The organism is Pseudomonas reactans, assembly GCF_013387025.1.
Lineage (GTDB): Bacteria > Pseudomonadota > Gammaproteobacteria > Pseudomonadales > Pseudomonadaceae > Aquipseudomonas > Aquipseudomonas reactans.
Genome location: NZ_JACAQP010000003.1, coordinates 56578 through 171163, shown reverse-complemented (window position 1 = coordinate 171163; position 114586 = coordinate 56578). Strand labels below are relative to the sequence as shown.

Genomic DNA, 114586 nt, shown 5'->3' with positions numbered 1-114586 from the left:
AGGCGGCGGGCGGCATGTCGTTCCTGATCCGCGAACTGCTCGAAGCCGGCCTGCTTCACGAGGACGTCAACACCGTGGCAGGCTTTGGCCTGAGCCGCTACACCCAGGAACCCTTCCTGGTCGACGGCGAATTGATCTGGCGCGATGGCCCCATCGAAAGCCTCGACGAAAGCATCCTGCGCCCCGTCGCTCGTGCGTTCTCGCCGGAAGGCGGCTTGCGCGTGATGGAAGGCAACCTCGGTCGCGGCGTGATGAAAGTCTCGGCCGTGGCGCCGGAGCACCAGATTGTTGAAGCACCGGCGGTGGTGTTCCAGGACCAGCAAGACCTGGCCGACGCGTTCAAGGCCGGTCAGTTGGAAAAAGACTTCGTGGCCGTCATGCGCTTCCAGGGCCCGCGCTCCAATGGCATGCCCGAATTGCACAAGATGACGCCGTTCCTCGGCGTGTTGCAGGACCGTGGCTTCAAAGTCGCACTGGTAACAGACGGGCGTATGTCCGGCGCGTCGGGTAAGATCCCCGCCGCGATCCACGTCAACCCCGAAGCCCAGAGCGGCGGGCCACTGGCGCGGGTGCGCGATGGCGATATCATTCGCGTGGATGGCGTGAAGGGCACCTTGGAGCTTAAGGTGGACGCCGACGAATTTGCAGCGCGCGCGCCTGCCACGGGCCTGTTGGGCAATAACGTGGGGGCCGGTCGCGAGCTGTTTGCATTTATGCGCTTGGCCGCAAGCTCCGCAGAGCAGGGCGCCAGCGCCTTTACCTCTGCCTTGGAGACGCTTAAGTGAAGCTTGCGCTGGTCGGTGATATCGGGGGCACCAACGCCCGTTTCGCGTTGTGGCGCGATCAGGAACTGCATTCGATCCGCGTGCATGCCACGGCGGATCACTCCAGCCCTGAAGACGCGATCAAGGTTTACCTCAAAGAGGAAGGCCTGCAAATCGGCGACATCGGCGCGGTGTGCCTGTCGGTGGCCGGGCCGGTGAGTGGTGATGAATTTAAATTCACCAATAATCACTGGCGCCTGAGCAAGACTGCGTTTTGCAAGACGTTGCAGGTCGATGAACTGCTGCTGGTCAATGACTTCTCGGCCATGGCCCTGGGCATGACCCGCCTCAAGCCCGACGAATTCCGCGTGGTCTGCGAGGGTACGCCGGAGCCGTTGCGCCCGGCGGTAGTGATTGGCCCTGGCACTGGCCTGGGGGTCGGCACTTTGCTGGATTTGGGCGCTGGGCGCTTTGCGGCATTGCCGGGGGAGGGCGGGCATGTCGACCTGCCCCTGAGCAGCCCGCGTGAAACCCAACTGTGGCAGCACATCTACACTGAGATCGGCCACGTCAGCGCCGAAACCGCCTTGAGCGGTGGCGGCTTGCCGCGTCTGTACCGTGCCATTTGCGCGGTCGACGGCCACACGCCGGTACTGGAAACCCCCGAGGCCATCACGGCCGCAGGCCTGGCCGGTGACCCGGTGGCGATGGAAGTATTGAACCAGTTCAGCATCTGGCTGGGCCGCGTCGCTGGCAACAATGTGCTGACCACCGGTGGACGCGGTGGCGTGTACATCGTGGGCGGGGTGATACCGAGGTTTGCCGACTTCTTTATCAACAGCGGCTTTGCCAAGAGTTTCAGTGACAAAGGCTGCATGAGCGACTACTTCAAGGGCATTCCGGTGTGGTTGGTAACCGCGCCGTATTCCGGTTTGACCGGGGCTGGCGTCGCGCTTGAGCAGGCCTTTGCCGTGTAGGAGCGAGCTTGCTCGCGAAGAACGTTAACGATAATGCAGCGCATCAGGTGATACGCAGCAGCTTCAGGATTTTCGCGAGCAAGCTCGCTCCTACAGATTGGCCATAACAACAAGGAGGACCCCGTGAGCGTAATCAGTAAATCGATTCTCCTCGTCGACGACGACCAGGAAATCCGCGAATTGCTGCAGACCTACCTCAGTCGCGCCGGTTTCCAGGTGCGTGGCGTGCCAGATGGCGCGGGGTTCCGCCAGGCGATGAACGAGGCGCCGTGCGACCTGGTCATCCTCGATGTGATGTTGCCGGACGAAGACGGCTTCAGCCTTTGCCGCTGGATCCGCCAGCACCCGCGCCAGGCGCAGGTGCCGATCATCATGCTCACCGCCAGTTCCGACGAGGCCGACCGCGTGATCGGCCTGGAGCTGGGCGCCGACGATTACATTGGCAAGCCTTTCAGCCCCCGCGAGTTGCAGGCGCGGATCAAAGCCCTGTTGCGTCGCTGCCAGTTTGGCCAGGAACGCAGCAGTGGTGGCGAAGTGTTGGTGTTTGATGAATGGCGCCTGGACATGATCAGCCACCGCCTGTTCCATGTGGATGGCGAGGAAGTGATCCTTTCCGGGGCCGATTTCGCCCTGCTCAAATTGTTTCTCGACCATCCGCAACAGATCCTCGACCGCGACACCATCGGCAACGCTACCCGTGGCCGTGACCTGATGCCGCTGGACCGTATCGTCGACATGGCCGTCAGCCGTTTGCGCCAACGCCTGCGCGACACTGAAAAACCCCCGAGGCTGATCCGTACCGTGCGCGGCAGCGGTTATCAACTGGCAGCCAGCGTGGTTGCCGGCAATGCCCACTGAACATCTGACTGAGCGCCGCCGCCGCTTCCCGGTGCCCCGTTCGTTGCTGGGGCGCATGCTGTTGCTGACGCTGCTGGCAGTGTTGTTTGCCCAGGCGCTGTCCAGCGTGATCTGGGTCTCGCAGTTGCGCGCCACCCAGCTCGAAGGCCTGGTCACCAGCGCCCGCAGCCTGGCGCATTCGATGACCGCCAGCGTGAGTTATTTCCGTTCATTGCCGGTGGCCTATCGCCCATTGGTCCTCGACCAATTGCGCAGCATGGGCGGCACGCGTTTCGTCGTGACCCTCAATGATCGTCCGCTGGACATGGCCATCCTGCCGCAGACCCCGCGTAAGCAGGCCGTGCTTGAAGCGGTCGATGAAGTGCTGAAACAAACCCTCGGCGCCGATGTGCATATCTCGGTGGAGTTCGTCAGCGCCGAAGACCTGCGTATCTTCAACGCCGGCCTGAAGCTCGATGAATTGCCGCGTTCATGGGCCCACTACGCATTGACCCTGGAGCCGGTGAACCCGCCGGTGCTGGTCACTCAGATTCAGCTCGCGCCTGGTGAATGGCTGTACATCGCCTCGCTATTGCCCGAGCCCTACACCAGTCTTGAAGAGCAAGGCCTGCCGTCCCAGCAGGTGTGGTTTATCGTGCTGACCAGCGGTTTCCTGTTGCTGTTCATCGGCCTGCTGGTGCACTGGCAAAGTCGCCCTCTCAAGCGCTTGGCGCGGGCCGCGCGGGACATGTCCCTGGGCGCCGACGTAGAACCGGTGGCCGAAGGTGGCGGCAGCGAAGTGGTGGAAGTGGGCCGAGCGTTCAATGCCATGCGCGAGCGCATCAGCCGTTACCTGACCGAGCGCAGCCAGTTGTTCAGCGCGATTTCCCACGACTTGCGCACACCGATCACCCGCCTGCGCCTGCGCGTGGAATTGCTGGAAGACGAGAACCTGCAGACCAAGTTCGGCCGCGACCTGGATGAGTTGGAATTGTTGGTGAAGGGCGCGCTGCAATGCGTGAAAGATACGGATATCCACGAAAACATCGAACCGGTCGACCTGAATCATGTGCTCGATTGCCTGGTGGAACCCTACCTGGCGCCGAACGGTAATGGGCGCGTGACCCAGCATGGGCGGGCGTTGACGACGTATCCGGGCAAGCCGCTGGCGCTCAAGCGTTGCATCGGCAACCTGATCGACAACGCATTGAAGTACGGGCAGAACGCCCATCTGCGCATCGAAGACGATGGCGTGGAATTTATCCTGCATGTGGATGACGAAGGCCCCGGTGTGCCCGAGCAACGCCTGGAGCAAGTCTTCGAACCGCACTTCCGCCTGGCCGGGCAGCAACAGGGCTATGGCTTGGGGTTGGGGATTGCGCGCAACATTGCCCACAGCCATGGTGGCGAAGTGAGTTTGCAGAATTTGCGTGAGGGTGGGTTGCGGGTGACGTTGCAACTCCCGCGCACCCTCGACTAAATGCTCTGGCGCAATCGGGCCAGGTCACGCAACGGCGGCGCACCAAACAACCGGCTGTATTCGCGGCTGAACTGCGACGGGCTTTCATACCCCACGCGATACCCCGCCGCCGACGCTTCCAACCCTTCGGCGATCATCAACCGCCGCGCTTCCTGCAAGCGCAGTTGCTTCTGGTACTGCAACGGGCTCATGGCGGTGATCGCCTTGAAGCGGTGGTGCAAGGTCGAGACGCTTAGGTTCACTTCCTTGGCCAGGTCGTCGATGCGCAGCGGTTGCTCGTAGTTGCCGTTCAACCATTTGATCGCCTGGCTGACCCGATGGCTCTGACTGTTGGCCACGGCGATTTCATACAGGCGATAACCCTGTGGACCCCGCAGCAGGCGATAAAGAATCTCGCGGTTGATCAGCGGCGCCAGCATGGCGATGTCTTTGGGCGAGTCCAGCAGGCGCGCCAGGCGCAGCACGGCGTCGAGCAGTTGGCCGTCAATGCGGTCGACATACATGCCACGGGAGGTCGGGCGCGACGGCACGCCCATCGGACCTGCTTCTGCGATCAAGGCCGTCAGTTGTGCCGGGTCGATATTGATGCGCACCGACAGGTTCGGGTCTTCCGGGGTGGCCTCGATGATCCGCCCGGCCACCGGCATCGCCACCGAGAACACCAGGTAGTTGAGTGGGTCGTAGGCAAAGATCTCGTCAGCCAGGCGCACTTCCTTGCTGCCGCTGGCCAGAATGCACAGGGCGGGCTCCACCAGTACCGGCATGAAGTCACGCGGCGTGTTGTGGCGGTTCAGGAACAAGGTGGTGATGGCGGTACCGTAGGAGCCGTCCTCCCAGGTATGCCGGTGCACGATGCTGGCCAGTTCGGCGCGCTGTTTTTCCATCTCGGCATCGAGGGGGATGGCTTTATGTTCGGGCGACGACATGGAGCGTCCTCTACTGGCTACTTCGATGAGCTCAGCTTAGCGGCGGCTTTTCAAAAAGTGTTACGTCGATTCTGCACAATCCTTGCCTGATCCTGCGACGCATCGTGAATCAGGCAATCGTGGGGCCTGTCATCTCCCTGAAACAAGGAGTTGCCCCCTGGAATAAAACGGCGGCGCCAGACGTCCTCTCTACGCTTCTCGCAGGATTGTGCAATAAGCCGACAGGAATTGACTAACCGCGTTCGCATTCGCGCCGTTATCTTTGATCCTGTGGCAACACGCCCTCACAGTGCTTGCCGAGCATCACTTCTCAACGGGAGAGTCGAACATGTCCACCCCCATTCCCGCGAGCCATATGGCCTTTATCCGCGCCCGCACCGGGTGCAGCACCGAACTTGGTGCACGCTTGAGCAGTTTGATCGAACCGGGTCGTCAGGCTCAGGGTTGCCTGCAATTCTCGTTGCAGCATTCCCAGGTCGATCCCGATGTATGGCTGATCTCGGGCTTCTGGAGCAGCGAGCAGGCGATGAGTGCCTACTTCAACTCTCCGGCCCTGATGATCTTTACCGAGCTGTTGAACGACATGGTGGTCCGCAGCATGGACTTCCAGACCTTTACTGACGCATCCGCTGCACACGCCTACGGCGAGTACCTGCAACTCGCCGGCTGAAGGTCTAGAATGGCCAACTTTCCATTGGCCAGGACCTGCAACATGGCACGTAAACAATTTGCCCACCACGAAGCCGTTTCCGCCGTAGTACCGGGGGAGGGTGGCTACAGCGCCGCCGTCGCCGTCAAGGCACTGGATGGCATGGGCGCACCGCAGTTTCACAAGATCCTTGATGGACAAACGTTCAAAACCGCCTCCGACGCCGACGATGCGGCCACCCTGCAGCTTGAGCGGTTGGTCGATGTCGATGAAGAAGGCGTGCTGAACTGGGCACCCGCCGTCCTGTAGGAGCGAGCTTGCTCGCGAAAAATCCAAGGGCGCCGCAGCGTATCAAGATGCCCGCGTTGTTGTTGAGGCCCTTCGCGAGCAAGCTCGCTCCTACAGGGTTTATTTCGGTCGATGCATCTTGAACAGGGCCTCAGGGCCCAACTGGAAGTAATCCGCCGGGCCGCCGCCACGCAGGATCGGCTCGGCGGCGGCGGTGTCGTAGATACCGTCCTTGAGCAGCCACTTGGCAATGTGCACCGCGACCACCTCGCCCAGCACCAGCCAGCTCGGCACCAGTTCCTTGTCTGCACGTTGCAGCTGAATGATCTGCGTCACCTTGCACTCGAACGACACCGGGCTCTCGCCCACCCGTGGCACGCCCACGATTTTCGAAGCCACCGGCGTCAGGCCGGACAATTCGAACTCATTCACCTCGGGTGAAACCGGGGCGCAACTCTGGTTCATCTGCTCGGCCAGCGGGCGGGTCGCCAGGTTCCACACAAACTCGCCGGTCTGTTCGATGTTGTTCAGGCTGTCTTTACGACCGACACTGGAAAACCCGATGATCGGCGGAATGTAGTTGAACGCGTTGAAGAAGCTGTAGGGCGCCAGGTTCAGGCGGCCTTCGCTGTCGTGGGACGAAATCCAGCCGATCGGCCGTGGACCGACGATGGCATTGAACGGGTCATGGGGCAGGCCGTGGCCGTTGGCGGGTTCGTAGAAATGGATATCGTCAGGCATGGCCGATGTTCCTGCAGTGGGCTTCGATGAAGTAGCCATACTATGGAATTTTCATTCATCGCCCACCTATTTTTCACAGCGCCACCGTCAGTCTGCGCCCAATGTCGACAGCCCAATCAGTCGGCCTATTGAGAGACTGCCCCCTATGAATAAACTTCCTCAGATCACCCTGGCGTTCTGGGTCATGAAAATCTGCGCAACCACCCTGGGCGAGACCGCTGGGGATTTGCTGTCGATGACCCTGGATGTCGGCTACGCCATCAGTTCGATGATGCTGATCAGCGTGTTCCTGCTCACCCTGGTGACGCAACTGCGCTCGAAAACCTATAACCCGGTGCTCTACTGGATCGTGATCTTGTCCACCAGCACGGCGGGCACCACCATGTCCGACTTCATGGACCGCACCCTGGGCCTGGGCTATGCCACAGGGTCGATGATCCTGATCGTGATCCTGATGATCATTTTCGCGCTCTGGCACCTCAGTGGTGATTCGCTGAACGTGAACAAGGTGCAGACCTTCCGGGGCGAGCTGTTCTACTGGATGGCGATTCTGTTTTCCAACACCTTGGGGACCGCGTTGGGTGATTTCCTGGCGGACGACTCCGGGCTGGGTTTTGCTGGAGGCGCGTTGTTGATCGGCTCGACCATCGCCGCGGTGGTTGCGCTCAAGTACTTCACGCAGATTTCGTCGGTGTTGTTGTTCTGGGTGGCGTTTGTATTGACGCGGCCATTCGGCGCAACGCTGGGAGACTTCCTCACCAAGCCCCATGAAAAGGGCGGATTGGACTTTGGCACGGTGGGTTCGTCGGCGGTGTTGGCGGGTGTGTTGCTGGTGATGATCGTGGGTGCATCGTATGCGCAGCGCCGGTATGGCGCTATCAACCAGACACTACAAAACTAAATGTGGGAGCGGGCTTGCTCGCGAATAGGGAGTATCAGCCACCGGAAACATTGACTGATCCACCGCATTCGCGAGCAAGCCCGCTCCCACAGGTTTATACCGTGACAGGCTGTTAATCAGTGGTGATGCGTGAATGCTTGCGCGTGTCCTTCATGGTCACATAGACCACTAGCGACACTGCAATACATGCAGTCACATACCAGTAGTAGCCGGTTTCCATGCCGATGCTCTTGAACCACAGCGCGATGTATTCAGCGGTGCCGCCGAAGATCGATACGGTCAGGGCGTACGGCAGGCCTACGCCCAGGGCGCGAATTTCGGTGGGGAACAGCTCGGCCTTCACCACGGCGTTGATCGAGGTGTAGCCGCTGACGATGATCAGCGCCGCCATGATCAGGAAGAACGCGCCCCACCAGCTCTGGATGGTGTGCAGGGTGGTGAGGATCGGCACGGTGAACAAGGTGCCGAGGATACCGAAGGCGATCAGGATCGGCCGACGGCCGACTTTATCTGACAGCCCGCCGACGATAGGTTGCAGGCACATGAACAGGAACAGTGTCGCCGCCGAAATGGTGGTGGAGTCGGAAATGCTCATGCCGACGGTGTTCACCAGGTACTTCTGCATGTAGGTGGTGTAGGTGTAGAACGCCAGGGTGCCGCCCATGGTCAGGCCGACTACGGTCAGCAGTTCCTTGGGGTGGCGCATCAAGGTGCGCATCGCGCTTTCCTTGGATTTTTCTTTCTTGGTGAACGACTCGGTTTCTTCCATGCCGCGACGCAGGTACAGCGCGACGACTGCGCACAGCGCGCCGATGGCGAACGGGATACGCCAGCCCCACGCATACAGTTGCTCGGTGGTCAGCAGCTGTTGCAGCACGATCAGCACGCCCAGCGCGATGAGTTGGCCGGAGATCAGGGTCACATACTGGAAGCTGGAGTAGAAACCACGGCGTTCCTTGGTCGCCATCTCGCTGAGGTAGGTGGCGGAGGTGCCGTATTCGCCGCCGACCGACAGGCCCTGCAGCAAACGGGCAAAGATCAGCAGGATTGGTGCACCGATACCAATGATTTCATAACCTGGGCTCAGGGCAATCAGCAACGAGCCGAAGCACATCAGGTAGACCGAGGCCATCAGGGCTTTTTTACGCCCGACTTTGTCGGCGTACAGGCCCATCAGCCAGCCACCGATTGGGCGCATCAGGAAGCCCACGGCGAAGATCGCGGCGGTGTTGAGCAGTTGGGCGGTGGTGTCGCCTTTCGGGAAGAAGGTCTTGGCGAAGTACAACGAGAAGGCGGCGTAGACGTACCAGTCGTACCACTCGACCATATTGCCGACGGAACCACTGAAAATCGATTTGATGCGGCTGGAGGTAGTGCGCTCTTTCGTCGGCGCGGCCGCCGACCCCAGAGGCAGGGCGTTGGAGTTATCCATTGAAGGATCCTTCATCTAGTTGTTTTTATGGAGCGGCGCGTGCGCAGCCTGGCTGGAGCTATAGCAGGAGCTGTGCCAGGTGGATGAAGGCCCGGAATAGAAGGGTTGCAGTTTTTTTTTGAGCGGAAAGCCGCTGATGATTTTCAGGTGGTGAGCGGAAATCCGCTTATTGGCGCGGGCGCGCACTGCCCATTGTAGGAGCTGGCTTGCCGGCGATGGCGTCCTCAAGTACGCCATCGCTGGCAAGCCAGCTCCTACAGGAAGGTGTCCCGCACCAACCCATGGCGCTGCATCTTTTCATTGAAGGTGCGGCGTGGCAGTTGCAGCTCGGCCAATACGGCCTTGATGTCGCCCTTGTGCCGGGTCAACGCGGCTTTCAGGCAGTGGGCTTCGAACGCTTCCTGCTGAGCGGCCAGAGATTGCCCTGCCTCGATGCCTTCCGGTTCCGGCTCGCCAAGGCCGAGCACCTGACGTTCGGCGACGTTGGCCAACTCACGCACATTGCCCGGCCAGTCATGGCTGAGCAGGCGCCCCAGTTGCGCGCCGCTCAGGGGCTCGACGCTGCGGCCCAGGCGCTCGGCGGCGCTCTGTGCAAAGTGGTCGAACAGCAGCGGGATATCTTCGCGGCGCTCACGCAAAGGCGGCAGGCGCAATTGCGCGACGTTGAGGCGGTAGGCCAGGTCCTCGCGAAAGCGTCCGGCGCGGGCCTCGTCCAACAGGTCCGGCTTGGTCGCGGCGATGATGCGCAGGTCCACATGGATACTTTGGTTGGAGCCCAATCGTTCAAGCTTCTGTTCCTGCAACACGCGCAGCAGTTTCACCTGCTGGGCCAGCGGCATGCTTTCGATTTCATCGAGGAACAGCGTGCCACCGTGGGCATATTCCAGTTTGCCGATGCGCTTGCCCTGGGCGCCGGTAAACGCGCCGCTTTCGTGGCCGAACAGTTCGGCTTCAAACAACTGCTCGGGGATGGCGGCGCAATTGAGCGCGACAAAGGGTTTCTTCGACCGTGGGCCAAAATCATGCAGGCAACGGGCGACCATTTCCTTACCGCTGCCGGTCTCGCCACGGATCAGTACGTTGACCGGCAGGCTCGCCAGGTCCAGCACCTGGCGGCGCAAGGTTTGCAAACCTCGCGACACACCGAGCAGGGTCGTTTCCAACTGCGCGCGATGATCGGCCTGCTGGTGCAGGCGGCGGTTCTCCAGGATCAGCCCGCGCTTGTCCAACGCACGGCGCAGGCTGTTGAGCAGGGCATCGGGGCTGAAGGGTTTTTCCAGGAAGTCGTAGGCGCCGTCGCGCATGGCTTCGACGGCCATCGGCACATCGCCGTGACCGGTGAGCAGGATGACCGGTAAATCGGCATCGCGGCGCTGTACCTCGGCCAGCAGTTCGAGGCCGCTGAGTCCGGGCATGCGCACATCGCTGAGGATCACGCCGGGGAAATCCTTGGGCAATTGCGCCAGGCATTCCTCGGCGCGGCTGAACAACTGCACCTCGAACCCCGAGAGGCTCAACCACTGCTCGACGGCCGTGCGGATGCTGGCTTCGTCATCGACCACAATCACCGCGTTCAACATAGGTCGGGCGTCTCCAGCGCGATAGGCAGGGTCAGGGTAAATACCGCGCCGTCGCCGCGATTGCTGGCGATCAGGCGCCCACCCAATTCGTGCACGATAGCGTAGGACACCGCCAGCCCCAAGCCGAGGCCATCGCCCACAGGTTTGGTGGTGAAGAACGGGTCGAACACACTGTTCAGGTGCTCGTCGGCAATCCCGCCGCCGCTGTCGCTGACGGTCAGTCGCCACAGCTGTTGGTCGGCATGCAGGCGGATTTCCAGGCGTTTGCGCGGCTTGTCGGCCATGGCATCGAGGGCGTTGCGCAGCAGGTTGATCAGAACCTGTTCCAGGCGGATCGCATCGCCGCGCACCCAGGCGGGGCGGGCCAGGTCGAGCACCACGCCGATGGATTCATCGCGCAGGCGCGCATCAAGCAAGTGCAGGGACTGGTCGACCACGGTAGCCAGGTCCAGGCGTTCACGCAGGCCGCTCGGGCTTTTGCGCGCGAAGGTCTTGAGGTGGCCGGTGAGGGCGGCCATGCGCGTGAGCATGTCGTCCAGTGGCGTGAGCGCCTGGTAGGCGTCGTCGACACGACCGTGATCGAGCAGCAGGCGCAATGTGGCCAATTGCATGCGCTGGGCGGTGAGTGGCTGATTGATTTCGTGGGCGAGGGCGGCGGACATCTGTCCCAGCGCCGCCAGTTTGGCCGATTGCACCAAGCCATCTTGGGCCGTGCGCAGCGCCTGGGTGCGTTCTTCCACCAGTTGTTCAAGCTCTTCGCGACTGCGCTGGCGCAGGCGGGCCAGGCGCCAGCGCTGGGTCAGGAACAGCACCAGGAACACCAGCGCCAGCCAGGAGCCGGCGGCAGCCAGGCCAGCGTTACGTTGATCTTCAAACGCGAACTGCGGTTTGCGCAGCAGGTGCAAGGTCCAGCCTTCGGCCTTCAGCGGCAGGGATTCCCAGATGTAATTGGCATTGCCATCCGGGCCGTTGACGCGCATCAGGTGGCTGTTTTCGTCGAAGCGTTGCAGGGTGCTGGTTTCCAGCGCTTGCAGGTGTTTTTTGTCGTATTGGCGGGTGGCCTTGAGTTCGGCAAGGTCGCTGACCGTCAACGGCCGCAGGTTGCGATAACGCCAGCCGGGTTGATTGGCGATGAACACAATGCCACGCGCATCACTGACCAGCAGCAGGTCATTGCCTTGGGCCCACTCACGTTCAAGTTCGGGGAACTCAAGCTTGACCACCATCGCGCCGAGGAACTGTTCGTGTTCATCGACCACCGCGCTGGAAAGGAAGTAACCGGGTATGCCGGTGGTCACGCCCACCGCGTAAAAGCGCCCAGTGCCCTGGCTCAAGGTCTGGCTGAAATAGGGGCGAAACGCGTAGTTGTGACCTACATAACTGCTGGGCAGGTTCCAGTTGCTGGCGGCCACGGCCAGGCCCGTGCGGTCCATCAATTCCAGGGTGGAGGACTGCGCCGCACCGTTGATGCGCTCCAGCTTGCGGTTGAGAAGATCCTGGGTGGCGGCGTCCAGCGGGCCCTTCAAGGCATTGATCATTTCCGAGTCCAACGCCAGCACGGCGGGCAGGGCGCGGTAGCGTTCGATCAGGGTGTGCAGCGAGTTGGCGTACAGCGCAAGCTGCTGATTGGCACGGGCGGCGTCGTCCACCAAGGCCTGGCGTTCGGCATGGCGCGTGGCCAAGGCGGCGGCCAGCAGCGCGCCGGCGATGATCAGCAGGGAATAGAAGGTCAGGCGCAGGGGGCGAGGGATCACGATCATACGGTGATGGGCAGGCACGGTAAGGGAGTGCACCATAACATGTGCCATAAAAAAGGCGACTGGGCCATGGCCGCAGTCGCCTTTATGTTTGCAGGGGAAGCGCTTACTGCACTTCTACCGCCAGGCTTTCACTGATCTTTTTCTGCCAGATGGCAGGACCGGTGATATGCACGGATTCGCCTTTGCTGTCGACAGCAACGGTGACCGGCATGTCTTTCACGTCGAACTCGTAGATCGCTTCCATACCCAGCTCGGCGAACGCGACAACGCGGGACTTCTTGATGGCTTGCGCCACCAGGTAAGCAGCGCCGCCCACGGCCATCAGGTACACAGCCTTGTGGTCCTTGATCGCTTCGATCGCAGTCGGGCCGCGCTCGGATTTGCCGATCATGCCCAGCAGACCGGTTTGCTCGAGGATCTGACGGGTGAATTTGTCCATCCGCGTTGCGGTGGTCGGGCCGGCTGGGCCAACCACTTCTTCGCGCACTGGATCAACCGGGCCGACGTAGTAGATGAAGCGACCCTTGAGGTCCACCGGCAGGGTTTCGCCCTTGTTCAGCATCTCGACCATGCGCTTGTGCGCGGCGTCGCGACCGGTGAGCATCTTGCCGTTGAGCAACACGGTTTCGCCCGGCTGCCAGCTCTGCACTTCTTCCGGGGTCAGGGTGTCGAGGTTGACGCGACGGGCCGATGGGCCAGCTTCCCAGACGATTTCCGGGTAGGCGTCCAGCGGTGGCGCTTCCAGCGATGCCGGGCCCGAACCGTCGAGCACGAAGTGCGCGTGACGGGTGGCGGCGCAGTTGGGGATCATGCACACCGGCAAGGATGCGGCGTGGGTCGGGTAGTCCATGATCTTCACGTCGAGCACGGTGGTCAGGCCACCCAGGCCCTGGGCGCCGATGCCCAGTTGGTTGACCTTCTCGAACAGCTCCAGGCGCATCTCTTCGATACGGTTCTGTGGGCCGCGCTTTTTCAGCTCATGGATGTCGATGGACTCCATCAACACTTCCTTGGCCATCACCGCGGCTTTCTCAGCGGTGCCGCCGATGCCGATGCCGAGCATGCCCGGTGGGCACCAGCCGGCGCCCATGGTCGGAACGGTCTTCAATACCCAGTCAACGATCGAGTCGGACGGGTTGAGCATGGCCATTTTCGACTTGTTCTCGGAACCGCCGCCCTTGGCCGCCACGTCCACTTCCACGGTGTTGCCTGGGACGATGGAGTAGTGGATGACCGCCGGGGTGTTGTCCTTGGTGTTTTTACGCGCGCCTGCCGGGTCGGCCAGGATGGAAGCACGCAGGACGTTTTCCGGCAGGTTGTAGGCGCGACGCACGCCCTCGTTGATCATGTCGTCAAGGCCCATGGTGGCGCCGTCCCAACGCACATCCATGCCCACGCGCACGAACACGGTAACGATACCGGTGTCCTGGCAGATCGGGCGATGGCCGGTGGCGCACATGCGCGAGTTGATCAGGATCTGGGCGATGGAGTCACGGGCCGCTGGCGATTCTTCGCGCAGGTAGGCTTCGTGCATGGCCTGGATGAAATCCACGGGGTGGTAGTAGGAAATGAATTGCAGGGCGTCGGCAACGCTCTGAATCAGGTCGTCTTGCTTGATCACGGTCATGAGTCGCGCTCCTCTATAAGGGAACATTCAATAAAGGTGGCTTCAGTGTTGCATCGGTCGGCTGAAGCCACCTTTCCAAGGCACGCCAAAGTGGTGCAGGCGCGACGCTAAAAAGGCGCGGCAGTATAACCCGGCTCGGTGGCCGATACACCCGACTATGGTCATGAATGCCTGGCTCGATTGGGTTGTAGGAGCGAGCTTGGTCGCGAAAAACTTGAATTTGATGGGTTTCGTCAGGCACCCCGCGTTATCGTTAGCGATCTTCGCGAGCAAGCTCGCTCCTACAGGTGAGAGTTATATGCCTGAACTGTATGTCGGCGAACGCCATTGGTCGGTAACGACCGGCAGCAACCTGCTGGATACCTTGAACGAGGCAGGTGTGGCCGTGCCTTACAGTTGCCGCGCCGGCAGTTGCCATGCGTGCCTGGTGCGATGCCAGGGGGAGGTCGAGGACAAGCAGCCCGAGGCCTTGAGCCCGGCGCAACGCCAGGACGGCTGGCGCTTGGCGTGCCAGTGCCAGGTGAGCGGGGACCTGCGCGTTGAAACCTTTGACCCGGCGCGTGACGGGTTGCCGGCCCAGGTACTGGGTGTGGATTGGTTGAGCCCGAGCGTGCTGCGCCTGCGTCTGCAACCTGAGCGTGGCTTGCGCTATCGGGCCGGGCAGCATCTGGTGTTGTGGGCGGGACAAGTGGCGCGGCCCTATTCCCTGGCGAGCTTGCCCCAGGATGACCCATTCCTGGAGTTTCACCTCGATTGCCGTCTGCCTGGCGAGTTCAGTGATCTTGCCCGCCAGTTGCAGCTGGGCGACCGTCTGCGCCTGGGCGAATTGCGCGGTGGCGCGCTGCAATACGACCCTGACTGGCAAAGCCGGCCGTTGTGGCTGCTGGCGTCCGGCACCGGCCTTGGCCCGCTTTGGGGCGTGTTGCGTGAGGCCTTGCGCCAGGATCATCAGGGCGACATCCGCGTGATTCACCTGGCTCATGATGCTGAGGGGCATTACCTGGCCGAACCCCTGGCGCAGCTGGCGGCACAGCATTCCAACGTAACGGTGGAGCTATGGACGGCGGCGCAGGCGACCCAGGCATTGGCGCAACTGCGGCTTGTTTCGCGGCAAACTCTGGCTTTACTCTGCGGGCACCCGGCCAGTGTCGAGGCGTTTTCCAAGCGTCTGTTCCTGGCGGGACTGCCGCGCAATCAACTGCTGGCCGATGTGTTCCTGCCCCGTGGTTGAGCGCTGAATTCTACAGCCGCGAGATTCGCCATGACCGATGCCATCCTGCAACACCGCGAACGCGGGTTGCTGACCTTGCAGCTCAATCGCCCCGACAAGAAAAACGCCCTGACCCGCGCGATGTACACGCAACTGGCCGAGGCACTGGAGCAGGCCGATGCGGATGAGGACATCCGCTGCGTACTGATCCAGGGCAGCAGTGACTGTTTTACCGCTGGTAACGACATCGGCGATTTTCTTGAACAACCGCCCAGCGATCTCGACAGCCCACCGTTTTATTTCATGAAAAGCCTGCTCAACTGCCGCAAACCGGTGATTGCCGCCGTGGCGGGCGTTGCGGTGGGTATCGGGACAACCCTGTTGCTGCATTGCGACCTGGTCTACATCAGCCGTGATGCGCGGTTGCGCATGCCATTCGTCAACCTGGGGCTGTGCCCGGAGTTTGGGTCGAGCCTGATCCTGCCGAGGTTGTTGGGGCACGCGAAGGCTGCGGAATTATTGTTGCTGGGCGAGGGCTTTACCGGCGAACAGGCGGCAGCCTGGGGGATTGCCACCGAGGCGCTGGGTAGCGGCGAGGCGGCGTTGGCCAAGGCGCGGGAAATGGCCGAGCGCTTCGAAACCCTGGCACCGGGGGCGGTGCAGGTGACCAAGCAACTCATGAAGAGTGTGGATCGTGAGCAATTGCGTCAGGTGATTGAGGAAGAGGGTGCGCTGTTTGTCCAGCGGTTGAAGTCGCCGGAAGCGATTGCGGCGTTGTCGGGGTTTATCAACCGCTCCTGAGAAAGCAAAAAGCCCCGCCATTCACAGGGCGGGGCTTTTGTTTTTCAGCGTGTCACTCAGACCTGCGGGTCGCCCACGTGCAGGATCTTCATGCCATTGGTGCCACCGGTTGTGTGGTAGCTGTCGCCCTTGGTCAGGATGACCCAGTCGCCTTTCTCTACGACGCCACGCTTGACCAGTTCGTCGATAGCTTTCTGGCTGACTTCGTTCGGTGCCAGCGAAGCCGGATCGAACGGAACGGTGTACACGCCACGGAACAGCGCGGTGCGCGCCTGGGCTTCACGGTGCGGGGTGAACGCGTAGATCGGCACCGAGGAACGGATGCGCGACATGATCAACGGCGTGTAGCCACTTTCGGTCAGCGCGATGATCGCCTTCACACCGGGGAAGTGGTTCGCGGTGTACATGGCAGCCAGGGCGATGCTCTGGTCGCAGCTTTCGAACTCTTTGCCGATGCGGTGGCTGGAGGTCTTGCTGGTCGGGTGCTTTTCAGCGCCGAGGCAGATACGTGCCATGGCTTGCACGGCTTCCAGCGGGTACGGGCCGGCGGCACTTTCAGCCGAGAGCATCACGGCGTCGGTGTAGTCGAGCACGGCGTTGGCCACGTCGGACACTTCGGCGCGGGTCGGCATCGGGTTCTGGATCATCGACTCCATCATCTGGGTCGCCACGATCACTGCCTTGTTGTGGCGGCGAGCGTGCAGGATGATCTTTTTCTGGATACCGATCAGTTCGGCGTCACCGATTTCCACGCCCAGGTCGCCACGGGCAACCATCACCGCGTCGGAAGCCTTGATCAGGCCGTCGAGGGTTTCGTCATCGGCCACGGCTTCGGCGCGTTCGATCTTCGCCACCAGCCAGGCTGTGCCGCCGGCTTCGTCGCGCAGTTTACGGGCGTATTCCATGTCGGCGGCGTCGCGCGGGAAGGACACGGCGAGGTAGTCCACTTCCATTTCGGCGGCGAGCTTGATGTCGGCCTTGTCTTTTTCGGTCAGGGCCGGGGCTGTCAGGCCACCACCGCGACGGTTGATGCCTTTGTGATCGGACAGCGGACCACCGATCAGCACGACGCAGTGCAGTTCGGTCGGAGTCGCGGTTTCGACGCGCATCACCACACGGCCGTCGTCCAGCAACAGCTCGTCGCCGACGCCGCAGTCCTTGACCAGGTCCGGGTAGTCGATACCCACGACTTGCTGGTTGCCTTCGGTCAGCGGGTGGCTGGTGGAGAAGGTGAATTGATCACCGATCTTCAGCTCGATCCGCTTGTTGGTGAATTTGGCGATACGGATTTTCGGGCCTTGCAGGTCACCCAGCAGTGCGACGAAGCGACCGTGCTTGGCGGCCAGGTCACGCACCAGCTTGGCGCGAGCCTTGTGCTCGTCCGGGGTGCCGTGGGAGAAGTTCAGACGGGCAACGTCCAAACCAGCCAGAATCAGCTGTTCGAGGACTTCCGGCGAGTTGCTGGCCGGGCCAAGGGTGGCGACGATTTTGGTACGACGGACGGACATGCACAGACTCCTGAGTTCAAGCGCTGAGGAAGGCTACTATGCTCTTTCGTTGTAGTCATTGTTCGTTTGCACTACTTATCGATGATTGACTTGTTTTCGCTGCGGCTGAATACGAACATCCTTGAAGATTTTCGACGAGGGGTCGATACACTGCACAAGACAGGAGAACCCTCATGCGAATTTTGCTCATTGCTGCCCTGGCCGTCAGTGTTGTCGGCTGCACCCGCTGGTCGATGGATCACCATCTGAACAATGCCTACCGCGCCTACAAGGTCGGTGACTGCGAGCGCGTTACCCTGGAATTGTCCCAGGTTGACCGTGAAAGTCGCAGCCGACGTTATGTGCAACCGGAAGTCTCGATGTTGCGCGGCCAGTGCCTGGAACGGCAAAAGCTGTTCGTCGACGCGGTACAGACCTATCAATTCATCATCAATCAGTACCCGTCGAGCGAGTACGCCTACCGTGCTCGCGCAAGGCTCGACACCCTGCAACAACTGGGGCATTACCCTGGTGCAAGCGTCGCGCAACCGCGTCCCGCTTCTTTGTGATGATATTCGTCATTCAATAACTGGCCCGTTGCCAGTCTTGGGCTATTCTTTGAATGTTCGTTTGTATAAGTTTCTATGCAAACGGATGTTTGGCCCGGACTTGGTGGCTGTCTAGCGGCAGGCAATTGCCTGTTATCGCACCGAGATCCAGGGAGAGTGGGCGATTAGCGCCCGTTTCGAATCACTGGCACGGCCGCAGTCATGGCCACTGGATGGCGATCTCACCATGTTTACCGACCGACGGATCGAGCGGCATCAATTACCTTATTTTCTGCAAGTGTTTAACCGCCTCACCGACAAGCCCATCGGCTTTTTGGGCAATGTCTCGGAAGATGGGCTGATGTTAATCAGTCAACTGCCCATGATGGTGGATGTGGACTTTGAGCTGCGTTTGAAAATTCCAGGCGCTGACGACACTTTCCACCCCATCGATCTCACGGTGACCTGTCTGTGGAGCCATGAGGACATCAACCCGCAACACTACGATTCCGGGTTCAGGGTGCTCCAGGCACCCGAGGAATATGGGCAGTTGATCAACGTCTTGTTGAATTACTTCAGCTTTGATCCTTTGCAGGCTTCGGCTTGATAAGGAGCTTCGGCGGGCCCTTTTTCAGAGCACACCGGCTTTCTTCCACCCCAGGTAACGTGTGACCAGGGCCGGTCCCAGTTCAGACGGTAAAGTGTCCAGTAGGGACAGGCCTTGGGCGCTGAGTCGGTCGTGCAGTTCGTTGCGGGTGTTCAGGTAGTCAATGGTGCCGCTGTAGGCCAAGGCTTCGGGCAAGGTTTGTACGGGGGCTTGGCGCAGTTGATCAAGGGCCTCCTCGCGCAAACTGACCACCAACACCCGGTGTTGACGGCTGATACGCTTGACGGCAGCCAGCAGTGTTTCATCATCCTGATCCCGCAGGTTGGTTATCACGATCACCAACGCGCGCCGTTTCTGCCGAGCCAGCAGTTGGCTTGCCGCAGCCTGATAATCGGCATTCCGTCGCGTGGTATCAAGGTCGTATACCGCGTTGAGCAGCAGGTTCAACTGGCTACTGCCTTTGACCGGCGCCAGGTAGCGTGGCTGGTCACCGGCAAAGGTGCACAGCCCTACCGCATCACCCTGGCGCAACGCAACGTAGCTGAGCAGCAGGCAGGCATTCAGGGCATGGTCAAAGTGGGACAGTTGGTCATCCTGGCTGCGCATGCGGCGGCCACAATCGAGCATGAACACGATCTGTTGGTCACGCTCATCCTGATATTCCCGAGCGATGGGTGTGCGTTGCCGGGCGGTGGCCTTCCAGTCGATCTGCCGCAGGCTGTCCCCTTCGCGAAACTCGCGCAACTGGTGAAATTCCAGTCCCAAGCCGCGCCGCTGGCGTTGGCGTACACCCAGTTGGCTCAGCCAGTTGTCCACGCCCTGCAGTTGGGCGCCGTACAGACGGGCGAAGTCCGGGTAGACGCGGGTGGTATCGCTCACGTCGATCAGTCGTCGTGCTGACCACAGGCCCATGGGGCTGGGCAGGTGAATTTCACAGCGGCTGAAACTGAAATGACCACGCCGCAGCGGACGAAGGCGATAACCCAACTCACTGCGTTCACCGGGGCGCAGGTCTATGGATTGGGGCATGTGTTCTACGGACAACCCGTCAGGGACATGATCGAACACCTGCACGCTCAGCGGCTGTGGGAAGTCATGTTCAAGAACCAGGCGTATTTCCCCCCAGCGGCCCAGTGCCAGGCTTCCGGGCATTTGCCGCTGCACGCGGGGTGACGGTCGGCTACGCAGACGCATCGCATCCAGCAGGGCGAGCAGTAACAGTGCGAGCAGCAGCCCCCACGCGATTGAGTGCAAGGTCTTGGGCACGTTGAACTGCAACGCGGTCGCAGTACCCAGCAGGATGCTCAAGCCCAGCAATACGCCAAGCCAGTTCAACAGTAAACGGGTCGGTTTCATGGGCACGTCATTGCCGGGGCGCGGGGATCTGATCGAGCAGTTGCTTGAGCACCTGATCGACTTCCAGACCATCGATATCCAGCTCTGGCGCGATACGTACCCGATGGCGCAGTACTGCCAGGGCGCAACCCTTGATATCGTCCGGGGTGACAAACTCACCGCCGCGCAGCAAGGCACGGGCACGCGCGCCGCGTACCAAGTCGATGGACGCCCGCGGGCCAGCGCCGATGGCCAGCCCGGGCCAGCTACGGGTGGCGCGCGCCAGCCGTACGGCATAGTCGAGTACGTGTTCGTCGAGTGCCAGTTCACTGGCTATCTGCTGAAGCTGCAGCACGTCTTCGGCCTGCAGCACCGTGCGCAAGGGATGTACATCCAGCATGTCGGCCCGAGACGAACGCGTGACTTCACGCACCATGTCCACTTCCTGCTGCGCATCGGGGTAATCCATGCGCACCTTGAGCATGAAGCGGTCCAGCTCCGCTTCCGGCAGGGGATAAGTGCCTTCCTGTTCGATAGGGTTCTGGGTCGCCAGCACCATGAAGGGTTGGCCGATGGGCAGCGCCTCGCCTTCGAGGGTGACTTGCCGCTCCTGCATGGCTTCGAGCAACGCGGCCTGGGTCTTGGCTGGGGCTCTGTTGATTTCGTCGGCCAGCAACAAATGGGTAAATACCGGCCCCTTGCGCAGCTTGAATTGTTCGGTGTGCCGGTCGTATACGGCGTGGCCGGTGACATCGCTGGGCATCAGGTCCGGGGTGAACTGGATGCGTGCGAAGTCGCCTTCAAAGCAACGTGCCAGTGCCCGTACGAGCAAGGTTTTGCCCAGCCCTGGCACACCTTCGAGCAGGACATGCCCACCGGCGATCAGCGCGGTCAGGACATCGTCGATCACCGGGTCCTGGCCAATCACCGCTTTGCGTAATTCAGTGCGCAGGGCTTGGGCTTGCCCGCTGGCACGTTGCAAGGTTTCACGGGGCAAGGCAGTGGTGCTTGGAAATTCACTCATAGGGCATTCCTGAGGGTTTGCAGGCGTGCCACCTGCCGGCTGAAGTCGGCGCTGGAAAGCCGTTTTGCCGAGAGTGGGCCAAGGGCCTGGCTGATGACGTGAGGGGGTTGGCGCGTCAGGTGTTCAAGCACCCGCCACTGTTCTGTATTGTCGAGGTGCTCAAAACCGGGATGGCGGTGCCTTGCAGCGCGCAGGATATCGCGCTGCAAGGCGTGCAGCAGGGTGCCCTGGCCACTGCGGCGCAGCAGGAAATCGGCGCTGGCCTTCAGGTGCTCCTGCAGTTGGCGGCGAGCAGTGGAGGCTGGCGCTCGGGTTGGGCCTTGACGCATGCCGGCCCGCCACAATGCCAGGGCTATCAGCGAAGTGAGTGCGACCAGGGCCTGGGGGAAGTACCGCATCAGCAAGGTGAGCAGGTCGTCGACGTCACTGTTGAACAACAAGGTCACGGCTGTGCCCTGGTTTAGATACCACAGCAGCCAGGCATTGTCGTGCTGGCCTATGTTCGTGGTTTTCCACAGATCGCTGTCGGTGATCACCGTGACGCGGCCGTTCCCGAGGTCGAGTTGCATCAGGTGGCTCGATCTTGCGCTGTTGGCAGAAAACTGGGCCAGGTGCTTGGGGTCGGTGAGGTTGAAGTCTGTGTCGAAACTGAAGTATGCCGGTGGGTTTTCATTGTCGACGTAGAGTTTGGTGAGGTCGGGAGCCTTCTTTCCAAGAACCTTTTTGCCGGGAGGCGCAGGCTCCTCAGGCTCGTCGCTCAATACCTGGTGGATATGCAAGCGATCGAGCAGCAGATCGCCACTCCTGCCGGTCTCTTCATCCCACAAAGCCTCGGCCACCAGCAGCAGATGGCCGCCGGATTTGGCCCAAGCCAGCAGTTGCTCTACCTGGCGCGGTGACATGTTGCTGCGCTCGCCGAGCAGCAACAGGCTGTTGCCCTTGCCCGGCAGGGTCATCAGCCGCTCCAGGCTATTGGCGTGATCTACCGTGAGGCCTTGTTGGCGTAGAAAATGTTCGGCCGCCAAGTAGGGGTTGGCCAGGGCTTCTGGAGACGGACCACGATCCACCACCTCGTCGTAGGGGATTGCCTTGCTCCATGCATAGTAACCACCCGCTCCAAGCAGGCACGCCAGCAATAGCCCCACCCACACTAATGGCCGGTTCATGGGGGGCTACCTGAGTTGAACAGGGTGCGCCATTCAATGCATAGCTGTTGCTGCGCTGAGGTGGGAGGCAGGTGATGACCGTAAGCAAGGTTCTGCCAGTGCCGGGTCAATTCATCGCTGAAAGCCAGGAGCTGCGGTTGTTGTAACAGGTGAACCCGCTCCAGGACCTGACCTTCGGTATCCGCGCTTTTCAGCGGCACATTGAAGTCATGCAACAGTCGGTTGAGCAGGCCTCGATAGAGTAAGCCAAGGGCTTCCCTTGGTTGGGTGGCCCACAGGTGTTCGGCGGCGCTGGCAACGTCGTCAGGCAACGTTTCGGTGCCCAATTCAAGGCCGAACAGTTGCGTGGGTGCGGGTTTGACATCTTGGGGCCTGCGTGGCCCGCGTCGGCTGACAAAGGTGCGCAACCACTCACGATAACGCCACACCAGCATGAACAGGGCGCCGATCAGGAGTCCCCACAGCAGCACCTCCAAGCCTTGTGCGATGTGCTTGAAGGTCTTGCTGTTGAGGTTGTCCAGCAACGCCTTGAGCCAGTCCGGAAGTTTGCCGTCGCGCTGAGTCTTGTTTTTAACAGGCGGCTTGTCTTCGCCAAAGCGATAGCGCGTGACGGTTTCAGGGTTCTTGAAGGGGGGCTTGTCCAGTAGCGATTGGACTGATTGGCGCGCGCTCTGGGTGTCCAGTGGTTTTGACGGACCGGATGCTTCTGCCATGACCGGTGCACTGAATGGCAGCAGCGTCAGCCCGATCATCAGCAATAGCAACGGCGCCACGTTGCTCAGACGCTGACGAAGTCGGCGGAAGACCAACTCCAGGTCCCAGGCCTCCAATACGGTGCGGCGATTCAGGTAAAGGCTGAAACCGCAGGCCACATAGATAGGTTCCCAAAACACGAGGATCAAGGCGTAGAACGCGTTGCCCAAGTGTTCCAGCCAAAGCCCTTTCGAACTCGTCACCGTTGCCAGGCGTTGCCAGTCCCAGTCCATTTCGACGTTTTGCGGAATGAATAGATAGAACAGTGCCATACAGCCAAACCACAAACCAATCTCCAGGTGCACACCCACAGTGGTTAGCCAGCGCGCGGCCCCGGCATTACGTTGCTGCAGCACACCCAGGCGTTTTTGGCGAGCGGGGCCATCCAGGCCTTCAAGTTGGCTCACCGGCATCACAAAGCTGCGGCTCATGCTGAGTCGCCGCCAGGTCAGGCTGGCCAACAGTTGGCCTTTGAGCAGTCGCGGCCACTGGCGAACGGCCTGCTTGATGCTGGGCGTTTCGCCAAACAACGCCTTGGACAGGATATACAGCGGCAAGCGATCGAAGGCTGGCTTGAGCCACCAGAACAGGAACATCGCGGTGGACGGGTACTTCCACAGCAGTGCCGTGAGCACGGAGAACACTGGCAGAGTCACCAACGCCCAACTGCTCATCAGGAGCAGGCGGTGCTCACGGGCCATCAACACGCCAAGATCCATCGCTTCCCAGGCAGTACGTGGGCGGATGACCACGCTGGCATCACTGAGGCGCATGGCGAGTCCTTCCGGCAAGGCTCAGGTAAGCGACTACCAGCAGCCACAGCGCCGCGCCAACCAGGTACTTGACCCAGGGGGCTATCAGGGTGGTGGATGACCAGTACGCTTCGATGAAGGCTGCGATCAACAGGAAGAGCATGACTCCGCATAACATTTGCACGCTCTTGCGTGCCGCCAGCCGCAATGATTCGCCACGGGCCAGTTGCCCGGGAGCGATAAGTGCCCAGCCCAGTTGCAAGCCGGAGGCACCGGCAAGGGCGATGGCCGTCAGTTCGAACGCACCATGCCCGATGACGAATGACCAGAAGGTCTGGCCGTAGCCGATCTCGGTCAGATGGCCGGAGACCGCACCGATGATCAGGCCGTTGAATATCAGAAAGAACACGCTGCCCAGGCCGAACAGCAAACCGGCGGCAAACGTCTGGAACGCGATACCGATGTTGTGCATCACGTAGTAGCCGAACATCATCCAGTCTTCGCTCGATGCGCGCTCAGCGGTGCGGCCCAGGCGGCTGGCATCGGGGTCGTACATACTTTGCATCTCGGCAACCTGCTGGGGGCTGACGATGCTGTAGATCAGGTCGGGAAACAGGTAGACCAGCAGCGCGATACCCACGAGGCTGCCAAAGAACAACAGGCTGGCGATCAGTACAAAACGCCACTGTTCCCGCACTAACCGTGGGAAATCGGCGAGCACGAACCCCAGCACATTTGCCGTCAATTGACTGCGGTGCCGGTAGAGCTGTTGATGACCTCGCAAGGCCAGTTGTTGCAATGGATCTACCAGGTAGCTGCTGTAGCCGCGTTCCTGGGCCAATGCCAGGTGCTGGCAAAGGCGTCGGTACTGATGGGGGAAGTCGGCCATGTCACTGGCTTTAACCTTGCCTTGCTCCAACTGTTGCAGGTATTGGGCAAAGGCCTGCCATTGAGGCTGGTGACGGCTTTCGAAAAGACTCTGCTTCATGTCGGCCCCAACAGGCCACTGGCCACGCCGTTGAGTTGTTCCACGGCGCGGGCCGGGGATACCTGCAAGGGCGTGGCGAGAATCGAAGCCAACTCGTGAACGCGCTCCGTGGAAAGCTCACCCTGGCGTTCCGCAAAGCCAAGGATGGCCCGTTGTTCACTCAGATCCAGAGCGAAGGGCAAGCGTAGGGCGGCAGCTTGAGGAATCTGGGGACGCAGAAGCGGTTGTTCCCGGTAGATCACCAGTGTGCCGGCGGCCAGGTCGCCCAGGCGCTTGAAGTGAGGATGCTGCAGGCAACTGATCGCGCCAAGAAAGTAACCGAATGGCAGCATGTCGACAAACCGCAGCAAATTGCGGATCAGTGACGCGGCCCAGCCGATCGGTGTGCCGTCATCGTGTACCACCCGTAACCCCATGACCTGTTTGCCAGGTGAGCATCCCTGGTTGAGTACTTCGAACAGCACCATGTACCACCAACTGATCAGGAACAGCAGCAGCGAACCCAGGCCGATGCCGACGTTGCCAAGCATGGCCAATGGCACCAGCAGAACGCCCATGACCACTGCGCGCACCCCCAGGTCGAAGGCAAAGGCCAGCACGCGCGGCACGAGACCGGCGGGGCGCAACGGCAGGTCGATGCCCTCCGGGGTCTCGATCTGGTAGCGGGTGTCCAATGGGGCTGACGGCATCGCGATCCTTGGCAGTGCAGAGTGGCTGGGAGATACGGATGCTAGCAGTGTCGACGATGGAAGCAACCACTCAAGGTTTTGCTGGATGTTTGTACAGTTGATTTGGTGCTGGCCGTAGAGGCGGTCAAGCGCCTAGACTTTGTCGATCTTCAGTACAGGAATAGCCCGTGACCTCCATTTTCTGGTACGACTATGAAACCACCGGCATCAATCCGCGCAGTGATCGCCCGCTTCAAGTAGCCGGCATTCGGACGGACCACGAACTCAATGAGATCGGCGAACCGGTCAATCTTTATTGCCAGCCCAGCGACGATATCCTGCCCCATCCCATCGCCTGCGCAATTACCGGCATCACTCCCGCAATCCTCGCGGAAAAAGGCCTGGCCGAGGCCGATTTCATGACTCGGGTGCATGCTGAGCTGGCCGCCCCGGGTACGTGTGGCGCTGGGTACAACACCTTGCGATTTGACGATGAGATGACGCGCTACAGCCTGTACCGCAATTTCTTCGATCCTTACGCGCGTGAGTGGCAGGGCGGCAACAGTCGCTGGGATCTGATCGACGTAATTCGCACCGCTTACGCCCTGCGCCCGGAAGGCATTGAATGGCCGCAACAGGATGGGCGTGTCACGCTCAAGCTGGAGCGTCTGACCGAAGCCAACGGTATCGACCATGGCCAGGCTCACGATGCATTGTCCGATGTGCGTGCCACCATTGCCCTGGCGCGAAGGGTGCGTGAGAAACAGCCCAAGCTGTACGAATGGCTGTTTCAGCTACGTAGCAAGCAGCGCGTGATGGATCAGGTGCGTTTGCTGCAACCCATGGTGCATATCTCCGGGCGTTTTTCCGCCGAGCGTCACTACCTGGGGGTTGTGCTACCGCTGGCATGGCACCCGCGCAATCGCAACGCACTGATCGTTTGTGATCTCGGTCTCGACCCTCAAGGTTTGCTGGACCTGGATGCCGATACCTTGCGCCAGCGCTTCTACACCAGGCGTGACGATCTTGCCGAGGGCGAGTTGCCGGTGCCGCTCAAGTTGGTGCACATCAATCGCTGCCCTGTGGTTGCGCCTTTGAATGTGCTTCGAGCAGAAGATCGTGAGCGTCTGCACTTGGACATGAATCTTTATCAGGAGCGTGCCCTGCGGCTAACTGACGCACAAGAGAGTTGGCGCGATAAGTTGGCGGCTATTTATGCCGAGGAAGATTTCGCGCCGAGTTCAGACCCGGAGCAACAGCTATACGATGGTTTTATCGGAGATCGTGATCGACGTTTATGTGAACAAGTCCGGATGGCCGAGCCCGCACAATTAGCTCGCCAGCAATGGCCTTTTGATGATCACCGGCTGCCTGAATTATTGTTTCGCTACCGAGCGCGTAACTTCCCCGATACCTTGAACAGTGAGGAGCAACAACGCTGGCAGCTTTTCTGCCAGCAACGTTTGTCGGACCCAGAGTGGGGCGCGCCGAATACCCTTGCGGCATTTAAACAGGCTAAACAAGAATTTGCCGATAGTGCTACGCCGTTCCAGGCCGAGGTGCTTGAGCAATGGCAGGGATATGCCGACTCATTGGCCGGCAAGGTGAACCTGTAATCTGTCTTCACACAATACACAGGCAATAAAAAACGCCAGCAAGCTGGCGTTTTTAATGTGTCGCGTATCAGGCACAGGCCTGGCGAGGCTTAGCCCAGCAGGGTTGCCCAGCCTTCAACCACGTCACCGCCCCACTTGGCTTTCCACTCTTTCAGGGTTTTGTGGTTGCCACCTTTGGTTTCAATCACTTCGCCGTTGTGCGGGTTTTTGTACTGTTTGACTTTGCGAGCACGCTTGGTGCCGGTAGTTTTCACAGCGCCACGTGGTGCTTTAACTTTCGACTCTGGATCCAGCAGCGCGATGATGTCACGCAGGGATTTGGAGTACTCACCCATCAGGGCGCGCAGTTTGCCTTCGAATTCCAGCTCGGTTTGCAGTTTGTCGTCTTGGGACAGGTTCTTCAAACGGGCTTGCAGCTCTTTGATAGCTTCTTCGGTGGCACGGTATTCGTTGATCAGAGACATGTGGACTACCTTATGTAGAGCGCTGATTGACAGGGACAGTGGCCCAATAATAGTCAGGCAGTTTGCCCAAGTAAACATTTAAGCGCGCATTTATGTGAATTACTTTGAATGTTTGTAGCCTTGCTATGCATTCGAGTTAATTACTAGGGCGTAGGCCTTAAGATAATTCCCCTGAAATACGTGAAACAGCCATAGGGTGACGTACTAAATTCATATAAAGGTGGTAAAACCATAGGCTATTAAGGGACAAGCCGTCGGCCGGCGATCAGAATAAGCGTCAACGAATACTGCAGTTTTCCTGCGCAATCGCTAGAATGGCGGCCTTTGCGAAGTTCTGGAGTTTCCCCCTAATGCGCACTTTTCGGCTGGTGATTGCTTGCCCGGACCGGGTTGGCATCGTTGCCAAGGTCAGTAACTTTCTGGCCTCCCACAACGGTTGGATCACCGAGGCGAGTCATCACTCGGACAATCTCAGCGGTTGGTTCTTCATGCGTCACGAGATTCGTGCCGATTCGCTGCCTTTTGGTCTTGATGCCTTCCGCGACGCATTTGCGCCCATCGCCGAAGAGTTTTCGATGACCTGGCATATCACCGACACCGAGCAGAAGAAACGCGTGGTGTTGATGGCCAGCCGTGAATCCCATTGCCTGGCCGACTTGCTGCATCGCTGGCACAGCGATGAGCTGGACTGCGAGATCGCCTGTGTAATTTCCAACCATGATGACCTGCGCAGCATGGTTGAGTGGCATGGCATCCCGTATTACCACGTGCCGGTCAATCCGCAGGACAAGGAGCCGGCGTTCGCCGAGGTCTCGCGCCTGGTCAAGCAGCACGAAGCCGACGTGGTCGTGCTGGCGCGCTACATGCAGATCCTGCCGCCGGAACTGTGCCGCGAATATGCTGGCAAGGTGATCAACATTCACCACAGCTTCCTGCCGTCGTTCGTCGGCGCCAAGCCGTACCACCAGGCGTCCCTGCGTGGCGTGAAGTTGATCGGTGCTACGTGCCACTATGTCACCGAAGAACTGGACGCCGGCCCGATCATCGAGCAGGACGTGGTGCGTGTCAGCCACAGCGACAGCATTGAAGATATGGTGCGTTTCGGTCGTGACGTCGAGAAGATGGTGCTGGCCCGTGGCCTGCGTTACCACTTGGAAGACCGCGTGCTGGTGCACGGCAACAAGACCGTCGTGTTCTGATCGAACGGTTGTGATTGAAGAATGAAGGGCCTGGGCGTTAAATCGTCCCAGGCCCTTTTTCTTTATGCTGCCGAGGATTGAGTCATGAGTGATCCGCTGGACAAAGCCACTTCAAAGGCCCCCGCCACATTGGGGGAGGGCTGTTTGAGTCGATACGACCCAGATGACCTGAACAGCGAGGACGGCACCGAATTTCCCGGTGCCGCCGAACTGTGGGAGCAGGAGCGGGCCAAGTCCGAGACCAAGGACGCCTGATCAGATCCGGAAACTGCCAACCAATTGTTTCAAACGTGCAGCCTGTTGTTCCAGGTCGGCACAAGCACGCAGTGTCGATTGCAGGTTTTCCACACCTTCCTGGTTGAGGGTGTTGATCTCGGTAATGTCCATGTTGATCGACTCCACCACCGAGGTCTGTTCTTCAGTGGCAGTGGCGACGGACTGGTTCATGCCATCAATTTCGCCGATGCGTTGGGTCACGCTGTTCAGGCGTTCGCCGGCCAGGTTGGCGATGTCGACACTTTCAAGGCTATGTCGCTGGCTTTCACCCATGGTGCTGACCGAGTCCCGCGCACCGACTTGCAGTTCTTCGATCATCTTCTGCACCTGTTGCGCCGATTCCTGAGTGCGATGCGCCAGGTTGCGCACTTCATCCGCGACCACCGCAAACCCTCGCCCGGCTTCCCCAGCACGCGCCGCTTCGATGGCGGCGTTCAATGCCAGCAGGTTGGTTTGCTGGGAAATACTGGTGATCACTTCGAGAATCTGGCCGATGTTCACCGTCTTGCTATTGAGCGCTTCGATGTTACTGCTGGAGGCGCTGATCATCGACGACAACTGGTTCATCGCCTTGATGTTGCGTTCCACCACCTGCTGGCCATCCTCAGCCAGATGCCGTGCATCGCTGGCCTGATGGGAGGCCTGCGCTGCATTGCGCGCGATTTCCTGGGCCGCAGCGCCCAGTTCATTGATGGCGGCGGCGACGCTGTTGGTGCGGTTGGCCTGCTCATCGGAATTTACCATCGACGAGTTGGAGGCGCTGACCACCCGCAGTGCCACCTCGTTGACCTGCTGGGTGGCGGAAGACACTTCGCGGATCGATGTATGAATGCGCTCCACGAAGCGGTTGAAGGCGTTACCCAGAGTGCCGAATTCATCGTGGTTCTGGATGGTCAGGCGGCGGGTCAGGTCGCCCTCGCCATCGGCAATGTCCTGCATGGCGCGGGTCATCACGTGCAGTGGTTGGAGCAGAATGCGGATCAGCATGCCGAGCAGGGCGATGATGATCACCACCGCAATGAGCGTGGCGATGACCGCGGAGGTGCGGAACTCGCTGAGCATGGCGAAGGATTTGTCTTTATCGACTGATATACCGAGGTACCAGTTCACCGAGGGCAGGCCCTTGATCGGCGTAAAGGTGACGATGTTGTCCTTGCCGTTGGCTTCGACTTCGCTGAAGTCTGCGCTGATCTTCGGCGTATTTTTCGGATACACGTCGGCCAGGGTCTTCATCACCAGGTTTTTATCCGGGTGTACCAGTACTTTGCCGTCGGCGCTGACCAGGAACGCGTAGCCCATGCCACCGAAGTTCAGCGCGCCGATGTTATCCACCAGGGTTTGCAGGCTCAGGTCACCGCCGACCACGCCGATGCTCTGGGTGCCTTGGTTGCTGGGAGTGGCAACGGAAATGATCAACTTGCCGGTGGCTGCATCGATATAGGGCTCGGTCAGGGTTGAACCGTTGCTGCTCTGGGCGCCCTTGTACCAGGGGCGAACACGCGGGTCGAAACCGTCCGGCATCTTGGTGTCGGGGCGGATGGTGAAGGCGCCCTTGCTGTCACCGACGTAGGTCGCCATGAAGGAGGACGTCAGGGTTTTCTGTTCCAGCAGGCTGGCAACCGCGGACGGCTCGGGGTTGATGGCGATGTTTTGCGCGGCGTTTTCCACCAGGGCAATGCGCCCGTTAAGCCAGGTTTGAATATTGCTGGCGGTGACATCGCCCATCTCGTGCAGGTAGTTGTTGAGATCGTCGCGTATCGCGTTGCGTTGCAGGTAGTCGTTGTAGAGAGTAAACAGCGCAAATGCGGCAATGACGATAAGGGAGGCTGCAAGCAGGATTTTGTGGCTGAAGCGCAGATTTTTATTCATGGCTTGTAGGGTCCGCTAAGGTCTTAATATCCGAAGCGCGTCCTTATGGGAGGCGCAAAATGGCAGCGTCAAAAAAGGTGTGATACTTCTGGTGATGGTTCCGGTGGTCCCTGTGGGAACTATCTGACCTATTTTTAGACTTTGTGGGTCTCACACTGCTCTGTATCGACCTGGCCGCACTAAAGATTAACCATGGGTGACGAAATGCCTGACTCCTCGCAACTGCTAATCGGCGCCGGCCTCGACGGCCAGCCCATCGCCCAGGCCATGCGCCTGGCCAACCGTCACGGGTTGATCGCCGGCGCCACCGGCACCGGCAAGACCGTCACGCTGCAACGCCTGGCCGAAGCCTTCAGTGATGCCGGCGTAGCGGTGTTTGCGGCGGATATCAAGGGTGACTTGTGCGGCCTGGGCGCCGCGGCGAACCCGCAGGGCAAGGTCGCCGAGCGCATCGCCGGCATGCCTTTCCTCAATTACACGGCCAAGGCTTATCCGGTCACGCTGTGGGATATCCACGGGCAGTCAGGTCACCCATTGCGCACCACCATCAGCGAAATGGGCCCATTGTTGCTCGGTAGTTTGCTGGAACTCACCGATAGCCAGCAGTCGGCGCTTTACGCGGCGTTCAAGGTGGCCGATCGCGAAGGCTTATTGTTGCTGGATCTCAAGGACCTCAAGGCACTGCTCAATCATCTGCGCTATCACCCAGAGTTGCTGGGCGAAGACGCGGCGCTGATGACCACCGGTTCCAGCCAGGCACTGTTGCGACGCCTGGCAGTGCTGGAGCAGCAGGGCGCAGAAGCTTTGTTTGGTGAACCGGCCCTGCAACTGGAAGATATCCTGCAGCCCACCGCTGACGGGCGTGGTCGCATCCATCTGCTGGACGCCAGCCGCTTGGTGCATGAGGCGCCGAAGGTGTACGCAACCTTCCTGCTGTGGTTGTTGGCGGAGTTGTTCGAGCAACTGCCTGAACGTGGCGACGCCGACAAACCGCTGCTCGCACTGTTTTTCGATGAGGCGCATTTACTGTTCGCCGATACGCCGAAGGCATTGCAGGAACGTCTGGAGCAGGTGGTGCGGCTGATCCGCTCCAAAGGGGTTGGCGTGTATTTCGTCACCCAATCCCCAGGCGATTTGCCGGACAGCGTGCTGGCCCAGCTTGGCCTGCGCATCCAGCATGGCCTGCGGGCGTTTACGACCAAGGAACAGAAGTCCTTGCGCGCCGTAGCCGATGGTTTTAGGCCAAACCCGGCCTTTGATGCCCTTTCGGTATTGACCGAGCTGGGTACAGGCGAGGCTTTAGTGGGAACACTGCAGGAAAAGGGTACGCCGGAAGTCGTCCAACGTGTCCTGGTCGCACCGCCACAATCCCGGATCGGGCCGCTCAGCGCAGCCGAACGAGCAGCCTTGGTGGCCAGTTCGCCGTTGCTGGGTCGGTATGACAAACCGATTGATCGGGAATCCGCGTATGAGGTGCTGATGGCGCGTAAAGAGCTTGGGCCAACCGAAGAGGCCAAGCCGGCCGCCGAGGAGCCCAGCTTCACCGACAAGGCCGGGGCGTTTCTCGGCACAACCGCAGGCAAGGCGCTGAAGTCCGCGATGCAGCAAGCCGCCAATCAGATGGGGCGGCAACTGGTGCGTGGCTTGTTGGGGTCGTTATTGGGTGGCAGCAAGCGCAAATAGCGATTCAGGGCTTGGGCTTGGCGTGGGCCGCCAGCCGTTCAAGCGCCGCGCGCAAACCTGGGTTGCTGATGCCGTCGGCCGTTGCCTGAATGGTTTCGGCGGCATTGGGCGACAGATCATGAACATGCTCCGCCACGCCAGGTCGGGTGGTGGGCGGTTGCACCTTGAACTGGATGCGCGTCAAGCCGGCGAATTCATCAAAGGCCATCAATTGGCGTTGCAGGCGTTTTTGCTGATAGCGCAAACGTGTCGCCCAGTGGCCATCTGTGACAATAAGCAGCAGGTTGCCTTCACGCCAGGACGCCACGCGGCAGTGTTCGCGCGCTGCCGGTTGCAGCTGGGTCTCGAGCAGCCGTTGCAGGCGGCCCAACCGTTGCGCATGGCCGAAGATGGCTTTCAGCGGCTTGGCATCGCGAAGCAACACGGCGGGAGCGCGGGCTGATAAGGGGCGAAATGCCATTATTGGACACCTTAAGTAACAGAGCCGCCATCTTAGCAGAACGCGCCTGTACGGCCCCAGGCAATGCATCCGTGGGGTTTTGCTCATGAAATCAATTGGTAACTTCTGCGCTTCATGGGTTGAAGTTCCAGCAAAAGCCCTTATTTTAAACAAGCCCTCTCACAGCACCATGCCAGCATCGGGGAACAACGCCACTTTCCTCACCCACGAATCCGGGTAGAATGCGCGTTCGCATGCGGCCGTGAGGGCTGCTCGGGCCACTCACGGTGCGCCCTCCATCCCTATGTGTGGAAGAACCTGCCGATATGTTTGCGCCTTTGTTAAAGAAACTTTTTGGAAGCAAGAATGAGCGCGAAGTCAAACGCATGCTCAAGACGGTGCAGCTGGTCAATGCCTTCGAAGAGCAGATGGTTGCCCTTTCGGACGAGCAATTGCGCGCCAAGACCCAAGAGTTCAAGGCCCGCATAGCCAAAGGTGAAACCCTCGACAAGCTGCTGCCCGAAGCCTTTGCGGTCGCCCGTGAAGCCGGTAAGCGTGTCATGGGCATGCGCCACTTCGACGTCCAGTTGATCGGCGGCATGACCTTGCATGAAGGCATGATTGCCGAAATGCGTACCGGTGAAGGCAAGACCCTGGTGGCAACCCTGGGCGTTTACCTCAACGCATTGTCCGGCAAGGGCGTGCATGTTGTGACGGTGAACGACTACCTGGCCCGCCGGGACGCCAACTGGATGCGCCCGCTCTATGAATTCCTCGGCCTGACCGTTGGCGTCGTTACGCCATTCCAGCCGCCGGAAGAGAAGCGCGCTGCCTACGCTTGCGACATTACCTACGGCACCAACAACGAATTCGGTTTCGACTACCTGCGCGACAACATGGCGTTCAGCATGGATGAAAAATTCCAGCGCGAACTCAACTTTGCCGTGATCGACGAAGTCGACTCCATCCTCATCGACGAAGCCCGTACCCCACTGATCATCTCCGGCCAGGCCGAAGACAGCTCGCGCCTGTACACCGAAATCAACAAGTTGATTCCGCGTCTGGAGCAGCACATCGAGGAAGTGGAAGGCGTGGTGACCAAAGAAGGTCACTTCAGCATCGACGAGAAGACCCGCCAGGTCGAACTCAACGAAGCCGGTCACCAGTTCGTCGAAGAGATGCTGACCCAGATCGGCGAGCTGGCCGAAGGTGAAAGCCTGTACTCGGCACACAACCTGGGCCTATTGACCCATGTGTATGCCGGCCTGCGCGCCCACAAGCTGTTCCATCGCAACGTCGAATACATCGTGCAGGACGGTCAGGTCGTGCTGGTTGACGAACACACCGGCCGTACCATGCCGGGTCGCCGTCTGTCCGAAGGCCTGCACCAGGCCATCGAAGCCAAGGAACACCTCAACATCCAGGCTGAAAGCCAGACGTTGGCGTCCACCACTTTCCAGAACTACTTCCGTCTGTACAACAAACTGTCCGGCATGACCGGTACGGCCGACACCGAAGCGTTCGAATTCCACCAGATCTACAACCTCGCCGTGATGGTCATTCCGCCGAACAAGCCGTTGGCGCGTAAAGACTTCAACGACCTGGTGTTCCTGACGGCCGAAGAGAAATACGCGGCAATCATCAACGACATCAAGGACGGCATGGCCCAGGGTCGTCCGATCCTGGTGGGTACCGCTACCATCGAGACTTCCGAGCACGTATCGAACCTGCTCAACAAGGAAGGCATCGAGCACAAGGTCCTCAACGCCAAGTTCCACGAAAAAGAAGCCGAGATCATCGCCCAGGCCGGTCGCCCAGGCGCACTGACCATCGCGACCAACATGGCCGGTCGTGGTACCGACATCCTGTTGGGCGGTAACTGGGAAGTGGAAGTCGCGGCACTGGAAAACCCGAGCCCTGAGCAGATCGCCCAGATCAAGGCGGACTGGCAGAAACGTCACCAGGCCGTGCTGGAATCCGGTGGCCTGCAGGTGATCGCGTCCGAGCGTCACGAATCGCGCCGTATCGACAACCAGCTGCGTGGTCGTGCCGGTCGCCAGGGTGACGCCGGCTCCAGCCGCTTCTACCTGTCCCTGGAAGACAGCCTGATGCGCATCTTCGCCTCGGACCGCGTGAAGAACTTCATGAAGGCCCTGGGCATGCAGTCCGGCGAAGCGATCGAGCACCGCATGGTGACCAACGCCATCGAGAAGGCCCAGCGTAAGGTTGAAGGCCGCAACTTCGACATTCGTAAGCAACTGCTTGAGTTCGATGACGTCAACAACGAACAGCGTAAAGTGATCTATCACATGCGTAACACGTTGCTGGCCGCCGACAATATTGGCGAGACCATCGCTGATTTCCGTCAGGACGTGCTCAACGCCACCGTCAGCGCACACATCCCGCCACAGTCCCTGCCAGAGCAGTGGGATGTTGCCGGTCTGGAAGCCGCTTTGAAGAGCGACTTCGGTGTGGACTTGCCGGTTCAGCAGTGGTTGGACGAAGACGACCACCTGTACGAAGAGACGCTGCGCGAGAAGCTGATGACCGAGCTGCTGGCCGCGTACAACGAGAAAGAAGAGCAGGCGAGTGCCGAAGCACTGCGCACCTTCGAGAAGCAAATCGTGCTGCGCGTGCTGGACGACCTGTGGAAAGACCACCTGTCGACCATGGACCACCTGCGTCACGGCATCCACCTGCGTGGCTACGCCCAGAAGAACCCGAAGCAGGAGTACAAGCGCGAGTCGTTCACGCTGTTCTCCGAACTGCTGGATTCGATCAAGCGCGATTCGATTCGCGTGCTCTCCCACGTTCAGGTGCGTCGCGAAGACCCGATCGAGGAAGAAGCCCGCCTGCGTCAGGAAGCCGAGGCTCTGGCTGCGCGCATGCAGTTCCAGCATGACGAAGCACCGGGCCTGGAAGCGCCTGAGGTATTGGGCGAAGAGGTCGACGTGGCCCTGGCTCAAACCCCGGTTCGCAATGACCAGAAGCTGGGCCGCAACGAACTGTGCTACTGCGGTTCGGGCAAGAAGTTCAAACACTGCCACGGCCAGATCGAATAAGATTTTTGCCTGACGCTGCTACACCCTGCGCCGCGACCGGCCTCTGCCGTCGCGGCGTTTTGCCATTAATTTCGCCGTCGCTCACGACGGTACAGACATCATCTGATTTATAAGGAGCGCATTCATGGCTGTTGGTCTTGGTCCTTTGCCCACATTGCACCCGGTTGCCGGTTTTGAACTCGGTATCGCTTCGGCCGGCATCAAGCGCCCGGGGCGCAAGGATGTGGTGGTGATGCGCTGTGCCGAAGGCTCGACCGTCGCCGGTGTGTTCACCCTCAATGCGTTCTGCGCCGCGCCGGTGATCCTGGCCAAGCAACGTGTTGCCGGCACGATCCGTTACCTGCTGACCAACACCGGCAATGCCAACGCCGGTACCGGCGAGCCTGGCCTGGTGGCGGCTGCACGCACCTGCGCCAAGCTGGCCCAACTGACCGGCGTGGACGCCAGCCAAGTGCTGCCGTACTCCACCGGCGTGATCGGTGAGCCGCTGCCTGTCGAGAAAATCGAAGGTGCATTGCAAGCCGCGCTGGACGATCTGTCTGTGGATAACTGGGCCGCGGCAGCAACCGGCATCATGACCACCGACACCCTGCCCAAAGGCGCCAGCCGCCAGTTCGTGCACGATGGCGTGACCGTCACCGTGACCGGTATCAGCAAGGGCGCGGGCATGATCCGTCCGAACATGGCCACCATGCTCGGCTACATCGCCACCGACGCCAAAGTCTCCCGCGACGTGCTGCACAGCCTGATCCTGGACGGCGCCAATAAGTCGTTCAACCGCATCACCATCGATGGCGACACCTCGACCAACGACTGCTGCATGCTGATCGCCACCGGCCAGGCCAACCTGCCGGAAATCACCGAGGCCAGCGGCCCGTTGTTCGCGGCGTTGAAGCAGGCGGTGTTCGAAGTGTGCATGGACGTGGCCCAGGCCATCGTGCGTGACGGCGAGGGCGCCACCAAGTTTGTTACTGTTGAAGTGAATGGTGGCGGCAATCATCAGGAATGCTTGGACGTGGGCTACACCGTGGCGCATTCGCCGCTGATCAAGACGGCGCTGTTCGCCTCTGACCCGAACTGGGGCCGTATCCTGGCCGCTGTGGGCCGTGCCGGCGTGCCGGACCTGGACGTGAGCAAGATTGACGTGTTCCTCGGCGACGTGTGCATCGCTAGCCGTGGCGCCCGCGCTGAGTCCTACACCGAAGCTCAAGGCTCGGCTGTGATGCAGCAGGAAGAAATCACCATCCGCATCGAGCTGGGTCGCGGCGCGTGCAGCGAAACCATCTGGACCACCGACCTGTCCCACGAGTACGTAAAGATCAACGCGGAATACCGTACCTAAGAGGATAAGCGCGGTGAAACGAGTGCATGTAGCAGCAGCGGTGATCCGCGGTGTCGACGGCAGGATCCTGCTGGCGCGCCGCGCCGATACCCAGCATCAAGGCGGCCTCTGGGAGTTTCCCGGCGGCAAGGTGGAGGCCGATGAATCGGTCGCCAGCGCGCTGTCCCGCGAATTGCAGGAAGAGCTGGGCATCCAGGTCACCACTGCGCGGCCGCTGATCAAGGTTCAGCACGACTATCCAGACAAGCAGGTGTTGCTGGATGTCTGGGAAGTGTCGGCGTTTACCGGCGAGCCCCATGGTGTTGAAGGGCAACCGCTGGAATGGGTCGCTCCTCGGGATCTGATCAACTATGAGTTCCCGGCGGCTAACGCGCCAATCGTTGCGGCGGCGCGTTTGCCCGCTGAGTATTTGATCACCCCTGGCGAACTGGAAACCCCGACGTTACTGCGGGGTATCCAGAAAGCCATTGCTGGCGGAATCAAGCTGATACAACTGCGTGCGCCCAATGGCTACGACCCTAAATACCGTGACCTGGCGGTGGACGCAGTAGGCCTGTGCGCGGGTAAGGCTCAGTTGATGCTCAAGGGACCGTTCGAGTGGCTGGGTGATTTTCCTTCGGCCGGTTGGCACATGACCTCGGCACAACTGCGTAAATACGCGAGCAAAGGTCGACCGCTTCCTAAAGATCGTTGGTTGGCGGCGTCTTGCCACAATGCAGAAGAGCTGGCACTGGCAGAAATGATGGACGTGGATTTCGTCACGCTGTCGCCGGTACAGCCGACCCAGACTCACCCCGATGCACAGCCATTGGGATGGGAGCAGGCGGCAGAGTTGATCCGTGGGTTCAGCAAGCCGGTGTTTCTGTTAGGCGGGGTTGGGCCCGCCGAGCGGGAACAGGCTTGGGAGGTTGGGGCTCAGGGTGTGGCGGGGATTCGGGCATTTTGGCCTGAGGTTTGATGGTGTTCTGACGGGCCTCTTCGCGAGCAAGCCCGCTCCCACAATTGACCGAGTTCTACCTTTGAAATACGGTCGAATGTGGGAGCGGGCTTGCCCGCGAAGGCGTCAGATCAGGCACTGAAAACTCAGTGGGGCTTAGCAGCCGCCTGCCACAAGATCTCCGCAACACCTTGGCGCCGAGCAATCACCCTCGCCGCCACAAACAATAAATCCGATAACCGATTGATGTACGCCAACCCCACCCCCTCCAACGGCTCAATCGCATTCAACTGCTGACACCGCCGCTCCGCACTGCGCGCCAGGCTGCGGCACACGTGGGCTTGGGCGATCAACGCCGAACCACCGGGCAGGATGAAGTTCTCCAGCGGCCCCACTTCCTCATTCCAGCGGTCAATCGCGGCTTCCAGCCGATCCACTTCGGCAGCGTTCAAGGCTTTGTACACCGGCATTGCCAGTTCACCGCCCAGGTCGAACAAACGATGCTGGCAAGGCGTAAGCACCTCGATCACATCCCTCAACTCCGGATGCTTGCCACTCTGTTCTTCGAGGCTGGCCAGCAATAAGCCCATCTGGCTGTTCAGCGTATCCACCTCACCAATCGCTTCCACCCGTGGGTGGTCCTTGGGCACGCGGCGGCCATCGCCCAGGCCGGTTTCACCCTTGTCGCCGGTACGTGTGTAGATCTTCGACAGGCGAAAGCCCATGGTCAGTGCTCCAGTTGAGTCAGTTCATAAGGCGGCAGTTGGCTGCCGGCCAGGGGCAGACGGAGGGTGAAGCAGGTGCCTTGGCCGAGGGTCGAGTGCACTTCCATCTGGCCTTTGTGATTGTTGGTGATGATGAAATACGACACCGACAGACCAAGCCCGGTGCCCTGGCCGATTTCCTTGGTGGTGAAGAACGGCTCGAACGTACGCTTGCGCACGTTTTCGCTCATGCCGATGCCATTGTCTTCCACCTGGATCTCCGCCCACGGCGGGTTGAGGCGCGTGCGCAGGATGATGCGTCCCGGTTCGCTGTCGTCTTCACGCAGGTGAATGGCTTGGGCAGCGTTTTTCAGCAGGTTGAGCAGTACTTGTTCGAGCTCGTTGGCGGTGCCGGGTACCGGGCCGAGTTGAGGGTCGAACTGGCGGATGATCGCCTGGCCCTTGAAATCAAAGCCGATGGTCAGGTCGAAATCATTGCCGGCGATTTCCACGGCCTGGTCGATCAGCGCAGGCAGGTCGCATGGAGCCATCTGCCGGTTGCTGCGACGGCTGAAACTGAGCATGTGAGTGACGATCTTCGCCGCCCGCGCCCCAGCCTGCTGGATGCCATCCAGCAACTGCGGCACTTCGCGGCTTTGCAGGTAGCGGTTGACCGTTTCCAGCTCGATGCCGGCCTGTTCCGCATGCTCGAGGTTCTTGGGCAAGTCGGGGGACAGGCGCCGGCGGATGTTCTGCACGTTGTGCAGGATCGCCCCCAGCGGGTTGTTGATCTCATGGGCCATACCAGCAGCCAGGCCACCCACGGAAAGCATTTTCTCCGACTGCACCATCATTTCTTCCAGGGACAAGCGCTGGGTGATGTCATCGATCCGGATCACCACGCCACGCCCGGCCCCGCCCATCAGCGGGTAGAAGGTCAGGGCGTAATGCTTGGTTTCGTCGTCCTTGAACCAGGTGACACGCTCGATGCGCTCCACGGTATGTTGCTCTACCGCCGCCCGGATCTGCGGCAGGTAAGGCTTGAGCGGCTGGAAAGCCAGGTAGATCGGCTGGTTCAAGGCTTCGTCCAGGCGTGTGCCGGAGAGGGCGCTGGCCTCCTGGTTCCATTGGGTGACGTAGAGCTGTTCATCCAGGGCGATCAGCGCCGAGGGCATCGAGTCGATGATGCTGTTCAGGTAATTCTGGAAACCGGTAAGCTTTTTCTCGATCTTGCTGCGAACCTGCACTTCCAGTTCCAGCTTGCGGTTGGTGTGGCGCGTCTCTTCGGCCAGGCCTTGGGCCTGGTCATACGCCGCTTGAGAGTCGTCCCGCGCGCGCTTGAGCTGCTGCTCACGGGCTTCGATGCGCGACAGCATGGTGTTGAAGGCTTCGGCCAGGCTGCCGATCTCGTCGTGGTTGCCGCGGCCGGCGCGCAGGGCGTAGTTTTCCTCGCGGGTGACTTGGCGCGAGAGCTCTTCCAGTTCGTGGATGGGGCGGGTGATCAGGCGTTTGATCTGGCGGGCGATGATCAGCCACAACAACACGCTGAAAATCAGGATGCCCAGGCTCGCCGTCAAGGTGCCGGTATAGAACGCTACCGGCAACTCGCTGCTGGCCACCAACAACAAATGCCCGGACGGCTGGCCGGCGCGGGGGAGTGTAATGACCTGGTTACTGCGAAATTCGGTGACGCGCCAGGCTTCGATATGCCGATAGTTGTCCGGCAGGTGCAGGCGGTCGCCGTGTTGCATCTGTGCCAGGCGGTTGCCTTCGCCGTCGTACAGGGCGGCGGCGCGCAATGGCGAATAGCTGGTCAGTTCGTTGAGCAGCGCGTCAGCCTTGCCAGGCGATTCGAGGGCTTCGGCGGCGAGCGCGGGGTTGGACACCAGGCGGCCGATGGCCTGCAAGGCTTGGGGCGCCATGCTTTCCTGGGAGATCCAGTAGGCGGCGCTGATAAAGGTCAGGTTGGCCACCAGCAATACAGTGGTCAACAGCACCAGCAGGGCGGCCAGCAGTTTCTGCCCGACCGGTAGGTTTTCAAGACGCTGGCGCAGCGGCATCAGGGTTTTCCCAGGTGATAGACAGGCGGGCAGGGTAGCGCGTGGCTCAGTCGTGGGGCAATCCACGTGCAAGCAAGCGCTCCACCAAGCGTACTTGCAACTGTTGCAGGTGCGGCAGGTTCAACTGGTGACGAGAAGCCGCCTGGCAAGCATAGCCCAAGAGATAGCTGATCTCGGTGCGCCGGCCGGCGGTCACGTCCTGATACATGGATGAGTAGTTGGCGGCGGTGGCCTGGATCACCCGCTCTACTTCGTGTTGCAGGTCCTGCGCGGCAGCGGGTTGGCCGCAGCACGCCAGCAGCTCCGCCAGCTCGGCGCAGAGGGTCGCGACTTCGCATTGATGAGCTTGCAGTTCTCCATTACGGCATTGATAGAGCACGGTCAGTGGGTTGATGGCGCAATTGAGCGCCAGCTTGCGCCACAGCCGCGTGAGGATGTCGGTGCTCCAATCGTGGGGGATGCCGGCGGCCTGTAAATCATCCAGCCAGAGCGGCGGGGTGGGATGGCTCGCGTCGCCCAGCCAGGTGTAGCCATGGCCGGCGAATACCACACGCCAGTTGCCATCGCGAAACGCGCCTTCGGTACTGGAGGCAAAGATGCAGCGTGCCTGGGGCAGTTGCGCGGCCACAGCGTCCTGGCTGCCGAGGCCGTTCTGCAACAGGATCAGTTCGGCGTCGGGTGCCAGCCGGTGCTGCAACTGTGCGACGGCGCCTTGGGCGTCGTAGGCTTTGCACGCCACAAGTAGACGATGAATCGGCTCTGGGCTGTCAGGCGTTTCACCCATCACCGGGTAAGTGTGTTCTATGCCCTGTTCCACCAGGGTCAATCCCTTGGCTGACTGATAATTGGCCAGGCGCGCCGCATCGCGCAGGATCAACCGCACGGGCACGCCAGCACGCGCCAGCCGCGTGGCCCAGAGTGTGCCCAGGCTGCCGGCGCCGAGAATATGCCAGGTGGTCGACATCAGTTTGTGCTCCAAAGAGTCGCCCGCAGCGAACGGGACAAAAGAACCGCTATAATGCCTCGGCATTTTAGCTTGGGCGCGCTCCATCTCTACTGAGCCCGCCCCTTATATTGGAGAAATGACATGCCTTCGTTCGACGTGGTATCCGAACTGGACAAACACGAAGTCACCAACGCCGTCGAGAACGCCGTCAAGGAACTGGACCGTCGTTATGACTTGAAAGGCAAGGGCAGCTTCGAATTCAAGGAAAAAGAGCTGACCGTCAACCTGACCGCTGAAGCCGATTTCCAGCTGGAAGCGATGATCGAGATCCTCAAGCTGTCGCTGGTCAAGCGCAAGATCGACGCGCAATGCCTTGAAATCAAGGACGCCTACGCCTCCGGCAAGCTCATGAAGCAAGAAGCCGTTCTCAAGGAAGGCATCGACAAGGAGCTGGCGAAGAAGATCGTTGCCCACATCAAGGATGCCAAGCTGAAAGTCCAGGCTGCCATCCAGGGTGAACAGGTTCGCGTCACCGGCAAGAAGCGTGACGACCTGCAAGACGCCATCGCGGCCTTGCGCGCCAAGACCTTCGACATGCCGCTGCAGTTCAATAACTTTCGCGACTGATGGCACTTTGGGGAACCTGTGGGCGTTTTTGACGTCCCACGCCCCAGAACCTGCGCCGACTATTGAGCCCTACGGGGCTCAATTGCATTTATGGCCACTCACTACGCCGAACATCCGGTAAACAGGAGAATATAGATGGATTTGAATGCTGAAGTGGATCACTTGATCAAGACCTCAGAGTCGTGGATCCCGATGATCATGGAATACGGCAGCCGGTTTTTGCTGGCGGTGCTCACCCTGGCCATCGGTTGGTGGCTGATCAACGTGTTGACGCACCGAGTGGGGCGTTTGCTGGCATTGCGTAATGCTGACCTGGCGCTGCAACACTTCATCACCAGCCTGGCGAACATTGCGCTCAAAGTCATGCTGGTGGTCAACGTGGCCTCGATGATCGGCGTCGCCACCACCTCCTTCGTTGCTGCGATCGGTGCCGCCACCCTGGCCATCGGCCTGGCGTTGCAAGGCAGCCTGGCGAACTTCGCCGGTGGTGTGCTGATTCTGTTGTTCCGCCCGTTCCGCATCGGCGACTGGATCGAAGCCCAGGGCACTTCAGGTACCGTCGACAGCATCCAGATCTTCCACACCGTGCTGCGTACCGGTGACAACAAGACCGTGATTATCCCCAACGGCAGCTTGTCCAACGGCCTCATCACCAACACCAACCGTCAGCCGACCCGCAAGGTGGTGTTTGATGTGGGCGTCGACTATGAAGCCGACCTGCAGAAAGCCCGTGAAGTGCTGCTGGAGCTGGCGAAAGATCCGCGTGTATTGGCAGACCCGGCCGCTGTAGCAGTGGTTTCGACTTTGGGTGACAGTTCGATCACTGTTTCCCTGCGTTGCTGGACCAAGACCGCAGATTATTGGGACGTGGTGTTCATGTTGAACGAACTTGCACGTGATCGTTTGAAAGCGGCGGGGATTGATATTCCGTTTCCACAGCGGGTTATTCGCGTGATGCAGGAAACAGCTGCCAAGTAATGGCAATTAACTGCCTTGAACTTGGCCGTTAGGTCAGGTTCAAGCTATCGGTGATAATGTAGTTAGTTAGCTTGCTAGTTATTTTGTTGCTGAAACATTAAAGCCATAAAAAAACCGCTCCCTTGTTAAACAAGAGAGCGGCTTTTTGTTTAAGGCGAAAGCCTTAAGTCATCGCTGTAATAAAACTGTCAATTACAGGATGTTCAGCGGGTATTGCGCGATCAGGCGCAGTTCGTCGATCGAAGGCGAACCGTAGTAAACGCCATCACCCGAACGGTAGGTTGCTTGACGCAGACGCAGGCTCAGGTCTTTAGCTGCACCGCTTTGGATCACGTACTTGGCTTCGATGTCGCGTTCCCACTCTTTGCCGTTGCTAGTGGTGCCAGTGTTGGCGCCGCTACCAGTGACATAACGAGTCATGAAGCTCAGGCCAGGAATGCCAAATGTCGCCATGTTGATGTCGTAACGCGCCTGGAAGGACTTCTCGCCTTCGGCATTGAAGTCGGAACGGGCGATGGAGTTGGCCAGGAACACTGTGCCGCCGCCGTCTACGCCGTAGCCGTAGTCGCCGTCACCGGTAACTTTCTGGGCTGCCAGGGTGAAGGTGTGTGCGCCGATGGTGTAGGCGCCTTGCAGGCTGAATGCGCGGTTATCAAGCTTGGTGGTGTTGTCTTTTTCTGCGCGCTGCAGACCGGCACCTTCGCTCTTGGTGTCGTAGATGTTGAAGTCAAAGGCCAAGGACTGATCATCGCTGAGCGCGTGGGTCCAGTTCACGTTGGCATAGTATTTACGCCAGTAGTCTTCAACCTTCGAGTAGTAGAGGCTGGTGGTGAACTCGGGGGTCCAGGAGTAGACACCGCCCACGAAGTTGGCGTCCCGCAGGCCGGTACCGGTAATCGGTTCATAGCTGCCGATACTGTCTTTGTAGGTCTGTGACTGTGCAACGATCGAGGTGAAGTGACCCGCTTCGAGCTTCAGGCCTTTGATTTCGTTGCTGGTGATCGATATGCCCTGGGGCAGCTCTGGGAGCAAACGGCTGTCGTCAGACGCAAATACAGGCGCAGTTGTGTACTGGTCGCCGACTTTCAAGACAGTATCGGAGATACGGAATTTGATGGCGCCGCCACCTTTGGAGTAATCATCCTGCGAACGGCCGTCAGAGCCGGTAGGGAAGAGGCCGGTACCGGCGCGACCCTTGCCGCTGTCGAGCTTGACGCCCAGCAGACCGATGACATCAACACCGACACCGATGGTGCCTTGGGTAAAGCCGGATTGGTACAGGCCGTTGAAGCCCAGGCCGGTTTCTTCTTGGCGGCTTTGTGCAGTCGACGGGTTGTTGCGCCTGTCGCGGCTGAAATACAGAGCGCGAGTATTGATGCTGAAAGTACTGTCTTCAACAAAGCCTTTGGCGTCGTCCTGGGAGGAGGCCGTTGCGAACTGCGTAGTGCCTGCTGAAACAGCCAGGGCGATCATGCTCCACTTCATCACGCGCATCGTGATTTGCTCCTTTGGTTTTAGGAAGAGTACTGCCGTCCCACCTATATTTTTGTCTGGGCGGCTCTTTCTTTTTGTGTCGGCGCAAAGTTATATCACGCTGACAATATTGGCGATACTTGCCCAACTTTCCTTTCAGCTTCTTTACGAGCTTGTCGTAGATTGCTATATCCATGTCGCAAATTCACAGCCTCACTGTAACGAGGCTGACAACTTCAATACTGTTTCCAGACCGTTAAAAGAACGCAAAAAAACGTTACTTTCCAAGTTTGAAATCTTCCATGGCGTGCATTGAACCGCTGCTGTTTTTCATCGCGAAACACCTGCTTCCCTTCGGGTGCCGTTGCCGACGATAAAGGGATGAATGCAGCAAGCGTGCCCAAACCGCAAATCGAATGTCATTTTTTCGTGAAAAACGTTACCGCTGGGTGAAAACCGCATAAGCACGGGGTTTTTACGCCGATTGGTTTGGCCTTGACGCCCGGGCTCTGTACCTGTGTTGTGGTGCATAAATCCTGTATGTGGGAAAAACGTTACCCGTTCACCCCAGTCAGTGGGTAATCGGCGGATCTCTTTGAGGCGCAATTGGGTTATTTTGGTGCATGGCCTCTGATGCCTCAGTGTTTGGGTGATGGCTCAATGCCTTGTTTTGGAAGGCCTCTGCATCGCGGTTTTCATCGCAATGTTTTGATCAGCGCTTGGTCAATCACCAACGGATTGGTGATTGAGCGTAGTCGAAAAAATCGTTTGGCTCGAAATGGTGCGCTTTTTTTCGCCACGCCTTGCCTGGGCGCGTATCGACCGGCGTGAAGCAACAGCGATTCGCAGGTATGCTGGCGCCTTGAACCTGACCTGCCGAACGGAGTGCCTGCGGTGTTCGCTTTAGATCAACGCCTTCAACAAGACACACTGGTCATCGGGGATTTCCCCCTGTGCCGCCTGCTGCTGTCCAATGACTCGAACTATCCTTGGTTCATCCTGGTGCCGCGCATCAACGGTATCAGCGAAGTGTTTCAACTGGATGTCGTTGACCAGCAACGTGTGTGGCAAGAAACCACTGCCTTGGCCCAGTTGCTGAATGAAGGCTGGTCCGCCGACAAAATGAACATCGGCGCCCTGGGCAATGTAGTCAGCCAGTTGCACGTGCATGTGATCGTGCGCAAACGCGACGATGCCGCCTGGCCTGCGCCCGTGTGGGGCAAACATCCGGCACAGCCTTACACTGACGAGCAAGTGGCCGCCATCCGCGCTCGCCTGCACGCGCTGTTGCCCGCCGACTTCGTCTTTACCCAGGGCTGAATCATGGATCTGCAAGACCGCGTCAACGACCTGGAAAGCCGCCTGGCCTTCCAGGACGACACCATCGAGACCCTCAATGACATCCTCGTCACCCAGCAGCGCGCCGTCGAGCGCCTGCAAATGCAAATGACCGCGCTGCTCAAGCGCCAGGAAGAAATGGGCGGTCAATTCGAGACGTCCGAAGAAGAAGCGCCGCCGCCTCACTATTAATAGGCGTGCATAAAAAAACCGCGACCCAGCCAGGCTGGATCGCGGTTTTTTTTGCTGCGAAAGCCGGTATCAGCGACGCGGCAGTGCCGCGATCACGTCTTCGGCCTGCAGGCCTTTGTCGCGATTCATGACCGAGAACTCCACGCGCTGGCCTTCCACCAGGACACGGTGACCTTCGCCGCGAATGGCCCGGAAATGGACGAAGATATCGTCGCCCGAATCACGGGAAATAAAGCCGAAGCCTTTGGAGGTGTTGAACCACTTGACGGTACCGGTATCCCGATTGGTCATGTCGTAGGTTTGCGACGAGGCCGCAGGGGACGAACGGTAGAAGCTGATGGCCAGGTGAAGAACAATGGCGGCCACAGCAATCACCAGGCTGAGCAGGATGGCCGGGTGGCCGCCGACTTCAGGCATGGGCGCCAGGAGGGTGAGGGTTTGTACAACAACAGTCAGTACCAACAGCGCGCTGACCAGGTTTTGCAGTTGATGACGCGTGCCTTTGTTCCAGTAAGGGATCACCGGTGCCAGCGTCAGGTTAAGAAGGCCGAACAAGGCCAGGTACAGAGCGTCGTGTTGTTCCAGATACGGCAGGCTTTCAGGCTGCAGGCTCGGGATAAAGGACAGCAGCAAAGCTGCAACGCCCGTTAGCAGGTGGACGATTTTCAACATTTTGATTAACTCACGTTAAGACGGATCACAAGGAAGAGCTGACTGGCACGGTTCGCTTCTGAACAATGGGAGGCGTTGGGCACGTGCGCGGGGTATCAGCCTATGTCGCTGCCGCAGAAAGTAACGGCGACGACACGCCGCCTATTTAACAGCAAAGGCTGTGCCTACTCAAATCAAGCATTTCGGGGTGTTGCAAGGGCGACGGCATTTCTGCGTCAAACGCTTGTCCTAGACACGTGTGGGCTTTTCAAACAGCCTGCTGGGTTATTTCCTACGTAGACCTAAGGCTTGGGTTTCGTTGTTTTCGCGGGCCAAGGCCGGGGCGAATTGCCGCGCCGGGCTGCGCATCATCGGCACACTTGCTAGAGTGGTCCTGCACCTGATCAATGAATGCTTGTCAATTGAAGGGGATAAACATGGCAATCGATATCGGTATCAGTGAAGAAGATCGTAAATCCATCGTCGACGGGCTTTCGCGACTGCTTTCGGATACCTATGTACTGTACCTGAAGACACACAATTTCCATTGGAACGTCACGGGCCCCATGTTTCGCACGTTGCACCTGATGTTCGAAGAGCAATACAACGAGTTGGCGCTGGCGGTGGACTCCATTGCCGAGCGTATCCGTGCGTTGGGTTTCCCGGCGCCGGGGGCCTACTCCGTCTACGCCCGACTTTCTTCCATCAAGGAGGAAGAAGGCGTGCCGAGTGCTGAGGATATGATCAAGCAACTGGTGGAAGGCCAGGAAGCGGTCACGCGCACTGCGCGGGGTATCTTTCCGCTGCTCGACAAGGTCAGCGATGAACCGACGGCCGACTTGTTGACCCAGCGCATGCAGGTTCACGAGAAAACCGCGTGGATGCTGCGTTCCCTGCTTGAAAATCAGTAAATAACTACCCTTGGCGGCGCCTTCCCGGCGTCGCTTGCTTGTTTCCACGCATTTCCTGGCGTTGTCCTACGCCTATCAACGTCGCGTCTTCTGGCTGCTGCACTCTGCCTGCTGTTTTATAAGGCCATTGCCCAATGGGACAACCCATGGGCGGCTGTTTGGCAATGGAGTGTCAGGTGTATGTCACGCGGAGTGGGTAATGGAATCATGGAAACCGCTGGTTTTCATAAAATAAAGGTCGACCCCTTTGTCAAAGGGTTCGACATGGGGCTGGCCAAGCCACTGTCCCGGTCGGTGAGGCTCAACGGGTTCTCCACTTGCCTGCGGCTGGAGCAGATCTATTGGAATATCCTCACGGAAATTGCCAGGATCAATGCCTGTTCGGTCAGTGCGTTGCTGTCTTATGTGGATCGGGAAGTGCACTTGCGTCATGGCGGCGTGAAGAACTTCAGTGGGTTGGTCAGGGTGGTGTGTGTGGTTCACGCCTTGAAAGGATGTGTTGAAGCTTCGTAGCCACCGGGCTTCGGGGTCGGTCCTTCTTCAAGGTGGGGGTGGCCCCGGGGCAGAAAGCCGGCTGCGCTGCCTCGATTTACCAGATATAATCCCGCGCTTTGCTGCGCGTGCCGGGTAATCCCGGAGCAGGCGTGGCGCAGTAACGTTCTGATCGCCGAGACATCGCCATGCCCATGTACGACTATCAATGTGCTTCCTGTGGTCATCAGTTGGAAGCCATTCAGAAGATCAGCGCCGCGCCGCTGGTCGATTGCCCGGCCTGCCAAGCGCCGCAGCTCAAGAAAATGTTGTCCATGCCAGGCTTCCGCCTGAGCGGCAGCGGCTGGTACGAGACCGACTTCAAGACCGGCTCGAAGAAGAATCTGGCGGGCGGCGACAAAGCAGACTGAGTTGAACTCTACGCGCAGGCTCCTGCATTATCCGTCCCCTGCTTTAATGTACGGTGACGAGGCAAGCCTCCACCGAATTTCGAATTACGAGAAGTGAAACCACTACCATGATGCGCAGCCACTATTGCGGCCAACTGAACGAGACCCTGGAAGGTCAGGAAATCACCCTTTGCGGATGGGTTCACCGTCGCCGCGACCACGGCGGGGTGATTTTCCTCGATATCCGTGATCGTGATGGTCTGGCCCAGGTGGTGTTCGACCCGGATCGCGCCGAGAGCTTCGCCGCCGCCGACCGCGTGCGCAGCGAATACGTCGTGAAGATCACCGGCAAGGTACGCCTGCGTCCGGCCGGTGCCGTGAACAAGAACATGGCCTCCGGCGGCATCGAAGTGCTGGGCTACGAGCTGGAAGTGCTGAACGAGTCGGAAACCCCGCCGTTCCCACTCAACGAATACTCCGACGTCGGCGAAGAAACCCGCCTGCGCTATCGCTTCCTGGACCTGCGTCGTCCGGAAATGGCCGAGAAGCTGCGCCTGCGTTCGCGCATGACCACCAGCATCCGCCGCTTCCTCGACGAAAACGGCTTCCTGGACGTTGAAACCCCGATCCTGACCCGGGCCACCCCGGAAGGCGCGCGTGACTACCTGGTGCCGAGCCGCACCCACGCCGGTTCGTTCTTCGCCCTGCCGCAATCGCCGCAGCTGTTCAAGCAATTGTTGATGGTGGCCGGCTTCGACCGTTACTACCAGATCGCCAAGTGCTTCCGTGACGAAGACCTGCGCGCCGACCGTCAGCCGGAATTCACCCAGATCGACATCGAGACCAGCTTCCTCGATGAAAAGGAGATCATGGGCCTGACCGAGCAGATGATCCGCAACCTGTTCAAGGAAGTGCTGGACCTGGAATTCGGCGACTTCCCGCACATGACCTTCGAAGAAGCCATGCGCCGCTACGGTTCCGACAAGCCAGACCTGCGTAACCCGCTGGAACTGGTGGACGTGGCCGACCAGCTCAAGGAAGTCGACTTCAAGGTGTTCAGCGGCCCGGCCAACGACCCGAAATGCCGCATTGCCGCCCTGCGCGTGCCTGGCGGCGCGAGCATGCCGCGCAAGCAGATCGACGACTACACCAAGTTCGTCGGCATCTACGGTGCCAAGGGCCTGGCGTACATCAAGGTCAACGAGCGCGCCAACGGTGTTGACGGTCTGCAATCGCCGATCGTGAAAAACATCCCGTTGGACAACCTCAACGCGATCCTCGATCGCGTTGGTGCGGTTGACGGCGACATCGTGTTCTTCGGCGCCGACAAGGCCAAGATTGTCAGCGAAGCCCTGGGCGCGCTGCGGATCAAGCTGGGCCACGACCTGAACCTGCTGACCTGTGAATGGGCCCCGATGTGGGTCGTTGACTTCCCGATGTTCGAAGAGAACGACGACGGTAGCTTCAGCGCCTTGCACCACCCGTTCACCGCGCCGAAGTGCTCGCCAGCCGAGCTGGAAGCCAACCCGGCGGGCGCGCTGTCCCGCGCCTACGACATGGTGCTCAACGGCACTGAACTGGGTGGCGGTTCGATCCGTATCCACCGCAAAGAGATGCAACAAGCGGTCTTCCGCCTGTTGGGCATCAACGAAGCGGAACAGGAAGAGAAGTTCGGCTTCCTGCTCGACGCCCTGAAATACGGCGCGCCGCCGCACGGTGGCCTGGCGTTCGGTCTGGACCGCCTGGTGATGCTGATGACCGGCGCCCAGTCGATCCGTGAAGTGATTGCCTTCCCGAAAACCCAGAGCGCTGCGGACGTCATGACCCAGGCTCCGGGTGTGGTGGATGCCAAGGCATTGCGCGAGTTGCACATCCGCCTGCGTGAGACGCCGAAGGCTGAGTAAGGCTGCTGCGTGAAAGCGCACTGAGGTTTACGCAGTCTAAAAAGGCGCATCTTCGGATGCGCCTTTGCGTTAAAGGACTACCTCCCGCCTGGGGCGGGGTTGATCAAGGTTTCTACAGAATTTCGGAGTTGTGTTATGGCTGGCCATTCCAAGTGGGCGAACATCAAGCACCGCAAAGAGCGTCAGGATGCCAAGAAAGGCAAGATCTTCACCAAGTGGATCCGCGAGCTGACCGTCGCCGCCCGCCAGGGCGGTGGTGACCCCGGCTCCAACCCGCGTCTGCGCCTGGCCCTGGACAAGGCCCTGGGGGCCAACATGAGCCGCGACATCATCGACCGCGCCGTGGCCCGTGGCGCCGGTGCGGCCGATACCGACGACATGGTCGAACTGAGCTACGAAGGCTACGGCCCGGGCGGCGTGGCGGTGATGGTCGAGTGCATGACTGACAATCGCAACCGTACCGCGGCAGCCGTACGTCATGCCTTCAGCAAGTGCGGTGGCAACCTTGGTACCGACGGTTCGGTGGCTTACCTGTTCGAGCGCAAGGGGCAGATCACCTTCGCTCCGGGTACGGATGAAGACGCTTTGATGGAAGCTGCCATGGAAGCAGACGCAGACGACGTGGTGACCAACGAAGACGGCTCCATCGATGTATTCACCTCGTTTGCCAGCTTCTACGCCGTGCGCAATGCGCTGGAAGCCGCCGGCTTCAAAGGCACCGACGCGGAGATCGTGATGCTGCCGACCACCAGCGCCGAGCTGGACCTGGACGGTGCGCAGAAGGTGCTGAAGATGCTGGATATGCTGGAAGACCTGGATGATGTGCAGAACGTGTATTCGAACGCTGACATCCCGGAAGATGTGGCTGCACAACTTGGCTAACTGCCCCCTGTAGGAGCGAGCTTGCTCGCGAAAATCGTCAACGATAACGCTGGACATCTGACACCCAGCGGCGCTTTCGAGTTTTTCGCGAGCAAGCTCGCTCCTACAGTGAGTAGGCGTCGTCTCTGATGCCTCAATTCAATAAACCCGCAGGCGTTATGACTTTAATCCTAGGTATCGACCCCGGTTCGCGCATCACCGGTTTTGGCGTGGTGCAACAGACCCCGCGCGGCTGTGTCTACGTCGCCTCGGGCTGCATCCGCACCGGCGCGGGCGAGTTGGCCGAGCGCCTGCAGATCGTCTATCGCGGCGTGCGTGAAGTGATCCAGACCTACGGGCCGGTCACCATGGGCATCGAAAAGGTGTTCATGGCAAAAAATGCCGATTCGGCGTTGAAACTGGGTCAGGCCCGTGGCGCCGCCATCGTTGCTGGAGCGGAGGAGGGCATGGAAATCGCCGAATACACCGCGACCCAAGTCAAACAGGCCGTGGTCGGCACCGGTGCGGCCAATAAAGAGCAGGTGCAGATGATGGTCATGCACATGCTCAAGCTCACCTCAAAACCGCAGATCGACGCCTCCGACGCCCTGGCCATTGCCATTTGCCATGCGCACACCCGTTCCAGCCTGCTGCCTCATGGGCTGGGTACGGCACGCAGTCGTGGCGGGCGCCTGCGTCTCTGATAGCATCAGCGCAATCGTAATTTCCGGTCAGGCCTTGATCTGACCCCAAGCTTTAAGGATCTGAACCGTGATTGGACGCTTGCGCGGCACCCTGGCTGAGAAACAGCCGCCGCACCTGATTCTGGATGTGAATGGGCTGGGGTATGAGCTGGAAGTGCCCATGACCACCCTGTATCGCCTACCGTCGGTCGGTGAGCCGATTACGCTGCACACCCACTTGGTGGTGCGCGAGGACGCACAGCTACTCTATGGCTTCATTGGCAAGCGTGACCGCGACTTCTTTCGTGAGCTGATCCGCCTCAACGGCGTGGGCCCGAAACTGGCCCTGGCGTTGATGTCGAGCCTGGAAGTGGATGAGCTGGTGCGTGCCGTGTCGGCCCAGGACACGTCGGCGCTGACCAAGGTGCCGGGCGTCGGCAAGAAGACCGCCGAGCGCCTGCTGGTGGAACTCAAGGACCGCTTCAAGGCCTGGGAAGTGGTGCCGAGCATGTTCGCCCTGGTGCCGAATCAGCCGGATATGCCGGCTGGCCAGGTCGCCAGCGCCGAAAGCGATGCCGTCAGCGCCCTGATTTCCCTGGGCTACAAGCCGCAGGAAGCCAGCAAGGCCGTGTCGGCCATCAAGGACAAGAACCTGAGCAGTGAAGACATGATCCGCCGCGCCCTGAAGGGAATGATTTAAGTGATTGAAGCTGATCGTCTGATTGCAGCCACTGGCCCGCGCGACCGTGAAGAGGTCCAGGACCGCGCCATCCGCCCCCTGAGCCTGGCCGAATACATCGGTCAGCCCACCGTGCGTGAGCAGATGGAGTTGTTCATCCAGGCTGCGCGCGGGCGCAGTGAGTCCCTGGACCACACGCTGATCTTCGGGCCGCCTGGATTGGGCAAGACCACCCTGGCCAACATCATCGCCCAGGAAATGGGGGTGTCGATCAAGTCCACCTCCGGCCCGGTGCTGGAGCGTCCGGGGGATCTGGCGGCGTTGCTGACCAATCTCGAGCCCCATGACGTGCTGTTTATCGACGAAATCCACCGGCTCTCGCCAATCGTCGAGGAAGTGCTGTACCCGGCGATGGAGGACTTCCAGCTCGACATCATGATTGGCGAAGGTCCGGCCGCTCGCTCGATCAAGCTCGACCTGCCACCGTTCACGTTGGTCGGTGCCACAACACGTGCGGGCATGCTCACCAACCCGTTGCGAGACCGTTTCGGCATTGTTCAACGTCTAGAGTTCTATAGCACAGCAGACCTGGCGACCATCGTCAGCCGTTCGGCGAGCATTCTCGGTTTGCCGCTGGACCCGGAAGGCGCGTTTGAAATCGCCCGTCGGGCCCGCGGTACGCCACGTATTGCCAACCGCTTGCTGCGTCGCGTGCGGGACTTTGCCGAGGTGCGGGCCAAGGGGCACATCACCAAGGCGGTGGCCGACTTGGCGTTGAACCTGCTGGATGTGGATGAGCACGGCTTCGATCACCAGGATCGACGTCTACTCTTGACCATGATCGAGAAGTTCGACGGTGGCCCGGTGGGGGTCGACAGCCTGGCCGCGGCCATCAGTGAAGAGCGCCATACCATTGAGGATGTGCTGGAGCCATATCTGATCCAACAGGGTTACATCATGCGTACGCCGAGGGGGCGAGTGGTCACGCGCCACGCCTATCTGCACTTCGGGTTAAACATTCCGTCACGATTGGGCGAGATGCCTGTAGTAGACGAATTCCTCGATGCAGTGGACGATTAAAAGCTTCACGCCAGACGATTTATCCGAGGTTTGTGCTGTCCTAGTGGCTGGTGTCGTCATTCAGTCAGTAGAAATGTTTCAAACAACGAAAAAACAGTTGCCCAGCCGGATTGGCAACCTGAGGAGTAAGCACTAGAGTATGCGCGCGCAAAACGGGGATCAGTCGTTCGCACATCGCTGTCGCGTTTATTACGAGGACACCGATGCAGGCGGCATCGTGTATTACGTCAACTACCTCAAGTTCATGGAGCGGGCTCGAACCGAGCGGCTACGGGAGCTGGGCTTTGCCCAATCCCAGCTGGCAGGGGAGGACCTGTTATTCGTCGTGCATTCCAGCGAGGCGCGGTATCACGCGCCGGCGCGGCTGGATGACGAATTGTTGGTCAGCGCTGAAGTAATCGAATTGAACCGTGTCAGCCTGCGTTTCAAGCAGCAGGTCAGGCGGGCAACGGATGCAACGCTGCTCTGTGAGGGGCAGTTCCTGGTGGCCTGTGTGCGCACCCATAGTTTGAAACCCCGGGCCATTCCCGAAGCTCTACGTGCGGCCTTTGCCGACGTAAGCGGCGCGGGTAAACAATCAAAGCAGGAGATTTAGCGTGGAACCTACCGTCGTCGACCATTCCTCCATGTGGAGCCTGGTCAGCAATGCCAGTGTTGTGGTTCAACTGGTCATGCTGACCCTGGTAGCCGCATCGGTTACCTCTTGGGTCATGATTTTTCAGCGCAGCAATCTGCTGCGTGCCGGTCGACGTGCCCTGGAGAGCTTTGAAGAGCGCTTCTGGTCGGGTATCGACCTGTCCAAGCTGTACCGTCAGGCGGGCAGCAACCCGGACCCGGATTCGGGCGTCGAGCAGATCTTCCGCGCCGGCTTCAAGGAGTTCTCGCGCCTGCGCCAGCAGCCCGGTGTTGACCCGGAAGCTGTAATGGAAGGCGTGGCCCGCGCCATGCGCGTCGCCATTTCCCGCGAAGAAGAGAAGCTTGAGCAAAGCCTGCCGTTCCTCGCCACCGTCGGTTCTGTAAGCCCGTACATCGGCCTCTTCGGTACTGTGTGGGGCATCATGAACTCCTTCCGTGGTTTGGCCCAGGCCCAGCAAGCGACCCTGGCCACCGTGGCCCCGGGTATTGCCGAAGCCCTGATCGCCACCGCGATCGGTTTGTTCGCTGCTATCCCGGCAGTAATCGCCTACAACCGTTTTGCCGCCCGCGGCGAGAACCTGATTGGCCGTTACTACACCTTCGCCGATGAATTCCAGGCGATCCTGCACCGTAAAGTGCACACCAGCGAAGAATAAGCAGGTATCTCACGATGGCTTTAATCACTCGAGCTCGAACCAAGCGCAAGCCGGTCGCCGAGATGAACGTAGTGCCTTACATCGACGTGATGCTGGTGCTGCTGGTTATCTTCATGGTGACCGCGCCGATGCTCAACCAGGGCGTGAAGGTCGACCTGCCCAAGGTTTCCAGCGAAGCCTTGCCCCAGGACAACAACACCCAGGTGCTGACCATTTCGATCAAGTCCGACAAGACCTATTACTGGAACCTTGGCAGCGAGGTCGACACTCAGAAGCAGCAGGACAAGGCCCTGACCTTGCCGGCGATGACCGACGCGGTGACCAAGATCATTCGCTCCGGTAACGAAGGCGGCAAGCACACCCAGGTCTTCATTCGCGGTGATAAATCGGTCGACTACGGCTCCGTCATGGGCGCCATGGGCGGGCTGCAGAAGGCCGGCGTGGGTAACGTTGGCTTGATTACCGAGGCGCCCTGATGCAGCAACAGCGAGAGCCGTCCGCCTCGGAAAGCTACTTCTGGCCTAGCGTCTGGGCAATTGCCCTGCACGTCCTGGTGTTTGGCATGCTGTTTGTCAGCTTTGCCATGACCCCGGACCTGCCGCCAGCCAAGCCGATCGTGCAGGCGACCCTGTATCAGCTGAAATCGAAAAGTCAGGCCACCACCCAGACCAATCAGAAGATTGCGGGTGAGGCCCAGAAGTCGGCTGCGCGCCAGACTGAAGTCGAACAGATGGAACAGAAGAAGGTCGAGCAGGAAGCGGTGAAGGCTGCTGCGGAACAAAAGAAAGAAGAGGCGGCTCAAAAGGCCGAGGAATCGAAAAAGGCTGACGAAGCCAAGAAAGCGGACGAGGCGAAAAAGGCTGATGAAGCCAAGAAAGCCGAGAAAGCTGCCGAAGCCAAAAAGGCCGAAGAGAAACAATTGGCTGATATAGCCAAGAAGAAGTCTGAAGAAGAAGCCAAGAAGGCTGCTGAAGAAGAGGCCAAGAAAAAGGCCGCTGAAGACGCCAAGAAGAAAATAGTCGAAGACGCGAAGAAGAAAGCCGCCGAAGACGCCAAGAAAAAAGCTGAAGCAGACGAGGCGAAGAAAAAAGTCGCCGACGACGCGAAGAAGAAAGCCGCCGCCGACGCCCAGAAGAAAAAGGCCCAGGAAGCAGCGCGCAAATCCGCCGAAGAGAAAAAGGCCCAGGCCTTGGCAGACTTGCTCTCCGACACGCCGCAGCGTCAGCAAGCCTTGGCCGATGAACGTGGTGATGAAGTCGCGGGCAGTTTCGACGACCTGATTCGGGCGCGAGCAGCAGAAGGATGGACACGTCCACCTTCGGCACGTAAAGGCATGACAGTAGTGCTGCAGATCGGCATGTTGCCGGACGGTACGGTGACTTCGGTCAGCGTGTCCAAGTCCAGTGGTGACGGTTCGTTCGACAGTTCGGCGGTTGCCGCGGTCAAGAATATTGGCCGGTTGACCGAGATGCAGGGAATGAAACCAAGCGACTTCGCTCCCTATCGTTCATTCAAGATGACATTCACACCTGAGGATCTAGCCTTGTGAGAAACCTTCTTCGAGGAATGCTTGTCGTTATTTGCTGTATGGCAGGGATAGCGGCGGCGGATGAAAAGAACATCCTGGTCACCAGCGGTAGCGATCGGGCCACCCCGATCGCGGTAGTACCGTTCGGCTGGCAGGGCGGCAGCGTGCTGCCGGACGACATGGCCCAGATCGTCAGTGACGACCTGCGCAACTCCGGCTACTACGCACCGATTCCAAAAGGCAACATGATCAGCCAGCCAAACCAGGCCAGCGAAGTCGTGTTCCGCGACTGGAAAGCGGTAGGTGCGCAGTACCTGATGGTCGGCAATATCACGCCGGCCGGTGGTCGTCTGCAAATCACCTACACCTTGTTCAACGTGGCGACCGAGCAGCAGGTTCTGACCGGTAGCGTGTCGGGCACGGCCGAGCAGATCCGTGACATGGCCCACTACATCTCGGACCAGTCCTTTGAAAAGCTCACCGGTATCAAGGGTGCTTTCTCGACGCGTCTGCTGTACGTAACGGCTGAACGTTTTTCCGTAGACAACACTCGTTACACTTTGCAGCGCTCGGACTACGACGGCGCACGGGCTGTGACCTTGCTGCAATCACGTGAGCCCATCCTGTCGCCGCGCTTTGCGCCGGACGGCAAGCGTATTGCCTACGTGTCTTTTGAGCAGAAGCGTCCGCGTATCTTTGTCCAGCACATTGATACTGGCCGTCGTGAGCAGATCACTAACTTCGAAGGCCTCAACGGTGCACCGGCCTGGTCGCCGGATGGTTCGCGCCTGGCGTTCGTGCTGTCCAAGGATGGCAACCCGGACATCTACGTGATGAACATGGCTTCGCGCCAGATCTCCCGTGTAACCAGCGGCCCGGGTATCAATACCGAACCGTTCTGGGGCAAGGATGGTTCGACCATCTACTTCACCTCTGACCGCGGCGGCAAGCCACAGGTCTACAAGGCGAACGTGAATGGTGGTGGTGCAGAGCGCGTTACTTTTATCGGTAACTACAACGCCAACCCTAAGCTTTCGGCCGATGAAAAGACGTTGGTGATGATTCACCGTCAGGATGGTTTCACTAATTTCCGGGTTGCGGCCCAGGATTTGCAGCGCGGAACCGTAAAAATCCTTACAGATACCAACCTTGATGAGTCAGCCACTGTTGCGCCCAACGGCACCATGGTAATCTACGCCACCCGCCAGCAGGGCCGGGGAGTCTTGATGCTCGTGTCCATTAATGGACGCGTAAGGCTCCCACTTCCTACCGCACAAGGCGAAGTCAGAGAACCATCCTGGTCCCCTTACCTGAACTGACGCGGCGCTACAAAAAGATTTGCTTAACACACTGGGGTTCATTAGGAGTTTCACGATGGAAATGCTGAAGTTTGGTAAGTTTGCTGCTCTGGCTCTGGCTCTGTCCGTAGCCGTTGGTTGCTCGTCTAAAGGCGGCGACAATGCCGGTGAAGGCGCAGCTGTTGATCCAAACGCTGGTTACGGCGCTAACACTGGTGCGGTTGACGGCTCCCTGAGCGAAGAAGCTGCTCTGCGCGCTATCACCACTTTCTACTTCGAATACGACAGTTCGGACCTGAAGCCAGAAGCCATGCGCGCTCTGGACGTTCACGCGAAGGACCTGAAAGCTAACGGCGCTCGCGTTGTTCTGGAAGGTAACACTGACGAACGTGGTACTCGTGAGTACAACATGGCACTGGGCGAGCGTCGTGCGAAAGCCGTTCAGCGCTACCTGGTACTGCAAGGTGTTGCTCCAGGCCAACTGGAACTGGTTTCCTACGGTAAAGAGCGTCCAGTTGCTACTGGCCACGACGAGCAGTCCTGGGCTCAAAACCGTCGCGTCGAACTGCGTAAGTAATTCGTCATGCGAACGTGCCGTCGTGCTCTAACTGTATTGGCTCTCAGCCTCGCACCGCTTGCGGTGTGGGCTGCGGTTCCTGTGGAAGATAGCAACTCTGGCTATAACAATAGCGGGAGCAGCTATCCGCCAGCGGGTTATGGCACGAACGGCGCCTATGCGGGGGGAGCGGCTACGTCCGCTCCCTCGGCACAGGGCGAACTGTTCAACCAGCTGCAACGTATGCAGGATCAACTGGCGCAGCAACAAGGCACCATTGAAGTACTGCAGAACCAAGTGAACCAGCTGAAGCAAGAAGGCCTGGAGCGTTACCAGGATCTTGATCGACGCATTGGAGCCGGCGTTCAACCTGCCGCAACTCCTGATAATTCTTCTGCCGGTGGTGCGCCAAGCGCTGCTGCCGGTGGTGCAGCAGCAGGGGCGGCTGCCAGCCAAGCCCCTGCCGCGAGCAGCGAACCGGGTGATCCGGCGAAGGAAAAGCTGTATTACGATGCAGCCTTCGACCTGATCAAAGTCAAGGATTTCGATAAGGCCAGCCAGGCATTTACCGCTTTCCTGCGCAAATACCCAAACAGTCAGTACGCGGGCAACGCCCAATACTGGTTGGGTGAAGTCAACCTGGCCAAGGGTGATCTACAGGGCGCGGGCCAGGCATTTGCCAAGGTCAGCCAGCTGTACCCCAAGCACGCCAAGGTGCCGGACTCGCTGTACAAACTCGCTGACGTAGAACGCCGCCTGGGTCATACCGACAAGGTCAAAGGCATTCTGCAGCAGGTTGTGGCCCAATATCCGGGGACTTCCGCTGCCCAGTTGGCTCAACGGGATCTGCAGCGCTTGTAAGCGATACAGCCCGTTTAGAAGAAACCCGCGCCTGGCGCGGGTTTTTTCGTTAGAATCCACGCCCTTTTATGAAACACGCTTTTTGGGGTCTACGCGTTGGCGGGGTCCCTCAAAGTGCCTGACGGAGGCGGACAGCCTGTTTAGCTGTTACGCCCGTGGCGACTATGCAAGACACATTACGTATTACCGAAGTTTTTTACTCGTTGCAGGGTGAAACGCGGACCGCTGGCCTGCCCACAGTGTTTGTGCGCCTGACCGGTTGCCCCTTGCGTTGCCAATACTGCGACAGCGCCTATGCCTTCAGTGGCGGCACGGTGCGCACCCTCGATGACATCCTGGAGCAGGTCGCCGGCTACAAGCCGCGCTACGTCTGTGTGACCGGCGGTGAACCGTTGGCCCAGCCCAATGCCATTCCGTTGCTCAAGCAGCTGTGTGATGCCGGCTACGAGGTTTCCCTGGAGACCAGTGGCGCCCTGGACATCTCAGCGGTCGACCCCCGTGTCAGCCGCGTGGTCGACCTCAAGACCCCCGACTCCAAGGAAGCGCACCGCAACCGCTACGAGAACATCGAGCTGCTGACGGCCAACGATCAGGTCAAGTTTGTTATCTGTTCGCGCGATGACTACGACTGGGCGAATTCCAAGCTGATTCAATACGGGCTGGACCGCCGTGCAGGCGAAGTGCTGTTCTCGCCTAGCCACCATGACCTGAACGCACGCGACCTCGCTGATTGGGTGGTTGCAGACAACCTACCGGTGCGCCTGCAATTGCAGTTGCATAAATACCTTTGGAACGACGAGCCAGGACGCTGATATGACTGAACACACAATGGATCAAAAACGCGCGGTAATCCTGCTGTCCGGCGGCCTTGACTCGGCCACCGTGGTGGCCATGGCCCAGGCGCAAGGCTACAGCTGCTACACCATGAGCTTCGACTACGGCCAGCGTCACCGCGCCGAACTGAACGCGGCTGCCCGTGTCGCCCGTGAGATGGGGGTGGTCGAGCACAAGGTGATCGGCCTGAACCTCAACGGCATCGGCGGCTCCGCGCTGACCGACAGCAGCATCGATGTGCCGGAAGCCCCCAGCGAAGGCATCCCGGTGACCTACGTGCCGGCACGCAACACCGTGTTCCTGTCGCTGGCCCTCGGCTGGGCAGAAGTGCTCAACGCTCGCGACATCTTCATCGGCGTCAACGCAGTGGATTACTCTGGTTACCCGGACTGCCGCCCGGAGTTCGTCGAGTCGTTCGAACGCATGGCCAACCTGGCGACCAAAGCCGGTGTGGAAGGGCAGGGCTTTCGCATCCTGGCGCCGCTGCAAAACCTGAGCAAGGCCGATATCGTCAAGGCTGGTGTAGGACTTGGCGTAGATTATTCGCTGACAGTTTCCTGCTATCAGGCAGACGATGACGGTCGTGCTTGTGGGAAATGCGACAGCTGCCGACTGCGTGCAGAAGGCTTCCAAGCGGCCGGAATTACTGACCCAACGCGTTATTTCTGATTTATTTCAAATAAGGTGTTGAATAATCCTTAGAAATCAGTATTATACGCGCCACCACACAGCGGGTCGTTAGCTCAGTTGGTAGAGCAGTTGGCTTTTAACCAATTGGTCGTAGGTTCGAATCCCACACGACCCACCATTTTTGGCGGTTTAGAAAATCCGGAAGGCCCACGCAAGTGAGGATTTCCGGGTTTTTTTTTGCCTGTTCGAAACGTTACTAAAGGCCCCGGCTCGTGAAGAGTCCGGGGCCTTTTTTATTTCTCGGGAAATCCTGTCAGGCGCTGTGCTCGATAAAGTACTGACAAATCAGCCGATCCTCCCGCAAGCACTGTTCGCTCGCCGGCCTCCCGGTGGCTTCGGAAAAGAACGCCGCCATCGCCCTGCACACGCATTGCTCCTCACGTACGACGCTACCCACCGGGCAAGTGAAGTTGCGCACCATCACACCGCCTTCTTGGGGCACCGCCTCGGTACTCGCGCCCAATGCGTCGGCGGCGGCCATGGCCGCGCGCAGGCCGCTGTCGAAATCCTCAGGCTTGGCCAGGCCGGCCCGTTGGGCCAATTGACGGCCAGTCTGCTCCAGCACATCACCCAGCTCGTCGACGTTGTAGCGGTCCTTCAGGGTGGCCAGCAATTGCGTGAGCAGAATTTGATAAGCCGTTGAGGTGACATCCTCGCTGCCCGGTGCGGCTTCGAAGATCACGGGAGGCTTGCCCACGGTGTTAGGCGGACGGATCTTGCTGCGGCGCACCAACCCCTCCGACTCCAACTGTTTGAGCTGCACGATCACGGCATTGCGGGTCACGGCCAGAAGTTCGCAGAGCTGCACCACGGTCAGTGGCTCGCGCTGGAGAAGCTGCAGGATGTCACTTTTGGTACTCACGGGCGTTCAGGTTCGCTGGCGATTGAGAGGGGCGAGTATAGCGTTAACAAATCCAGTTCATGGAGAAAAAACAATAATAACAACAAATATTGTCAATATGGCTCGACAGTGATTAGAATCCTCTGCGCCATCGCACTGTGCGATCTATAAAAAGGAAATGCCTGATGAGTCTGATACCCAACAATTCACTGGTCACCGCAACCCCCGAAGAGGGGCGCGAGCTGGCTATCAAAATGGCGCGGCTGGTGATCAAGGCTACCCAACCCGATGAAGCGGTACGCGGTCGCTTGCGCGATGTGTATGCCAATGACGCGGCAATGCTGATCAGCATTGGCCATGTGGTCGCGACGGAATTTGCGACGATTGCGGCGGCCAATAAATACTGGAACGTGTAGCGCGACCCGGCAGCCAGCGGTCTCTGCTGGCTTCCCGGAACTGACCGGTCATAACGGGGTTTAAAGGTCAAAAAAAGAGACGATAAAATAACAAAAGTCCTTGATATACATAGGATTGTCCGACAATCCTCCGCATGAAAAACTCTTCATAAACCCCTCGCTCGAACGTTGGTAGCTTCCTCGTCGCTGCCCCACAATTCGAGTCCTAATAATGAATAACAAAACTCTTAAAGGCGCCTTGGCGCTCGCCGTTTCCCTTGCCTCAACCCAGCTATTCGCCGGTGGTTTCGCGCTCAATGAACAAAGTATCAGTTCAATGGGCACGGGCTATGCCGGTCGCTCCTCATCGGCCGAAGACGCCAGTACCGTGTTCGGCAACCCCGCCGGTATGTCTCGCCTGAAGCAGAATGAAGTCAGCCTCGGTGCGACTTACCTCGATGCCAAAACCGATATCAAAAACGCCAGCTCCTCGCAGTTCGGCGCCGACAACCCAGGCACCAACAAAGGCGACATGGTGCCCGGTATTGCCGTGCCGATGGGCTATCTGGTCACGCCCATCGATGAGCACTGGGCGTTCGGTTTAGGTATCTATGCACCGTTCGGCCTGGTGACCGACTATGAGCACAGCTTCCAGGGCAATGGCTTCGGCAACAAGAGCAAGGTTTCGGTCATCACCGTGCAGCCGACGGTCAGCTATGCCTTCAACGATAAAGTGTCGGTGGGCTTCGGCCCGACCTTCAACCGCATCAGTGGCGAGCTGGATTCCAATGTGCCGCTGGGTGGCGGCGCGGGCGAAAGCGTGAAGGTCAAAGGCGATGACAACGCCACCGGGTTCAACGCTGGTATCCTGGTACAACCCCTCGAAAGTACACGCATCGGCGTGACCTACCACTCGCAGGTGGTGTACCACCTCACCGGCAAAACCCACGCCTCCGGTTTGATTTCCGATGCCTTTGACGGGGGGCCACAGCGCTATGACGCCAGCTTGAACGTCACCACGCCGTCTTCGGTCGACTTCTCTGTCACCCATCAACTCAATGACGACTGGACGCTCTACCTCGGCAGCACCTACACCCGTTGGAGCCAACTGAAGAAGATCACCATCAACAACGATGGTGTATCCGACCTCACCGCGCAGTTCGGCGGCCTGGGCTCGATCACCGAGCAACAGCACTGGCATGACACCTGGTCCCACGCCATCGGCGCGGCGTATCGGGTCAACAAACAACTGGTGCTGCGGACCGGGTTCTCGGTGGACCAGACGCCCACCAACAACACCGACCGTTCCGTGCGGATTCCTACGGGTGACCGCACTGTTTTCAGCCTGGGCGCCGGGTGGACACCTGTCGACAATCTGACCTTCGATGTGGCGTATTCCTACCTCAAGGAAGAGCCGATCAAGGTCCATCAGAACCTTTCCCAGGTGGGCCTGACCTACGATGCCAAGTATGAAAACAGCGCCAATGGGTTCGGTGGGTCGGTGACTTACCGGTTCTAAAATCGCGCAGGGCAGTAAAGAGCCAAACAAATGATGGCTCTTTGCTGCTATTTTTGACGCCGTCTCTGTCAATCCATTTGTGCCTTGGTTAAATTAGAGGCTATTCATTTGAAGACAGGGATCGTCATGAACACTCTATCTCCCATCAACGCTGTCAATTCTCTTGGTATTCGGCCAGAGGAGCCTTCGCCGGCGACCTTGCCACAGACCACGGTTGTCACCGTCACTCGGCCCTCTTCAGTCGTCAGCCTGGGCAACGTCGTCTCCGATACGCTTTCCGACACCTATTCCCGTCGCGGGCAATTACCGGGTCAAGAAACCGTGCGCGCCTGGGAAAGTGACAGCCAGGACGCGCTCAGCAAATCGCTCAACGCCAACTTCAACTCGCAGTCGACGGCCAACCGCTTCAATGGCTTGGGCGCCGGCCTGATTGCGCAGTTCGCCAAGGGCGGCGCAGCGGTTTCCCAGTCGGTAATGTTCGCGAGTGCCGACCGCGCGGCGAACGTGGGTGAAATCAAAGTTGATCAGGGTCTGCTGCACACCAAGGCCGACAACCTGGTCAGCCTCAGCATCAAGACCGCCAGCGGCAAGACCGTCACCTTCAGCCTCTCGAGCCAGACCGATGGCCTGGGTGTGCAGGCTACAGTAGACGGTGGCACCTTGAGCGATGAGGAGCTCAAGGCCGTCGGCAAACTGGGCAGCGCCTTCCAGTCCGCCGTGGATGGATTGACGGCAACGCCGCCGAAGCTCGACCTGAGCCAACTGACGCAGTTTGATACCAAGCTGCTGGCGTCGGTGGACCTCAATGCCAAGCTCAAATCCCTGGACGGCCAGGACCTGAACCTGGCCTTCCACGCCGACAGCCAGAGCCGCACCACGCGCATGAGTGGCCCGCTCGGCGAGTTGAACCTGGCCGTCGACCTGAAAAACGCCGCGATCCTCGGCAACGCCAAGCAACAGGCCAAGGCCCTGCAAAGCTACCTCGCTCAATTCGACCGGACACAAGAGCGCGGCAGTGCCAAGCCAGAGCTGATGGCGATGTTCAAAGACGCCTTCAGCGCTATGAACAGCCATTATCCACAGGGCGTTACCCCGCCCGAAGCGCTGACGCGTAACTCGACCGATCAGGGCTTGTTGACCGGCTTGGCGGATTTCAAGGCATCCATCAAACAGGCCAGCGAATCGCCCAACCCAATGCGTCCATCTGAGGTGGACAGCTTTGCCTATGAGGTCTCGCAAAAGACCCGCGTTGGCGGCAACAGCCTGTTGGATCGCAGTGTCAGCCAGGACCAGCAGTCGAGCCTCTCCGCGAGTTTCCATAAAGGGCTCAAGGGCGGCAAAGCGCCAGCCCTGGACGGCAACGCAGAGTCGCAGAACTATCGCTACGTGCAAGTGCAGGACAACGCCAGCAGTTCGGCCAGGCTCTCCTACAAGGACGGCCTGCTGGCCAGTGCAACCCTCGATCAAAGTGCCAGCCAGAACACCCGCACGCAGCAGTATGTGACGGGCAAGTTGGTGGAAGACACCACGGTACCGAAAGAGGCGTCGGTCAAGCGCGACTACCTGGTGTTGCTCGAATATGCGGCCAAGGAAAGCAAGAAGTCCAAGGATGCGCTGGAGGAGTCCACTGTGAAGGAAGCCCTGGCCAACCTGCATGCTTCGGTGCTGTTGCAGGAAGATCCGTCCGCACTGGCACGCTGACACGGCTGTAAAAAAGGCGCCTCCAGTGATGGAGGCGCCTTTTTTTGCCCGACAGACGTGCCTGCGAATGCCAGATTAGGCTTTTGAAACCCTTGGATATTCTGTAGCCTTGCGCAGCTTCACTTTAACCCGTGCTTGATGAACACAATCACTTCGTCCGGCGGCGCCCGAAGGGCTCCAGAGCCGGTGGTACACTCGACTTTCGCGCAACTGCGCCTGCAGGTCTTGCGAACATGACGCAAATTTCCGAACGCCTTCTGGTTCAAGCCCATCTCGACGCCAAGCAGCCCAAGGCCCTCAGCGCCGCTGAAGAGGCGGGCCTGCGTACCGCCATCGCCGCCGAGCTCAAGGCTCAAGACGCGGTGCTGGTTGCCCACTTCTACTGTGACCCGGTGATTCAGGCTCTGGCCGAAGAAACCGGCGGCTGCGTTTCCGACTCCCTGGAAATGGCCCGCTTCGGCGCCGCCCACCCGGCCAAGACCGTATTGGTCGCCGGCGTGCGTTTCATGGGCGAAACCGCCAAGATCCTCACCCCCGAAAAACGCATCCTCATGCCGACCCTGGAAGCCACGTGTTCCCTGGACCTGGGTTGCCCGGTGGAGGAATTCTCGGCGTTCTGCGACCAGCATCCCGAGCGCACCGTGGTGGTGTACGCCAACACCTCGGCGGCGGTCAAAGCCCGGGCGGATTGGGTGGTGACATCGAGTTGCGCGCTGGAAATCGTCGAAAGCCTGATGGACAACGGCGAGACGATTATCTGGGGTCCGGACAAACACCTGGGCACTTACATCCAGCGCCAGACCGGTGCCGACATGCTGCTGTGGGACGGTGCCTGCATTGTCCACGAAGAGTTCAAGTCCAAGCAGTTGGAAGACATGAAGGCGCTGTACCCGGATGCCGCCATCCTCGTGCACCCCGAGTCGCCGACCTCGGTGATCGAACTGGCGGATGCCGTAGGTTCGACCAGCCAATTGATTGCTGCCGCTCAGCGCCTGCCGAACAAGACCTTCATCGTCGCCACCGACCGCGGCATCTTCTACAAGATGCAGCAGCTGTGCCCGGACAAGGTCTTTGTGGAAGCGCCTACCGCCGGCAACGGCGCTGCGTGCCGCAGTTGCGCGCACTGCCCGTGGATGGCGATGAACACGCTGGAACGCACGCTGCAGTGCCTGCGTGAGGGCAGCAACGAGATCTTCGTCGAGCCGTCGGTGATCCCGCAGGCAGTGCGCCCGCTCAAGCGCATGTTGGACTTCACCCTGGCCGCCCGCCTGAAGCTGGCTGGCAACGCCTGAGTCGCTACTTTTTCTGTTTGGGGATACGAACCAGCTGGCTGTCGGAATAGATGTCATGCCAGCTGCGTTTGCGCTTATCAAACAGCGACCAGATGAACCCAAGCCCCACGCACAACCACGACGCAATCGACACCACAAAGCGCAACAGCGCCTGCCACAGGCTGATCCGCGAGCCATCAGCGTTCTGCACGCGCACGCCCCACACCTGCATGCCCAGGGTCTGCCCGGAATGGGTCCAGAACTTGGCGAAGAAGCCGAACAGTACAAACAACAGAATCGTCGACAGCAATGGGTCGCCGTCCAGCGCGCCGGACTCGGTCAGGGTACGCATCTTCGCTTCACCGACAAACGCGATCCAGATCAGCTTGTAGATGAACGCGGTGACGATCAGCAGGGCAGTGCACAACAGGAAGTCATAGAACATCGCTGCCAGACGACGGCCCAGGCCAACGGCGGGGAACTCGCCTTGTGGGCTCAGCAGGGGTTTTGACATGGCAGGGCTCTCTTCTGAAAAAAGCCATTTTACGAGCAAACGCGCATAAAAAAGCCCCTGATGTCACCATCAGGGGCTTTTTGTCGCAGGAGGGATCAGCCTTCTGCTTGTACTTCGTCAGCCTGCATGCCTTTTTGGCCTTGCACAGCCACGAACGTCACTTTCTGGCCTTCTTTCAGGCTCTTGAAGCCGTTGCCCTGAATAGCGCGGAAATGCACGAACAGATCCGGACCGCTTTCTGGAGTGATAAAACCAAACCCTTTCTCGTCGTTAAACCACTTGACGGTACCGCTCTGACGTTCAGCCATTTTCTTATTTCCTTGACGCTAAAAATTAATGACAGCCCCTTTCGCAGGAAAGAGTACTGGGCTGGGTTGCAGGAAAGTAAGAGACGTCGAACGGGTTGTAGCAACTACTTCAGCTACTGCCCAGGTCCAGGTTCCAAGCGACCCATGCAAACACAGTGGGCAAACTCTACGCCAACTAATGGAGAAAAAACAAGCCCTGCCAAAAGCCCAGGTTTTGCTTGGGCTTATGACACTTGGGTGAATGATCTGGATCCGACTTATTCGATAGAGTTGATCACTTGTTATAGGTTGACCTCTATAAAAAAGACTATCGGGAGTGCACTGTTTTATGGCGATTGCGTTACAAATTAGTGCGCGTTAACGCAATCGCGTTACTTATAGAAACAGTCAATCAGCCACGGTAGTAACGTTGCGGCACAAATGGCATTTTACTTACACGAAGTGGCACCTTTTTCCCACGTACCAACGCAGAGACTTCGGTATCCAGTGCGATGAAGGCGCTGTCCAGGTAACCCATGGCCAGCGGGCCGCCCAGGGTCGGACCAAAGCCGCCGCTGCAGACGCTGCCGATCACGGTGCCGTCTGCGTCGACGATTTCTGCACCTTCACGCACCGGCGTGCGTTCTTGCGGCAACAGGCCTACACGTTTGCGGCTCACACCGGTTTGCTGTTGGGTGAAGATGTTGTCCGCACCCGGGAAGCCACCGGCACGCGCACCGTCGGCACGGCGGGCCTTGGAGATCGCCCACAACAGGCTGGCTTCGATCGGTGTGGTGTCGGTGTTCATGTCATGGCCGTACAGGCACAGGCCGGCTTCCAGGCGCAGCGAGTCGCGGGCGCCCAGGCCGATGGCCTGTACTTCGGTCTCGGCCAGCAGGCTGCGCGCGAGGCTTTCGGCATTGGCGGCCGGCACGGAGATCTCAAAGCCGTCTTCGCCGGTGTAGCCCGAACGGCTGACATAACAGTCCACGCCCAGCAGGCGCAGCGTGGCGAACTGCATGAAGGTCATCTTGGTGACTTCCGGCGCCAGGCGCGCCAGTACCTTCACTGCTGCCGGACCTTGCAGGGCCAGGAGTGCGCGTTCTTCAAACAGTGGCTCGATGGTGCACTGGTCACCGATATGTTGGCGCAGGTGTGCCAGGTCCTGGTCCTTGCAGGCGGCGTTGACCACCAGGAACAGTTCGTCGTTACCCAGGTTGGCCACCATCAGGTCATCGAGAATGCCGCCCTGGTCGTTGGTGAACATCGCGTAGCGCTGCATGCCCACCGGCAGGTCGATGATGTCGACCGGCACCAGGGTTTCCAAGGCTTTAGCAGCATTGGCCCCGGTGAGGCGGATCTGGCCCATGTGGGACACGTCGAACAACCCGGCCTGATCACGGGTGTGCTGGTGTTCCTTCATCACGCCCAGCGGGTATTGCACCGGCATGTCGTAGCCGGCGAAGGGCACCATGCGTGCGCCCAGCTCGATGTGCAGGGCGTGCAGAGGGGTTTTCAACAGGGTTTCGGTGGACATATTCAGCTCCTGAAAAACGTGCTGGCGCGCCTTGGGCGTCAGCACTCGATAATGTTGACCGCCAAACCGCCACGGGCGGTTTCCTTGTATTTGCTTTTCATGTCGGCGCCGGTCTGGCGCATGGTGCGGATGACCTTGTCGAGGGACACGAAGTGCTGACCGTCGCCGCGCAAGGCCATGCGCACCGCATTGATCGCCTTGACCGAGCCCATCGCATTGCGCTCGATACAGGGCACCTGCACCAGCCCGCCAATCGGGTCGCAGGTCAGGCCAAGGTTGTGCTCCATGCCGATTTCGGCGGCGTTTTCCACCTGGGAAACGCTGCCGCCCAAGACTTCGCACAACGCGCCGGCGGCCATGGAGCAAGCCACACCGACTTCACCCTGGCAGCCGACTTCGGCGCCGGAGATCGACGCGTTTTCCTTGTACAGAATGCCGATAGCGGCGGCAGTGAGCAGAAAGCGCACCACGCCATCTTCGTTCGCGCCGGGGATAAAGCGCATGTAGTAATGCAACACTGCCGGTACGATCCCGGCCGCGCCGTTGGTGGGCGCGGTGACCACGCGGCCGCCGTTGGCGTTTTCTTCGTTGACGGCCAGGGCGTACAAGTTGACCCAATCCAGCACTGACAGTGGATCACGCAGCGCCGACTCCGGGTGTTTGCACAGTTGGCGATGCAGTGCCGCGGCGCGACGCTTGACCTTCAAACCACCGGGCAGAATCCCTTCGTTACGACAACCTGCGTCCACACAGTCTTGCATCACCTGCCAGATCTTCAGCAGCCCGGCGCGGGTTTCCGCTTCAGGGCGCCAGGCGCTCTCATTGGTCAGCATCACCTGGCTGATGGACAACCCGTAGGTGGTGCAATGGCCGAGGAGGTCTTTGGCATGCTTGAAAGGAAAGGTCAGCGGTGTGGCGTCTTCGACAATCCGGTCGGCGCCGGCGGCGTCTTCATCCACCACAAATCCACCACCCACCGAATAATACTCGCGGCTGCGGATCTGGATATTGGCGGCGTCGAAGGCGCGGAAAATCATGCCGTTGGGATGATAGGCGAGGGGTTTGCGAATCATCGCCAGGTGTTCTTTCTCGTTGAACGCAATGCTGTGTTCCCCGAGCAAATTCAGGCGCCCGTCCTTGCGCATCTGCGCCAGGCGGGTGGCCACGGTTTCGGTATTCACGGTGTCCGGGTGTTCGCCTTCCAGACCCAGCAGCACGGCTTTGTCGCTGCCGTGGCCTTTGCCGGTGGCGCCCAGCGACCCATAGAGCTCCACCTTGACGCAGGTGGTGGCGCCCAGCAGGTTGTCACGTTTGAGGCCCTCGACGAATCGAGCGGCGGCGCGCATCGGGCCGACGGTGTGGGAGCTGGAGGGGCCGATGCCAATCTTGAACAGGTCGAACACGCTTAAAGACATGGTTGTTCTCCGGTTTCTTATTATTTTTCTAAGCCTGACTCGGTCAAATGTGGGAGCGGGCTTGCTCGCGAAAGCGGTGGGTCAGTCAAATATTCAACATCTGAAAGACCGCATTCGCGAGCAAGCCCGCTCCCACATTTTTTACCGTGTTCCTTCAATCAGATCAGGCGTAGCTCTCGATCGACGGGCACGCACACACCAGGTTGCGATCACCAAACACGTTATCCACACGCCCAACCGGCGGCCAGTACTTGCCTTCGATCAACGACGGCACCGGGTACACCGCCTGCTCGCGGGTGTACGGGTGGGTCCACTCACTCACCAATTCAGCGGCGGTGTGCGGCGCGTTTTTCAGTGGGTTGTCGTCCTTGTCCAAGGTGCCGTTTTCCACCGCACGGATTTCTTCGCGGATGGCGATCATGGCGTTGCAGAAGCGGTCCAGTTCTTCCTTGGATTCACTTTCGGTCGGCTCGATCATCAAGGTGCCGGCCACCGGGAACGACATGGTCGGCGCGTGGAAGCCGAAGTCGATCAAACGCTTTGCCACGTCATCCACGCTGATGCCGCTGCTGTCTTTCAGTGGGCGCAGATCCAGGATGCATTCGTGCGCCACCAGGCCGTTGCTGCCGGTGTAGAGCACTGGGTAGTGCTCTTCGAGGCGACGAGAGATGTAGTTGGCATTCAGGATCGCCAGTTGCGAAGCGCGCTTGAGGCCCGCACCGCCCATCATGCTGATGTACATCCAGGTGATCGGCAAAATGCTTGCGCTGCCGAATGGCGCCGCACACACCGCGCCTTCCTTGCGTTCCATGGCGGCGTGGCCTGGCAGGAATGGCGTGAGGTGCGATTTGACGCCAATCGGGCCAACACCCGGGCCACCACCGCCGTGAGGGATGCAGAAGGTCTTGTGCAGGTTCAGGTGGGACACGTCGCCGCCGAACTTGCCCGGTGCGCACAGGCCGACCATGGCGTTCATGTTGGCGCCGTCGATGTACACCTGGCCGCCGTTGTCGTGAATGATGCCGCAGATTTCGCGGATACCTTCTTCGAACACGCCGTGGGTGGACGGGTAGGTGATCATCAGCGCGGCGAGGTGCTCGCGGTGCTCGATGGCCTTGGCGCGCAGGTCTTCGATGTCCACGTTGCCGCGTGCATCGCACGCAGTCACGACCACACGCATACCGGCCATATTGGCGGTGGCCGGGTTAGTACCGTGGGCGGACGAGGGAATCAGGCAGATATCGCGGCGCTCATCGCCACGGCTCTGGTGATAGGCACGAATCGCCAGCAAACCTGCGTATTCGCCCTGGGAACCGGCGTTTGGCTGCAGGGAGATCGCGTCATAACCAGTGGCCGCGCAGAGCATGGCTTCCAGGTCGCTGGTCAGCTCCAGGTAGCCGGCACTTTGTTCGGCCGGGGCGAACGGGTGCAGGGCACCGAACTCGGCCCAGGTCACCGGGATCATTTCGCTGGCGGCGTTGAGCTTCATGGTGCACGAGCCCAGCGGGATCATGGTGCGGTCCAGCGCCAGGTCCTTGTCGGCCAGCTTGCGCAGGTAGCGCATCAGCTCGGTTTCGGAGTGATAACGGTTGAAGACCGGGTGGCTGAGGACGGGCGACTGGCGCAGCAGGGCGGCTGGCAGCGTGTTTTCCGTCTGGGCGAAAGCGGGCAGGGGCTTGCCGTCGGCAAAGATTGCCCACAGGGTTTCAATATCGGCCTGGGTGGTGGTTTCGTCCACCGACACACCCACACGCTCGCCATCCACCACACGCAGGTTGATGCGCTGGGCGCGGGCCTTGTCGTGCAGGGCGGCGGTGTTGGTGCCGGTGTTGAGGGTGATGGTGTCGAAGAAGTTTTCCTGCTCGACCTTCAGGCCCAGGGCGGTCAGGCCCTTGGCCAGGATCGCGGTCAGCTGGTGCACACGCTGGGCAATCTGGGTCAGGCCTTTGGGGCCGTGGTACACGGCGTACATGCTGGCGATGTTGGCCAGCAGTACCTGGGCGGTGCAGATGTTCGACGTGGCTTTCTCGCGGCGGATATGTTGCTCGCGCGTCTGCATGGCCAGGCGCAGGGCCGGTTTGCCGAAACGGTCCACGGACACACCGACCAGGCGGCCCGGCATGTCGCGTTTGAACGCATCCTTGGTGGAGAAATACGCCGCGTGCGGGCCCCCAAAGCCCAGCGGCACGCCGAAGCGTTGCGCGCTGCCGATGGCCACGTCGGCGCCGAATTCGCCCGGCGGGGCCAGCAAGGTCAGGGCCAGCAGGTCGGCGGCCACGGCCACCAGGGCATTGGCGGCGTGGAAGCGCTCGGTCAGTGCGCGGTAGTCGAACACGTCACCGTTGCTGGCCGGGTATTGCAGCAGGGCGCCGAAGAACGGGCTGACGTCGCTCAGTTCACGTTCATCGCCCACCACCACGTCGATGCCCAAGGGCTCGGCACGGGTACGCAGCACGTCGAGGGTTTGCGGGTGGCTGTGGATCGAGGCGAAGAAGGCGTTGCTGCCCTTGTTCTTGCTCAGGCGCTTGCAGAAGGTCATGGCTTCGGCGGCGGCGGTGGCTTCGTCAAGCAAGGATGCGTTGGCAATCGGCAGGCCGGTGAGGTCGCTGATCAGGGTCTGGAAGTTCAGCAGCGCTTCCAGGCGGCCTTGGGAAATCTCGGGTTGGTACGGGGTGTAGGCGGTGTACCAGGCCGGGTTTTCCAGCAGGTTGCGCAGGATCGGCGACGGCGTGTGGCAGTTGTAGTAGCCCTGGCCGATGTAAGTCTTGAACAGTTGGTTCTTGCCGGCGATGGCCTTGATCTTGGCCAGTGCGTCGGCTTCGCTCAGGCCGTCTTCCAGGCCGAGCACGCTGGTGCCCTTGATGCTTTCCGGGATCACGCTGGCGCTCAGGGCTTCCAGGGAGTCGAAGCCCAGGCTGGCGAGCATCTGCTGCTCATCTTCCTGGCGCGGGCCGATGTGGCGGGCGATGAATTCGTTGGCGGTGCTGATGTTAACGGTCATTGCGCGCTCCTCAAGCTTCAGCGTTGGCTTTGATCAGGCGGTCGTACGCGTCCTGATCCAACAGTTTAGCGACCGCACCGGCATCGGCCGGTTTAAAGCGGAAGAACCAACCTTCGCCCATCGGGTCTTCGTTGACCAGCTCCGGGCTGCCATCCAATTTGTCGTTCACTTCAAGGACTTCACCGTCCAAAGGCATGTACACGCCGCTGGCCGCTTTGACCGACTCAACGGTGGACGCCTCGGCGCCCTTGTCATAGGCCTGCAACTCCGGCAGTTGCACGAAAACCACATCACCCAGCGCGTTTTGCGCGAAAGCGGTGATACCCACGGTGACGCTGCCGTCGGCTTCGGCGCGCAGCCATTCGTGATCTTCAGTGAAACGCAACTCGCTCATGGAAACTCCTCAGGGCCAGATTCGTCTGGTGGACGGGATTGGAATAATGGGGAGTTGCTTAGCAATATCGCGGCCAATCTTATTTATTCGTTATAAATCAATGAGTTAATAAAATTGGTTATAGCGTTATGCATTATGACTGTAGCGATTTCGCTACAGCTGGGCGCAGGAAAAAAAGCCTATGCGGATCAAAGCCTTGCATGGCGCGCAAAAAACAGGGTTGTAGCGATATCGTTACGCTGTAGCGCTTTCAGTACAGCCGATGTCGTTCTCAGACCTTATTCGGGATGCCGTACTTGCGCAGGCGATGGGCAATCGCCGTATGGGACGTCTGCAACCGGCTGGCCAGTTGGCGTGTCGAAGGGTAGCTGGTGTATAGCGTTTCCAGCAGGTTGCGCTCGAAGTCTTCCACCGCCTGTTCCAGGCTGTCGATTTCACCGTCGCTCTGGCGCGCCACCGACGTGCCGGCGATGTCCAGGTCGCCAATGTCCACCAGGCTGCTTTCGCAGATGGCGGCGGCGCGGAAGATCACGTTCTGCAATTGGCGCACGTTACCCGGCCAGCGGTTGCCCAGCAGTGCCGGGTAAGTACCGGGCGCCAGGCGGCAGACGGGTCGTTGGATCTGCGCACAGGCCTGCTGCATGAAATAACGGGCCAGCAACAGGATGTCCTGGCCGCGTGCGCGCAACGGCGGTACTTCGACGTTGAGCACGTTGAGGCGATAGAACAAGTCTTCGCGAAAGGTGCCTTCGCTGACCATTTTTTCCAGGTCGCGGTGGGTGGCGCTGAGGATGCGCACATTGACCTTCACTTCGCGGTCGCCGCCGACGCGCCGGAAGCTGCCGTCGTTGAGAAACCGCAGCAGCTTGGCCTGCAAGTACGGCGACATCTCACCGATCTCATCCAGAAACACCGTGCCCTGGTTGGCCAACTCCATCAGCCCCGGCTTGCCACCGCGTTGTGCGCCGGTAAAGGCGCCCGGTGCATAACCGAACAACTCGCTTTCCGCGAGGTTTTCCGGCAGTGCCGCGCAGTTCAACGCCAGAAAGGGCGCACTGTGGCGCGCGCTGATCGCATGGCAGGCCCGCGCCACCAGCTCTTTGCCGGTGCCGGTTTCGCCCTGGATCAACAACGGGGCATCCAACGCCGCTACCCGCTGGGCGCGGGCCTTGAGCGTGCGGATGACCGGGGATTCACCGAGCAGTGCATCAAAGCCTTCGGCGTGGTCATGGTGCAGCGCCGACAGTTGCTCGCCGATGCGATTGGGTTGGTAGAGGGTGAGCAGGGCTCCGGCGTCAGTGATCGGCGTGGCGTCCAGCAGCAGGGTCTGGCCGTTGACGCTGATCTCGCGCAGAGGCAGGCGAAAGCCATGTTCCAGCAGGGTGTCGAGCAGCGCCGGGTCATTGAACAGCTCGCTGATGCTTTCGCCGGCTGGTTCACGCCCATACAGGGCGATGAGCGCCGGGTTGGCCAGCAGGATCTTGCCCGCGCTGTCCAGCGCCAGCACCGGGTCGGTCATGGCGGCCAGCAGGGCGTCGAGTTGCAGGTGGCGGCGTTGGCCGGGGAGGATATCCACCACGGTCACCGCTTGCACGCCCTGCACGCTGAAGAGTGCATCGCGCAGTTCTTCGAGCACCTCGGCGCTCAGGGTCGGCGCGTCGATGTAGACGTTGGGCGGCACCATCTCCACCGCATCCAGGTTGAGATTGCGCCCACCGAGCAGGGCCAGGACTTCCTGGGTGATGCCGACGCGGTCGATGAAGCTGACGTGGATACGCATGGGGCGAATGACAATTCTGGGCTGCGAGAGGCGGCAAGTATGCCAGAGGTGAAAACTGTAGGAGCGAGCTTGCTCGCGAAAAACGTCAACGATAACGCGGGTTGCTTGAATGCACGCGTTGATCTTGCGTTCTTCGCGAGCAAGCTCGCTCCTACAGGGGGGCGGTTATTCCAGGTGCTCGGGTTTTACCGGGTCCCCAGGTTTCACATCCAGTTGATGCCGCACATCCTCGAACATCAGGTCGTACTGCTTGTGCATCGCGCCGTTCAACACGGCAATCTTCGGCATGCCGTACTTCTGCGCAATGTTCATCGCATGCCGGGCAAAGTCGAACGCCTGGTCCTTGGGCAGGAAGAACTCTTCCTTGAGGTCCTTGCCCTGCACCGAGCCATGCAGCTTGAACAGCATCCCCTTGCCTTCCTTGGGATCCTGGCTGACTTCGTAGTCGATGCACAGGTTGTAGCTGTAGTCCTGCGCATTCAGCGCGTGGCGTTCAACGTGCAAGTGACCCGGTTCAAAGGTGGCCATAGGCGTCTCTCCTCTACTTCACAGATAGGTGATGCCAGGTTTTGCCGTGCTGATGCGCGTACCGGCGCTGCCCTGGACGATGGCTTCGATGTCCGAGAGTGAACCGATGACGGCGGTTTTGCCAGTCTGGCGGGCGAACTCGCAGGCGGCTTGTACCTTGGGGCCCATGGAACCGGCGGCGAAGCCGAGTTTTTCCATTTCGTCGGGGTGGGCCTGGCCGATGGCCTTCTGGGTCGGTTTGCCGAAGTCGATAAAAGCCGCGTTGACGTCGGTGGCGATCACCAGCAAATCGGCTTCCAGTTGGCTGGCCAGCAGCGACGAACACAGGTCCTTGTCGATCACCGCTTCGATGCCCTTGAGCTTGCCGTCCTCACCGTACATGGTAGGAATGCCGCCACCACCCGCGCAGATCACGATGCTGCTTTTTTCCAGCAGCCACTTGATCGGGCGGATTTCAAAGATGCGTTTCGGACGCGGGCTGGCGACCACGCGACGGTACTTGTCGCCGTCCGGTGCAATGGCCCAGCCTTTTTCGGCGGCGAGTTTCTCCGCTTCGGCCTTGGAATACACCGGGCCGATAGGCTTGGTCGGGTTCTTGAAAGCCGGGTCCTTGGCGTCCACTTCGACCTGGGTGAGCAGGGTGGCGAAGGGCACTTCAAAGTCCAGCAGGTTGCCCAGTTCCTGTTCGATGATGTAGCCGATCATGCCTTCGGTCTCGGCGCCGAGTACGTCCAGCGGGTACGGCGAGACCTGGGTGTAGGCCGCCGCCTGCAACGACAGCAGGCCGACTTGCGGACCGTTACCGTGAGCGATCACCAGTTCGTTGCCGGGGTGGATCTTGGCGATCTGTTCAGTGGCGATCCGGATATTGGCGCGTTGGTTGTCCGCCGTCATGGGTTCACCACGGCGGAGCAGGGCGTTACCGCCCAGTGCAACGACGATACGCATAGAGTCTGTCCTTTTTCAAAGCAGCGGGGGAGCGGGCTCCCCCGAAGAAAGGGTTACAAATCGGCCAGGGTCGACACCAAAATCGCCTTGATGGTGTGCATGCGGTTTTCCGCTTGCTCGAAGGCGATGCAGGCCGGCGACTCGAACACGTCGTCTGTCACTTCAATGCCATTGGCCAGGTGCGGATACTGCTCGGCAATCTGCTTGCCGACCTTGGTATCGCTGTTGTGGAACGCCGGCAGGCAGTGCATGAACTTGGTGCGTGGGTTGCCGGTGGCTTTCATCAGCTCGGCGTTCACTTGGTATGGCAGCAGTTGTTCGATACGCTCGGCCCAGGCTTCCACCGGTTCGCCCATGGATACCCACACGTCGGTGTGGATGAAGTCCACGCCTTTGACCGCGGCTTTCGGGTCTTCGGTGAGGGTGATGCGCGCGCCGCTTTCTTCCGCGTATTTCTTGCAGCGGCCGACCAGGTCATCGTGAGGCCACAGGGCTTTCGGCGCGCAGATGCGCACGTCCATGCCGAGCTTGGCGCCCACCAGCAGCAGCGAGTTGCCCATGTTGTTGCGGGCATCGCCCAGGTAGGCGTAGCTGATCTCGTGGATCGGCTTGTCGGCGTGTTCGCGCATGGTCAGCACGTCGGCGATCATCTGGGTCGGGTGATATTCATCGGTCAGGCCGTTGAACACCGGCACGCCGGCGAACTTGGCCAGCTCTTCGACGATCTCCTGCTTGAAGCCACGGTATTCGATGGCGTCATACATGCGCCCGAGTACGCGGGCGGTGTCCTTCATGCTTTCCTTGTGGCCGATCTGCGAGGAGCCCGGGTCGATGTAGGTGACGTTGGCGCCTTGGTCATAGGCGGCCACTTCGAAGGCGCAGCGGGTGCGGGTGGAGGTTTTTTCGAAGATCAGCGCGATGTTGTTGCCTTTGAGGTGTTGCTGTTCGGTGCCGGTGTACTTGGCGCGCTTGAGGTCGCGGGACAGGTCCAGCAGGTAGCGCAGCTCGCGCGGGGTGTGGTGTTCCAGGCTGAGCAGGCTGCGGTTGTGAATGTTGAACGCCATGATGATTCTCCTTGGATTCGGTGATCTGCCTGGCCAGCGTCTGATGGAAGCCGGCCAGGGGATGGTCGCTTAGTAGTCGATAGGGTCGCGGATGATCGGGCAGGTCATGCAGTGGCCACCGCCACGGCCACGGCCGAGTTCACCGGCGCTGATAGTGATCACTTCCACACCGGCCTTGCGCAGCAGGGTGTTGGTGTAGGTGTTGCGGTCGTAACCGATCACCACGCCTGGCTCCACGGCCACCACGTTGTTGCCGTCGTCCCACTGCTCGCGTTCAGCGGCGAAGCTGTTGCCGCCGGTTTCGACGACGCGCAGGGCCTTGAGGCCGAGGGCGGCGGCGACGGTGTCGAGGAAGTTGGTTTTCTCGCGTTGGATATCGATGCCGTGGGGCTTGCTCTCGTCTGGGCGCAAGGTGAAGGCGACGATCTGGTTGACCACTTCCGGGAAGATGGTGACCAGGTCGCGGTCGCAGAAGCTGAACACGGTGTCCAGGTGCATCGCGGCGCGGGATTTCGGCAGGCCGGCCACGATGACTTTTTCCACTGCCTTGTTCTTGAACAGGTTGAGCGCCAGTTGGCCGATCGCCTGGTGGGACGAACGCTCGCCCATGCCGATCAGGACTACGCCGTTGCCGATGGGCATCACGTCGCCGCCTTCCAGCGTGGAAGCACCGTGCTCCTGGTCCGGGTCGCCGTACCAGATCTGGAAGTCGGCGTTGGTGAACTCGGGGTGGAATTTGTAGATGGCGGTGGTCAGCAGGGTTTCTTGGCGTCGCGCCGGCCAGTACATCGGGTTCAGCGTCACGCCGCCGTAGATCCAGCACGTGGTGTCACGGGTGAACTGGGTGTTGGGCAGGGGCGGCAGGATGAAGCTGGAATGCCCGAGGAAGTCGCGGAACATCTCGATGGTCTTGCCACCGAATTGGCTCGGCAGGTCGTCGGCCGATACGCCGCCGATCAAGAACTCGGCGGTCTTGCGCGGTTCCAGGCTGCGCAGCCACGAGCCGACTTCATTGACCAGGCCCAGGCCAACGGTGTTGGCGGTGATCTTGCGCTCCAGGATCCAGTCCAGCGCTTCAGGGATGGCGACGATGTCGGTGAGCAGGTTGTGCATTTCCAGCACATCAATATCCCGCTCGCGCATCTTGGTCACAAAGTCGAAATGGTCGCGCTTGGCCTGGGCCACCCACAGCACATCATCGAACAGCAGTTCATCGCAGTTGTTGGGGGTCAGCCGCTGGTGGGCCAAGCCTGGGGAGCACACCATGACTTTGCGCAGTTTGCCGGCTTCGGAATGTACGCCGTACTTCACTTTTTCCGTGGTCATTTCAGATCCTCCAGTGAACAAAAGATTCAGGTGTTACAGGGTCAGGAAGCCGTCGTAGAGCCCATAGGCCGCCACCAGGGCGCCAATGACCACTGCGGCGAAAATCAGCTTCTCGACGTTGGTGAAAATCGGTTTGCCCAGTTCACGCTTGGCCTTGGCGAACAGGATCGCGCCGGGCGCGTAGAGCAGGGCGGAGAGCAGCAGGTATTTGGTGCCGCCGGCGTAGAGCAGCCAGATCGCGTAGATCAGGGCGATGGCGCCGATGAACAGGTCTTTCTTGCGCTCTTTCAGCGCGTTTTCGTAGGTCTCGCCGCGCACCGCCAGCAGCAGGGCGTAGGCTGCCGACCACAGGTAAGGCACCAGGATCATCGAGGTGGCGAGGTAGATCAGCGACAGGTAAGTGCTGGCGGAAAACAGCGTGATCACCAGGAACAGCTGCACCATGGCGTTGGTCAGCCACAGGGCGTTGACCGGCACATGGTTAGCGTTCTCCTTGCGCAGGAACTCCGGCATGGTGTGGTCCTTGGCGGCGGCGAACATGATCTCCGCACACAGCAGCACCCACGACAGCAGCGCCCCCAGCAGCGAGATGATCAGGCCGACGCTGATCAGCACCGCGCCCCAGTGGCCTACCACATGCTCCAGCACGGCGGCCATCGACGGGTTTTGCAGCTTGGCCAGTTCCGGTTGGGTCATGATGCCCAGGGACAGCACGTTCACCAGCATCAGGAACAGCAGCACGGTGATAAAACCGATCACGGTGGCCTTGCCCACGTCGGAGCGTTTTTCCGCACGGGACGAGAAGATGCTCGCGCCTTCGATGCCGATGAACACCCAGACGGTGACCAGCATCATGTTGCGCACTTGGTTCATCACACTGCCCAGATCGGGGTTTTTCACACCCCAGATGTCAGCGGTGAAGATCTCCAGCTTGAACGCAAACAGCGCGATCAACACGAACAGCACCAGCGGCACGACCTTGGCGACGGTGGTCACCAGGTTGATGAACGCCGCTTCCTTGATGCCGCGCAATACCAGGAAATGCACGGCCCACAACAGCACCGAGGCACCGATCACCGCAGCCGGCGTATTTCCCTCTCCAAATAGCGGGAAGAAGTAACCGAGGGTGCTGAACAGCAACACGAAGTAACCGACGTTGCCCAGCCAGGCACTGATCCAGTAGCCCCAGGCGGACGAGAAACCCATGTAGTCGCCGAAACCGGCCTTGGCGTAGGCGTAGACCCCGCCGTCGAGGTCAGGCTTGCGGTTGGCGAGGGTCTGGAACACAAACGCGAGGGTCAACATGCCGATGGCGGTAATCACCCAACCAATCAACACCGCGCCGACGTCGGCGCTGGCGGCCATGTTCTGCGGCAGTGAGAAGATCCCGCCGCCAATCATCGAGCCCACGACAAGTGCAACCAGTGCGCCGAGTCGAAGTTTTCCGGGAGATTCAGACATTGCATAACTCCAATGCAGGAGAAGAGAGACCACAGAATAATTCCGTGCGCTATTCAAACAGCTGACTCAGATCACTTCATTGGCACATTCCATTGTGAATTAATGACTTAGGCTGGAAACTCGTGGGCGATATAAATCCTCGGAGAGGTGCTTTGCAGAGCGCTTCTCTCGCTTTATGGTTAATCTATTAGTCAGGTCCGTGGACGTTTGAAGCTAGACCGTATTTCCAGATGTGCAAACTTTTTGAACGAAGTTTCACCAAAGCGCTATAAGCGTAATGCGTGGGCAGTATTTAAATTCTAAATAAGCCTAATTGTGTATAACCGACATGCCATTACGTTATGAACCTGTCAGGTTTATCGCCTTCTCTAATAAACGCTACACTCGCTGAGTTAATTAGTTGAGTGCACGGTTGTCGGCTCAAACAGTTATTGACCAGGAGTGTGTATGTCCCAACCGGCCCAGAAACTTCGACTCAGCGCCTTGATCGCCCTGGTGGTGGGCTCGATGATCGGCGGTGGGATTTTTTCCTTGCCGCAGAACATGGCTGCCCGCGCCGAGGTGGGGGCCGTGCTGATCGGTTGGGCAATCACCGCCGTCGGCATGTTGACCCTGGCATTCGTGTTCCAGACCTTGGCCAACCGCAAGCCCGAGCTGGATTCGGGGGTGTACGCCTACGCCAAGGCGGGTTTCGGCGACTACATGGGTTTTTCATCGGCTTGGGGCTACTGGATCAGCGCCTGGATGGGCAACGTGGGTTATTTCGTGTTGCTATTTAGTACCCTCGGCTACTTTTTTCCGGTGTTCGGCCAGGGCAACACACCGGTGGCCATCGGCTGTGCGTCGCTGCTGCTGTGGGCCGTGCATTTCCTGGTGATGCGCGGAATCAAGGAGGCGGCGTTCATCAACCAGATCACCACCGTGGCCAAGATCGTGCCGTTGCTGATGTTCATCGTGATCGCCGCCGTGGCGTTCAAGGCGGATATCTTCACCCGCGATATCTGGGGCCTGGGCAACCCGAAGATCGGCAGCGTGGTGGACCAGGTGCGCAACATGATGCTGGTCACCGTGTTTGTGTTCATTGGCATCGAAGGCGCCAGTGTCTACTCGGCGCGGGCTGAGAAACGCTCGGATGTGGGCCGCGCCACGGTGATCGGCTTCCTGGGCGTGCTTGCGTTGCTGGTGCTGGTGAACGTGCTGTCGTTGGGGATCATGAGCCAGCCGGAACTGGCGCAATTGCAAAACCCGTCCCTGGCGGGTGTGCTGGAACATATCGTCGGCCCGTGGGGCGCGATGGCGATCAGCATCGGTTTGGCAGTGTCTCTGCTCGGCGCCTTATTGTCGTGGGCGCTGCTCTGCGCGGAAATCCTCTACGCCACCGCCCATGACAAGACCATGCCGGCCTTCCTGAAAAAGGAAAACGTCAATCAGGTGCCGGTCAATGCGCTGTGGCTGACCAATGTGATGATCCAGCTGTTCCTGGTGATCACACTGTTTTCCCACAGCACCTACACCACCCTGATCTACCTGGCTTCCTCGATGATCCTGGTGCCCTACCTGTGGTCGGCCGCTTATGCGGTGCTGTTGAGCGGGCGCGGCGAAACCTATGAAGGCGCCCACGGCCAGCGCATGAAGGACCTGCTGGTGGGCCTGATTGCCCTCGGCTACGCCGTGTGGCTGCTCTACGCCGGGGGCTTGAAGTACTTGCTGCTGTCGGCGTTGTTGTATGCGCCGGGCGTGATCCTGTTTGCCCTCGCCAAGCGTGAGCAGGGCCAGCCCTTGTTTACCCACATGGAAAAAGGCATTTTCAGCTGCGTGATCGCCGGCGCAGGGCTGGCGGCGTATGGGTTGTACAGCGGGGTGTTGTCGTTGTGAGACTGGCGTATCAGCCGCCCTACGACTGGGCGGCAATGGTGGGTTTTCTGTCGGCGCGGGCGATCGGCGGCATGGAGACGGTCGAAGCGAGCGTGTACCGGCGCAGTATCAGCCTCGATGGTCAGCAGGGCTGGATCAGTGTGGCAATGGGGGATGGCGATTGGCTCGACGTGGAGGTGGTTTTTCCAGACCCGGCGGCTTTGCCTGAGATCGAACGGCGCCTGCGCACGATGTTCGATCTGGATGCCCAACCCCGGTTGATCAACCCGCAACTGGCGACGGACCCATTGATGGCGCAACTGGTCGCAGCGCGTCCGGGCTTGCGTGTGCCGGGCACCTGGGATGGTCTGGAGTTGGCGATTCGCGCGGTGCTGGGCCAGCAAATCACCGTGGTGGCCGCGATTCGTCTGGCGGGCAAGTTGGTGGTGCAGTACGGCCAGCCATTGGCAACGCCGCATGCCGGTATCACCCATGTGTTCCCCTCCGCTGAGGTGTTGGCAGCGGCGGACCTGGCGACGCTGGGCATGCCCAAGGCGCGTGGGCGGACCTTGTCGGGTGTGGCCCAGGCGTTGCTGGATGATCCTCGATTGTTCGAACCCCAGGCCAGCCTCAAGGCCGGTGTGGCGCGGTTGGTGGCGTTGCCGGGCATTGGCGACTGGACCGCGCAGTACATCGCCATGCGGCAGATGCGCGAGGTGGATGCGTTTGCGTCGGGGGATATCGGGTTGATCAATGCGCTGGCGGCGTTGGAAGGTGGGCCGGTGAGCCCGCGCCAGTTGCTGGCGCGGGCTGAGGCTTGGCGACCGCTCAGGGCGTATGCGGCGCAGCATTTGTGGACGTCGTTGCAGCGGGCAGATTGATAGTGCCTGTACTGGCCTCTTCGCGAGCAAGCCCGCTCCCACATTCGACCGCATTCCATAGAGGTACTCGGTCAAAATGTGGGAGCGGGCTTGCTCGCGAATGCGGATTCGAGGTCACCACTGAGGCCGATGTGATCCCAATTCCCCAGCCGGCAAATCCCACTGCAACGGTGTGCCGCTGATGGTCACCGGTGGCAATAATCGATGTGCCTGGCCCCAGGCTGTCTGTTCCGCCAACAGGCCGTGATCTGTTGGCTCTTCGGCGCGCAACGCTGGCTGCTCCGGCACCTGTCCCGTCTCTACCAGCACCTTCGCCGTCCGCGCCAATGACAACCGCGCCGAACCTCCACGCCCGGTTTTCAACCGCTCGCTCAATGCCTGAATCGCACTGGCCGCCATCAAATACCCGGTAGCGTGATCCAACGCCTGCAACGGCAGGGGCACCGGTTTGTCCGACTGTCTCCAGGCCATGCCCGCGGCGGAAATTCCGCTGCTCATCTGCACCAGGCTGTCGAAACCCCGGCGGTTGCGCCACGGGCCGCTCCAGCCGTAGGCGTTAAGGCTCACGTCGATCAGGCCGGGGGCGAGGGTTTGCAGTCCATCGGCCGCGTAACCCAACTGTTCCAGGGCATCGGCGCGGTAACCATGGAACAGGATGTCAGCTTCCTTGAGCAGGCCTTCGAAAACCTGTCGGCCTTCCGGGCTTTTCAAATCCAGGCGGGCGCAGCGTTTGCCCAGGGTCATTTCCGGTACTACGCCGGGCTCATTCCAGGTGGGCGAATCGATGCGCAGCACGTCAGCACCCAGGCCTGCGAGAAAGCGACTGGCGACGGGGCCGGCCAACACGCGAGTCAGGTCCAATACCTTGAGGCCCGCCAGTGGCCGCGCAACCGAGCCGAGCCAGGGCTTGTCGGTGGTGGTTGCAAAGGTCTGGCGCTGCACCAGTTCTTCGGCATTCACCGCCAGTCCTTGGGGATGTGCCTGCCAGGCTTGCCAGTCACGCATCTGCGCGGCGCAACCGCCCTCATCCACAATCGCTTGCTCCAGTTCGGCGGCGTTCCATTTGGCAACCTTGGTGGCCATTTCAGCTCGGTCGGTCACTTCGCCGAGTACACGCTCGGCCGCTGCGCGGTGATGAGGCGCGTTGGTGTGCAGGCGAATCCATCCATCGGCGCTGGCGTAGTCGCCAGCCACCGGGTCCCACAGCGGGGGTGTTTCCCAGCCTACCGGGCGGATCGAAGAAGAAAACCAAAAGGACGCGAGGCGCCGGTCCACGCTGACGCTGGGCAGGCGCCCGGTCTGTTGCTCGATCAACTGCGCCACCGCCTGGCCGGCAGCGCCAATGCTGGCGCTGGCCAGCTCAGTCACGGCGAAGGTCGAGGGCAGGGCGCCGGCTTCGGTAAAGGTCAGTGGCGTTTGTGGTAGAGCGAGTGCGGCTTGGATGGGAGTCAGCAGGTCAGTCATCAAAGGCCCTCCGTAAGAGAAGGGCCACTATAGAAGATCATCAGGCCGGTGTGACAACCCCAGGTTCCAATGGCAGGTCGATGCTGGCAACAAAACCGCCGTCAGGATGATTGGCCAAGATCAGGCTGCCACCATGGCGTTCGGCGGCGCGACGCGCTATCGCCAGGCCCAGGCCATGGCCTTGTGCGGTCTGGCCGGGGGCGCGGTAGAAGGGTTCGCCCAGCTGGCTCAAGTGTTCGGCCTCAACGCCGGGGCCGTGGTCGCGCACGCTGATCAGGATCCGATCACCCTGGCGCTGGGCGTGCAGTTCAATCGGCTGGCCCTGCGGATTGAAGCGTTGGGCATTGCGCAGCAGGTTATCCACCGCGCGTTCGATCATGGTCGGCCAGCCCTTCAGGTGCAGGTCGGTTTCGGCGTTCAGTTGCACCACCTGGTCCGGTGCGCCGAGTTGGGCGTCCTTTTGCAGGGTCTTGAGCAGGGAAGTGAGGTCGACCTCTTCGGCGCTGGCGTTATCGGCATCGACACGGGCCAGTACCAAAATTTCGCTGATCAAGGCTTCCAGTCGGTCGCACTCGCGGGTCAGGCGCGGCCAGAGTTTTTCCCGCTCTTCGGGGCTGGCGCGTTCGGCCAGGGCCAGGGCGATACGCAAGCGCGCCAAGGGTGAGCGCAACTCGTGGGACACGTCGCGCAGCAACTGGCGCTGGCTGCCGATCAGGCTTTGCAGGCGGGCGCCCATGCGGTTGAAATCGGTGGCCAGCACGCCGAATTCGTCGCGACGGTTGGCCAGGCGCGCCAGGCTGTTTTGCTGATAGGTAGCTTGGCCAAGGTCGTGTACCGCGCCGCGCAACCGGCTGAGGGGCCGGGTGATGGACAGCGTCACCAACAGGCTGAACAGGGTCAGCACCACCAGCGCAATCGCCAGCGCGCTCAACGGCCACAAAAGGCTGCTGCGGTGCCAGGCGTCGAGTTCCGGGTGGGGGATGCGGTAGATCAGCAGGTAGGTGTCGCCGGTCTTTTCGCTGGTGTACTCGGCGGTCAGGCGGCGCCAGGGCAGGTGACCGTCCTGGCTGTCATTCTGGCGCGCTTCGAAAGCGGCGGCGCGGCGTGGAAAGGTGCCGCGCACCACCGGCTCGCCGCTTTCATTCAGCACCTGCACGTCGATGTGGTACTGGCGTTTGCGTTGTTGCAGCAGATCCTGGGCCGCGTCCTCACCCTGGGTTTCGTAGAGTTGGGTCCACTCTTCGGCCAGGTTATTGAGGCCGGGGTGACGGCTGAGAATCCACGCATCTTGATTGAGCATGTGCCCAAGCAGGATCGACAGCCCGGCAACCAAGGCGATGGCCAGCCAGAAACTGGCCAGGATGCGCCAGAACAATGAACGCACAGGAAACCCTCAAACAGGAAAAGCCCAGTGGCGGTGGCCACTGGGCTGGGAGCGTTAACGCTGGTGCATTATTGCGCTTTTTGCGGCTGTTGCGCTTTCCAGGCCTGGAATTCCTTCCATTCGGCGCGGCGCTGCTCTTGCTGCTTGACGATCTCGTCGAACTTCTTCTGCTGGTCAGGCTTGAGTACCGCACGGATATCCGCTTGGGTTTTCTGCTTGCCGGCGGCGATTTCATCCTGCATGGCTTTCTGGTCAGCGGCTGGCAATTTGTCCAAGTACTTCTTGGTCAGGTCTTTGCGAGCGTGCCATTGGTCGCCCATCAACTTGCCGATCTGCTGGCGCTGTTCCTTGCTCAGGTCCAGTTGGCTGAAAGGGCCGCCTTTGCCACGCGGACCGTGTTCACCGCCGTGGCCCGGGCCACCCATCATGTGGCCTTCCGGGCCGCCCATCGGGCCTGGACCTTCAGGCATTGCCGCCATGGCAACGGTGGGCAGGGCAGCGGCGAACATCAAAGCGATAAGGGTCTTGCGCATGGTGATTCTCCTGTCTCTATTCCGGTGAGTCCGGATGTGAGTAGATTACGGAGATCAAGGTCAGCGGCGGTCAGGTGTGGGTAAAGCTTGGGTAAAGACGATTTGAGTGAGGGCTGACAAAACCAGGAGCCCAGGGCTCCCGATTTCAAAGGCTGTAATAGTAGCCCCGGCTACGCAACGCCACGATCCGTGGCCGGCCATCCGGGTGTGGGCCGATCTTTTTGCGCAGGTTGCTGACGTGCATGTCCAGGCTGCGATCGTAAAGGGTCAGCTTTCGGCCCAGGGCGATCTGCGCCAGTTCCTGTTTGTCCAGCGGTTCGCCAGGCTGACGTAGCAAGGCTTCCAGCAGGCGGCTTTCGGAAACGGTGAGGGCGAACTCCTGTTCGTCGATGCTGACCACACCGCGCACCGGGCTGAAGCACAGGTCGCCCAATTCCAGCTGGGTCGACACGGCGGCCGGATGGCTGCGGCGCAATACGGCGCGCAGGCGGGCGGTCAGCTCGCGTGGGTCGCAGGGCTTGGCCAGGTAATCGTCGGCGCCCAGTTCCAGGCCGAGGATGCGGTCCAGCGGTTCGCCACGGGCCGAGAGCATCAGCACCGGCAGCTCCGGGTGGTCGTTGCGCAATTGCTTGAGCAACTCAAGGCCACTGCCGTCGGGCAGCATCACGTCGAGCACCACCGCAGCCGGGGCGCTGTCGGCCAAGGCTTTGCGCGCACTCAAGCCGTCATGGCAGGCACGCACCTGAAAGCCTTCCTGGCTCAACCAACTGGTCAGCAGCTCACAGAGCTCCTGGTCATCATCTATCAGTAACAGCTCGCTCATGACTCACTCAATTTAGCCATTGTCGACGGCGACGGTGCCCCCCGCTGGCGAAGATCCCGCACAGCAGGGCGATCAGTGCGACGGCCCCACCGGTGACGAACCACTGTTGTTGCTCGGTCAGCCAGCGGGTCAAGGCGCCGCCCTGTGTATCTTTGAGTTGCTGGGCCAGGCGTTGGTTCTCTTGGCGAAGGCGACTCAATTGGGCGCTTTCGCGGGTAGCCTCTGCGCTTTGCAGTTGCTTGCTCAGTTCTTCACGCTGGCGTTCGCTTTCTTTCAAACGTTGCTGCAACTCGGTGATCTGGGCGCCGGCACTCAAGGACAGGGGCGTGGAACTGCCGGTGTTCGAGGTTTCTTCAGCGTGGGCCGAAGCCCCGATCATTACCACTGCCAACAGACACAACTGACGTAAGCGCATCGGAACTCCTGATTCCACACGAATATTCAGAACGTTGTCGGCAGGTTACCGAGAATAATGAGCAATTAGGAGCGCGCCGAACTGAAATGGTTCGGCGCGACCTGAGTCAAGGCAGGACTTGCTTGAACGGCTTGATCATGACGTCAGCGTAAACGCCGGCTGCCACATAAGGATCAGCCTTGGCCCAGGCCTGGGCATCGGCCAGGGAGGCGAACTCGGCAACCACCAGGCTGCCGGTGAAACCCGCCGCGCCCGGGTCATTGCTGTCGACAGCCGGGTGCGGGCCTGCCAGCACGAGGCGGCCTTCGGCTTGCAATACGTTCAGACGTTCCAGATGCGCCGGGCGTACGCTCAGGCGCTTTTCCAGCGAGTTGGCCACGTCGGTGGCAATGATGGCGTAGAGCATGTCAGTCCTCGGTTTTAGGCGTGGTAGGGGCAACGTCATGCAGGTGGCGCGACAGGTAGATACCCTGGCCTACCAGGAACAACACGGTCATGGCCAGGCTGCCGAACACTTTGAAGTCGACCCAGTAATCCTGGAAGGTAAAGGCCACGAACAGGTTGGCGGCGCCGCAGAACAGGAAGAACACGATCCAGGCCACGTTCAAGCGTGTCCACACCGGCTCCGGCAGGGTCAGCGCATGGCCCATGATTCGCTTGATCAGCAGGCGATCACCGATGAAGTGGCTGCCGGTAAACACCAGCGCGAACAGCCAGTTCACCACCGGCGCTTTCCATTTGAGGAAGGTTTCGCTGTGGAAGGCCAGGGTCAGTCCGCCGAATACCAGGCAGGCGATGAGGGTGAGCCATTGGCTTTTTTCCAGCTTGCGCTGGGAGATGAAGATAGCGCCGTAGACGACGATAGAGCTGATGATCAGGACGGCGGTGGCGCTGTAGATGCCCCCGAACGACACCGGGTGACCGGCGATATCGATGACCCTGGGGTCGAGTTTGGTAACGATGAAAAACAGCAACAGCGGGATGAAGTCGATGAATTGTTTCACAGTAAGAGCCAGAAGCTGGATGTGGCGGCATAATAACAAACATCCTTGGTAGCGAAAGCGCCAGCTGACTTGAGGTTACACATCCCCGTGAATGTTGATTTGCACTGCCACAGCACGGCCTCCGACGGCGCCCTGGCGCCCGCGGTACTGGTTGCGCGTGCGTTTGAAAAAGGCGTGCGAGTCCTGGCGTTGACCGACCACGACACCCTCGAAGGCCTCGACGAAGCCCGCGAAACCGCGCATTCATTGGGCATGCAGCTGGTCAACGGCGTGGAATTGTCCTGCACCTGGGGCGGCGCCACCATTCATGTGCTCGGCTATGGTTTTGATCAGCAAGCCCCGCCGCTGGTGCAGGCCATTGCCGATTTGCACGATGGCCGCTGGCTGCGGTCCGAAGAAATAAGCCGCAAGCTCAGCCTTAAAGGCATGCCCAACGCCCTCGACGGCGCCCGCGCCATCCAGCAGGAACTGGGCGACAGCGGCAATGCACCGGCCCGGCCGCACTTTGCCGACTGGATGGTGCGTGAAGGTTTTGTCAAAGACCGCGCCGAAGCTTTCCGCAAATGGCTGGGGGCCGGCAAGTTGGGGGATGTGAAGCAACACTGGCCGACCCTGGAAGACACGGTCGGGACCCTGCGTGCCTCCGGCGCCTGGGTGAGCCTGGCCCATCCCTGGCATTACGATTTCACCCGCAGCAAGCGCCGCAAGCTGATCAGCGACTATATTGGAGCGGGCGGCCACGCGATCGAAGTGGTCAACGGGCATCAACCCGCCGAACAGGTTGGCAGCCTGGCGATTCTTGCCCGCGAATTTGGTCTGCTGGTCAGCGCCGGCAGTGATTTTCATGGCCCAGGTGGGTGGTCCGAAATCGGCGAGTATCGCCAGGTACCCGAAGACCTGCCGCTCTTGTCGGGGCGATTCAAGCATGACCCCATTACTGCCACCGTCTGAACAGGTAGAACACGTGAGTCAATTCTTCCAGATTCATCCGGAAAACCCCCAGGCGCGCCTGATCAAACAGGCCGTCGAGATCATTCGCGCCGGCGGCGTGGTGATCTACCCGACTGATTCGTCCTACGCCATCGGTTGCCAGATCGGCGACAAGGGCGCGGTGGAGCGTGTAAGACGCCTGCGCCAGTTGGACGACAAGCATAATTTTGCACTGATCTGCAGCGACCTGTCCCAGCTCGGCCTGTTTGCCAAGGTCGATACCGGCACCTTCCGCCTGCTCAAGGCCCACACGCCGGGGCCCTACACCTTTATTCTCAACGCCACCCGCGAAGTGCCGCGCCTGCTGTTGCACCCCAAGAAACGCACCATCGGCCTGCGGGTACCGGAACATCCCATCGCCCTGGCGCTGCTCGAAGAGCTGGGTGAGCCGTTGATGAGCGTGTCGCTGATCATGCCGGGCGAAGATGAGCCGTTGTACGACCCTTACGAAATGCGCCGCCTGCTGGAAAAGCATGTCGACCTGATCATCGACGGCGGCTACGGCGGCAACAAAGCCTCCACCGTGATCAACCTGGCCGACGGCGAACCCGAAGTGATCCGCGTGGGTTGCGGCGACCCGGCCCCGTTCATGGTCGAGGCCTGAATGTCAGCCGTGGAAACCGTTGATCCCCAGGCCGACGCCCAGCAGGAACTGCCGTTTGCCATGGTGTATGGCCAGGCGGTCATGGAAATGCCCCTGGATCTGTACATTCCGCCGGACGCGCTGGAAGTCTTCCTTGAAGCGTTCGAGGGGCCGCTGGACTTGCTGCTGTACCTGATTCGTAAACAGAACATCAACATCCTCGACATCCCGGTGGCGGAAATCACCCGTCAGTACATGGGCTATGTCGAGCTGATGCAGTCGGTGCGCCTGGAGCTGGCCGCCGAGTACCTGGTGATGGCTGCCATGCTCGCCGAGATCAAGTCGCGCATGCTGCTGCCGCGTTCGGAAACGGTGGAAGCCGAAGAAGACGACCCGCGCGCCGAACTGATCCGCCGCCTGCAAGAGTACGAACGCTTCAAGGCCGCCGCCGAAGGCATCGACGGCTTGAGCCGCGTGGGCCGCGACGTAGTAGTGCCCAAGCTCGACGCCCCCGAAGCCCGCGCGCGCAAGCTGCTGCCCGACGTGAGCCTGGAAGAATTGCTGATGTCCATGGCCGAGGTGCTGCGCCGAGGCGATATGTTTGAAAGCCACCAGGTCAGCCGTGAAGCGCTGTCGACCCGCGAGCGCATGAGCGATGTGCTGGAGCGCCTGAAGGGCGGTGGTTTTGTGCCTTTTGTCGAACTGTTTACTAAAGAAGAAGGGCGCCTGGGCGTAGTGGTGACCTTTATGGCGATCCTCGAATTGGTCAAGGAGTCCTTGGTCGAGCTGGTCCAGAATGAGCCTTTTGCGGCTATCCACGTGCGGGCGCGAGCCGAATAAAGAGCTGAATCGATGAATCTGACTGAACCCCGCGAACTGGCGCCGTTGCTGGAAGCCTTCCTACTGGCCTCAGGTAAGCCGCAATCCCTGGAACGCCTGTTCGAACTCGTTGAAGAAGCCGAGCGCCCTGAGCCGCCGGTGTTCAAGAAGGCGCTGGAGATCCTGCGCAAGTCCTGCGATGGCCGCGCCTTTGAACTGCGCGAAGTGGCGTCGGGTTACCGCCTGCAGATCCGTGAGAAGTTTTCCCCGTGGGTCGGCCGTTTGTGGGAAGAGCGTCCGCAACGTTATTCGCGGGCGATGCTGGAAACCATGGCGCTGATCGCCTATCGCCAGCCGATTACGCGTGGCGAGATCGAAGATGTGCGGGGCGTGGCGGTCAACAGCCATATCGTCAAGACCTTGCTGGAACGCGAGTGGATCCGCATCGTCGGCTACCGCGACGTGCCTGGCAAACCGGCGATGTTCGCCACCACCAAGGTGTTTCTCGACCATTTCAACCTGAAAAACCTCGACGATTTGCCGCCTCTGGCGGAACTGCGCGAGATGGAAGCCGAGCCGGTGCTCGATTTCGACGACGCGCCGGTCCCCGCCAGCCTGCAGGAGTTGGCCGACGCCAGCGCCGAGCCGGAAGAGCCGAAGGACGAGACCAGTTTTCATACGTTGTTGCTGGAATTGGACGACATGGAGCAGGGCATCAAGACTGATTTTGACGACCTGCTGCGTGACGGTGCCGCTGAACCTGAAACTCAACCGAACGTGGACGTTGAGCCTGAAGTCGAAGCAGAACCGGAGCCGGAGCCAGAGGAAGACATCCTTGGCGTGGCTGAAGCCCGTGCAAAGCTCCTCGCCGCCGTCGCCGCTCTCGAACAACCGCCCCTGAGCGACGAGGAAGACGAAGCCCGCGCCCTGGCAGAAGCCATCGAAGCCGAGCGTCGCCAGTTCGAAGACTGACGCGATACACCTGTGGGAGCGGGCTTGCTCGCGAATGCGGTGTATCAGCTTGCAGATGCATTGACTGAGCCACCGCATTCGCGAGCAAGCCCGCTCCCACATTTAGATCTCCAGTGTCAGGTACAAAACATGAGTTCCACCAAAGACCCCTGCATCAGCATCTGCAAATTCAGCGATGACATCTGCGTCGGTTGTGGCCGCAGCAAGCGTGAGATCCGCGCCTGGAAGAAACTCGACAAAGCCGATAAACGCAGCGTCCTGGCCGAAGCCGAACTCCGATTGTTGGCTCTGGGTGCCACCGGTCGGCGGAAAAGCAAATGATTAGGGTGTTATCGACTAGTCTCTGATGCGCAACGCGCACCATGCGCGTATGATTCGCGACCCTTTGCCGAGGTATTCGGCCAAAGCCCCGCTTTCAACACTCTTCAGGCCACGCCTGAATCGACCCACCGGGAGGTGCTTAAGATGAACGACAAAGACCAGAACGACAGCCAGGAAATCGGCCCAGCAGGCGAGAAACTGCAAAAGGTGCTGGCGCGTATCGGCGTGGGCTCGCGCCGCGACGTCGAAGCCTGGATCACCCAGAAGCGCATCAAGGTCAACGGCGTCGAGGCCACCCTCGGCCAGCGCGTCGACCTGCACGATGCAATCACCATTGATGGCAAGGTCATCAAGCGTGAAGAGGCCGCCGAATCGGTGCGCCGCGTGATCATGTACAACAAGCCGGACGGCGAGATCTGCACCCGTGACGACCCGGAAGGCCGTCCGACTGTGTTCGACAAAATGCCCAAGCCCAAAGAAGGCCGTTGGATCAACATCGGACGTCTGGACATCAACACCACCGGCTTGCTGATGTTCACCACTGACGGTGAACTGGCCAACCGCCTGATGCATCCGTCCTACGAGATGGACCGCGAATACGCCGTGCGTGTACGTGGCGAAGTCGATGACGAGATGATCGAGCGCCTCAAGGCGGGCGTGGTGCTGGAAGACGGCCCGGCCAAGTTCACCGACATCAAGCAGGCGCCAGGCGGCGAAGGTTTCAACCACTGGTACCACTGCGTGGTGATGGAAGGGCGTAACCGCGAAGTGCGTCGCCTGTGGGAATCCCAGGGCCTGGTGGTCAGCCGCCTGAAGCGCGTGCGTTTCGGCCCGGTGTTCCTGAACTCCGACCTGCCGATGGGCCGCTGGCGCGAAATGAGCCAGTACGAAGTCGACATCCTCAGCGCCGAAGTCGGCCTGACACCGGTCGCGATGCCGCAGATGAACGCCAAGAGCAAAGACAAGCTTGAGCGTATGCAGCGTAAATCGTCGCGTCCTGTGGCGCGCACCGAGCGTGTGGCCCGCACCCTGCGCCCGGCGCTGAATGCACCGGCAACCGGCGGTCGTATCTCCCGTGAGCCGCAGATCGAAGGCGAGCGTCGTCCAACCGCGCCATCGCGCCAGGAAGGTGAGCGTGCGCCACGTGCACCGCGCCCGGCCCCGGCGGGTGGTCGCAGCAACCGTGGTGAAGCCGATCGCCCGGCTGATAACGCCAGCACCAAGCGTCCAGCCAAGCCGGCGGCGAACAAGCGCCCTGGCCCTAAACTGGTCGCGGACGAGCCGTCGGGCAAGCGCCGCGGCGCCCCGGCCGGTTCGGGTCAGCGTCCTGGTTTTGGTCGCAAGAAGCCGCAGTGATGTTTTAATTGCTGCATAAAAACGCCAACCCTCGGGTTGGCGTTTTTTTATGCCTTGGAATACGGTCAAAAATGTGGGAGCGGGCTTGCTCGCGAATGCGGAGTATCAGGTAACACATGCATCAACTGACACGCAGCCTTCGCGAGCAAGCCCGCTCCCACATGTGGATCGTCATAGATTTCTAAATCACTGATCAGAACGCGAAAGTGCCGTCGAATACCGGCTTGTCATCCAACGCCAACACCCCACTGGCAAAGATCAGGTCCAGGTGATGACTGCCTTTCTGCCCACCGCCCAAGCCAAGGTGCAAGCCACAATGGCGCTCCTCGAACCCGGCATTGCGCGCATACAAATCCTTGACGCCTTCATTGGTACCAATCCCCAGTTCCTCGACGCGACGGTTCGATGGATTGGCGTTCAGGTACTTGTTGAAATCATCCGCCAACCCCGGCACGTCACTGGCTACGCTGCAGACCGTCGAATTTTCGATCCACAACTCCAGCGGTGATTGCAGCACACCATATTTACGCGCGAACGGAATGGTGCTGAGAAAGGTGCCGACGAACCGCACCTGGCCATTGATGGCTTCGCTGTGAGTCGCGATTTCGCCAGGCGCCAGGTCGTGGTTGCCAACGCCGTTGATATTGGTCCACTTCTTGATGCTGCTCATCGGCGCTTCCAGGCGTGAACCGTGCTTGTCGGTAAAGCTCAGCACGGTGGCTTGCGACATGCGCCGGATCAACGTGGCGTTGAGGTCGGCAATGCGTTGGGGCTCGACGCTGAAGGTGTCGTAGAAGTAGTCGCCGTAATCCTTGAACAGCAGGGATTTTTTCCAGTGTTCGGCCATCACACCCTGCAGGGCGCGGATAAAGTCCGGGCCTTCGGCGCGAGGGTTGGGCAAGGTGGAAGAGTCGTAGAGAAACAGGTAGAGGTCGCAGGCTTCGATGGCCTCGGCCAAGGTGTCGCTGGCGGCCAGGTCCAGGCGCTGCACCTGGAAGTTGAAACGCGCGGCGCTGCTGTGGGTGATTGCCTGGGCGATCGCGTCGTAGCGCTCGGTATGGCCCAGCAGCACGGTGGGGCGACTCAGGCCATTGAGGGCCGGGTGGTGCGCGAGGTAGTAGAGAAAGTGTTCGACGGCGCGGGCCTTGTCCATGACGTGTTTCCTTCTGTGCCTTGGGTAAGGAGGCAGATGCCGTGCACAGCACCTGCCGGATGCCTGCCGATATTTAGAATGGCCACATCGCGGTGCCGAACGGCACAACGGCGTCGGCTTGCATCATTTCAACGGCGGCCTCATGGGTCGGCGCTTCAAACCAATCGTCGAGTTGCAGTTCGGTTTCCAGGTCGTTTTCCAGTGCTTGCATGGTGTATCTCCTAGAGGACGTTGTTTGAGAACGGCTTGCCAACGGGCTTCGCTGGCAAGTGGGAAGAACCTAGGAGAGAGTGTTTCAAAATACAAAATTTTTATTGACACGGTTTCATTTGGATTTTTTGTTCTGTTTTTCGGGTTTGATTTTTTCTTGAGGAAATTCAGGCAGCTGCGGAAGCTGAATTGTAGGAAATTTCCGAGCGACAATTTTTCTTCAGATCACGGCTGTAACGTTAATTTTCCATGCTGTAACGATTAATTTACGAGAAAATGGCGGCATAATTGCTCGGCGCTACCCCGTAAGGATTTGCTGACAGATCGTCGCACACGCCCCTTGGGGTCGGCCGCAAGCTGTCGAGCGGTGTACAATCCGCCGCGTTTTACTGTGACCCCCTTGCGTAATCACGCAAAAGGCCAAGACCTCGGGGTTTACCCACCCTGATCACTCCGCCTGGCCACGAGCCGGACGGGTTCGATTTCGTCACAGATAAAAACAAACAGGTGACGCATGACCGTTAGAAAGACGCTGTACTCCTGGTGCCTGCGCTGGGGTTTGAGCAGCGCTGCTTGAGTCGGTAATTCAAGGCAGCAACCTGCATTCAATATCATCAAACCTTGCGTGAGAGCCTTTTAATGAGTGTTCCCTCTTCCTCTTCAGGCGAGCTGAAACGCGGCCTGAAAAACCGGCATATCCAGTTGATCGCCCTGGGTGGCGCCATCGGCACCGGCTTGTTCCTCGGCTCGGCCGGGGTGCTCAAATCCGCCGGCCCGTCGATGATCCTGGGCTATGCCATCTGCGGCTTCATTGCCTTCATGATCATGCGCCAGCTCGGCGAAATGATCGTCGAAGAGCCGGTTGCCGGTTCCTTCAGCCATTTTGCCCACAAGTATTGGGGCGGTTTCGCCGGCTTCCTGTCGGGCTGGAACTGCTGGATCCTCTATATCCTGGTGGGCATGTCGGAGCTGACGGCCGTCGGCAAGTACGTGCACTACTGGTGGCCGGAGATCCCGACCTGGGTCTCGGCCGCGGCGTTCTTCGTGCTGATCAATCTGATCAACCTGGCCAACGTCAAAGTTTTCGGTGAGGCAGAGTTCTGGTTCGCCATCATCAAGGTGGTGGCCATCGTCGGTATGATCGCCCTGGGCAGCTATCTGCTGGTCAGCGGCAGCGGCGGGCCACAGGCCTCGGTGACCAACCTGTGGGAACACGGCGGTTTCTTCCCCCATGGCGTCGGCGGGTTGGTGATGGCCATGGCAATCATCATGTTCTCCTTCGGCGGCCTGGAAATGCTCGGCTTTACCGCCGCTGAAGCGGACCAGCCACGCACGGTGATCCCAAAAGCGATCAACCAGGTGATCTACCGCATCCTGATCTTCTACATCGGTGCTCTGGTCGTACTGCTGTCGCTGACCCCATGGGACAGCCTTTTGACCACCCTCAACGCCTCCGGTGATGCCTACAGCGGCAGCCCGTTCGTGCAAGTGTTCTCGATGCTGGGCAGCAACACCGCTGCGCATATCCTCAACTTCGTGGTCCTGACGGCGGCGCTGTCGGTGTACAACAGCGGCACCTACTGCAACAGCCGTATGCTGCTGGGCATGGCCGAGCAGGGCGACGCGCCCAAGGCCCTGGCTAAGATCGACAAGCGCGGTGTGCCAGTGCGTTCGATCCTCGCGTCGGCGGCGATTACCCTGGTCGCCGTGTTGATGAACTACCTGATCCCGCAACACGCGTTGGAACTGCTGATGTCCCTGGTGGTGGCCACGTTGGTGATCAACTGGGCGATGATCAGCTTCTCGCACTTCAAGTTCCGCCAACACATGAACCGTACCGGGCAGGTGCCATTGTTCAAGGCGCTCTGGTACCCGTACGGTAACTATGTTTGCCTGGCGTTCGTGGTGTTTATCCTGGTGATCATGCTGATGATCCCGGGGATCCAGGTGTCGGTGTACGCGATCCCGGTGTGGGTGGCGTTCATGTGGGTGTGTTACGGCATCAAGAACAAGCGCGTTGCGCAGCGAGCCTTGGAGGTGGCTGCTCCAGCAGTGAAGTGAGGCGTGCGTGAGATAAACCAAACCCGGCCTTGTGCCGGGTTTGTTGTTTCAGGAATGGGCGCGCGCATTCGCGTATCCTTGGTTGCCCCCACAGAGGTTCCCGCTGCCCATGCTGGTGATTTCCAACAACGTCCACCTACCCGACGCCGAGATCGAGCTGACCGCCATTCGCGCCCAGGGCGCCGGTGGGCAGAACGTCAACAAGGTGTCGAGTGCGGTGCACCTGCGTTTTGACATCCCGGCGTCGTCGCTGCCGGAGTTCTATAAGGAGCGCTTGCTGGCGCTGCGCGACAGTCGTATCACCAGCGAGGGCGTGCTGGTGCTCAAGGCCCAGCAATACCGGACCCAGGAGCAGAATCGTGCGGATGCGTTGGAGCGTCTGGTGGAATTGATCCTCAGCGCCACCAAGGTGGAGAAGAAACGCCGCCCGACCAAGCCGACCCTGGGGTCGAAAAAGCGCCGCCTCGAATCCAAGACCAAGCGCGGCAGTATCAAGGCCGGGCGCGGCAAGGTCGACTTCTAGTCGCCACGCGCCTCACGGGCCTTGGGGGCTTGACGGTACAGGTACACGCTCAGCAACAGACCACCGAGGGCGGCAAGCGCGGCGAACAGGAAGATCGACGCAAAGCCGAAGCCGGCTGCGACAGCCCCGGCGAGTGGTCCGGTGATGCCCAGTGAAAGATCGATAAACAGCGAGTAGGCGCCCACCGCCGAGCCGCGGCTGGACGCCGGCACCAGGTTGACGGCTTCGACGCCCAAGGCCGGAAACACCAGGGAAAAGCCGAACCCACTCAACGCCGCACCGGCCAGGGCCAGGTTGGCGTCCGGTGCCAGCCACAGCAACAGCAGGCCAAGGATCTCCACTGACAAGCAGGCAATCGCCACGCGAAAACCGCCGATCCGGTTGATCAGGTTGCCGAACAACAGCCGCGCACCGATAAAGCTGGCGCCGAACAGGCTCAGGGCCCACACCGCGTTATCCCAGTGCTGGGTGGTGTAATACAAGGTGATGAAGGTGGCGATGGTGCCAAAGCCGATGGAACCCAGCGCCAAGGCGCAGCCGTGGGGCAATACGCGGCCCAGCACATTCATGAAGGGCAGGCGTACGCCGGCAACAATCGGTGCAGCGACTTTGTTCCAGGCCAGCAGCAGGCCGACGATGGCCAGCAGAATGATGCTGACGCCCATGCTCCACAGTCCGAAGTTTTTTACCAGCAGTACCCCAAGCGGCGCGCCGACGGCCAGCGCGCCATAACTGGCGATGCCGTTCCATGAGATGACCTTGGCGGTATTCTCTGCGCCGACACGGCCAATCCCCCAGCCAATCGAGCCCGAACCCACCAGGCTTTCGGCGCTGCCAAGGACCAGGCGGCCGATCAACAGGCTGCCCAGGCTGACGGCTGGCAGGCTTGCGAACCACGCAGCCAGCAGCATGAACACACCGCTCAAGCCGCAGCCCGCCAAACCGATCAACACCGCGCGCTTACTGCCCAGGTTATCGATGATTTTGCCCGCATACGGGCGGCTCAGCAGGGTGGCCAGGTATTGCACGCTGATCACCAGGCCGGCAATCACCGCGCCGTAACCCAGTTCACTGTGGACATAGCCTGGCAATACGGCGAGGGGAATGCCGATGTTCAGGTAGCCAATGAAGGTGAACAACACGATGGAAACAACTTGCAGCGTGACCGCCATGGGGCGCTGGGTATCGGGCATGGGAGAGGTCCACTGTCGCGGCAGGTAAAGATAGGTTGCTAATAATACCGGTGGTTTGGCTCGCGCAGGGCGGTAAAACGCAAAAACCTCAACTCAGAAAGACGTCAGGCTTTGGTGGGGGCCAGCAATTGGGTGGTGACCAGGGCGGCCAGGGCGTTTTCCTGGGTGCCGAAACGCTTGAGCAGCAGCGCTTGTTTGTCGGCGCTGAGGCGGTTCCAGATCTCGACCATCTGCAAGGCCGCGTCGAGTACAGCGGTATCCGGGTTGTCGGGGAGGGTATCGGTCATGGCGGGCGTCTCGATGGGTTCAGGCAGTGTGGAAAGCGCTCAAAGCTGCGCTTTCCACACGGTCTGGTACGGCGTCAGTCCTGGCTTTCGCTGTCGACTGGTTTTGCTTCTTTGGCCTCAGGCTGTTTGTCACTGGCCTGCTGCGGTGTTGGCTGCTCTGTTGGGTGCAGGCTTGGGAAGGGGAGATTAGGTATCTCGTGCATCGTCGTCGCTCCTCGCAAGTTCTGTTTTTTCAATCGCAGGTGATTCCGCGCTCTCAAAAAGCCTTGGCAGGATACAGCACTGCAAATGACAAAAAGACTTTAATGTCGGCAGATGGATGAACTTTCATTGTTTAAACGGTCGTTTGGCTAGAAGGGTACCTTGCCCAGGATCATGTCGCGGTACATCACGAAGTCCCCCAAAAGGCTGTAGAACGGGTGTTGAAAGGTCGCTGGGCGGTTCTTTTCGAAGAAGAAGTGGCCGATCCAGGCAAAGCTGTAACCGGCAATCGGCAAGGCGATCAACAGGAGAAGCGAACCTCTGCCAATGGCATACGCCAGAATGCCGATCACCAGCGTGGTGCCGATAAAATGCAGGCGTCGGCATGTGCTGTTGGCGTGCTCGGCCAGGTAATAGGGGTAGAACTCAGCAAAGCTGTTGAATCGCTTGACGTTTTCCACGGTGACCGGCCCTTTGATTGTTGTGCCGCCCAACAGATGTTCGGCGGGGAGCTTATTTGAGTCTAGAGTGATCAGTGGTAACAGCCAGTGACAATAGATGCCACTTTAGTATCCTTGGCTTCCTGGCTGCCGTTTGAGCCTGCTTTATTAAGAAGACGCCATGAGCGAACGAACAACTTCTGCAAGCTGGGCGATGGGGATAGTCAAGGCATTGGAAATGGACGGCCTGGATTGCCGCGCCTTGTTCAAGCAGCTCGGCCTCGACTATGCCGCCCTGAGCGATCCCGATGCGCGGTTTCCGCAGGATTCCATGACCCGCCTGTGGCAGCGGGCGGTGGAGCTGTCGGGCAACCCGGCGATCGGCCTGAACATGGGCAAAGTGGTGCGCCCGGCGTCATTTCATGTGGCCGGTTATGCGTTGATGTCCAGCAACACCTTGGCCGAAGGTTTTATGCGGCTGGTGCGCTACCAGCGGATCATCGCTGAAAGTGCCGACCTGAGTTTCCGACTGATCCCCGAAGGTTATGCGCTGATTCTGACGGTACACGGTGACCACCTGCCGCCTACCCGGCAAAGCGCCGAAGCCTCGCTGGCCAGTGCCTTGGCGCTGTGCGGCTGGCTGACCGGCCGCACGCTGCAGCCGCGTAAAGTGGTGCTGCAAGGTGAGCAACCGGCGGACCTGGCCCCGTACAAACAAGCCTTCCATGCGCCGCTGGAGTTCAACGCGCCCTATGATGCGCTGATTTTCGAGCAAGCCGACATGGACGCGCCGCTGCCCACGGCCAACGAAGCCATGGCCCTGTTGCATGACCGATTTGCCGGTGAATACCTGGCGCGTTTTTCGGAAAGCCGCGTGACCCACAAGGCGCGGCAGGTGTTGTGCCGTTTGTTGCCCCAGGGCGAGCCCAAGCGTGAAGTGGTGGCCCAGACGTTGCACTTGTCCCAGCGCACCTTGCAGCGGCGCTTGCAGGAGGAGGGCACCAGCTTCCAGACCCTGCTTGATGACACCCGTCGCGAACTGGCCGAGCAATACCTGGCGCAACCCAGCATGACCCTGCTGGAAATTGCCTACCTGCTGGGCTTTGCCGACCCGAGCAACTTCTTCCGCGCGTTTCGACGCTGGTTTGATGCCACGCCCGGCGAATACCGGGCGCGGTTGCTGGAAGTGTCGGGCGTCAGTGGCGCCAAAACGCCGGAATGCACAGAACAAAGACCGTAATGATCTCCAGCCGGCCGAGCAGCATGCCCAGTGACAGGATCCACTTGGCCGCATCCGGCAGGCTGGCGAAATTGCCCGCCGGACCAATGGTTTCGCCCAGGCCCGGGCCCACACCCGAAACGGTACTCGCGGCACCGGTCAAGGCGGTCATCCAGTCCAGGCCGAGCAGCGACAAGGCCAGGGCGATGGCGCAGATGGTGATGGCGAAGAAGAACGAAAAGGTCAGGATCGAGCGTACGATCTCTTCGTCGAGACGGTGGCCGTTGTACTTCTGCTTGATCACCGCACGCGGGTGAATCAGCTGGTTCAAGTTGGCCTTGAGCAGGATGTAGGCGACCTGGAAGCGGAAGATCTTGATCCCGCCCGCCGTGGAGCCCGAACAGCCGCCGATAAAACCGAGGTAGAAGAACAGCATCAGGGAGAAATTGCCCCAGAGGCTGTAGTCCCCGAGTGCAAACCCCGTGGTCGTCACCACCGACGTGACGTTCAGCGCCACATGACGCAGCGCGTCCAACCAATGCAGGTTGGTGGTCCACCAGTACCAGGTGCCGAGCACCAGCCAGGTCACGATCAACAAACCGAGCAGGCCTTGCACCTGTTGGTCCTTGATCAGCGCCCGACGGTTGCCGCGCAACGTGGCCACATACAGGGTGAACGGCAAGCTGCCGAGGATCATCACCACCACCGCCACCCAGTGCACCGCCGGTTGTTTCCAGTGCGCCAGGGACTCATCGGAGGTGGAGAACCCGCCCGTGGAGATTGCCGACATCGCGTGGTTGATCGCATCGAACAAGCCCATCCCAGCCCACCAGAACGCCAGGCTGCCGAGGATGGTGATGCCCACGTAGGCCGCCACGATCAGCCGCGCCACCATGTGCGAGCGGGGCATGACCTTTTCCGAGCGGTCCGAAGATTCGGTCTGGAACAGGCGCATGCCACCGATGCGCAGCAGCGGCAGGATCGCCACCGCCATGCCGATAAAACCGATTCCGCCGAGCCAGTGCAGCAACGAACGCCACATCAGAATGCCGGGCGACATGGCATCCAGGCCGCTCAGCACCGTGGAGCCGGTGGCGGTGATGCCAGACATGCTTTCAAAAAACGAGTCGGTGTAGCTGATGTGCTGGGTCAGCAGGAACGGCAGCGCAGCAAAGATACACACCACCACCCAGCTACTGACGGTCAGCAGGTACATGTCCCGCGGGCGCAGGTGCACATGCTCGGGACGACCGGGGATCACCAGCGCCAGGCCGGCGATAAAGGTGATCATGCTGGCCCACAGGAACGACGGCAGGTCGCTGGTGCGTTCGAAGATCACCAGGGTGGCCATGGGCACGACCATCGCGATCGCAAGGGTGATCAGGAAGATGCCGATGATGAAACCGATGATGCGCAGGGTCGGCAACGCCATGAAATTCGCTCGAGATAGGGCAGAGGCGCCATTCTACCTGGGGTGCAGGGCATGTAAACCACGCTCGCATTGGCCTGTAGCTATATAGCGCCTGGGCTTTCATGGATGACGGCACGATGAAGGCTACTTCCCCTCTTCGAGATGCCACGATGCCATCTGATTCACTACTACCCGCCCCCTTGATCCTTAACGACACCCAGCAACAAGTGGCTTTGCGTGAGCAATGGCTGGCGCTCAATCGACAGATCGTCGAGCAGTTTCAGCCACCTCCGACGTTTCACTCATTTGTACAACATGAGTTCGAGCACGCTTTCCCGACGTTGACGCCAGGCCTTGATGTGCGCCATGGCTTCATCCAACTGCCTCAGGTCGAGGCGCCATCCCCACCGGAGACCGTATTGCTGCCCACGCTGCTGGACGCGGTGGTGCAACGGCTTGTGGGTAACCAGCCATCGACCTACGCGAGCCGTATGGCCACGCTGCTTCGGCTCCCGGCGATTGGCGACGATTTGCAGTCGCTGGGCGGGGTTACGACGGCTGGCCTGGATAAATTCCTCGACCGGCTAGCCGAGGGGGCGGCCACGTACTTTGCAGCCTATATGGATGCCTATTGGGCACGCCCGCGCAGTCTGGCCGATGCGCGCCCCCAGAAACAATGGCTGGTGCACACCCATACCGAACGGTTGGCGGCAGAGGCTGCGCTGCTGGCCACAGACCGTTTGCTCAGTCCCGCCGCCCAGGACCTGTTCGCGCAGGTACGGCTTTACCCAGAGGCCCAGGCACGGCAGATGTTGCGTGCTGACCGACCGTGCGTCTGCGCGGTTGCCCTTAGCGGTGATTTGACCTTACGCGGAGCATTTGTGCTGACTGCCAGGGACCCGGAGCAAACCGTGGTCAGGCCTGTGAGTGAAGTCGAGCCGGTCAGCGTGCGCTCGGTGGACCCGAGCATGAACCTGGGCACGGTGTTGTTGTTTCTCCCGGACACCGGCGTTGAGGCGTTTGACTCCCTGGCCAGCCTTGACCGTGAACTGCATCGGCGCTTGAACCACGCCGTAGAGTTCGCCGGTGTGCTGGACCTGCTGGCAGACACCGAGCAACCCCAAGGCTTGGCCCTTCATCGTCAGCGCAAGGGATCGGGGCAAGTGGTGTACCGCGAGCGGCTGGATTCACCGTTCAACTACAGCATTGAGTCCCAATGCCAACGGATGCTGGACAACTTCACCTCCACGCTCACTCGCTACCAGGCGCAAGGTGAGCAGTCTGAGATGTACCACCTGCCGAAGGTGTTGGACCGGGTGATGGACGCAGGTCGTCAGTTCAACGCCATCGGCGCGGTTGTGGGGCGGGAAGTAAAGAAGGGCCAGGCACAGCTCAAGGCATTTCTCCAGGATGCACTCCCTGCCGATAAAGAGGCCTGGCGAGTGGCGATGGCCGACTACTGCGACCAGTTGTTAAACCTGCCGGATGCCGAGGGGTTGCCTTCGCTGGCGCAATACAGCGATAAGCCTGCCTTACTGGCGTATGCCAACCAACAGTTGCGTATCCGACTCATGGCCGAATATGCGCTGGAGATTGATCCCGATGATATTTTGGTGCACACCAAAGAACCCTATATTCCGCCTACGGTGGCCGTGCCCGGTGCCCCGGCGCCTGCACCTCGCGAGCCCGGGACGCCGTTGTTCCAGCATCGCAGCAGAACGCTCACCGAACTGGGCCTGGAAAATATCGGCGGGCTGGATCTGAATTTCACGCATTTCTCCAGGCTCAGTGAAAACACTCGAAAAAAGCCTGATGAAGCCCTGCTTCCCGAGGATCTCAAACCGTCCATACCCTACGAGGGGCTGACCCTGCAAAACATCAAGGACCTGGTGCGCGCAGCCAATATTGGACAGGGTTATGAGGCTCTTTTGAAGGATCGCCTGATCACCTCGCCTGGCGCGGTAGCGCAGAAACACACCTATGGTCAGGTCATGCTACGCCAGCTACGGCTAGACGCCATCGAGGCCAAGATCAACGGTGATTTTCTGCCGGACCGCCTGGCACGAGGTTTCAATTGGGTGCGTGTGGTACTCGACGAGCCGGTGGACAGCGACCGCCGCGAGCGCGTCGAAGGGCATCGAATACTGGTGCAGCATTTGAAACTGCGGGGGCAGCGCGTGCGCGGGGTGCTGCTGTTTTGCACCGCGACCGTCGGGGTTGGCTCAATCGTGGTGTATACCCCGCAGGCGTCCGGTGGCCGGGTATTCCATGAGTTCGCCAACGACCGCTTGATGAGTGACTTCGTCATGAACAGCTCCTGGCGCGACTACCTGTTGGGCCGCGTGGAGCGAGCGTTCGAGCCCCATGTCCGGGCGGTGCTCAAGGGGCGTGGGGACGTGTCGATGGTGAGCCTTGGCAGGATCGCGCACGATCTTTTCGAGGATGCCTATGAGGTGGAGGCCAACGTTGCGATCAATGACGCGGGGGCGCAATCGAGGAGTACCCATCAAGTCAACGTCGAGACCGGCCTGACAGTAGTCACCGTCGCCTTCGACGTCTTGTCCATGGTGTTACCGATCAAGATCATGCTGCCCATCGGCCTGGCCCGTAGCCTCTACTCGGTGTTCAACGCCGTTGAAGCGCTTAACCTAGGGGATCGCGTCGGCGCTGCTCACTACTTCGTGCGGTCGTTGGGCGAACTGATGGGTGCCTTGATAGACGGCGCCATGGGGGCGCGCGGCGGTGCGGCGGGTAGCAAACCGCGAGGGCTACCGGCGGAAATGGCGTTGGGGAAAAAACCTGAGGGCGTTGTGCCATTGGCCGGTTGGGAAGGTAAAGGGCTGTATCACAAAGCTTCAAAGGCCGACGGTGCCCAGCACTACTTTCTCAATGACGGCGAGCACTGGTACTCGATCCTCGATGACGGTGACAAGCTCGCTTGGCGCCTCAGGGATGCGCGCAAGCTGACGCAATATCACTACGCACCCATCCGGCAGAATGCCTCTGGGCAGTGGGAAATCGGCTCGCATCCTGTAGGCGGGTTAAAGGGCGGTAACCCGCCGGAGCGCCAACTCATGGACCTCTATCCTCGTCTGGATGAGACCCAGGCCCGGCGTGTCTTTGAGTCGTTCAATTTCCCGGCGGGGCGTGAAGTTGAGTTTCAGGTAGCCCTCGTCCATACCCTGCGATTGAAGCTCTCCACGGCTGCGTTTGAGCCCTATCTGAACGTACCGCTTTTGCGATTCGAGTGGCGTTTGGACGGGATTGATCTACCGGACATACCGGTTGAGACATCTGTCTCGGTTACACAGCGCCCACGCCCTGTCGAGCCGCAACCGGGTCCGAGTCGTCCACGCCCCATCGCACCTGCCCCCGAGGCAGCACCGGTGCGCCCCGCAAACGAACAATTTGTCGAGTGGGGCAGGGCCATAGATGTGGCGGAACTTGAAGTGGTGGATGCGACAAGGAAAATATATCGCCGGATTGCAGGCGACGAGCAGGGGCAGGAGTACATCGAATCGGGCCAGCGTTATTTCGCGATTTTGCCTAGAACCCCCTCCAGGCCCAATGAGGTGTTTATTCGTGACCCTGGGCGACCTGCCGCGAATTTTCTGGATCTGGAACATCTGCTGCACGCTGGCATCTTCAACCAGCCTCGGCAGGCGCAATTCATAACTGGCGACGGCCTATGGAGAATATCCACTGACGTACCCTTGAAGAAAACGCTGACCCTGTATGTGGGCGAGGCGTTTCCCCTGTTGACCCTCGCCAGCCAGGTGGACGTCGCCGTGACGCTGTTCAACCGGGCCAACCCCACCGGCCTGACCCAATTGGGCTTGAACTCGGTGGTACGCACACTGCGCGATTGGCAGTTATGGCTACGGGCGCCCGATACGCGATTGGCTGATCCGTTTTCGTTGCTCCCGCGAACCCCGAGAAGCGCCGACAATAGCTTGCAGCTGGTGAATGTGCTTGGGCGTTACCACCGTTTGAGCTTTCGCCCTGAGCCGGTCGCTGTCCCCCTGTTCAATGCGCTTCCGTCCGGCATCGATGGCCGACTGAGAGCATTGATGAGCGAGGTCGTGACCCGCTGTCGCTTCGACATTCTCAGTGGTTACAGCCACCCCAGCGAGCTGTTGTTCCGGCGCGGGGTGCATCCAAGGCTTTATTGGCTGAGGTTGCGCCGCGTGAGTGGTGATCGTATTGCTGGGGATCAGGTGGTTTCGCCAGACGTAAACCTGATGGACGCGCCGACGCGCAACTTGGTAGCCCAAGCCCAAGTCAGCAATAGCCTTGTCGCGCTGATGGGCGGTATCCAGCTGACTACGCCGACAGCGTCCCCGCAGATATTTATCATCAGGGTGTAGTGCAAAAAAATGCCCCGAACATGTCGGGGCATTTTCAGCAACCTGGTGGGGCGCGACGGATCAGAACTCGTGATCAGCGTTATCCGGGTTCAAGTCGCTGATACCCAGCTTGCCCGCCGCCGCTTCGATCGAACCGGTCTGCTTGACCAGTGCCGCGATGGCGTCACGTACGATCTGGTTGCCGGCATCGTTACCGGCGGCGATCAACTGGTCGTAGTGCTCACCTTTGCCAGCGTGGTCAACCATGACCTGGATCTTCGCTTCGGTGGCTGCCAGGTCCGCTTTGAGCGCGGTGTCGGCAGCCGGGTCGGCCTTGGCCACCAGGGAAGACAGGCTGGCGCCGGTCATTTTGGTGCCGTCGACGCGGGTGTACTCACCCAGGTAGACGTTGCGGATGCCCTTGGCGTCGTAGAAGTGCGAGTTGTGGGTGTTGTCGCTGAAGCAGTCCTGCTCGTCTTCCGGCGAGTTGGCTTCCAGGGACACCTTCATGCGCTCACCGGCCAGTTCGCCCAGGGACAGGCTGCCCATGCCAAACAGCATTTTGCGCAGGCCGTCGGTGGCAGGTTCTGCCTCCAGGGTGGCGCGGTAGTTGTCTTCGACGTTGGGTTTCCAGTTGCCGACCATTTCTTCCAGGTCGCTGACCAGCAGTTGGGTCACGGCGCTCAAGTACGCGCGACGACGTTCGTTGTGGCCGCCGGTGGCGCCTTCGCCGGTCAGGTAGTCCGACGCAGGACGGTTGCCGGCGCCTGGGCCGGTGCCGTTCAGGTCCTGGCCCCAGAGCAGGAATTCGATGGCGTGGTAGCCGGTGGCGACGTTGGCCTCGGAACCGCCCAGCTCGTTGAGGCTGGCGAGTTTTTCCGGGGTGATGTCTTTAACGTCGACCTTGTCTTCGCCGACCTGGATTTCGTTGTTGGCGATGATATTGGCGGTGGCGCCTGGGTTACCCAGGGCGTGCTCGTAGGACTTGTCGACGTAGTCGATCAGGCCTTCGTCCAGCGGCCATGCGTTCACCTGGCCTTCCCAGTCGTCGATGATGGTGTTGCCGAAGCGGAACACTTCGCTCTGCAGGTAAGGAACGCGGGCGGCGATCCAGGCCGTGCGAGCGGCTTTCAAGGTTTCGTCGTTCGGTTTGGCGAGGAACGCGTCGATAGCGGTTTGCAGGGTTTTCGCGGTGGACTCGGCATCGCTGTAGACCGCGAACACCATGTCTGCGTAATGCGCGACCACGGCCTTGGCAGCGGCTTCGTCGACCTGGCCGGCAGTGGTGGCAGCCGCTGGAGCGGTAGTGCTGGCAGCCGGGGTCGGCGCCTGGGGCGCTGCGGCCTTGTCTTTACCTTCGCCGCAACCGGCGAGAGAAATGGCAATGGCCAGCAGACTGGCGGTGGCCAGGGGCATACGAATCATGGCGAACATCCTGCTTCGGTTGTTGATGGGGCGCGCGGGGGAGCGCAAAAACTGCGACATAATGCGAAAGATTTGCATTTTGTGTAAAGGGTTAAACGCGGGAAATATTCAGTATCGTTTTGCCATGTCAGAGAATCATCGCGTTATTGCGGTGCGACTGCTTCAAAAAAGCCGCCAGCTCCCGGGCCGGCAAGGGTTTGCTGTAGTGGTAACCCTGACCTTCATGGCAGCCCTCGGAGATGATGTAGGCCTCCTGCTCGGCGGTTTCCACGCCTTCGGCGATCACTTGCATGCCCAGGCTTTTGCCCAGCTGGATGATCGCCCGCACGATGGTGGCGTCGTCATCATCATCCAGCAGGTCCTGCACGAAGCTCTTGTCGATCTTGATCTTGTCCAGGGGCAGGCTTTTCAGGTAACTGAGGGATGAGTAGCCGGTGCCGAAGTCATCGATGGCAATCAACGCACCGGAACGGCGTAGGCTCAGCAGGTGCTGGGCGGCGGTGCTGATGTCTTCCATCAGGCCGGTCTCGGTGACTTCCAGTTCCAGGCTGCGTGGTGGCAGACGGTAGATCTGCATCAGGTTGTTGACCACCCGCGGCAACTCGGTGTGGTGCAACTGCACGGTGGACAGGTTGACCGCCATGCGCAGCTCTGTGAAGCCCAGGTCATGCCATTCGCGCAACTGCCGGCAGGCCTGATCCAGCACCCATTCGCCAATCGGGATGATGGTGCCGTTCTGCTCGGCCAGCGGGATAAACAGGTCCGGCGGCACCAGGCCGTGTTCCGGGTGCTGCCAGCGGATCAGCGCTTCCACGCCGACCACATGGTGATCGCGGTAGCTGATCTGCGGTTGGTACACCAGGTGGAACTGGTCGCGGCTGAGGGCGTCGCGCAGGTCTTTTTCCAGCTCGCGGCGACGGCGCATTTCGCTGTCGACGCTGGCGATATAGAACTGATAGCGGTTGCGCGAACGGGTTTTGGCCAGGGTCATGGTCTGTTCGGCTTTCTGCAGCAGCTTTTCAGTGCTGTCGCCGTCTTCCGGGAACAGGGTGATGCCGATGGTGGCGCGCAGGCGGATGCCTTCATGTTCCAGGGCAAACTCCGCTTCCAGGTCATCCAGGATGCTTTGCGCCAGTTCGGCGGCCTCGTAGGGCTGGTCGATATCGGCCTGCACCAGGGCGAACTGGTCGCCACCCAGCCGGGCCAGGGCGCCGAGGCGTCCGCTGTGAGCGCGCAAACGGTCGGCCAGGGCCAGCAGCAGTTTGTCGCCGGCCTGGTAGGTGAACTGCTCGTTGACGCTTTTGAAGTCATCCAGCCCCACGCACAACACGGCCACCCGGCGTTGGCGGCGGCCGGCGTCGATGAGGATCTTATCCAGTTGCTCCTGCAGCTTCTGGCGGTTCGGCAGACCCGTCAGGAAATCGTACTGGGCCATGCGCAGCAGGCTGCTTTCGGCTTCATGGCGCAGGTGGGTATTGCGTTCGATAGATTCGAGCAACTGGTTGGCGGTATTGATCCACAGCCCCAGCTCGTTGCGCTCATGACCCTTGAGCTGCGGGATCTTGTGTTCGCTGGGCCGATCCGGGTTGATCGAGGTCAGGTGCTCGATAATCCTCGATAACGGCTTGGTCAGCAGCCAGTGATAGACGAGGTACAGCACCAGGCCCATCGCCAGGGCGCGCAACACCCCGGAAATAAAGATGATCACCGAGCTGACAATAAACCCCTTGCCGTAGGTGGCCGTGTCGAGGGTGATGCTCAGGTCGCCGTAATACTCGCTGTAGGGGCCTTTGCCGACCAATGCGGTAGTGAACGTGCGTTCCTGGCCGAGAATCAGGTCGGTCAGCCAACGGCTCGGCGATTGCTGCAGGGCGCGGCTTTTTTCGGCGAGCATGGTTTCGTTGGGATGGCCGATGGACGCCATGCGCACCGCGTCATCCTGGAACAGGCCCTCAATCACTTGCATGCCCATCTCGCGGTCCAGGCTGTAGACGGCCTGGGTCGAGGGGTCGCGAAACATGTCGAGGATGCGCTGGGCATCGCCGGCCACGGCCTGGCGCGTCTTGTAGGCATCGAAAACGATCTGCGCCACGCTCAGCGCCACGCCCACGATCAATGCCGACAGCAGCACAACCCGTAGCAACTTCACCGACAAGCTGTTCTTGAGTTCCAGCTTCAAAGGGTCATTCCTTGTTCCATGCGGGTAGCCTCAATATGCCATGAGTATTGGCAATCTGGTGAGGGCAGTCAAAGGGACATTGGGATACAGGCGCAATTGAGTTTTTGGCGTGAGGGGCTAGGGAGGGATCAAGAAGGGGCGGTGCGTGTCAGAGGGCGCCAAGGCGCTAAGGCCAGGTTGTTGAGAAGGCCGGGCGGGCCGGCCTTCCAGGGTGAGGTGCCCGGAGTCAGTCGTAAGTAATCTGAGCTTGTGACTGCACCCCGGTATCTCCTGGTTTTTGTGCTGCGTCAGGGAATTTGTCCAGCAGTTTGCCTGCCAGGTCCATGCCACCCTTTATCAGATCCATGCCTTTATCAAGAAGGCCCGAAACCATGGGGACTGCGCCTGCCGCCAACGAAATAGGATCCATAGTGATTCTCCACATTTGATTAAGAGGTTTATTCCTCCCGCGACTTGAGTGGAGATGTTTCCAGGATGGGTTCCATGATTCTTCGCTCGCCGTGTGAAATGACGCGCATAAAAAAGCCCGGCATTCGCCGGGCTCTTTCTACTACTGCAAGCGTTGCTTAGGCAGTGAAGGTCTTGCCTTCGAACTGCTCAGCCACGAACTTCCAGTTGACCAGGTTCCAGAACGCTTCCACATACTTTGGACGCACGTTGCGGTAGTCGATGTAGTAAGCGTGTTCCCAGACGTCGCAGGTCAGCAGCGGGGTGTCGCCGTTGGTCAGCGGGTTGCCGGCGCCGATGGTGCTGGCCAGGGCCAGGGAACCGTCAGCCTTTTTCACCAGCCAGCCCCAACCGGAACCGAAGGTGCCGACGGACGTCTTGGTGAACTCTTCCTTGAACTTGTCGAACGAACCGAACGCAGCGTTGATGGCTTCAGCCAATGCGCCGGTCGGTTGGCCGCCGGCGTTTGGCGCCAGGCAGTTCCAGTAGAAGGTGTGGTTCCAGACCTGAGCGGCGTTGTTGAAGATGCCGCCCGAAGAGGATTTGACGATCTCTTCCAGGGTCTTGCCTTCGAACTCGGTGCCTGGCACCAGGTTGTTCAGGTTCACGACGTAGGTGTTGTGGTGCTTGTCGTGGTGATATTCCAAGGTTTCCTTGGAGATGTGCGGCTGCAGGGCATCGTGTGCGTAGGGCAGCGGCGGCAATTCGAAAGCCATGATGATTCTCCTAATCAGGTCAGTTGCGGTGAGCGCAAGGCCGATCACGGGCGGCCAAACAAGCGCCGGGGAGTTTGTACTCTTTGCGGCGCAGGGTCCGGATCATAGCACCGGGGGTGCGGCAAAACCACGCAACAACTGTGTGGGATAGAGGTTCCAGAGCGTTTTGGAATATTCCTCAGGCGCTGATCAGTTGATAGGCCACGCTGAACATCATTACGGCTACCAACAGGTCCAGCAAACGCCAGGTAGCTGGGCGCGCCAGCCAGGGCGCCAGCCACGCCGCGCCGAGTGCCAGGGTGGCGAACCACAGGAACGACGCGCTGGCGGCACCCGCCACGTAGGCGCCGGGTTCGGTCTGTTGGGCGCCGAGTGAGCCGATCAGCAGCACGGTGTCCAGGTACACGTGCGGGTTTAGCAAGGTCACGGCCAGTGCGCTCAGCAGTACCGCGCGCAGTGAGCGCACCTTGAGCGTGTCGCCCTGGTCCAGGCTCTGTTTCGAACACGCTCGGCGTAGTGCACACGCGCCATACCAGATCAGGAACGCCGCGCCGCCCCAGCGCGCCACCGCCAACAGCATGGGGCTTTGCGCCAGGACCGTCGCCAGGCCGAACACCCCGGCGGCCACCAACAGGGCATCACACACCACGCACAGCGCGGCTACTGGCAGGTGATGTTCGCGTCGCAGGCTTTGCGCCAGCACAAAGGCATTTTGAGTGCCGATGGCCATGATCAGGCCCAGCGCCACCAGCAAACCATTCAGATAACTCTGCCACATAGCGTTTACTCTGCGTCTGCAGCCAGTTGCCGCAACACCTGCAGGGCGCGCTCGGCATCGGCACGCCCGACGAACAGGTGATCGTGGTAATAACCGGCAATTACATTGCAACTGATGCCGGCCTTGCCCAGCGCACTGGCGAAGGCGGCGGTGAGGCCCACGGCTTCCAGGGCCGAATGCACATTCAAGGTGATCCACGCGGCGACGTAGCCAAAAGCCAGGCCAGCCTGTTCCGCTTGTTGGCGTTCAACGATCAGGGTCAGGCCTTCCTGCTCGCGAAAGCTGCCGATCACTTCGCAGCCGGCAGGGATGCGGTTGTCGGGCGCGGTGCAGAATACATAGTCGCCGTCATTGAGCTGGGGGCTCATGCTGCGCAGCAGGGTTGCCAGGGCGGTTTCGCCAGCCATGTGGGGTTCCTTATAAAGAGAGACGCAATGCTGGCTATTCTCAGGGTGCAGGCTGTATAAGAAAAACCAATATTGCTGATCGCTCATTAGAGAAACTGATGTTCGACTATAAATTGCTCTCTGCTCTGGCGGCCGTGGTGGAACAGGCGGGCTTTGAACGCGCCGCCCAAGTGCTGGGACTGTCGCAATCGGCAATCTCCCAGCGCATCAAGTTGCTGGAGGCACGTATTGGCCAGCCGGTACTGGTACGGGCCACGCCGCCGACGCCCACCGATATCGGCCGGCGCCTGCTCAACCATGTGCAACAGGTGCGCCTGCTGGAGCGTGACCTGCAAAGCCAGGTGCCGGCGCTGGATGAGGAAGGCATGCCTGAGCGCCTGCGCATCGCGTTGAACGCCGACAGCCTTGCCACCTGGTGGGCCGAGGCAGTCAGTGGCTTTTGCGCTGAACAGCACCTGCTGCTGGACCTGGTGGTGGAAGACCAGACCGTCGGCCTCAAACGCATGCGCGCCGGGGAGGTGGCGGCGTGTATCTGTGCCAGCGAGCGACCGGTGGCGGGGGCGCGAAGCCTGTTGCTGGGCGCCATGCGCTATCGGGCGCTGGCCAGCCCCGCCTTTATCGCCCGGCATTTTCCCCAGGGTGTACGCGCCGATCAACTGGCGCGCACCCCGGCACTGGTGTTCGGGCCGGATGATTTCCTGCAGCACCGCTACCTGGCCTCCCTCGGTGTGGACGGCGGTTTCGAGCATCATTTGTGCCCATCGTCCGAAGGCTTTATCCGCCTCACCGAGGCGGGCCTGGGTTGGGGGCTGGTGCCGGAATTGCAGGTTCGCGACCAGCTGGAAAAGGGCATATTGGTCGAGTTATTGCCAGATAAGCCCATCGATGTGCCGTTGTACTGGCATCATTGGCGCAGTGGTGGGCAACTGTTGGGCTTGTTGACCGACCATCTGGCCCAGGCCTGTGGTCAATGGTTGGTGCCGTTGGAGTGATG

At 60.1% G+C, this 114586-nt stretch carries 109 protein-coding genes, 1 tRNA gene and 2 pseudogenes (1 of these 112 cut by a window edge); 58 read left to right on the top strand and 54 right to left on the bottom strand.

What is annotated here, in order from left to right; genetic code table 11:
* From edd to HX793_RS02810, 4 genes are all read left to right on the top strand, one after another.
* A protein-coding gene (edd, locus tag HX793_RS02825) for a phosphogluconate dehydratase (protein WP_177094137.1) crosses the window boundary here: on the top strand, positions 1-785 show its 3' end. It extends 1042 nt beyond the left edge of the window; 785 of the gene's 1827 nt are visible here — the last part of the coding sequence; the start codon falls outside the window, past its left edge; its stop codon occupies positions 783-785.
* A complete protein-coding gene (locus HX793_RS02820) occupies positions 782-1741 on the top strand; it encodes a glucokinase (protein WP_177094139.1) in 960 nt (319 codons plus the stop codon). The genes edd and HX793_RS02820 overlap by 4 nt, the downstream gene beginning before the upstream one ends.
* A gap of 123 nt (positions 1742-1864) precedes the next feature.
* Complete coding sequence (locus HX793_RS02815; RefSeq protein WP_016975493.1) at positions 1865-2599, top strand: response regulator; 735 nt, start codon at positions 1865-1867, stop codon at positions 2597-2599.
* A 31-nt stretch (positions 2600-2630) separates the two neighbouring features.
* Positions 2631-4058: an ATP-binding protein gene (locus HX793_RS02810; RefSeq protein WP_161630237.1), complete on the top strand. Its 1428-nt coding sequence runs from the start codon at positions 2631-2633 to the stop codon at positions 4056-4058.
* Here HX793_RS02810 and HX793_RS02805 read toward each other — a convergent pair.
* Positions 4055-4984 carry an AraC family transcriptional regulator gene (locus HX793_RS02805; RefSeq protein WP_016975491.1) on the bottom strand — a complete coding sequence of 310 codons (930 nt, stop codon included), beginning with the start codon at positions 4982-4984 and terminating at the stop codon, positions 4055-4057. The two genes, HX793_RS02810 and HX793_RS02805, sit on opposite strands and share 4 nt — an antisense overlap.
* A 328-nt stretch (positions 4985-5312) precedes the next feature.
* Between HX793_RS02805 and HX793_RS02800 the strand changes: the two genes are divergently transcribed.
* Together HX793_RS02800 and HX793_RS02795 are read left to right on the top strand one after the other, a co-directional pair.
* Positions 5313-5654, top strand: a complete 342-nt coding sequence (locus HX793_RS02800) for an antibiotic biosynthesis monooxygenase family protein (RefSeq protein ID WP_010208042.1) — start codon at positions 5313-5315, stop codon at positions 5652-5654.
* 42 nt (positions 5655-5696) lie between these two features.
* Positions 5697-5942 (top strand): hypothetical protein, encoded by a 246-nt coding sequence (locus tag HX793_RS02795; protein ID WP_025999669.1) that lies wholly within the window; start codon positions 5697-5699, stop codon positions 5940-5942.
* Between the two features lie 99 nt (positions 5943-6041).
* Here HX793_RS02795 and HX793_RS02790 read toward each other — a convergent pair whose 3' ends face one another.
* Positions 6042-6662, bottom strand: a complete 621-nt coding sequence (locus HX793_RS02790; protein WP_177059667.1) for a flavin reductase family protein — start codon at positions 6660-6662, stop codon at positions 6042-6044.
* Between the two features lie 145 nt (positions 6663-6807).
* Between HX793_RS02790 and HX793_RS02785 the strand changes: the two genes are divergently transcribed.
* Positions 6808-7563, top strand: a complete 756-nt coding sequence (locus tag HX793_RS02785) for a COG4705 family protein (protein ID WP_177053396.1) — start codon at positions 6808-6810, stop codon at positions 7561-7563.
* A 112-nt stretch (positions 7564-7675) separates the two neighbouring features.
* On the opposite strand, the gene HX793_RS02780 is transcribed toward HX793_RS02785, so the two are convergent.
* From HX793_RS02780 to HX793_RS02765, 4 genes are all read right to left on the bottom strand, one after another.
* Positions 7676-8995 (bottom strand): MFS transporter, encoded by a 1320-nt coding sequence (locus tag HX793_RS02780; RefSeq protein ID WP_016975486.1) that lies wholly within the window; start codon positions 8993-8995, stop codon positions 7676-7678.
* A 254-nt stretch (positions 8996-9249) separates the two neighbouring features.
* A complete protein-coding gene (locus HX793_RS02775) occupies positions 9250-10575 on the bottom strand; it encodes a sigma-54-dependent transcriptional regulator (protein WP_177094141.1) in 1326 nt (441 codons plus the stop codon).
* The gene (locus HX793_RS02770; protein WP_177094155.1) at positions 10569-12335 is read right to left on the bottom strand and encodes a sensor histidine kinase; all 1767 of its coding nucleotides are present in this window, start codon (positions 12333-12335) and stop codon (positions 10569-10571) included. The genes HX793_RS02775 and HX793_RS02770 overlap by 7 nt, the downstream gene beginning before the upstream one ends.
* Positions 12336-12438: 103 nt before the next feature.
* Positions 12439-13962, bottom strand: coding sequence for a fumarate hydratase (locus HX793_RS02765; RefSeq protein WP_016971118.1), 1524 nt, complete (start codon positions 13960-13962; stop codon positions 12439-12441).
* Positions 13963-14260: 298 nt separating this feature from the next.
* On the opposite strand from HX793_RS02765, the gene HX793_RS02760 reads away from it, so the two are divergent.
* Positions 14261-15193 carry an iron-sulfur-binding ferredoxin reductase gene (locus HX793_RS02760; protein ID WP_177053394.1) on the top strand — a complete coding sequence of 311 codons (933 nt, stop codon included), beginning with the start codon at positions 14261-14263 and terminating at the stop codon, positions 15191-15193.
* Positions 15194-15223: 30 nt separating this feature from the next.
* Positions 15224-15973, top strand: coding sequence for an enoyl-CoA hydratase-related protein (locus tag HX793_RS02755; RefSeq protein ID WP_123478501.1), 750 nt, complete (start codon positions 15224-15226; stop codon positions 15971-15973).
* A 56-nt stretch (positions 15974-16029) separates the two neighbouring features.
* On the opposite strand, the gene pyk is transcribed toward HX793_RS02755, so the two are convergent.
* A complete protein-coding gene (gene pyk, locus HX793_RS02750; protein ID WP_016975479.1) occupies positions 16030-17481 on the bottom strand; it encodes a pyruvate kinase in 1452 nt (483 codons plus the stop codon).
* 173 nt (positions 17482-17654) lie between these two features.
* Between pyk and HX793_RS02745 the strand changes: the two genes are divergently transcribed.
* Both HX793_RS02745 and HX793_RS02740 read left to right on the top strand, forming a co-directional pair.
* The gene (locus HX793_RS02745; RefSeq protein WP_016975478.1) at positions 17655-18029 is read left to right on the top strand and encodes a tol-pal system YbgF family protein; all 375 of its coding nucleotides are present in this window, start codon (positions 17655-17657) and stop codon (positions 18027-18029) included.
* Positions 18030-18255: 226 nt separating this feature from the next.
* Positions 18256-18615, top strand: a complete 360-nt coding sequence (locus HX793_RS02740; RefSeq protein WP_016975477.1) for a PilZ domain-containing protein — start codon at positions 18256-18258, stop codon at positions 18613-18615.
* 24 nt (positions 18616-18639) lie between these two features.
* Here the strand turns inward: HX793_RS02740 and HX793_RS02735 are convergent, their stop codons facing one another.
* Genes HX793_RS02735 through HX793_RS02710 form a run of 6 tightly spaced genes read right to left on the bottom strand, consistent with a single transcriptional unit; the run spans position 18640 to position 25322 of the window.
* Positions 18640-19971, bottom strand: coding sequence for a DUF58 domain-containing protein (locus HX793_RS02735; RefSeq protein ID WP_177094143.1), 1332 nt, complete (start codon positions 19969-19971; stop codon positions 18640-18642).
* A gap of 7 nt (positions 19972-19978) precedes the next feature.
* Positions 19979-20974: an AAA family ATPase gene (locus HX793_RS02730; protein WP_016975475.1), complete on the bottom strand. Its 996-nt coding sequence runs from the start codon at positions 20972-20974 to the stop codon at positions 19979-19981.
* Complete coding sequence (locus HX793_RS02725; RefSeq protein WP_177059675.1) at positions 20971-22140, bottom strand: DUF4350 domain-containing protein; 1170 nt, start codon at positions 22138-22140, stop codon at positions 20971-20973. The genes HX793_RS02730 and HX793_RS02725 overlap by 4 nt, the downstream gene beginning before the upstream one ends.
* Entirely contained in the window at positions 22137-23666 is a 1530-nt protein-coding gene (locus HX793_RS02720; RefSeq protein ID WP_177053391.1) for a DUF4129 domain-containing protein, read from the bottom strand. Before HX793_RS02720 ends, HX793_RS02725 begins: the two co-directional genes overlap by 4 nt.
* On the bottom strand, positions 23653-24633 hold the full coding sequence (locus HX793_RS02715) for a stage II sporulation protein M (protein WP_016975472.1): 981 nt from the start codon (positions 24631-24633) through the stop codon (positions 23653-23655). The genes HX793_RS02720 and HX793_RS02715 overlap by 14 nt, the downstream gene beginning before the upstream one ends.
* Positions 24630-25322, bottom strand: a complete 693-nt coding sequence (locus HX793_RS02710; RefSeq protein ID WP_025999667.1) for an RDD family protein — start codon at positions 25320-25322, stop codon at positions 24630-24632. Before HX793_RS02710 ends, HX793_RS02715 begins: the two co-directional genes overlap by 4 nt.
* Before the next feature lie 167 nt (positions 25323-25489).
* Between HX793_RS02710 and sbcB the strand changes: the two genes are divergently transcribed.
* Positions 25490-26917, top strand: a complete 1428-nt coding sequence (sbcB, locus tag HX793_RS02705) for an exodeoxyribonuclease I (RefSeq protein WP_177094145.1) — start codon at positions 25490-25492, stop codon at positions 26915-26917.
* A gap of 89 nt (positions 26918-27006) precedes the next feature.
* Here the strand turns inward: sbcB and mvaT are convergent, their stop codons facing one another.
* Positions 27007-27381, bottom strand: a complete 375-nt coding sequence (mvaT, locus tag HX793_RS02700; protein ID WP_016970296.1) for a histone-like nucleoid-structuring protein MvaT — start codon at positions 27379-27381, stop codon at positions 27007-27009.
* 350 nt (positions 27382-27731) lie between these two features.
* On the opposite strand from mvaT, the gene purU reads away from it, so the two are divergent.
* Both purU and HX793_RS02690 read left to right on the top strand, forming a co-directional pair.
* Positions 27732-28580 carry a formyltetrahydrofolate deformylase gene (gene purU / locus HX793_RS02695; protein ID WP_010208067.1) on the top strand — a complete coding sequence of 283 codons (849 nt, stop codon included), beginning with the start codon at positions 27732-27734 and terminating at the stop codon, positions 28578-28580.
* A gap of 84 nt (positions 28581-28664) precedes the next feature.
* Complete coding sequence (locus HX793_RS02690) at positions 28665-28835, top strand: hypothetical protein (RefSeq protein WP_177053389.1); 171 nt, start codon at positions 28665-28667, stop codon at positions 28833-28835.
* Here the strand turns inward: HX793_RS02690 and HX793_RS31935 are convergent, their stop codons facing one another.
* Together HX793_RS31935 and HX793_RS31930 are read right to left on the bottom strand one after the other, a co-directional pair.
* A complete protein-coding gene (locus HX793_RS31935) occupies positions 28836-29600 on the bottom strand; it encodes a methyl-accepting chemotaxis protein (RefSeq protein WP_370590840.1) in 765 nt (254 codons plus the stop codon).
* A gap of 93 nt (positions 29601-29693) precedes the next feature.
* A pseudogene (locus tag HX793_RS31930) lies at positions 29694-30725 on the bottom strand (HAMP domain-containing protein); the annotation flags it as partial.
* A gap of 204 nt (positions 30726-30929) precedes the next feature.
* Here HX793_RS31930 and HX793_RS02680 point away from each other — a divergent pair.
* A complete protein-coding gene (locus tag HX793_RS02680) occupies positions 30930-32408 on the top strand; it encodes a helicase HerA-like domain-containing protein (RefSeq protein ID WP_177059677.1) in 1479 nt (492 codons plus the stop codon).
* 4 nt (positions 32409-32412) lie between these two features.
* On the opposite strand, the gene HX793_RS02675 is transcribed toward HX793_RS02680, so the two are convergent.
* Positions 32413-32868, bottom strand: coding sequence for a DUF721 domain-containing protein (locus HX793_RS02675; RefSeq protein WP_016975466.1), 456 nt, complete (start codon positions 32866-32868; stop codon positions 32413-32415).
* Positions 32869-33173: 305 nt separating this feature from the next.
* Between HX793_RS02675 and secA the strand changes: the two genes are divergently transcribed.
* From secA to HX793_RS02660, 3 genes are all read left to right on the top strand, one after another.
* Complete coding sequence (secA, locus tag HX793_RS02670) at positions 33174-35909, top strand: preprotein translocase subunit SecA (RefSeq protein ID WP_016975465.1); 2736 nt, start codon at positions 33174-33176, stop codon at positions 35907-35909.
* 124 nt (positions 35910-36033) lie between these two features.
* A complete protein-coding gene (gene argJ, locus HX793_RS02665) occupies positions 36034-37251 on the top strand; it encodes a bifunctional glutamate N-acetyltransferase/amino-acid acetyltransferase ArgJ (protein ID WP_016975464.1) in 1218 nt (405 codons plus the stop codon).
* 13 nt (positions 37252-37264) lie between these two features.
* Complete coding sequence (locus tag HX793_RS02660; protein WP_177094147.1) at positions 37265-38209, top strand: Nudix family hydrolase; 945 nt, start codon at positions 37265-37267, stop codon at positions 38207-38209.
* A gap of 125 nt (positions 38210-38334) precedes the next feature.
* Here HX793_RS02660 and HX793_RS02655 read toward each other — a convergent pair whose 3' ends face one another.
* From HX793_RS02655 to HX793_RS02645, 3 genes are read right to left on the bottom strand one after another with little or no spacing between them, the layout of a single operon-like run.
* Positions 38335-38913 carry a cob(I)yrinic acid a,c-diamide adenosyltransferase gene (locus HX793_RS02655; protein ID WP_177053385.1) on the bottom strand — a complete coding sequence of 193 codons (579 nt, stop codon included), beginning with the start codon at positions 38911-38913 and terminating at the stop codon, positions 38335-38337.
* 2 nt (positions 38914-38915) lie between these two features.
* Positions 38916-40952: a sensor histidine kinase gene (locus tag HX793_RS02650; protein ID WP_177094149.1), complete on the bottom strand. Its 2037-nt coding sequence runs from the start codon at positions 40950-40952 to the stop codon at positions 38916-38918.
* 46 nt (positions 40953-40998) lie between these two features.
* Positions 40999-41916, bottom strand: coding sequence for a putative 2-dehydropantoate 2-reductase (locus HX793_RS02645; RefSeq protein WP_177094151.1), 918 nt, complete (start codon positions 41914-41916; stop codon positions 40999-41001).
* Positions 41917-42039: 123 nt separating this feature from the next.
* On the opposite strand from HX793_RS02645, the gene HX793_RS02640 reads away from it, so the two are divergent.
* Together HX793_RS02640 and HX793_RS02635 are read left to right on the top strand one after the other, a co-directional pair.
* Positions 42040-42525: a YajQ family cyclic di-GMP-binding protein gene (locus tag HX793_RS02640; RefSeq protein ID WP_053135814.1), complete on the top strand. Its 486-nt coding sequence runs from the start codon at positions 42040-42042 to the stop codon at positions 42523-42525.
* A 135-nt stretch (positions 42526-42660) separates the two neighbouring features.
* Positions 42661-43503: a mechanosensitive ion channel family protein gene (locus tag HX793_RS02635; protein ID WP_016975459.1), complete on the top strand. Its 843-nt coding sequence runs from the start codon at positions 42661-42663 to the stop codon at positions 43501-43503.
* Between the two features lie 192 nt (positions 43504-43695).
* Here HX793_RS02635 and HX793_RS02630 read toward each other — a convergent pair whose 3' ends face one another.
* On the bottom strand, positions 43696-44997 hold the full coding sequence (locus HX793_RS02630; protein WP_016975458.1) for an OprD family porin: 1302 nt from the start codon (positions 44995-44997) through the stop codon (positions 43696-43698).
* An 873-nt stretch (positions 44998-45870) separates the two neighbouring features.
* On the opposite strand from HX793_RS02630, the gene HX793_RS02625 reads away from it, so the two are divergent.
* Both HX793_RS02625 and HX793_RS02620 read left to right on the top strand, forming a co-directional pair.
* Positions 45871-46296 (top strand): HIT domain-containing protein, encoded by a 426-nt coding sequence (locus HX793_RS02625; protein ID WP_177053382.1) that lies wholly within the window; start codon positions 45871-45873, stop codon positions 46294-46296.
* Positions 46297-46299: 3 nt separating this feature from the next.
* Positions 46300-46506: a SlyX family protein gene (locus HX793_RS02620; protein ID WP_016975456.1), complete on the top strand. Its 207-nt coding sequence runs from the start codon at positions 46300-46302 to the stop codon at positions 46504-46506.
* Positions 46507-46575: 69 nt separating this feature from the next.
* Here the strand turns inward: HX793_RS02620 and HX793_RS31520 are convergent, their stop codons facing one another.
* Entirely contained in the window at positions 46576-47178 is a 603-nt protein-coding gene (locus HX793_RS31520) for a cold-shock protein (RefSeq protein ID WP_016975455.1), read from the bottom strand.
* Between the two features lie 416 nt (positions 47179-47594).
* On the opposite strand from HX793_RS31520, the gene HX793_RS02610 reads away from it, so the two are divergent.
* From HX793_RS02610 to HX793_RS02525, 19 genes and pseudogenes are all read left to right on the top strand, one after another.
* The gene (locus HX793_RS02610; RefSeq protein ID WP_016975454.1) at positions 47595-48068 is read left to right on the top strand and encodes a Dps family protein; all 474 of its coding nucleotides are present in this window, start codon (positions 47595-47597) and stop codon (positions 48066-48068) included.
* 180 nt (positions 48069-48248) lie between these two features.
* Entirely contained in the window at positions 48249-48581 is a 333-nt protein-coding gene (locus HX793_RS02605) for a ribbon-helix-helix domain-containing protein (RefSeq protein WP_025999665.1), read from the top strand.
* A 167-nt stretch (positions 48582-48748) separates the two neighbouring features.
* On the top strand, positions 48749-48970 hold the full coding sequence (locus HX793_RS02600) for an FmdB family zinc ribbon protein (protein ID WP_016975453.1): 222 nt from the start codon (positions 48749-48751) through the stop codon (positions 48968-48970).
* A gap of 107 nt (positions 48971-49077) precedes the next feature.
* Positions 49078-50853, top strand: coding sequence for an aspartate--tRNA ligase (gene aspS, locus HX793_RS02595; RefSeq protein WP_021491234.1), 1776 nt, complete (start codon positions 49078-49080; stop codon positions 50851-50853).
* Positions 50854-50988: 135 nt separating this feature from the next.
* A complete protein-coding gene (locus HX793_RS02590) occupies positions 50989-51735 on the top strand; it encodes a YebC/PmpR family DNA-binding transcriptional regulator (RefSeq protein ID WP_016975451.1) in 747 nt (248 codons plus the stop codon).
* Positions 51736-51846: pseudogene (locus HX793_RS31165) on the top strand (outer membrane lipoprotein carrier protein LolA); the annotation flags it as partial.
* A gap of 47 nt (positions 51847-51893) precedes the next feature.
* Positions 51894-52418, top strand: coding sequence for a crossover junction endodeoxyribonuclease RuvC (ruvC, locus tag HX793_RS02585; protein ID WP_016975450.1), 525 nt, complete (start codon positions 51894-51896; stop codon positions 52416-52418).
* A 67-nt stretch (positions 52419-52485) separates the two neighbouring features.
* Positions 52486-53097, top strand: a complete 612-nt coding sequence (gene ruvA, locus HX793_RS02580) for a Holliday junction branch migration protein RuvA (RefSeq protein ID WP_003175802.1) — start codon at positions 52486-52488, stop codon at positions 53095-53097.
* Positions 53098-54156 (top strand): Holliday junction branch migration DNA helicase RuvB, encoded by a 1059-nt coding sequence (gene ruvB, locus HX793_RS02575; RefSeq protein ID WP_003193867.1) that lies wholly within the window; start codon positions 53098-53100, stop codon positions 54154-54156.
* A 139-nt stretch (positions 54157-54295) separates the two neighbouring features.
* Positions 54296-54751: a tol-pal system-associated acyl-CoA thioesterase gene (gene ybgC / locus HX793_RS02570; protein WP_016973267.1), complete on the top strand. Its 456-nt coding sequence runs from the start codon at positions 54296-54298 to the stop codon at positions 54749-54751.
* Position 54752: 1 nt separating this feature from the next.
* A complete protein-coding gene (gene tolQ / locus HX793_RS02565) occupies positions 54753-55448 on the top strand; it encodes a protein TolQ (RefSeq protein ID WP_010208111.1) in 696 nt (231 codons plus the stop codon).
* A 23-nt stretch (positions 55449-55471) separates the two neighbouring features.
* Positions 55472-55924, top strand: coding sequence for a protein TolR (gene tolR, locus HX793_RS02560; RefSeq protein WP_161979898.1), 453 nt, complete (start codon positions 55472-55474; stop codon positions 55922-55924).
* A complete protein-coding gene (gene tolA / locus HX793_RS02555) occupies positions 55924-56997 on the top strand; it encodes a cell envelope integrity protein TolA (RefSeq protein WP_016975448.1) in 1074 nt (357 codons plus the stop codon). The genes tolR and tolA overlap by 1 nt, the downstream gene beginning before the upstream one ends.
* Before the next feature lie 17 nt (positions 56998-57014).
* Positions 57015-58295 carry a Tol-Pal system beta propeller repeat protein TolB gene (gene tolB, locus HX793_RS02550; RefSeq protein WP_032864323.1) on the top strand — a complete coding sequence of 427 codons (1281 nt, stop codon included), beginning with the start codon at positions 57015-57017 and terminating at the stop codon, positions 58293-58295.
* 55 nt (positions 58296-58350) lie between these two features.
* Positions 58351-58851, top strand: a complete 501-nt coding sequence (gene pal / locus HX793_RS02545) for a peptidoglycan-associated lipoprotein Pal (protein ID WP_003209827.1) — start codon at positions 58351-58353, stop codon at positions 58849-58851.
* 6 nt (positions 58852-58857) lie between these two features.
* Positions 58858-59691 (top strand): tol-pal system protein YbgF, encoded by an 834-nt coding sequence (gene ybgF, locus HX793_RS02540; RefSeq protein WP_177053380.1) that lies wholly within the window; start codon positions 58858-58860, stop codon positions 59689-59691.
* Positions 59692-59855: 164 nt separating this feature from the next.
* Entirely contained in the window at positions 59856-60503 is a 648-nt protein-coding gene (gene queE, locus HX793_RS02535) for a 7-carboxy-7-deazaguanine synthase QueE (RefSeq protein ID WP_010208116.1), read from the top strand.
* A 16-nt stretch (positions 60504-60519) separates the two neighbouring features.
* A complete protein-coding gene (queC, locus tag HX793_RS02530; RefSeq protein ID WP_028617741.1) occupies positions 60520-61194 on the top strand; it encodes a 7-cyano-7-deazaguanine synthase QueC in 675 nt (224 codons plus the stop codon).
* Positions 61195-61257: 63 nt separating this feature from the next.
* Positions 61258-61333, top strand: a tRNA-Lys gene (locus tag HX793_RS02525).
* Between the two features lie 135 nt (positions 61334-61468).
* On the opposite strand, the gene HX793_RS02520 is transcribed toward HX793_RS02525, so the two are convergent.
* Positions 61469-62077 carry a helix-turn-helix transcriptional regulator gene (locus HX793_RS02520; protein WP_016975445.1) on the bottom strand — a complete coding sequence of 203 codons (609 nt, stop codon included), beginning with the start codon at positions 62075-62077 and terminating at the stop codon, positions 61469-61471.
* Positions 62078-62241: 164 nt separating this feature from the next.
* Between HX793_RS02520 and HX793_RS02515 the strand changes: the two genes are divergently transcribed.
* From HX793_RS02515 to nadA, 4 genes are all read left to right on the top strand, one after another.
* Positions 62242-62472: a hexameric tyrosine-coordinated heme protein gene (locus tag HX793_RS02515; RefSeq protein WP_033902227.1), complete on the top strand. Its 231-nt coding sequence runs from the start codon at positions 62242-62244 to the stop codon at positions 62470-62472.
* Between the two features lie 211 nt (positions 62473-62683).
* Positions 62684-63970 carry an OmpP1/FadL family transporter gene (locus HX793_RS02510; RefSeq protein ID WP_177053455.1) on the top strand — a complete coding sequence of 429 codons (1287 nt, stop codon included), beginning with the start codon at positions 62684-62686 and terminating at the stop codon, positions 63968-63970.
* A gap of 126 nt (positions 63971-64096) precedes the next feature.
* The gene (locus HX793_RS02505; RefSeq protein WP_256348444.1) at positions 64097-65671 is read left to right on the top strand and encodes a lactate dehydrogenase; all 1575 of its coding nucleotides are present in this window, start codon (positions 64097-64099) and stop codon (positions 65669-65671) included.
* Between the two features lie 233 nt (positions 65672-65904).
* Positions 65905-66963 (top strand): quinolinate synthase NadA, encoded by a 1059-nt coding sequence (gene nadA, locus HX793_RS02500; RefSeq protein WP_177096728.1) that lies wholly within the window; start codon positions 65905-65907, stop codon positions 66961-66963.
* A 4-nt stretch (positions 66964-66967) separates the two neighbouring features.
* Here the strand turns inward: nadA and HX793_RS02495 are convergent, their stop codons facing one another.
* The 12 genes from HX793_RS02495 to arcD (HX793_RS02440) form a co-directional block, all read right to left on the bottom strand.
* Positions 66968-67456 (bottom strand): RDD family protein, encoded by a 489-nt coding sequence (locus HX793_RS02495; protein ID WP_016975441.1) that lies wholly within the window; start codon positions 67454-67456, stop codon positions 66968-66970.
* Between the two features lie 95 nt (positions 67457-67551).
* Positions 67552-67764, bottom strand: a complete 213-nt coding sequence (locus tag HX793_RS02490) for a cold-shock protein (RefSeq protein ID WP_003365337.1) — start codon at positions 67762-67764, stop codon at positions 67552-67554.
* A gap of 391 nt (positions 67765-68155) precedes the next feature.
* Entirely contained in the window at positions 68156-69280 is a 1125-nt protein-coding gene (gcvT, locus tag HX793_RS02485; RefSeq protein ID WP_177004771.1) for a glycine cleavage system aminomethyltransferase GcvT, read from the bottom strand.
* Positions 69281-69318: 38 nt separating this feature from the next.
* Positions 69319-70695 (bottom strand): L-serine ammonia-lyase, encoded by a 1377-nt coding sequence (locus tag HX793_RS02480; protein WP_177059691.1) that lies wholly within the window; start codon positions 70693-70695, stop codon positions 69319-69321.
* Between the two features lie 163 nt (positions 70696-70858).
* The gene (gcvP, locus tag HX793_RS02475; protein ID WP_177096730.1) at positions 70859-73696 is read right to left on the bottom strand and encodes an aminomethyl-transferring glycine dehydrogenase; all 2838 of its coding nucleotides are present in this window, start codon (positions 73694-73696) and stop codon (positions 70859-70861) included.
* Between the two features lie 10 nt (positions 73697-73706).
* Positions 73707-74090: a glycine cleavage system protein GcvH gene (gene gcvH / locus HX793_RS02470; RefSeq protein WP_010208126.1), complete on the bottom strand. Its 384-nt coding sequence runs from the start codon at positions 74088-74090 to the stop codon at positions 73707-73709.
* Positions 74091-74361: 271 nt separating this feature from the next.
* Positions 74362-75870, bottom strand: coding sequence for a transcriptional regulator GcsR (gene gcsR, locus HX793_RS02465; protein ID WP_177053458.1), 1509 nt, complete (start codon positions 75868-75870; stop codon positions 74362-74364).
* A gap of 165 nt (positions 75871-76035) precedes the next feature.
* Positions 76036-76398, bottom strand: a complete 363-nt coding sequence (locus HX793_RS02460) for a DUF5064 family protein (protein ID WP_016975436.1) — start codon at positions 76396-76398, stop codon at positions 76036-76038.
* Positions 76399-76416: 18 nt separating this feature from the next.
* Complete coding sequence (gene arcC, locus HX793_RS02455) at positions 76417-77346, bottom strand: carbamate kinase (protein ID WP_016975435.1); 930 nt, start codon at positions 77344-77346, stop codon at positions 76417-76419.
* Between the two features lie 53 nt (positions 77347-77399).
* Complete coding sequence (locus HX793_RS02450) at positions 77400-78410, bottom strand: ornithine carbamoyltransferase (RefSeq protein ID WP_033896356.1); 1011 nt, start codon at positions 78408-78410, stop codon at positions 77400-77402.
* Positions 78411-78479: 69 nt separating this feature from the next.
* The gene (gene arcA, locus HX793_RS02445) at positions 78480-79736 is read right to left on the bottom strand and encodes an arginine deiminase (protein WP_177096732.1); all 1257 of its coding nucleotides are present in this window, start codon (positions 79734-79736) and stop codon (positions 78480-78482) included.
* Positions 79737-79769: 33 nt separating this feature from the next.
* Positions 79770-81197, bottom strand: coding sequence for an arginine-ornithine antiporter (arcD, locus tag HX793_RS02440; RefSeq protein WP_095017423.1), 1428 nt, complete (start codon positions 81195-81197; stop codon positions 79770-79772).
* A gap of 447 nt (positions 81198-81644) precedes the next feature.
* Here arcD (HX793_RS02440) and arcD (HX793_RS02435) point away from each other — a divergent pair, with 447 nt between their 5' ends.
* Positions 81645-83072: an arginine-ornithine antiporter gene (gene arcD / locus HX793_RS02435; protein WP_095017422.1), complete on the top strand. Its 1428-nt coding sequence runs from the start codon at positions 81645-81647 to the stop codon at positions 83070-83072.
* Complete coding sequence (locus HX793_RS02430; RefSeq protein ID WP_177059697.1) at positions 83069-83932, top strand: DNA-3-methyladenine glycosylase family protein; 864 nt, start codon at positions 83069-83071, stop codon at positions 83930-83932. Before arcD (HX793_RS02435) ends, HX793_RS02430 begins: the two co-directional genes overlap by 4 nt.
* A gap of 114 nt (positions 83933-84046) precedes the next feature.
* Here the strand turns inward: HX793_RS02430 and HX793_RS02425 are convergent, their stop codons facing one another.
* The 7 genes from HX793_RS02425 to HX793_RS02395 form a co-directional block, all read right to left on the bottom strand.
* Positions 84047-85396, bottom strand: a complete 1350-nt coding sequence (locus tag HX793_RS02425; RefSeq protein ID WP_177059699.1) for a CoA transferase — start codon at positions 85394-85396, stop codon at positions 84047-84049.
* A gap of 40 nt (positions 85397-85436) precedes the next feature.
* Entirely contained in the window at positions 85437-86780 is a 1344-nt protein-coding gene (locus tag HX793_RS02420; protein ID WP_016975428.1) for a sensor histidine kinase, read from the bottom strand.
* A gap of 68 nt (positions 86781-86848) precedes the next feature.
* Positions 86849-87313 carry an LTXXQ domain-containing protein gene (locus HX793_RS02415; protein WP_016975427.1) on the bottom strand — a complete coding sequence of 155 codons (465 nt, stop codon included), beginning with the start codon at positions 87311-87313 and terminating at the stop codon, positions 86849-86851.
* 145 nt (positions 87314-87458) lie between these two features.
* The gene (locus HX793_RS02410; protein ID WP_003193803.1) at positions 87459-88136 is read right to left on the bottom strand and encodes a response regulator transcription factor; all 678 of its coding nucleotides are present in this window, start codon (positions 88134-88136) and stop codon (positions 87459-87461) included.
* A 7-nt stretch (positions 88137-88143) separates the two neighbouring features.
* Complete coding sequence (locus HX793_RS02405; RefSeq protein ID WP_016975426.1) at positions 88144-88551, bottom strand: SH3 domain-containing protein; 408 nt, start codon at positions 88549-88551, stop codon at positions 88144-88146.
* A 106-nt stretch (positions 88552-88657) separates the two neighbouring features.
* Complete coding sequence (locus HX793_RS02400; RefSeq protein WP_016975425.1) at positions 88658-88957, bottom strand: YciI family protein; 300 nt, start codon at positions 88955-88957, stop codon at positions 88658-88660.
* A gap of 1 nt (position 88958) precedes the next feature.
* Positions 88959-89555: a septation protein A gene (locus tag HX793_RS02395; protein ID WP_016975424.1), complete on the bottom strand. Its 597-nt coding sequence runs from the start codon at positions 89553-89555 to the stop codon at positions 88959-88961.
* 87 nt (positions 89556-89642) lie between these two features.
* Here HX793_RS02395 and HX793_RS02390 point away from each other — a divergent pair, with 87 nt between their 5' ends.
* From HX793_RS02390 to rluB, 6 genes are all read left to right on the top strand, one after another.
* Positions 89643-90506, top strand: coding sequence for a PHP domain-containing protein (locus HX793_RS02390; RefSeq protein ID WP_177004784.1), 864 nt, complete (start codon positions 89643-89645; stop codon positions 90504-90506).
* Positions 90507-90519: 13 nt separating this feature from the next.
* The gene (locus HX793_RS02385) at positions 90520-91149 is read left to right on the top strand and encodes an L-threonylcarbamoyladenylate synthase (RefSeq protein WP_016975422.1); all 630 of its coding nucleotides are present in this window, start codon (positions 90520-90522) and stop codon (positions 91147-91149) included.
* Complete coding sequence (locus tag HX793_RS02380) at positions 91150-91968, top strand: segregation and condensation protein A (protein ID WP_498054761.1); 819 nt, start codon at positions 91150-91152, stop codon at positions 91966-91968.
* Between the two features lie 12 nt (positions 91969-91980).
* Positions 91981-92919 carry an SMC-Scp complex subunit ScpB gene (gene scpB, locus HX793_RS02375; RefSeq protein ID WP_177096735.1) on the top strand — a complete coding sequence of 313 codons (939 nt, stop codon included), beginning with the start codon at positions 91981-91983 and terminating at the stop codon, positions 92917-92919.
* Positions 92920-93048: 129 nt separating this feature from the next.
* Positions 93049-93240 (top strand): DUF1289 domain-containing protein, encoded by a 192-nt coding sequence (locus HX793_RS02370; RefSeq protein ID WP_028617718.1) that lies wholly within the window; start codon positions 93049-93051, stop codon positions 93238-93240.
* Positions 93241-93384: 144 nt separating this feature from the next.
* Entirely contained in the window at positions 93385-94596 is a 1212-nt protein-coding gene (gene rluB, locus HX793_RS02365) for a 23S rRNA pseudouridine(2605) synthase RluB (RefSeq protein WP_010208149.1), read from the top strand.
* Positions 94597-94789: 193 nt separating this feature from the next.
* Here rluB and HX793_RS02360 read toward each other — a convergent pair whose 3' ends face one another.
* Positions 94790-95749, bottom strand: a complete 960-nt coding sequence (locus HX793_RS02360; RefSeq protein WP_177059702.1) for a CgnE/CgnB domain-containing protein — start codon at positions 95747-95749, stop codon at positions 94790-94792.
* Positions 95750-95822: 73 nt separating this feature from the next.
* Positions 95823-95960, bottom strand: a complete 138-nt coding sequence (locus tag HX793_RS02355) for a hypothetical protein (RefSeq protein ID WP_003175756.1) — start codon at positions 95958-95960, stop codon at positions 95823-95825.
* 638 nt (positions 95961-96598) lie between these two features.
* Here HX793_RS02355 and HX793_RS02350 point away from each other — a divergent pair.
* Positions 96599-98020 carry an amino acid permease gene (locus tag HX793_RS02350; protein WP_177059704.1) on the top strand — a complete coding sequence of 474 codons (1422 nt, stop codon included), beginning with the start codon at positions 96599-96601 and terminating at the stop codon, positions 98018-98020.
* 109 nt (positions 98021-98129) lie between these two features.
* Positions 98130-98543, top strand: a complete 414-nt coding sequence (arfB, locus tag HX793_RS02345; protein ID WP_016975416.1) for an alternative ribosome rescue aminoacyl-tRNA hydrolase ArfB — start codon at positions 98130-98132, stop codon at positions 98541-98543.
* On the opposite strand, the gene HX793_RS02340 is transcribed toward arfB, so the two are convergent.
* The 3 genes from HX793_RS02340 to HX793_RS02330 all read right to left on the bottom strand — a co-directional run bounded on the left by HX793_RS02340 (position 98540) and on the right by HX793_RS02330 (position 100685).
* Positions 98540-99736: an MFS transporter gene (locus HX793_RS02340; RefSeq protein ID WP_016975415.1), complete on the bottom strand. Its 1197-nt coding sequence runs from the start codon at positions 99734-99736 to the stop codon at positions 98540-98542. The two genes, arfB and HX793_RS02340, sit on opposite strands and share 4 nt — an antisense overlap.
* Before the next feature lie 104 nt (positions 99737-99840).
* Positions 99841-100023, bottom strand: coding sequence for a hypothetical protein (locus HX793_RS02335; RefSeq protein WP_016975414.1), 183 nt, complete (start codon positions 100021-100023; stop codon positions 99841-99843).
* Between the two features lie 350 nt (positions 100024-100373).
* Positions 100374-100685 carry an Mpo1-like protein gene (locus tag HX793_RS02330; RefSeq protein WP_038851615.1) on the bottom strand — a complete coding sequence of 104 codons (312 nt, stop codon included), beginning with the start codon at positions 100683-100685 and terminating at the stop codon, positions 100374-100376.
* 160 nt (positions 100686-100845) lie between these two features.
* On the opposite strand from HX793_RS02330, the gene HX793_RS02325 reads away from it, so the two are divergent.
* Positions 100846-101904: an AraC family transcriptional regulator gene (locus tag HX793_RS02325; RefSeq protein WP_177004789.1), complete on the top strand. Its 1059-nt coding sequence runs from the start codon at positions 100846-100848 to the stop codon at positions 101902-101904.
* Here the strand turns inward: HX793_RS02325 and HX793_RS02320 are convergent.
* Complete coding sequence (locus HX793_RS02320) at positions 101861-103315, bottom strand: TrkH family potassium uptake protein (protein WP_016975411.1); 1455 nt, start codon at positions 103313-103315, stop codon at positions 101861-101863. The two genes, HX793_RS02325 and HX793_RS02320, sit on opposite strands and share 44 nt — an antisense overlap.
* A 149-nt stretch (positions 103316-103464) precedes the next feature.
* Between HX793_RS02320 and HX793_RS02315 the strand changes: the two genes are divergently transcribed.
* Positions 103465-107661: a dermonecrotic toxin domain-containing protein gene (locus HX793_RS02315; protein ID WP_177096737.1), complete on the top strand. Its 4197-nt coding sequence runs from the start codon at positions 103465-103467 to the stop codon at positions 107659-107661.
* A 60-nt stretch (positions 107662-107721) separates the two neighbouring features.
* On the opposite strand, the gene HX793_RS02310 is transcribed toward HX793_RS02315, so the two are convergent.
* The 6 genes from HX793_RS02310 to HX793_RS02285 form a co-directional block, all read right to left on the bottom strand.
* A complete protein-coding gene (locus HX793_RS02310; RefSeq protein ID WP_177096739.1) occupies positions 107722-109065 on the bottom strand; it encodes an imelysin family protein in 1344 nt (447 codons plus the stop codon).
* Between the two features lie 127 nt (positions 109066-109192).
* Complete coding sequence (locus HX793_RS02305) at positions 109193-111244, bottom strand: putative bifunctional diguanylate cyclase/phosphodiesterase (protein ID WP_177053471.1); 2052 nt, start codon at positions 111242-111244, stop codon at positions 109193-109195.
* Positions 111245-111470: 226 nt separating this feature from the next.
* Positions 111471-111653: a hypothetical protein gene (locus HX793_RS02300; RefSeq protein WP_177004790.1), complete on the bottom strand. Its 183-nt coding sequence runs from the start codon at positions 111651-111653 to the stop codon at positions 111471-111473.
* Between the two features lie 157 nt (positions 111654-111810).
* Positions 111811-112407 (bottom strand): superoxide dismutase, encoded by a 597-nt coding sequence (locus HX793_RS02295; RefSeq protein ID WP_003175739.1) that lies wholly within the window; start codon positions 112405-112407, stop codon positions 111811-111813.
* Positions 112408-112585: 178 nt separating this feature from the next.
* The gene (locus HX793_RS02290; protein WP_016975405.1) at positions 112586-113185 is read right to left on the bottom strand and encodes a LysE/ArgO family amino acid transporter; all 600 of its coding nucleotides are present in this window, start codon (positions 113183-113185) and stop codon (positions 112586-112588) included.
* A 5-nt stretch (positions 113186-113190) separates the two neighbouring features.
* Positions 113191-113592, bottom strand: coding sequence for an ACT domain-containing protein (locus HX793_RS02285; RefSeq protein ID WP_177096741.1), 402 nt, complete (start codon positions 113590-113592; stop codon positions 113191-113193).
* 98 nt (positions 113593-113690) lie between these two features.
* Between HX793_RS02285 and HX793_RS02280 the strand changes: the two genes are divergently transcribed.
* Complete coding sequence (locus HX793_RS02280; protein ID WP_016975403.1) at positions 113691-114584, top strand: LysR family transcriptional regulator ArgP; 894 nt, start codon at positions 113691-113693, stop codon at positions 114582-114584.
* The last annotated feature ends 2 nt before the right edge of the window (positions 114585-114586 follow it).

Bases quoted from the DNA above. Each gene is read 5' to 3' on its own strand.
- HX793_RS02805 (WP_016975491.1), bottom strand. From the start codon at position 4,984: ATGTCGTCGCCCGAACATAAAGCCATCCCCCTCGATGCCGAGATGGAA.
- HX793_RS02800 (WP_010208042.1), top strand. From the start codon at position 5,313: ATGTCCACCCCCATTCCCGCGAGCCATATGGCCTTTATCCGCGCCCGC.
- HX793_RS02795 (WP_025999669.1), top strand. From the start codon at position 5,697: ATGGCACGTAAACAATTTGCCCACCACGAAGCCGTTTCCGCCGTAGTA.
- HX793_RS02790 (WP_177059667.1), bottom strand. From the start codon at position 6,662: ATGCCTGACGATATCCATTTCTACGAACCCGCCAACGGCCACGGCCTG.
- HX793_RS02785 (WP_177053396.1), top strand. From the start codon at position 6,808: ATGAATAAACTTCCTCAGATCACCCTGGCGTTCTGGGTCATGAAAATC.
- HX793_RS02780 (WP_016975486.1), bottom strand. From the start codon at position 8,995: ATGGATAACTCCAACGCCCTGCCTCTGGGGTCGGCGGCCGCGCCGACG.
- HX793_RS02775 (WP_177094141.1), bottom strand. From the start codon at position 10,575: ATGTTGAACGCGGTGATTGTGGTCGATGACGAAGCCAGCATCCGCACG.
- HX793_RS02770 (WP_177094155.1), bottom strand. From the start codon at position 12,335: ATGATCGTGATCCCTCGCCCCCTGCGCCTGACCTTCTATTCCCTGCTG.
- HX793_RS02765 (WP_016971118.1), bottom strand. From the start codon at position 13,962: ATGACCGTGATCAAGCAAGACGACCTGATTCAGAGCGTTGCCGACGCC.
- HX793_RS02760 (WP_177053394.1), top strand. From the start codon at position 14,261: ATGCCTGAACTGTATGTCGGCGAACGCCATTGGTCGGTAACGACCGGC.
- HX793_RS02755 (WP_123478501.1), top strand. From the start codon at position 15,224: ATGACCGATGCCATCCTGCAACACCGCGAACGCGGGTTGCTGACCTTG.
- pyk (WP_016975479.1), bottom strand. From the start codon at position 17,481: ATGTCCGTCCGTCGTACCAAAATCGTCGCCACCCTTGGCCCGGCCAGC.
- HX793_RS02745 (WP_016975478.1), top strand. From the start codon at position 17,655: ATGCGAATTTTGCTCATTGCTGCCCTGGCCGTCAGTGTTGTCGGCTGC.
- HX793_RS02740 (WP_016975477.1), top strand. From the start codon at position 18,256: ATGTTTACCGACCGACGGATCGAGCGGCATCAATTACCTTATTTTCTG.
- HX793_RS02735 (WP_177094143.1), bottom strand. From the start codon at position 19,971: ATGAAACCGACCCGTTTACTGTTGAACTGGCTTGGCGTATTGCTGGGC.
- HX793_RS02730 (WP_016975475.1), bottom strand. From the start codon at position 20,974: ATGAGTGAATTTCCAAGCACCACTGCCTTGCCCCGTGAAACCTTGCAA.
- HX793_RS02725 (WP_177059675.1), bottom strand. From the start codon at position 22,140: ATGAACCGGCCATTAGTGTGGGTGGGGCTATTGCTGGCGTGCCTGCTT.
- HX793_RS02720 (WP_177053391.1), bottom strand. From the start codon at position 23,666: ATGCGCCTCAGTGATGCCAGCGTGGTCATCCGCCCACGTACTGCCTGG.
- HX793_RS02715 (WP_016975472.1), bottom strand. From the start codon at position 24,633: ATGAAGCAGAGTCTTTTCGAAAGCCGTCACCAGCCTCAATGGCAGGCC.
- HX793_RS02710 (WP_025999667.1), bottom strand. From the start codon at position 25,322: ATGCCGTCAGCCCCATTGGACACCCGCTACCAGATCGAGACCCCGGAG.
- mvaT (WP_016970296.1), bottom strand. From the start codon at position 27,381: ATGTCTCTGATCAACGAATACCGTGCCACCGAAGAAGCTATCAAAGAG.
- purU (WP_010208067.1), top strand. From the start codon at position 27,732: ATGCGCACTTTTCGGCTGGTGATTGCTTGCCCGGACCGGGTTGGCATC.
- HX793_RS02690 (WP_177053389.1), top strand. From the start codon at position 28,665: ATGAGTGATCCGCTGGACAAAGCCACTTCAAAGGCCCCCGCCACATTG.
- HX793_RS31935 (WP_370590840.1), bottom strand. From the start codon at position 29,600: ATGGTAAATTCCGATGAGCAGGCCAACCGCACCAACAGCGTCGCCGCC.
- HX793_RS02680 (WP_177059677.1), top strand. From the start codon at position 30,930: ATGCCTGACTCCTCGCAACTGCTAATCGGCGCCGGCCTCGACGGCCAG.
- HX793_RS02675 (WP_016975466.1), bottom strand. From the start codon at position 32,868: ATGGCATTTCGCCCCTTATCAGCCCGCGCTCCCGCCGTGTTGCTTCGC.
- secA (WP_016975465.1), top strand. From the start codon at position 33,174: ATGTTTGCGCCTTTGTTAAAGAAACTTTTTGGAAGCAAGAATGAGCGC.
- argJ (WP_016975464.1), top strand. From the start codon at position 36,034: ATGGCTGTTGGTCTTGGTCCTTTGCCCACATTGCACCCGGTTGCCGGT.
- HX793_RS02655 (WP_177053385.1), bottom strand. From the start codon at position 38,913: ATGGGCTTTCGCCTGTCGAAGATCTACACACGTACCGGCGACAAGGGT.
- HX793_RS02650 (WP_177094149.1), bottom strand. From the start codon at position 40,952: ATGCCGCTGCGCCAGCGTCTTGAAAACCTACCGGTCGGGCAGAAACTG.
- HX793_RS02645 (WP_177094151.1), bottom strand. From the start codon at position 41,916: ATGTCGACCACCTGGCATATTCTCGGCGCCGGCAGCCTGGGCACACTC.
- HX793_RS02640 (WP_053135814.1), top strand. From the start codon at position 42,040: ATGCCTTCGTTCGACGTGGTATCCGAACTGGACAAACACGAAGTCACC.
- HX793_RS02635 (WP_016975459.1), top strand. From the start codon at position 42,661: ATGGATTTGAATGCTGAAGTGGATCACTTGATCAAGACCTCAGAGTCG.
- HX793_RS02630 (WP_016975458.1), bottom strand. From the start codon at position 44,997: ATGCGCGTGATGAAGTGGAGCATGATCGCCCTGGCTGTTTCAGCAGGC.
- HX793_RS02620 (WP_016975456.1), top strand. From the start codon at position 46,300: ATGGATCTGCAAGACCGCGTCAACGACCTGGAAAGCCGCCTGGCCTTC.
- HX793_RS31520 (WP_016975455.1), bottom strand. From the start codon at position 47,178: ATGTTGAAAATCGTCCACCTGCTAACGGGCGTTGCAGCTTTGCTGCTG.
- HX793_RS02610 (WP_016975454.1), top strand. From the start codon at position 47,595: ATGGCAATCGATATCGGTATCAGTGAAGAAGATCGTAAATCCATCGTC.
- HX793_RS02605 (WP_025999665.1), top strand. From the start codon at position 48,249: ATGTCACGCGGAGTGGGTAATGGAATCATGGAAACCGCTGGTTTTCAT.
- HX793_RS02600 (WP_016975453.1), top strand. From the start codon at position 48,749: ATGCCCATGTACGACTATCAATGTGCTTCCTGTGGTCATCAGTTGGAA.
- aspS (WP_021491234.1), top strand. From the start codon at position 49,078: ATGATGCGCAGCCACTATTGCGGCCAACTGAACGAGACCCTGGAAGGT.
- HX793_RS02590 (WP_016975451.1), top strand. From the start codon at position 50,989: ATGGCTGGCCATTCCAAGTGGGCGAACATCAAGCACCGCAAAGAGCGT.
- ruvC (WP_016975450.1), top strand. From the start codon at position 51,894: ATGACTTTAATCCTAGGTATCGACCCCGGTTCGCGCATCACCGGTTTT.
- ybgC (WP_016973267.1), top strand. From the start codon at position 54,296: ATGCGCGCGCAAAACGGGGATCAGTCGTTCGCACATCGCTGTCGCGTT.
- tolA (WP_016975448.1), top strand. From the start codon at position 55,924: ATGCAGCAACAGCGAGAGCCGTCCGCCTCGGAAAGCTACTTCTGGCCT.
- tolB (WP_032864323.1), top strand. From the start codon at position 57,015: ATGCTTGTCGTTATTTGCTGTATGGCAGGGATAGCGGCGGCGGATGAA.
- pal (WP_003209827.1), top strand. From the start codon at position 58,351: ATGGAAATGCTGAAGTTTGGTAAGTTTGCTGCTCTGGCTCTGGCTCTG.
- ybgF (WP_177053380.1), top strand. From the start codon at position 58,858: ATGCGAACGTGCCGTCGTGCTCTAACTGTATTGGCTCTCAGCCTCGCA.
- queE (WP_010208116.1), top strand. From the start codon at position 59,856: ATGCAAGACACATTACGTATTACCGAAGTTTTTTACTCGTTGCAGGGT.
- queC (WP_028617741.1), top strand. From the start codon at position 60,520: ATGGATCAAAAACGCGCGGTAATCCTGCTGTCCGGCGGCCTTGACTCG.
- HX793_RS02515 (WP_033902227.1), top strand. From the start codon at position 62,242: ATGAGTCTGATACCCAACAATTCACTGGTCACCGCAACCCCCGAAGAG.
- HX793_RS02510 (WP_177053455.1), top strand. From the start codon at position 62,684: ATGAATAACAAAACTCTTAAAGGCGCCTTGGCGCTCGCCGTTTCCCTT.
- HX793_RS02505 (WP_256348444.1), top strand. From the start codon at position 64,097: ATGAACACTCTATCTCCCATCAACGCTGTCAATTCTCTTGGTATTCGG.
- nadA (WP_177096728.1), top strand. From the start codon at position 65,905: ATGACGCAAATTTCCGAACGCCTTCTGGTTCAAGCCCATCTCGACGCC.
- HX793_RS02495 (WP_016975441.1), bottom strand. From the start codon at position 67,456: ATGTCAAAACCCCTGCTGAGCCCACAAGGCGAGTTCCCCGCCGTTGGC.
- HX793_RS02490 (WP_003365337.1), bottom strand. From the start codon at position 67,764: ATGGCTGAACGTCAGAGCGGTACCGTCAAGTGGTTTAACGACGAGAAA.
- gcvT (WP_177004771.1), bottom strand. From the start codon at position 69,280: ATGTCCACCGAAACCCTGTTGAAAACCCCTCTGCACGCCCTGCACATC.
- HX793_RS02480 (WP_177059691.1), bottom strand. From the start codon at position 70,695: ATGTCTTTAAGCGTGTTCGACCTGTTCAAGATTGGCATCGGCCCCTCC.
- gcvP (WP_177096730.1), bottom strand. From the start codon at position 73,696: ATGACCGTTAACATCAGCACCGCCAACGAATTCATCGCCCGCCACATC.
- gcvH (WP_010208126.1), bottom strand. From the start codon at position 74,090: ATGAGCGAGTTGCGTTTCACTGAAGATCACGAATGGCTGCGCGCCGAA.
- gcsR (WP_177053458.1), bottom strand. From the start codon at position 75,870: ATGCGTATCCACGTCAGCTTCATCGACCGCGTCGGCATCACCCAGGAA.
- HX793_RS02460 (WP_016975436.1), bottom strand. From the start codon at position 76,398: ATGGCCACCTTTGAACCGGGTCACTTGCACGTTGAACGCCACGCGCTG.
- arcC (WP_016975435.1), bottom strand. From the start codon at position 77,346: ATGCGTATCGTCGTTGCACTGGGCGGTAACGCCCTGCTCCGCCGTGGT.
- HX793_RS02450 (WP_033896356.1), bottom strand. From the start codon at position 78,410: ATGGCGTTCAACATTCACAACCGCAGCCTGCTCAGCCTGGAACACCAC.
- arcA (WP_177096732.1), bottom strand. From the start codon at position 79,736: ATGACCACGGAAAAAGTGAAGTACGGCGTACATTCCGAAGCCGGCAAA.
- arcD (WP_095017423.1), bottom strand. From the start codon at position 81,197: ATGTCTGAATCTCCCGGAAAACTTCGACTCGGCGCACTGGTTGCACTT.
- arcD (WP_095017422.1), top strand. From the start codon at position 81,645: ATGTCCCAACCGGCCCAGAAACTTCGACTCAGCGCCTTGATCGCCCTG.
- HX793_RS02425 (WP_177059699.1), bottom strand. From the start codon at position 85,396: ATGACTGACCTGCTGACTCCCATCCAAGCCGCACTCGCTCTACCACAA.
- HX793_RS02415 (WP_016975427.1), bottom strand. From the start codon at position 87,313: ATGCGCAAGACCCTTATCGCTTTGATGTTCGCCGCTGCCCTGCCCACC.
- HX793_RS02410 (WP_003193803.1), bottom strand. From the start codon at position 88,136: ATGAGCGAGCTGTTACTGATAGATGATGACCAGGAGCTCTGTGAGCTG.
- HX793_RS02405 (WP_016975426.1), bottom strand. From the start codon at position 88,551: ATGCGCTTACGTCAGTTGTGTCTGTTGGCAGTGGTAATGATCGGGGCT.
- HX793_RS02400 (WP_016975425.1), bottom strand. From the start codon at position 88,957: ATGCTCTACGCCATCATTGCCACCGACGTGGCCAACTCGCTGGAAAAG.
- HX793_RS02380 (WP_498054761.1), top strand. From the start codon at position 91,150: ATGTCAGCCGTGGAAACCGTTGATCCCCAGGCCGACGCCCAGCAGGAA.
- scpB (WP_177096735.1), top strand. From the start codon at position 91,981: ATGAATCTGACTGAACCCCGCGAACTGGCGCCGTTGCTGGAAGCCTTC.
- HX793_RS02370 (WP_028617718.1), top strand. From the start codon at position 93,049: ATGAGTTCCACCAAAGACCCCTGCATCAGCATCTGCAAATTCAGCGAT.
- rluB (WP_010208149.1), top strand. From the start codon at position 93,385: ATGAACGACAAAGACCAGAACGACAGCCAGGAAATCGGCCCAGCAGGC.
- HX793_RS02360 (WP_177059702.1), bottom strand. From the start codon at position 95,749: ATGGACAAGGCCCGCGCCGTCGAACACTTTCTCTACTACCTCGCGCAC.
- HX793_RS02355 (WP_003175756.1), bottom strand. From the start codon at position 95,960: ATGCAAGCACTGGAAAACGACCTGGAAACCGAACTGCAACTCGACGAT.
- HX793_RS02350 (WP_177059704.1), top strand. From the start codon at position 96,599: ATGAGTGTTCCCTCTTCCTCTTCAGGCGAGCTGAAACGCGGCCTGAAA.
- arfB (WP_016975416.1), top strand. From the start codon at position 98,130: ATGCTGGTGATTTCCAACAACGTCCACCTACCCGACGCCGAGATCGAG.
- HX793_RS02340 (WP_016975415.1), bottom strand. From the start codon at position 99,736: ATGCCCGATACCCAGCGCCCCATGGCGGTCACGCTGCAAGTTGTTTCC.
- HX793_RS02335 (WP_016975414.1), bottom strand. From the start codon at position 100,023: ATGACCGATACCCTCCCCGACAACCCGGATACCGCTGTACTCGACGCG.
- HX793_RS02325 (WP_177004789.1), top strand. From the start codon at position 100,846: ATGAGCGAACGAACAACTTCTGCAAGCTGGGCGATGGGGATAGTCAAG.
- HX793_RS02320 (WP_016975411.1), bottom strand. From the start codon at position 103,315: ATGGCGTTGCCGACCCTGCGCATCATCGGTTTCATCATCGGCATCTTC.
- HX793_RS02315 (WP_177096737.1), top strand. From the start codon at position 103,465: ATGCCATCTGATTCACTACTACCCGCCCCCTTGATCCTTAACGACACC.
- HX793_RS02310 (WP_177096739.1), bottom strand. From the start codon at position 109,065: ATGATTCGTATGCCCCTGGCCACCGCCAGTCTGCTGGCCATTGCCATT.
- HX793_RS02300 (WP_177004790.1), bottom strand. From the start codon at position 111,653: ATGGATCCTATTTCGTTGGCGGCAGGCGCAGTCCCCATGGTTTCGGGC.
- HX793_RS02295 (WP_003175739.1), bottom strand. From the start codon at position 112,407: ATGGCTTTCGAATTGCCGCCGCTGCCCTACGCACACGATGCCCTGCAG.
- HX793_RS02290 (WP_016975405.1), bottom strand. From the start codon at position 113,185: ATGTGGCAGAGTTATCTGAATGGTTTGCTGGTGGCGCTGGGCCTGATC.
- HX793_RS02285 (WP_177096741.1), bottom strand. From the start codon at position 113,592: ATGGCTGGCGAAACCGCCCTGGCAACCCTGCTGCGCAGCATGAGCCCC.
- HX793_RS02280 (WP_016975403.1), top strand. From the start codon at position 113,691: ATGTTCGACTATAAATTGCTCTCTGCTCTGGCGGCCGTGGTGGAACAG.